Origin of the sequence: uncultured Parabacteroides sp. (genome assembly GCF_902493135.1) — a bacterium.
Classification (GTDB): domain Bacteria; phylum Bacteroidota; class Bacteroidia; order Bacteroidales; family Tannerellaceae; genus Parabacteroides.
In genome coordinates this window covers 57,672-170,555 of the sequence record NZ_CABUOD010000003.1, presented here as the reverse complement: position 1 = coordinate 170,555, position 112,884 = coordinate 57,672, and the positions used below count along the sequence as shown (strand labels likewise).

General features: G+C 43.3%; 116 protein-coding genes, 4 tRNA genes and 1 other RNA gene (1 of these 121 cut by a window edge). 105 read left to right on the top strand and 16 right to left on the bottom strand.

The genetic code is table 11. From position 1 onward, the window contains the following. Positions 1–253 precede the first annotated feature (253 nt). The 3 genes from RDN79_RS02685 (at position 254) to ssrA (ending at position 3,168) form a co-directional block, all read left to right on the top strand. The gene (locus RDN79_RS02685) at positions 254–1,795 is read left to right on the top strand and encodes an arylsulfatase (protein WP_298546778.1); all 1,542 of its coding nucleotides are present in this window, start codon (positions 254–256) and stop codon (positions 1,793–1,795) included. Positions 1,796–1,825: 30 nt separating this feature from the next. Next, positions 1,826–2,707: an alpha/beta hydrolase gene (locus RDN79_RS02680; protein WP_298546777.1), complete on the top strand. Its 882-nt coding sequence runs from the start codon at positions 1,826–1,828 to the stop codon at positions 2,705–2,707. Positions 2,708–2,767: 60 nt separating this feature from the next. Further along, positions 2,768–3,168, top strand: a transfer-messenger RNA (tmRNA) gene (gene ssrA, locus RDN79_RS02675). A gap of 67 nt (positions 3,169–3,235) precedes the next feature. Here ssrA and RDN79_RS02670 read toward each other — a convergent pair. The 5 genes from RDN79_RS02670 to RDN79_RS02650 are packed head-to-tail and all read right to left on the bottom strand — an operon-like array spanning position 3,236 to position 6,695. Further along, on the bottom strand, positions 3,236–4,507 hold the full coding sequence (locus RDN79_RS02670) for a phage integrase SAM-like domain-containing protein (RefSeq protein ID WP_374044466.1): 1,272 nt from the start codon (positions 4,505–4,507) through the stop codon (positions 3,236–3,238). Further along, positions 4,504–4,758, bottom strand: coding sequence for a hypothetical protein (locus RDN79_RS02665; protein ID WP_298546774.1), 255 nt, complete (start codon positions 4,756–4,758; stop codon positions 4,504–4,506). Before RDN79_RS02665 ends, RDN79_RS02670 begins: the two co-directional genes overlap by 4 nt. Next, positions 4,755–5,174: a hypothetical protein gene (locus RDN79_RS02660; protein WP_298546772.1), complete on the bottom strand. Its 420-nt coding sequence runs from the start codon at positions 5,172–5,174 to the stop codon at positions 4,755–4,757. The genes RDN79_RS02665 and RDN79_RS02660 overlap by 4 nt, the downstream gene beginning before the upstream one ends. Before the next feature lie 8 nt (positions 5,175–5,182). Continuing rightward, positions 5,183–6,322: a type I restriction endonuclease gene (locus RDN79_RS02655; RefSeq protein WP_298546770.1), complete on the bottom strand. Its 1,140-nt coding sequence runs from the start codon at positions 6,320–6,322 to the stop codon at positions 5,183–5,185. 4 nt (positions 6,323–6,326) lie between these two features. Then, positions 6,327–6,695 carry a helix-turn-helix transcriptional regulator gene (locus RDN79_RS02650; protein ID WP_298546769.1) on the bottom strand — a complete coding sequence of 123 codons (369 nt, stop codon included), beginning with the start codon at positions 6,693–6,695 and terminating at the stop codon, positions 6,327–6,329. Between the two features lie 109 nt (positions 6,696–6,804). Here RDN79_RS02650 and RDN79_RS02645 point away from each other — a divergent pair, with 109 nt between their 5' ends. The 95 genes from RDN79_RS02645 to RDN79_RS02175 all read left to right on the top strand — a co-directional run bounded on the left by RDN79_RS02645 (position 6,805) and on the right by RDN79_RS02175 (position 71,224). Next, entirely contained in the window at positions 6,805–7,059 is a 255-nt protein-coding gene (locus RDN79_RS02645) for a hypothetical protein (RefSeq protein ID WP_298546767.1), read from the top strand. 12 nt (positions 7,060–7,071) lie between these two features. Continuing rightward, positions 7,072–7,623 (top strand): response regulator transcription factor, encoded by a 552-nt coding sequence (locus tag RDN79_RS02640; protein WP_298546765.1) that lies wholly within the window; start codon positions 7,072–7,074, stop codon positions 7,621–7,623. Next, entirely contained in the window at positions 7,592–7,915 is a 324-nt protein-coding gene (locus RDN79_RS02635; protein ID WP_308572845.1) for a DUF3853 family protein, read from the top strand. Before RDN79_RS02640 ends, RDN79_RS02635 begins: the two co-directional genes overlap by 32 nt. 237 nt (positions 7,916–8,152) lie before the next feature. After that, a complete protein-coding gene (locus tag RDN79_RS02630) occupies positions 8,153–8,281 on the top strand; it encodes a hypothetical protein (RefSeq protein WP_298546761.1) in 129 nt (42 codons plus the stop codon). A 14-nt stretch (positions 8,282–8,295) separates the two neighbouring features. Further along, positions 8,296–8,472, top strand: a complete 177-nt coding sequence (locus RDN79_RS02625; protein ID WP_298546759.1) for a hypothetical protein — start codon at positions 8,296–8,298, stop codon at positions 8,470–8,472. Positions 8,473–8,483: 11 nt separating this feature from the next. Next, the gene (gene bet, locus RDN79_RS02620) at positions 8,484–9,239 is read left to right on the top strand and encodes a phage recombination protein Bet (RefSeq protein WP_298546757.1); all 756 of its coding nucleotides are present in this window, start codon (positions 8,484–8,486) and stop codon (positions 9,237–9,239) included. Beyond that, entirely contained in the window at positions 9,239–9,913 is a 675-nt protein-coding gene (locus RDN79_RS02615) for a lambda exonuclease family protein (RefSeq protein WP_298546756.1), read from the top strand. Before bet ends, RDN79_RS02615 begins: the two co-directional genes overlap by 1 nt. 1 nt (position 9,914) lies before the next feature. Next, positions 9,915–10,274 (top strand): hypothetical protein, encoded by a 360-nt coding sequence (locus RDN79_RS02610; protein WP_298546754.1) that lies wholly within the window; start codon positions 9,915–9,917, stop codon positions 10,272–10,274. Then, on the top strand, positions 10,267–10,737 hold the full coding sequence (locus RDN79_RS02605; protein WP_298546752.1) for a hypothetical protein: 471 nt from the start codon (positions 10,267–10,269) through the stop codon (positions 10,735–10,737). The genes RDN79_RS02610 and RDN79_RS02605 overlap by 8 nt, the downstream gene beginning before the upstream one ends. Before the next feature lie 2 nt (positions 10,738–10,739). Then, positions 10,740–10,952: a hypothetical protein gene (locus RDN79_RS02600; protein ID WP_298546750.1), complete on the top strand. Its 213-nt coding sequence runs from the start codon at positions 10,740–10,742 to the stop codon at positions 10,950–10,952. Continuing rightward, entirely contained in the window at positions 10,949–11,404 is a 456-nt protein-coding gene (locus RDN79_RS02595) for a hypothetical protein (RefSeq protein ID WP_298546748.1), read from the top strand. Before RDN79_RS02600 ends, RDN79_RS02595 begins: the two co-directional genes overlap by 4 nt. 4 nt (positions 11,405–11,408) lie before the next feature. Continuing rightward, on the top strand, positions 11,409–12,341 hold the full coding sequence (locus RDN79_RS02590) for a DUF1351 domain-containing protein (RefSeq protein ID WP_298546747.1): 933 nt from the start codon (positions 11,409–11,411) through the stop codon (positions 12,339–12,341). Positions 12,342–12,501: 160 nt separating this feature from the next. Beyond that, entirely contained in the window at positions 12,502–12,963 is a 462-nt protein-coding gene (locus RDN79_RS02585; RefSeq protein WP_298546745.1) for a hypothetical protein, read from the top strand. Positions 12,964–12,965: 2 nt separating this feature from the next. Then, a complete protein-coding gene (locus RDN79_RS19040) occupies positions 12,966–13,664 on the top strand; it encodes a DUF4494 domain-containing protein (protein WP_298546743.1) in 699 nt (232 codons plus the stop codon). Then, positions 13,627–14,010, top strand: coding sequence for a VRR-NUC domain-containing protein (locus RDN79_RS02575; protein ID WP_374044468.1), 384 nt, complete (start codon positions 13,627–13,629; stop codon positions 14,008–14,010). The genes RDN79_RS19040 and RDN79_RS02575 overlap by 38 nt, the downstream gene beginning before the upstream one ends. Next, positions 14,010–14,453 carry a hypothetical protein gene (locus RDN79_RS02570; protein ID WP_298546739.1) on the top strand — a complete coding sequence of 148 codons (444 nt, stop codon included), beginning with the start codon at positions 14,010–14,012 and terminating at the stop codon, positions 14,451–14,453. Before RDN79_RS02575 ends, RDN79_RS02570 begins: the two co-directional genes overlap by 1 nt. Before the next feature lie 107 nt (positions 14,454–14,560). Beyond that, complete coding sequence (locus RDN79_RS02565) at positions 14,561–15,370, top strand: DUF6291 domain-containing protein (protein WP_298546738.1); 810 nt, start codon at positions 14,561–14,563, stop codon at positions 15,368–15,370. A gap of 43 nt (positions 15,371–15,413) precedes the next feature. After that, positions 15,414–16,025 carry an ATP-binding protein gene (locus RDN79_RS02560; RefSeq protein ID WP_298546736.1) on the top strand — a complete coding sequence of 204 codons (612 nt, stop codon included), beginning with the start codon at positions 15,414–15,416 and terminating at the stop codon, positions 16,023–16,025. Positions 16,026–16,133: 108 nt separating this feature from the next. After that, positions 16,134–16,325, top strand: coding sequence for a hypothetical protein (locus tag RDN79_RS02555; protein ID WP_298546734.1), 192 nt, complete (start codon positions 16,134–16,136; stop codon positions 16,323–16,325). Positions 16,326–16,361: 36 nt separating this feature from the next. Next, the gene (locus RDN79_RS02550; protein ID WP_298546732.1) at positions 16,362–16,532 is read left to right on the top strand and encodes a hypothetical protein; all 171 of its coding nucleotides are present in this window, start codon (positions 16,362–16,364) and stop codon (positions 16,530–16,532) included. Further along, the gene (locus RDN79_RS02545) at positions 16,529–18,556 is read left to right on the top strand and encodes a DNA cytosine methyltransferase (RefSeq protein ID WP_298546730.1); all 2,028 of its coding nucleotides are present in this window, start codon (positions 16,529–16,531) and stop codon (positions 18,554–18,556) included. The genes RDN79_RS02550 and RDN79_RS02545 overlap by 4 nt, the downstream gene beginning before the upstream one ends. After that, positions 18,553–21,066, top strand: coding sequence for a DNA methyltransferase (locus RDN79_RS02540; RefSeq protein ID WP_298546728.1), 2,514 nt, complete (start codon positions 18,553–18,555; stop codon positions 21,064–21,066). Before RDN79_RS02545 ends, RDN79_RS02540 begins: the two co-directional genes overlap by 4 nt. Before the next feature lie 3 nt (positions 21,067–21,069). After that, on the top strand, positions 21,070–21,222 hold the full coding sequence (locus RDN79_RS02535) for a hypothetical protein (RefSeq protein WP_298546726.1): 153 nt from the start codon (positions 21,070–21,072) through the stop codon (positions 21,220–21,222). Then, positions 21,219–21,419, top strand: a complete 201-nt coding sequence (locus tag RDN79_RS02530; RefSeq protein WP_298546724.1) for a hypothetical protein — start codon at positions 21,219–21,221, stop codon at positions 21,417–21,419. Before RDN79_RS02535 ends, RDN79_RS02530 begins: the two co-directional genes overlap by 4 nt. Then, entirely contained in the window at positions 21,416–21,991 is a 576-nt protein-coding gene (locus RDN79_RS02525) for a hypothetical protein (RefSeq protein WP_298546722.1), read from the top strand. Before RDN79_RS02530 ends, RDN79_RS02525 begins: the two co-directional genes overlap by 4 nt. Before the next feature lie 22 nt (positions 21,992–22,013). Then, a complete protein-coding gene (locus RDN79_RS02520) occupies positions 22,014–22,154 on the top strand; it encodes a hypothetical protein (RefSeq protein WP_186928876.1) in 141 nt (46 codons plus the stop codon). Positions 22,155–22,174: 20 nt separating this feature from the next. Next, positions 22,175–22,489, top strand: coding sequence for a hypothetical protein (locus RDN79_RS02515; protein WP_298546719.1), 315 nt, complete (start codon positions 22,175–22,177; stop codon positions 22,487–22,489). A gap of 12 nt (positions 22,490–22,501) precedes the next feature. Beyond that, positions 22,502–22,693, top strand: a complete 192-nt coding sequence (locus tag RDN79_RS02510) for a hypothetical protein (RefSeq protein ID WP_298546717.1) — start codon at positions 22,502–22,504, stop codon at positions 22,691–22,693. 11 nt (positions 22,694–22,704) lie between these two features. Next, the gene (locus RDN79_RS02505) at positions 22,705–23,007 is read left to right on the top strand and encodes a hypothetical protein (RefSeq protein WP_298546715.1); all 303 of its coding nucleotides are present in this window, start codon (positions 22,705–22,707) and stop codon (positions 23,005–23,007) included. 20 nt (positions 23,008–23,027) lie between these two features. Continuing rightward, on the top strand, positions 23,028–23,255 hold the full coding sequence (locus tag RDN79_RS02500; RefSeq protein ID WP_298546713.1) for a hypothetical protein: 228 nt from the start codon (positions 23,028–23,030) through the stop codon (positions 23,253–23,255). Positions 23,256–23,567: 312 nt separating this feature from the next. Next, positions 23,568–23,999, top strand: coding sequence for a hypothetical protein (locus RDN79_RS02495; RefSeq protein ID WP_298546712.1), 432 nt, complete (start codon positions 23,568–23,570; stop codon positions 23,997–23,999). A 6-nt stretch (positions 24,000–24,005) separates the two neighbouring features. After that, positions 24,006–24,185: a hypothetical protein gene (locus RDN79_RS02490; RefSeq protein ID WP_298546710.1), complete on the top strand. Its 180-nt coding sequence runs from the start codon at positions 24,006–24,008 to the stop codon at positions 24,183–24,185. A gap of 617 nt (positions 24,186–24,802) precedes the next feature. Beyond that, positions 24,803–25,489, top strand: coding sequence for a hypothetical protein (locus RDN79_RS02485; RefSeq protein WP_298546708.1), 687 nt, complete (start codon positions 24,803–24,805; stop codon positions 25,487–25,489). A gap of 2 nt (positions 25,490–25,491) precedes the next feature. Continuing rightward, positions 25,492–25,836 (top strand): single-stranded DNA-binding protein, encoded by a 345-nt coding sequence (gene ssb, locus RDN79_RS02480; protein ID WP_374044464.1) that lies wholly within the window; start codon positions 25,492–25,494, stop codon positions 25,834–25,836. 214 nt (positions 25,837–26,050) lie between these two features. Next, entirely contained in the window at positions 26,051–26,305 is a 255-nt protein-coding gene (locus tag RDN79_RS02475) for a hypothetical protein (RefSeq protein ID WP_298546706.1), read from the top strand. Positions 26,306–26,571: 266 nt separating this feature from the next. Then, the gene (locus tag RDN79_RS02470) at positions 26,572–26,769 is read left to right on the top strand and encodes a hypothetical protein (protein ID WP_298546704.1); all 198 of its coding nucleotides are present in this window, start codon (positions 26,572–26,574) and stop codon (positions 26,767–26,769) included. 10 nt (positions 26,770–26,779) lie between these two features. Then, positions 26,780–26,974 carry a hypothetical protein gene (locus tag RDN79_RS02465; RefSeq protein WP_298546702.1) on the top strand — a complete coding sequence of 65 codons (195 nt, stop codon included), beginning with the start codon at positions 26,780–26,782 and terminating at the stop codon, positions 26,972–26,974. Between the two features lie 2 nt (positions 26,975–26,976). Beyond that, complete coding sequence (locus RDN79_RS02460; RefSeq protein WP_298546700.1) at positions 26,977–27,219, top strand: hypothetical protein; 243 nt, start codon at positions 26,977–26,979, stop codon at positions 27,217–27,219. 24 nt (positions 27,220–27,243) lie between these two features. Next, positions 27,244–27,621, top strand: coding sequence for a hypothetical protein (locus RDN79_RS02455; RefSeq protein ID WP_298546698.1), 378 nt, complete (start codon positions 27,244–27,246; stop codon positions 27,619–27,621). Between the two features lie 2 nt (positions 27,622–27,623). Then, entirely contained in the window at positions 27,624–27,836 is a 213-nt protein-coding gene (locus tag RDN79_RS02450; protein WP_298546695.1) for a DUF3873 family protein, read from the top strand. A 2-nt stretch (positions 27,837–27,838) separates the two neighbouring features. Beyond that, the gene (locus RDN79_RS02445) at positions 27,839–28,138 is read left to right on the top strand and encodes a hypothetical protein (RefSeq protein ID WP_298546693.1); all 300 of its coding nucleotides are present in this window, start codon (positions 27,839–27,841) and stop codon (positions 28,136–28,138) included. Positions 28,139–28,143: 5 nt separating this feature from the next. Then, entirely contained in the window at positions 28,144–28,374 is a 231-nt protein-coding gene (locus RDN79_RS02440) for a hypothetical protein (protein WP_298546691.1), read from the top strand. Positions 28,375–28,488: 114 nt separating this feature from the next. Then, on the top strand, positions 28,489–28,773 hold the full coding sequence (locus tag RDN79_RS02435) for a hypothetical protein (protein ID WP_298546689.1): 285 nt from the start codon (positions 28,489–28,491) through the stop codon (positions 28,771–28,773). Between the two features lie 11 nt (positions 28,774–28,784). After that, positions 28,785–29,435, top strand: a complete 651-nt coding sequence (locus RDN79_RS02430) for a DUF3560 domain-containing protein (protein ID WP_298546687.1) — start codon at positions 28,785–28,787, stop codon at positions 29,433–29,435. 134 nt (positions 29,436–29,569) lie between these two features. Further along, positions 29,570–29,654: transfer RNA gene (locus tag RDN79_RS02425), tRNA-Ser, on the top strand. A 393-nt stretch (positions 29,655–30,047) separates the two neighbouring features. Next, positions 30,048–30,152, top strand: a tRNA-OTHER gene (locus tag RDN79_RS02420). A 298-nt stretch (positions 30,153–30,450) separates the two neighbouring features. Further along, positions 30,451–30,532 (top strand) — tRNA-OTHER (locus RDN79_RS02415). Positions 30,533–30,754: 222 nt separating this feature from the next. Next, the gene (gene glf / locus RDN79_RS02410; RefSeq protein WP_298546685.1) at positions 30,755–31,855 is read left to right on the top strand and encodes a UDP-galactopyranose mutase; all 1,101 of its coding nucleotides are present in this window, start codon (positions 30,755–30,757) and stop codon (positions 31,853–31,855) included. Beyond that, positions 31,846–32,346 carry a GNAT family N-acetyltransferase gene (locus tag RDN79_RS02405; protein WP_298546684.1) on the top strand — a complete coding sequence of 167 codons (501 nt, stop codon included), beginning with the start codon at positions 31,846–31,848 and terminating at the stop codon, positions 32,344–32,346. Before glf ends, RDN79_RS02405 begins: the two co-directional genes overlap by 10 nt. Further along, positions 32,331–32,939, top strand: a complete 609-nt coding sequence (locus RDN79_RS02400) for a hypothetical protein (RefSeq protein WP_298546682.1) — start codon at positions 32,331–32,333, stop codon at positions 32,937–32,939. The genes RDN79_RS02405 and RDN79_RS02400 overlap by 16 nt, the downstream gene beginning before the upstream one ends. After that, on the top strand, positions 32,936–33,967 hold the full coding sequence (locus RDN79_RS02395) for an ATP-grasp domain-containing protein (RefSeq protein ID WP_298546680.1): 1,032 nt from the start codon (positions 32,936–32,938) through the stop codon (positions 33,965–33,967). Before RDN79_RS02400 ends, RDN79_RS02395 begins: the two co-directional genes overlap by 4 nt. Before the next feature lie 37 nt (positions 33,968–34,004). Next, positions 34,005–34,700 carry a hypothetical protein gene (locus tag RDN79_RS02390; protein ID WP_298546678.1) on the top strand — a complete coding sequence of 232 codons (696 nt, stop codon included), beginning with the start codon at positions 34,005–34,007 and terminating at the stop codon, positions 34,698–34,700. Then, positions 34,651–35,787: a hypothetical protein gene (locus tag RDN79_RS02385; RefSeq protein ID WP_298546676.1), complete on the top strand. Its 1,137-nt coding sequence runs from the start codon at positions 34,651–34,653 to the stop codon at positions 35,785–35,787. Before RDN79_RS02390 ends, RDN79_RS02385 begins: the two co-directional genes overlap by 50 nt. Before the next feature lie 134 nt (positions 35,788–35,921). After that, positions 35,922–36,110: a hypothetical protein gene (locus RDN79_RS02380; protein ID WP_298546674.1), complete on the top strand. Its 189-nt coding sequence runs from the start codon at positions 35,922–35,924 to the stop codon at positions 36,108–36,110. A gap of 11 nt (positions 36,111–36,121) precedes the next feature. Then, a complete protein-coding gene (locus RDN79_RS02375; RefSeq protein WP_308572827.1) occupies positions 36,122–37,135 on the top strand; it encodes a hypothetical protein in 1,014 nt (337 codons plus the stop codon). Positions 37,136–37,152: 17 nt separating this feature from the next. Continuing rightward, positions 37,153–37,980, top strand: coding sequence for a radical SAM protein (locus RDN79_RS02370; protein ID WP_298546670.1), 828 nt, complete (start codon positions 37,153–37,155; stop codon positions 37,978–37,980). Positions 37,981–37,983: 3 nt separating this feature from the next. Next, the gene (locus RDN79_RS02365) at positions 37,984–38,331 is read left to right on the top strand and encodes a hypothetical protein (RefSeq protein WP_298546668.1); all 348 of its coding nucleotides are present in this window, start codon (positions 37,984–37,986) and stop codon (positions 38,329–38,331) included. 16 nt (positions 38,332–38,347) lie between these two features. Beyond that, positions 38,348–39,886, top strand: a complete 1,539-nt coding sequence (locus RDN79_RS02360; RefSeq protein WP_298546666.1) for a hypothetical protein — start codon at positions 38,348–38,350, stop codon at positions 39,884–39,886. Positions 39,887–39,912: 26 nt separating this feature from the next. Continuing rightward, the gene (locus RDN79_RS02355) at positions 39,913–40,227 is read left to right on the top strand and encodes a hypothetical protein (protein WP_298546664.1); all 315 of its coding nucleotides are present in this window, start codon (positions 39,913–39,915) and stop codon (positions 40,225–40,227) included. 88 nt (positions 40,228–40,315) lie between these two features. Beyond that, a complete protein-coding gene (locus RDN79_RS02350; protein WP_298546662.1) occupies positions 40,316–41,722 on the top strand; it encodes a phage portal protein in 1,407 nt (468 codons plus the stop codon). A 20-nt stretch (positions 41,723–41,742) separates the two neighbouring features. Next, a complete protein-coding gene (locus RDN79_RS02345; protein ID WP_298546660.1) occupies positions 41,743–42,336 on the top strand; it encodes a DUF2829 domain-containing protein in 594 nt (197 codons plus the stop codon). Between the two features lie 265 nt (positions 42,337–42,601). Further along, the gene (locus RDN79_RS02340; protein ID WP_298546658.1) at positions 42,602–42,949 is read left to right on the top strand and encodes a hypothetical protein; all 348 of its coding nucleotides are present in this window, start codon (positions 42,602–42,604) and stop codon (positions 42,947–42,949) included. Between the two features lies 1 nt (position 42,950). Then, a complete protein-coding gene (locus RDN79_RS02335) occupies positions 42,951–43,310 on the top strand; it encodes a hypothetical protein (RefSeq protein WP_298546656.1) in 360 nt (119 codons plus the stop codon). A gap of 173 nt (positions 43,311–43,483) precedes the next feature. Next, positions 43,484–44,992, top strand: a complete 1,509-nt coding sequence (locus RDN79_RS02330) for an ADP-ribosyltransferase (RefSeq protein ID WP_298546654.1) — start codon at positions 43,484–43,486, stop codon at positions 44,990–44,992. Between the two features lie 59 nt (positions 44,993–45,051). Next, positions 45,052–45,846, top strand: a complete 795-nt coding sequence (locus RDN79_RS02325) for an ADP-ribosylglycohydrolase family protein (protein ID WP_298546652.1) — start codon at positions 45,052–45,054, stop codon at positions 45,844–45,846. A 2-nt stretch (positions 45,847–45,848) separates the two neighbouring features. Continuing rightward, positions 45,849–46,274 carry a GTP pyrophosphokinase gene (locus RDN79_RS02320; RefSeq protein ID WP_298546650.1) on the top strand — a complete coding sequence of 142 codons (426 nt, stop codon included), beginning with the start codon at positions 45,849–45,851 and terminating at the stop codon, positions 46,272–46,274. 241 nt (positions 46,275–46,515) lie between these two features. Further along, the gene (locus RDN79_RS02315) at positions 46,516–46,902 is read left to right on the top strand and encodes a hypothetical protein (protein WP_298546648.1); all 387 of its coding nucleotides are present in this window, start codon (positions 46,516–46,518) and stop codon (positions 46,900–46,902) included. A gap of 60 nt (positions 46,903–46,962) precedes the next feature. Further along, a complete protein-coding gene (locus RDN79_RS02310; RefSeq protein ID WP_298546646.1) occupies positions 46,963–47,394 on the top strand; it encodes a JAB domain-containing protein in 432 nt (143 codons plus the stop codon). A gap of 159 nt (positions 47,395–47,553) precedes the next feature. After that, positions 47,554–48,249, top strand: coding sequence for a hypothetical protein (locus tag RDN79_RS02305; protein ID WP_298546644.1), 696 nt, complete (start codon positions 47,554–47,556; stop codon positions 48,247–48,249). Between the two features lie 20 nt (positions 48,250–48,269). Then, positions 48,270–48,662, top strand: coding sequence for a hypothetical protein (locus RDN79_RS02300; protein ID WP_298546642.1), 393 nt, complete (start codon positions 48,270–48,272; stop codon positions 48,660–48,662). Positions 48,663–48,679: 17 nt separating this feature from the next. Continuing rightward, entirely contained in the window at positions 48,680–49,990 is a 1,311-nt protein-coding gene (locus RDN79_RS02295) for a major capsid protein (protein ID WP_298546640.1), read from the top strand. A 3-nt stretch (positions 49,991–49,993) separates the two neighbouring features. Continuing rightward, positions 49,994–50,317 (top strand): hypothetical protein, encoded by a 324-nt coding sequence (locus RDN79_RS02290; RefSeq protein ID WP_298546637.1) that lies wholly within the window; start codon positions 49,994–49,996, stop codon positions 50,315–50,317. A 57-nt stretch (positions 50,318–50,374) separates the two neighbouring features. Then, positions 50,375–50,599, top strand: coding sequence for a hypothetical protein (locus tag RDN79_RS02285; RefSeq protein WP_298546635.1), 225 nt, complete (start codon positions 50,375–50,377; stop codon positions 50,597–50,599). 34 nt (positions 50,600–50,633) lie between these two features. Continuing rightward, positions 50,634–51,311 (top strand): hypothetical protein, encoded by a 678-nt coding sequence (locus tag RDN79_RS02280; protein WP_298546634.1) that lies wholly within the window; start codon positions 50,634–50,636, stop codon positions 51,309–51,311. Next, positions 51,308–51,706 (top strand): hypothetical protein, encoded by a 399-nt coding sequence (locus tag RDN79_RS02275; protein WP_298546632.1) that lies wholly within the window; start codon positions 51,308–51,310, stop codon positions 51,704–51,706. The genes RDN79_RS02280 and RDN79_RS02275 overlap by 4 nt, the downstream gene beginning before the upstream one ends. 5 nt (positions 51,707–51,711) lie before the next feature. Next, complete coding sequence (locus RDN79_RS02270) at positions 51,712–52,392, top strand: hypothetical protein (protein WP_298546630.1); 681 nt, start codon at positions 51,712–51,714, stop codon at positions 52,390–52,392. Positions 52,393–52,456: 64 nt separating this feature from the next. Next, positions 52,457–52,527 (top strand) — tRNA-Gly (locus RDN79_RS02265). A gap of 18 nt (positions 52,528–52,545) precedes the next feature. Next, entirely contained in the window at positions 52,546–53,256 is a 711-nt protein-coding gene (locus RDN79_RS02260) for a hypothetical protein (protein WP_298546627.1), read from the top strand. Between the two features lie 56 nt (positions 53,257–53,312). After that, on the top strand, positions 53,313–57,329 hold the full coding sequence (locus tag RDN79_RS02255) for a tape measure protein (protein ID WP_298546625.1): 4,017 nt from the start codon (positions 53,313–53,315) through the stop codon (positions 57,327–57,329). Between the two features lie 4 nt (positions 57,330–57,333). Then, positions 57,334–57,741, top strand: coding sequence for a hypothetical protein (locus RDN79_RS02250; protein WP_298546623.1), 408 nt, complete (start codon positions 57,334–57,336; stop codon positions 57,739–57,741). Continuing rightward, the gene (locus RDN79_RS02245) at positions 57,738–58,661 is read left to right on the top strand and encodes a hypothetical protein (protein WP_298546622.1); all 924 of its coding nucleotides are present in this window, start codon (positions 57,738–57,740) and stop codon (positions 58,659–58,661) included. Before RDN79_RS02250 ends, RDN79_RS02245 begins: the two co-directional genes overlap by 4 nt. A 1-nt stretch (position 58,662) precedes the next feature. Further along, positions 58,663–60,441, top strand: a complete 1,779-nt coding sequence (locus tag RDN79_RS02240; protein ID WP_298546620.1) for a hypothetical protein — start codon at positions 58,663–58,665, stop codon at positions 60,439–60,441. 11 nt (positions 60,442–60,452) lie between these two features. Continuing rightward, positions 60,453–61,430, top strand: a complete 978-nt coding sequence (locus tag RDN79_RS02235) for a hypothetical protein (RefSeq protein WP_298546618.1) — start codon at positions 60,453–60,455, stop codon at positions 61,428–61,430. Between the two features lie 21 nt (positions 61,431–61,451). Then, positions 61,452–62,144 (top strand): glycine-rich domain-containing protein, encoded by a 693-nt coding sequence (locus tag RDN79_RS02230; protein WP_298546616.1) that lies wholly within the window; start codon positions 61,452–61,454, stop codon positions 62,142–62,144. An 8-nt stretch (positions 62,145–62,152) separates the two neighbouring features. Further along, positions 62,153–62,854, top strand: coding sequence for a hypothetical protein (locus tag RDN79_RS02225; protein ID WP_298546614.1), 702 nt, complete (start codon positions 62,153–62,155; stop codon positions 62,852–62,854). Next, positions 62,851–63,522: a LamG domain-containing protein gene (locus RDN79_RS02220; RefSeq protein ID WP_298546612.1), complete on the top strand. Its 672-nt coding sequence runs from the start codon at positions 62,851–62,853 to the stop codon at positions 63,520–63,522. Before RDN79_RS02225 ends, RDN79_RS02220 begins: the two co-directional genes overlap by 4 nt. Before the next feature lie 195 nt (positions 63,523–63,717). Further along, positions 63,718–64,395 carry a hypothetical protein gene (locus tag RDN79_RS02215; protein ID WP_308572818.1) on the top strand — a complete coding sequence of 226 codons (678 nt, stop codon included), beginning with the start codon at positions 63,718–63,720 and terminating at the stop codon, positions 64,393–64,395. A gap of 256 nt (positions 64,396–64,651) precedes the next feature. Continuing rightward, positions 64,652–65,041 (top strand): hypothetical protein, encoded by a 390-nt coding sequence (locus RDN79_RS02210; RefSeq protein ID WP_298546608.1) that lies wholly within the window; start codon positions 64,652–64,654, stop codon positions 65,039–65,041. A gap of 173 nt (positions 65,042–65,214) precedes the next feature. Beyond that, complete coding sequence (locus tag RDN79_RS02205; protein ID WP_298546606.1) at positions 65,215–68,430, top strand: hypothetical protein; 3,216 nt, start codon at positions 65,215–65,217, stop codon at positions 68,428–68,430. A 21-nt stretch (positions 68,431–68,451) separates the two neighbouring features. Further along, a complete protein-coding gene (locus RDN79_RS02200; RefSeq protein ID WP_186931663.1) occupies positions 68,452–68,808 on the top strand; it encodes a hypothetical protein in 357 nt (118 codons plus the stop codon). 124 nt (positions 68,809–68,932) lie between these two features. Beyond that, on the top strand, positions 68,933–69,280 hold the full coding sequence (locus tag RDN79_RS02195; protein WP_298546603.1) for a hypothetical protein: 348 nt from the start codon (positions 68,933–68,935) through the stop codon (positions 69,278–69,280). 17 nt (positions 69,281–69,297) lie between these two features. Further along, on the top strand, positions 69,298–69,771 hold the full coding sequence (locus RDN79_RS02190) for an N-acetylmuramoyl-L-alanine amidase (protein ID WP_298546601.1): 474 nt from the start codon (positions 69,298–69,300) through the stop codon (positions 69,769–69,771). After that, entirely contained in the window at positions 69,768–70,232 is a 465-nt protein-coding gene (locus tag RDN79_RS02185; RefSeq protein ID WP_298546599.1) for a DUF6808 domain-containing protein, read from the top strand. Before RDN79_RS02190 ends, RDN79_RS02185 begins: the two co-directional genes overlap by 4 nt. 111 nt (positions 70,233–70,343) lie before the next feature. After that, positions 70,344–70,754, top strand: a complete 411-nt coding sequence (locus RDN79_RS02180; RefSeq protein ID WP_298546597.1) for a hypothetical protein — start codon at positions 70,344–70,346, stop codon at positions 70,752–70,754. Then, positions 70,745–71,224, top strand: coding sequence for a hypothetical protein (locus RDN79_RS02175; RefSeq protein WP_298546595.1), 480 nt, complete (start codon positions 70,745–70,747; stop codon positions 71,222–71,224). The genes RDN79_RS02180 and RDN79_RS02175 overlap by 10 nt, the downstream gene beginning before the upstream one ends. A 377-nt stretch (positions 71,225–71,601) precedes the next feature. Here the strand turns inward: RDN79_RS02175 and RDN79_RS02170 are convergent, their stop codons facing one another. Next, on the bottom strand, positions 71,602–72,102 hold the full coding sequence (locus RDN79_RS02170; RefSeq protein WP_298546787.1) for an N-acetyltransferase: 501 nt from the start codon (positions 72,100–72,102) through the stop codon (positions 71,602–71,604). 146 nt (positions 72,103–72,248) lie between these two features. Continuing rightward, a complete protein-coding gene (locus RDN79_RS02165) occupies positions 72,249–73,790 on the bottom strand; it encodes a family 43 glycosylhydrolase (RefSeq protein ID WP_298546593.1) in 1,542 nt (513 codons plus the stop codon). 125 nt (positions 73,791–73,915) lie between these two features. On the opposite strand from RDN79_RS02165, the gene RDN79_RS02160 reads away from it, so the two are divergent. Beyond that, positions 73,916–75,550 carry a pseudouridine synthase gene (locus tag RDN79_RS02160; protein WP_298546591.1) on the top strand — a complete coding sequence of 545 codons (1,635 nt, stop codon included), beginning with the start codon at positions 73,916–73,918 and terminating at the stop codon, positions 75,548–75,550. Positions 75,551–75,677: 127 nt separating this feature from the next. On the opposite strand, the gene RDN79_RS02155 is transcribed toward RDN79_RS02160, so the two are convergent. Further along, a complete protein-coding gene (locus RDN79_RS02155; protein WP_298546589.1) occupies positions 75,678–76,532 on the bottom strand; it encodes an SDR family NAD(P)-dependent oxidoreductase in 855 nt (284 codons plus the stop codon). Between the two features lie 121 nt (positions 76,533–76,653). Here RDN79_RS02155 and RDN79_RS02150 point away from each other — a divergent pair, with 121 nt between their 5' ends. The 5 genes from RDN79_RS02150 to RDN79_RS02130 all read left to right on the top strand — a co-directional run bounded on the left by RDN79_RS02150 (position 76,654) and on the right by RDN79_RS02130 (position 90,946). Beyond that, complete coding sequence (locus RDN79_RS02150) at positions 76,654–77,940, top strand: TIGR01777 family oxidoreductase (protein ID WP_298546587.1); 1,287 nt, start codon at positions 76,654–76,656, stop codon at positions 77,938–77,940. A gap of 857 nt (positions 77,941–78,797) precedes the next feature. Further along, positions 78,798–84,707 (top strand): Ig-like domain-containing protein, encoded by a 5,910-nt coding sequence (locus RDN79_RS02145; protein ID WP_298546585.1) that lies wholly within the window; start codon positions 78,798–78,800, stop codon positions 84,705–84,707. Between the two features lie 295 nt (positions 84,708–85,002). After that, entirely contained in the window at positions 85,003–86,565 is a 1,563-nt protein-coding gene (locus tag RDN79_RS02140; RefSeq protein WP_298546583.1) for an ATP-binding protein, read from the top strand. A gap of 176 nt (positions 86,566–86,741) precedes the next feature. Then, entirely contained in the window at positions 86,742–87,986 is a 1,245-nt protein-coding gene (locus RDN79_RS02135) for an exonuclease SbcCD subunit D (protein WP_298546581.1), read from the top strand. Further along, positions 87,983–90,946, top strand: coding sequence for an AAA family ATPase (locus RDN79_RS02130; protein ID WP_298546579.1), 2,964 nt, complete (start codon positions 87,983–87,985; stop codon positions 90,944–90,946). The genes RDN79_RS02135 and RDN79_RS02130 overlap by 4 nt, the downstream gene beginning before the upstream one ends. Before the next feature lie 9 nt (positions 90,947–90,955). On the opposite strand, the gene RDN79_RS02125 is transcribed toward RDN79_RS02130, so the two are convergent. The 5 genes from RDN79_RS02125 to RDN79_RS02105 form a co-directional block, all read right to left on the bottom strand. Next, positions 90,956–94,288, bottom strand: coding sequence for an SUMF1/EgtB/PvdO family nonheme iron enzyme (locus RDN79_RS02125; RefSeq protein WP_298546577.1), 3,333 nt, complete (start codon positions 94,286–94,288; stop codon positions 90,956–90,958). A gap of 328 nt (positions 94,289–94,616) precedes the next feature. Next, positions 94,617–95,789 carry a glycoside hydrolase family 105 protein gene (locus tag RDN79_RS02120; RefSeq protein WP_298546575.1) on the bottom strand — a complete coding sequence of 391 codons (1,173 nt, stop codon included), beginning with the start codon at positions 95,787–95,789 and terminating at the stop codon, positions 94,617–94,619. A 163-nt stretch (positions 95,790–95,952) separates the two neighbouring features. Then, positions 95,953–97,572: a RagB/SusD family nutrient uptake outer membrane protein gene (locus RDN79_RS02115; protein ID WP_298546573.1), complete on the bottom strand. Its 1,620-nt coding sequence runs from the start codon at positions 97,570–97,572 to the stop codon at positions 95,953–95,955. Between the two features lie 12 nt (positions 97,573–97,584). Continuing rightward, positions 97,585–100,635, bottom strand: coding sequence for a TonB-dependent receptor (locus RDN79_RS02110; RefSeq protein WP_298546571.1), 3,051 nt, complete (start codon positions 100,633–100,635; stop codon positions 97,585–97,587). 182 nt (positions 100,636–100,817) lie between these two features. Continuing rightward, complete coding sequence (locus tag RDN79_RS02105) at positions 100,818–104,807, bottom strand: two-component regulator propeller domain-containing protein (RefSeq protein ID WP_298546569.1); 3,990 nt, start codon at positions 104,805–104,807, stop codon at positions 100,818–100,820. Between the two features lie 253 nt (positions 104,808–105,060). Between RDN79_RS02105 and RDN79_RS02100 the strand changes: the two genes are divergently transcribed. After that, positions 105,061–107,124 carry a glycoside hydrolase family 2 TIM barrel-domain containing protein gene (locus tag RDN79_RS02100; RefSeq protein ID WP_298546784.1) on the top strand — a complete coding sequence of 688 codons (2,064 nt, stop codon included), beginning with the start codon at positions 105,061–105,063 and terminating at the stop codon, positions 107,122–107,124. A gap of 98 nt (positions 107,125–107,222) precedes the next feature. On the opposite strand, the gene RDN79_RS02095 is transcribed toward RDN79_RS02100, so the two are convergent. The 3 genes from RDN79_RS02095 to RDN79_RS02085 all read right to left on the bottom strand — a co-directional run. Continuing rightward, positions 107,223–107,993, bottom strand: coding sequence for a hypothetical protein (locus tag RDN79_RS02095; protein ID WP_298546567.1), 771 nt, complete (start codon positions 107,991–107,993; stop codon positions 107,223–107,225). A gap of 85 nt (positions 107,994–108,078) precedes the next feature. Beyond that, positions 108,079–110,778, bottom strand: a complete 2,700-nt coding sequence (locus tag RDN79_RS02090; protein ID WP_298546782.1) for a sugar-binding domain-containing protein — start codon at positions 110,776–110,778, stop codon at positions 108,079–108,081. A 142-nt stretch (positions 110,779–110,920) separates the two neighbouring features. Then, a protein-coding gene (locus RDN79_RS02085; RefSeq protein WP_298546565.1) for a hybrid sensor histidine kinase/response regulator transcription factor crosses the window boundary here: on the bottom strand, positions 110,921–112,884 show its end. It continues 2,056 nt past the right edge of the window; the window shows 1,964 of its 4,020 coding nt (coding positions 2,057–4,020); the start codon falls outside the window, past its right edge — the gene reads right to left on this strand; its stop codon occupies positions 110,921–110,923.

Sequence of the window (112,884 nt, the reverse complement as noted above, 5' to 3'; positions counted from 1 at the left end):
AAGAGAGAGCGAAAGCTTGACAAGAAAGCCGATTCAGTTTTGAGTCGGCTTTTTTATTTGAAGATATCAGAGAAAGTACAGATCTAATTTTTTATCCTGTATAATCTGAATTTATATTTCTTATTTACGAAATAATGGAATATTTTAGTTGGGTAATCAAATGTCTCTGATAAATAATAACGCTTTAGTGATACAATTATCAAATAAGATATTTATCTTCGCTATTCAAATCTAAATGTAGAAAACATCTGAAATGAAGAGAAGAACGTTTCTTAAATCATCACTATTAATGACTTCCGGATTAGGTTTTGATACTTATGCGAAAGAAGAAGCCGGAGAGGAGAGTGTACAGGCTAAAAAGCCGCATGTCATCCTGATCATGACTGACCAGCATCGTGGAGATGCGCTTGGCTGTATGGGAAATTCTGCTATCATATCTCCTAATCTCGATCGTTTGGCTAAAGAAGGAACTTTGTTTGTAAAGGGATATTCTGCTTCTCCAAGCAGTACGCCTGCACGTGCCGGACTTTTGACCAGGATGTCACCTTGGCATCATGGTATGCTGGGATATGGCCAAGTTGCGGAAAAGTACACGTACGAGATGCCGCAAATGTTGCGTAATCTCGGTTATTATACATTTGGTGTCGGAAAAATGCACTGGTTTCCCCAGAAGGCTCTTCATGGTTTCCATGCTACATTGATCGATGAGAGCGGACGTGTCGAATCGAAAGATTTTATTAGTGATTATCGGGAATGGTTCCAGCTTCATGCGCCGGGTGAGAATCCGGATTTGACAGGTATCGGTTGGAATGCCCATGGGGCCGGTATCTATAAATTACCGGAGAATTTGCATCCGACGGCCTGGACCGGTCAGACCGCTTGCGAATTGATTCGGAATTATAATTGTGATAAACCTCTTTTCCTGAAAGTCTCATTTGCTCGTCCCCATAGTCCTTATGATCCTCCCAAACGCTATCTGGATATGTATAAGGATGTTGATATACCCAAGCCGTCTGTCGGTGATTGGTGTGGTAAGTATGCAGAACGTTTGGATCCCGAAAAAGCGGACCCCACCGCTCCCTTCGGTAATTTCGGCGATGAATATGCCGTTAATTCCCGTAGGCATTATTATGCGAATATTACTTTTATCGATGACCAGATCGGAGAGGTTATTGCAGCATTGAAGGAAAAGGGGATGTATGACAATGCGATAATTTGTTTCACGGCCGATCATGGAGATATGTTAGGCGATCATTATCATTGGCGAAAGACATATCCATATGAAGGTTCAACTCATATCCCTTATATCGTGAAATGGCCTGCCGGAATGTCCAAAACGGTTCCTTCGGGAGCAAAGATCGAACAGCCGGTCGAACTTCGTGATTTTTTGCCTACCTTTATCGAGTTGGCAGGTGGAGCCGTTCCTCCCGATATGGATGGCAAATCGTTGTTGAAACTGGTCCAAGGCCGGGAAAATGAGTGGCGTAAATATTTGGATATGGAGCATGCCACTTGCTATAGCCCGGATAATTATTGGTGTGCATTGACAGATGGTAAAATTAAATATGTCTGGAATTTCCATACCGGAAAAGAAGAATTGTTCGATCTCCGGAAAGATCCGAAAGAATTGGTGGAATGTTCCGGTAAGCCGGCTTATGCTATCCGGCTTAAGGAAATGCGCCAGGCAATGATCGATCATCTGGTGGAGCGCGGCGAAACTTTCGTAAAAGACGGAAAGCTGGTCGTACGGGAGACAACAATGCTGTATAGTCCTAATTATCCTCAAACAAAATGATTCGTATAAATTCTTTAAACTATGTATGCTATGATAAGAAAATGGAAGCTCCTGCTTGTTGGAGTGAGTTGTGTAATGGGGACAGCTATGGCCCAAAATAATCCTATTTTGCTGTTCCCTAAAGGTGCGCCGGGCGAAACAACCAAGTTGATCGAAAAGGCTGATAGTGATGGTGGAAAGACCGGAGGCGAGACGGTCCTTCGCATCACGAATGTAAGTGAACCGACAATTACTGTTTACCCGGCTCCCGATGAAGTGGCAACAGGTGCCGCCGTTGTGGTTTGTCCGGGTGGTGGTTATAATATTCTGGCTTATGACTTGGAAGGCGATGAAGTCTGTGAATGGTTGAATAATTTGGGGGTTACTGCCGTTTTATTGAAATACCGGGTTCCCCGTCGCGAGGGCCGTGCGAAACATGAAGCTCCTTTGCAGGACGTGCAACGTGCGATCGGATATGTCCGGGCCCATGCGGAAGAAATGAACCTGGACCCTCAGCGGATCGGAGTAATGGGATTCTCTGCCGGCGGACATCTTTCGGCGATGGCAAGCAACAATTTCGATAAACGTACTTATCCGGCCGTGGATGCTGCAGACAAAGTGAGTTGCCGTCCGGATTTCTGCCTGTTGGTCTATCCTGCCTATCTGGATGGTGAAAACTTCCAGTTGGCTCCGGAGGTAAAAGTATCTTCAGCCACTCCTCCTACAATGATGATTCAGGCCGAAGACGATAAATCATATATCAACAGTAGCCTTTTCTACTATTATGCCTTGAAAGAAGCCGGTGTGCCCGCATGGATGCATCTATACAGTAAAGGTGGTCATGGCTACGGCCTGAGAGATACGGGAGCAGCCGTAAATGAATGGCCTGACAGGGCTGAAGACTGGTTCCGTGAGATCGGTGTGATAGAATAAAAAAAACTAAATAGAGTACAAAGATTCCCGATTTTTCGTATCTTTGTACTCACAAATCATGGGGATGACCGGTTTTGACAGCGGGTAGAAGTGGTTTGTAAGCATGTAGTGCGTGGTTGGCTTGCACTTAAATCTCAGACAACGAACAATTAACTGGCGAAAATAATTACGCTCTCGCTGCTTAATCGAAGTATAGTAGATTCAAGCTTAATCCCTGCAAAAGTTGCGGGGACGTGACATCACCCGGATGCTGTGGCTCCGAAGCGTTCCGATCAGGTGGTGCAGCAATATCGGAGATAGTTTGAAGTAAGCCTCGGACTTCAGGCGAAACTTTAGAGGATAAGGTTCAAGTGGGTGGCTTCGGTCTTGCTTGTACCCGACAATCGAAGGCGAAGATAAACATGTAGAAAGCAGATTAGTTCCTCGTTTGGACGAGAGTTCGAATCTCTCCATCTCCACAAGGGCTGCTGATTATCAGTGGCCTTTGTTGTTTGAGGACTATTTCTGGGACTAAGTGCTCGCTTGGGTTTATTTTTTGTTGAATAACTTCATTGCTTTTTGTTTTGCTGAATCTGCAATGTCAATATATGGCTTCATTGATTTATAGTCGCTATGTCCAGTCCATTTCATTACGACTTCTGGGGAAATGCCGAGCATTAGCGCATTACATATGAATGTGCGTCTTCCTGAATGTGTTCCGAGCAGCTTGTATTTTGGATAAACTTCATCTATTCGTTCGTTTCCCTTGTAATAGGTTATATTGATAGGCGTGTTAATCTCACAAACATATCCGACTTGTTTTATATATTCGTTCATTTTTTGGTTTGTTATCACTGGTAAGACTGTATTATTTGGAAAACTGCAACCCCTGTACTTTTCTAATATTGCTTTTGAGTAGTCGTTTAACTCAATTTTGAGCGTGTCAGCCGTCTTTATCGTTGTGATCATTATATAGTAATCAGACACATTATGCCATTTAAGATTTGCAACATCGGAATATCTTAAAGATGTGAAGCAGCAAAAACAGAATACATCCCTAACTCGTTCTAAATAACGTTTGTTTTCTGGAAATTCGAAATTGTAAACTTTCATAAGCTCATCCCATTCAAGGAATATTACTTTTTTCTCCGTGTCTTTTAGTTTGGGGGAGAATATTTCGAAATCTCTTATATCATTGTAGCCTTTTGCGTTTGCCCAACGAAGAAACCATTTAAGAAAGCCGATCTGCTTTTTGATTGTACTGTTTCGTAGATCCGCATCGTCTCTGAGATAGGCTACAAACATGTTCAGTCCATCTTCGTTTAACGCCGAAAATGATATTTCTTTATTGAATGCCAATAGGTGATTTTTTAAAGTCGTAAATTTTTTGTATGTCGCATCTGTCCATGAATTTTGAAAGCCCATTTCTCTTGTAAAAGTATTGTAGGCCTGTAGAAATTCACTCTCCTTGGAAATTTCTTTCTTAGTTTCAATATTTCTGACTTCTTTCAGAAAAGCATCCTTGAATGTCTGTTTATCTGGAATTAGATTTTCTTTTTCGAATTGTGAAAATATTTTCTCAGCAACTTCTTCGTAATGGTTTATCTCCCGATTTATTACCGATGCCATCACTTTGTTTTTTCCATGCGTTGTCCCATTTTTGCAACGTTGTGTATCTACGCTCCATTTTGATACATCTATACGGAACCCCAAATTGAAAGCCACTATGTTTTGTCCCCATCTCACTCTGAAGCGAAGTTTTGCGTCAGGCTTATCCTTCTCTTTGTCGAGTAGAAAAATATGATACCATTTTATAGTCATTTAAACATGCCTCCTCTTCCAGTTAACAGCCATTCAGGTGATACGTTATAATCATGTATTAGGTAAACCATCCATTCTGGTTTAAGGACACTTGATTCCGGCTGATTTCTTACTGTAGTTATATTCCAATAGTTAATGTCATGAGCTTTAGTGAAAGTCAAAAGCCCACGTATACGTTTCTGGGCTTTGAGCATATCGAGTGCTTCAAAAAAACGTTTTGTTATCGCTATTCCTTCTGGTGATATTTTCATAGATTACTTTTTTTGTATTCGCCAAGTTGAGTTGCCGACATTGTGTTTTCGTCTATTTTTTTATAACTATCTCCGTCTATGCAAATACAAGATTTAAGACCTTTATATACGTACTCTGAACAATCGTATATATATTTTGAAAGGAAATTATAGTCTGCATTTGGTATTTTTTTTACTGTTACTATCATCCTGCGAGAATTATCTACAGTCACATTTAGTATTTTAAGCATTGGAGATACCATGTTTTTGCATACATAATCATATCCATCTCGTTCTTTATCCGTTAATGGTTTAATGTCGTTTTTTAACGCAAATTCCATAGATGCTTTACCGAAATATATCTCAACTTGCTTTTCTTGTGAATAACATCTCATTGAAAATTGGGATACTACCAATATGAATAATAATAGTTTCATAGCTTAAATCATTTATAGTGTTTACTTCTATATTGTTCAAGTGATGATTTTGCAGCATACAAAGACTGCTCTAATCTATCCGCATATTTGAAAATATCATCAAGCGATTCAATCTGAACCCATTCACATGACTTCCTGTCTTCAGAAGGAAAGCCTATGCGTTTGCTGTATGGCTTCAAAGATAATCTGCATATCCACCAATAATTGTTTTCTATCGCTACTACGAAATATGTTTTAAAATCCTGATATACTATTCTATCAGCACTGATATGTTTTCTTAGGATGCTTCTTATTATATTGTAGGCATCTATCTCCTCTTGCGTAGTCACTATGCCTTTTTCTTTATCCATTGCGACCACACCATCTGGAAGTTTATTGTTATTCTGTTCATCAATTGTAGTAACTTGATTATATGATTGGTTTTCATCTACTTGTTGTTCTATGTTCTTGCTTGCAAGGTTTAACCTGTCTTGAATGATATCATTTATAACCGAGGTAATAGACTTCTTTATTATTGGTTTGTATTGTTCTATCAGTTTAGCCGATGATTTCCCGTCATTCAAACACTTCACGAAATATCTCGTAAACTCATCGCCCGGTGATTGGAAATTCTTGTTTAGCACATCTTTTACTTGAATTGTTATTTGAAGTTCTTGTGCAGTACTTAATATCTCCGATTCATTATAATACGACTTATGGAACTTCTTCAACTGTTCAATATCAGCATCTGCCAAGTCGAGCATATTCACCACAAGAAATGGCTTTTCGTCCATGATGTTTGCCTTGTCAAGGTCTGCATAGAAACGATATTCAATGCCGTTTGTCAGCACACCGAAGCGAGCGTTGGAAGCTGCATAATACTTCGATAGTTGCGTACTATGCAGGTTAAGATTTTGTTTGCAGTGTTTGCATTCAATAAGGAGAACCGCCTGTTCATCTTTCATAATGGCATAATCCAACCTATCTCCTTTTTTTGTTAAGTCGCAATCCATTTCCGGCACAACCTCAAAGGGATTGAATATGTCGTACCCCAGTGCAGCAATCATCGGCAGTATAAAAGACGTCTTTGTCGCTTCTTCTGTTTGTATAGCCTCTTTTTGCTTCGCTATCTTATCTGCAAGTTGCAGAAGTGTGTCTTTGAGGTCCATGATATTATTTTTTAGTCGAGTTTTCTATAATTGATAATAATCTATCTATCTGCTTGTCTTTTTCTTTTAACATTTGCTGGTATCCTTTTTGTAGCTCTATAAGCCCGGCAACATCATTATTTGTAATTGTGTTGCCATTCCCTGCTACTGCCATGCTTCCATCGTTTGCTGAAGCATTATTATATCCTGGTTGCTCATATTCCGAAATTACTTCTTTCCCGAATTTATCTATTAATATGCGCAAGTAGTTTGCTGGCATTGAAATTCTTCCGTTTTCAATTTGAGATATGGTGGGTTGAGTACAGGAAAATAACTCTTGTAGGTCGGATTGTTTTAACCCTTTGTCATTTCTGAATTGCTTTAATCTGAACATAAATGTTAATTATATAAAATAAACAGGTAATAATATACTTATTTATTTTTATATATAAGTATATATTCCTATATTTGCATTACTAATTAATTATAACACAACAAATATAATGGAAACTATCAACAACTCAAATAGCTTCGCTGAAAAAGGCCAAATAATGACCCTGCGGAGCTATTACAAGAACCTACCAGAGCCTACCCATCCGAAAAAGGCTTTAATAAACAGTATTGCTGTACGGTGTGGAGTTACTCTTGCAACAGCACGTAATTGGATTTTATACGGTATTAGACCAGATAATCCATTGCATATTCAGACTATTTCAGAGATAACCGGCATACCTGCTGAAAACTTGTGGAACGACTAAAAGCATAGAGCAATGAGAGATTTAGAGTTTTACATATACGAAGACGAGCTGTGGTATATATCTGATGGCAAAAATGAACAGGTAACCGAGCACAACATAGAGCTTGTCAAAGACATGCTTTACAGGATACGTGAATTTTATCCAGAAGCATATAAAGACCTCGTTAAATGGTTTCAAAAGAGCGCACAGAACATTCCCTACTTTCAGTATCTCATTGTTGACCAATTTTGCCGGTGCAATTTCGGCAAACTTGATAATACCACGAAGGATATTGACAGAAAAGGACATTTCAATTTTGAACGCATAAATTGCCCCATGCGTGGTAGATGCCCGCATGAAAATATAGTATGTTGCCCAAAGTTCAACAGTCGCATATCAGATGCAGAAATGCGCGTAATGAAAATGATATATGATGGATGCAATAATGAAGAGATAGCGGATAAATTATATCTTTCACCTCACACTGTGAAAAATCATATCAAGTCTGTATACATCAAGCTTGGGATTCACGAGAAGTCTGAGTTTATCCAGTATGCGCATAAAAACAACCTTTTTAAAGATTAATACCATGAATCTAAATACCCCTTTATGGCAATTAACCGTAGGTGAATTTCTTGAATTACAGAAGAGGGAATCCCCTATAAAGCAAGAGTCTGTCGCTTGTAAACAGGAAAGAACTTTCGTGTATGGCATATCCGGGCTTGCCGGACTACTGAAGTGCTCAAATGCCACAGCTCAGAAAGTGAAGAACAGCGGTATTATAGATAAAGCTACGTCTCAGTTTGGAAGAAAGATCGCAATTGATGCAAATCTCGCTTTAGAATTGATACAAAAGTCTAAAGTTAAACATAGGTAATGTATTGATATTTAAGTGTTTATGGCTTTTATAAACCGCTATAAATAGTTATTTTTATGCTAAATAAAAGATAATCAATATGATACAATTCAATTCATTCCTGCAGATGGTATTCTGCATGATGTTTGCAATCCTTGCATTTATATGCTTTATCGGAGGGTTCTACAACTCCGTTCACTTCCTTTTGTCCGCCATGTCTGCAATTATGTGCATAACCATATACAAATATTGGTGACCATGGGAAAGGAAATACTGATACAGTTGCCGGATGGCCATACCGATTATGACGGCGATGAAGATGAAAATGACGAATACCTGGAAATGGTCGATGATTGGAGATTCGAGATGAGTACATATAACTATTAAAAAAACAAAGCATCATGAAGACAATAGAAGAACTACAGGCCATGGAGCACGAAGAACTTGTGGACTACGCATTGAATATACAGGCAAGCATCGTATTGGCTTGCGACTATCAGAATCGATGCAAAAGACTGGAAAACATCTTGTCTGCCATCGGTATCGTGTATGATACTTACAAAAATGATCAACTTTAAAATATAGAGCAATGGAAGAAAAGAATCAAGTAAATCAAGAATCAGAGGCATTAGCCATATTCGGTAAAGGTAAAACTATCTATCAGGTGGCTGGTAATGATGTTGCATTATCATTTGATATTGTGCGTAACTATCTTACTAAAGGTAACGGTCAAGTGTCTGACCAAGACATTGTACAATTTATAAGCATATGTAAATTCAACCAACTCAATCCGTTTCTTAACGAAGCCTATCTTGTTAAATTCGGGCAACAGCCTGCGCAAATGATCGTCAGCAAAGAAGCATTTTTCAAACGTGCTGATGCTAATGAGCAATACGAAGGCTTTAAAGCTGGAATAATCCTTATTAGAGATAATCAGATAGTCGAAGTAGAAGGGTGCTTCTTCAACGAAAAGACTGATACACTTGTAGGTGGTTGGTGTGAAGTTTACCGTTCAGACAGAAAATTTCCGATTATCGCCAAGGTTAATCTTTCTGAGTATGATAAGAAGCAATCCATTTGGAACGAAAAGAAATCTACCATGATTTCCAAGATTGCCAAAGTTCAGGCTTTACGCGAAGCGTTTCCTGCTCAACTTGGAGCAATGTACACACAAGAAGAATCTGTTACAGTTCAAGATGCTGAATATGAAGAAATCAAATCTAAAGACAAGTTAGCTGAGCTTGCCGAAAAAGCAGCAGGTGTTAAAGAACCGAAAGTTACTGCTCCTACAGAACAACCACAGACTAATACAAGTAAGCAACCTCAGCAAAAGACTTTATTGTAATGGAAGCCCAGCATACATTAGAATGGTATAGAAAACGTCTTGGTAAAATCACCGGCTCCCGTGTCGGTGATTTAATGAAATCCAGTCGTAAGAAAGATGAAATGTTCGGCGATACCGCTAAAGCATATATCTACCAACTTGCCGCTGAAAGGGATATGAGTCCCTCCATTATTGAAGATGATGAATTATTTGAAATGTACCTACAACAAGTAGGTTTCTCATCAAAGGCTATTGAATGGGGAAATATTCAAGAAGAGAATGCTCGCAAACTGTACATTAAAAAGACAGGTAGAAATATGGTTGAAACAGGTCTTTGTATTCATCCGAGCATCCCAAACTTTGGTTCATCTCCTGATGGTTACTATTATGGTGATGATGGAGAGAAAGGCACATTAGAGGTAAAATGTCCCAATCAAAATACTTTTATGAAGTACAAGATAGAAGTTACCGACAATGCCGGGTTGCTAATGGCGAAGCCAGAATATTTCTTTCAATGCCAATCTCACATGATGGTTACAGGTGCAAGCTGGTGTGATTTCACTGTGTATTGCCCATATCAAAGAAATCCTATACACATTGTGCGGATAGCCCCGGATTATTCATGCTTCGATATGATAGAGAAGAGAATCCGTATAGCCAACGATATTATTGATGAACTAATTGATACAGAATGATATGGTGCAAATTTTAAGAGATATTCATCCTGTTTCCCGTAAAGAGCATAAATGTATGTTCTGTGGTGGGACAATAAAAGTTGGTCAAAAATACGACCGCCAAACAAATGTATATGACGGACAAATTTATGATTGGATAACGCATGAGGAATGCAGTACCATAGCACATAAGCTCGATATGTATGACGATTGTGATGACAATGGGCTTGATGATGAATCATTTCTTGAATGTATAAAGCAATACGTCTATGACAACCACTATGATGATAGTATTGATGATATTGCCAAAGACTGGCAGCTTCCATATTATGACATAGTAAAGCAAATATTAGAAGAACTTAGTAAAGAAAGCAATGGGTAAACTATTAATAAAAGAAACTCAACTTCATCGCATTATCCGCAAAACAGGCAGGAAACCTTGCGAATGCAAATGCTCGTTGTGTAAAATGCAATGTCATACCCCGTGTCTCGGCACTCCGCAAGATATAGAGAACCTTATAGATGCCGGATATACCGACAAGTTAGCTCCGACCTTATGGGGAGCTGGCATAATAATGAGGGTGATTGATATTCCAATCCCTATGATTCAAGCGATAGCTGGCGAGGAATTTTGTGTGTTTTTCCATAATGGATTATGCGAACTTCACGACAAAGGATTGAAACCTACCGAAGGACGATTGTCGCATCATTCTACACGCATTGATAATTTCAAAGCTTCAAAAAGTATAGCTTGGAATGTCGCTAAAGAATGGCTTTCCGAAGAAAATGCAGAAGTTATTGAACGTGTAGCTGATAAATATAGTAGAATCTTAAAGCGTGTATAGTAATGAAGCCAGATATTATAATCAAACAGCTCGATAATGGATGCTTTGATGTCCATGTAGGAGACAAAAGCACCGAAGAACTATCATTTGATGAAATGTTAGGAGTAGTAGCCCAGCTTACTGTTCCAGATACTAAAAGATGCCTTCAATGGCTTAAAACTAAGGAGCAACATGAGGCTTTCCGAAATAGAAACTTAAAAATGATAGAGCTATGAATACAAAAGAGCTAATAAGAATTGAGGCTATAGTCCAAGGCAAATCCGGACAATTATTTTTCGTATTCAATCGTAAAGTTGAGTTTATCCACACACAGTTCGATCATGAAACAATAATCGGAGAAGATGAAGGAATATATAACTTCTATTTTTATAAAAGTCCTTCTAAAAATTTTCAGGCATTTGCAGGTAGAGAGTTTGATTTGAAAATGTCAGATGGAAGCACAACTCATTGCTTCGGTCAATGGTGGGATGGTCTAACTAAAGCAGCAAAACTTATGTTCGACGGTGTATTGTCAAACATCGCATATTCAGATATTGAAAGCTTAAATAAATGCTACGTGTATTATGGTGGGAGATGCGATACCGATTGGATAAACAAATTACTATCTGAATATAACGGAGAAATATATGAGTATTATGAATTTGAAAAATTAATCAAAAACAAATAGAGTTATGAACACCCAATTAGCAATTCAAGAAACCGACCTCGAACTGGTCGTAAGTGAAAAAACATTAGGTAGTCTTACTACTAACGCAAAGCAAATCAGAGATATTGTAATGGCAAATCTGCCAAAGTATGATATATCCAACTACACAGATGATAACATCGACCAAGCAAAGAAAGACAAGGCGGCTCTTAATAAAGCTGCCAAGGCTCTCAATGCCAAACGCCTTGAAATAGAGAAAGAGTTTATGAAGCCTTTCGGAGAGTTCAAGGAAGTTATCACAGAGACTGTAAAACTGATTGGTGACTGCTCCGCTAAAATTGACGTAGTAGTCAAGCAAAACGAGCAGCAGTATAAAGACAAGAAGCGTGCAACCATTAAAACCTACTTTGATGGTATGAACGTAAACCTTGTTGATTTCAATAAGGTATTCAAAGCGGACTGGCTCAATAAGTCTGTAAGCATGAAGTCTGTCTGCAATGATATTGATACCATATTCGCTCTGGTTGAAAAGGACATTGAAACCTTGAAAACCTTCGGTGATGACTTTGATGTTCTCCGTACCTATTACATGGACACGCTTAATATCAACAACGCCATTCAATACGCCAACCGTTTGAAAGAACAGCGTGAACGCGCTAAAGCAGCAGAAAAGGCACGCATCAAAGCCGAACAAGAACGAAAAGCAGAGGAAGAAGCACGTAGAAAGACAGAAGCAGAACAGCCGAAAACACGCTTCTCCAATCCATTTGATAGAGCCAACCAAGCTATTAATGAACAGTCAGCTTTCATGGCGCAACCTAAAGAACAGACTGCACCAGCACAACCGGAGCTTCTTACTCGTGCTTTCAAAGTTACTACCACACGTGAGAATATTATCGCTCTTGGGGACTTTATGAATGAGAGAGGAATTGACTTTGATAAGATAGATGTTCCATGAACGGCTATGGAATTATGCAAGACCGACATACAGAACCTCATTCGCCTTCTTGAAAAGAGTGCTGAATTGATAGACAAATATTGCAAGAAGCCTTGCGAGCAAGATAAGACAAGGCAGTGCAGGAAAATGAGTAAGAAATTAAAGAATAAATTGGAATCAAATGAAAATAACAATCAACAAACCAACTGACTTTGAAGCTAAGTTCTTGAAAGTCGATGCTGGTGTCCGCTATTGGGAAGATACAGATGTAAACGGGATAAGTGATTATGCGAATCCGCCAACTATTCCTTGTGCTGAATTTATAGATGACAATAACCATATCCTGATTGGGCAAAATTACCGATGGCGACCGCTTATTGATATAGAAACAGGTCAAATAGTCAATTGGGAAAAAGGATTTGACGCCGACGTTCATTATAAAGTGTGCGATGACTTTCAATGCGATATTCTTGATGCAGACATGGATGTCATTGAATCTTACAATGGGTATGTTCCTGAAATTATGTGTCCTAAAGATAATGGCTACGGCGATTACATCATCATGGATATTGACGAAAACGGATTTATCCAAGGATGGAATAAAGAATTGATTAGAAAATTAGTAAAACAAGAGGAGGATTAACTATGGCAATGCACAACTGGTTTGAATGTAAAATCTCCTACGACAAGGTCATGGAGAACGGAATGCAAAAGAAAGTAACGGAACCCTATTTAGTGGATGCTCTTTCGTTCACAGAGGCGGAAGCCCGGATCATCGAAGAAATCCGCCCGTTTATCTCCGGAGAGTTTACGGTTGCCGATGTAACACGTAAGCGGTACTTTGAAATATTCTTTAACGAAAACGGAGATCGCTACTACAAGATCAAGGTCTTTTTCATCACGCTCGATGAAAAAGCCGGATTCGAGAAGAAAACAGCCGCTAATATGTTGGCTCAAGCATCCAGCTTGAAGGAAGCTATTGAAGTATTTGAAGAAGGTATGAAAGGCACGCTTGCCGACTACACTATCGCATCCGTTGCGGAGACTCAGATTATGGATATTTTCCCTTTCGATGCGAGTGCGGAAAAAGCCTCTGATATCAGTAATAAAGAATCGTCCGTGCCTAAGCAAGATACGTCTTTCAAAAAAGAGGTAAAGAAATTTGTAGACAGTATTCCGAATGGCTGCAAGGTAACCGTATCGGCTGGTGAAACGTCTACTACCATTGATAAAACACAAGGATCATCACCAATCATTACAAGCGAGAAAGGAGGAGATGACGATGAGATACGACGAGTTGAAGAAGATGTATCAACAGAAGAAGACGCGGAAGCCTCCATCTGACGAGGAGCATCAAACGCAAGTCGCATGTGTCAGTTGGTTCCGGTTGAAATATCCAAAATTGAGAAATATTTTATTTGCTATTCCTAATGGTGGAAGGCGCGATATAAAAACAGGATCCATATTGAAAGAAGAAGGAGTTGTCGCTGGCGTAGCTGATCTGATCTTATTAAAAAGAAATCGGCAATACGGAGCTTTATGCGTAGAAATGAAGACCAAATTAGGTAGGCAATCTGAAACGCAGAAAAAGTGGCAAAAGGAAGTAGAAGCAACCGGCAACAAGTATGTTGTTTGCCGTTCGCTGGATGAGTTTATGAAAGTTGTAACTGAATATTTAAACGATGTGTAATGGATATAAATTGCAAATATTGCCCGAAAAGCGATAGCGAAGGAAATTGCCTTATCGATAGTTGTCCGCTGTTCCCCATCGTAAAAGAGATAGAGGAAATGCAGTCGTTTCTTGAAACAATAGCGAGCGACAATCCGAAGGAACTTATAGACCGTCTTACTGACATAAACGTCTACTTAGCTCGTTCCGGCAAGCTCCTTGCTGATGCTAAAGCCTATCAGGATGAAGTGGCAGCGAGTGTATATGCTACTCACATGGAGTTCATATCACGTGTTCCTGCCACTGTTGCGATGAAGTTTGTTTCTGCACAGAGTGTAACGGCTAACCAGCTTGTTACGTGGCTGGATAGGATAAATCGGACTCTTGTACATGCCGGAGATAACATTCGGACGCAAATATCTTTTGCTAAGCAGGATATGGCTTTACAACGAAAAGGTTATTGATAAATAATGTTTAAGTATAAGATATTCAGATATTTATGCTTGCGCATTTCGTGTTATAAAGTTAACTTTACAAGTGATAAATAACTGATTGTCAAATAATATCAAAGATGGGGAATGATACGAAAAGAAAGTCTTTTGTCTTCTATATAGAGTGGCAGGAAGTGTTAATGGAATATCCTTCGGAGGTCAGACTTGAGGTGTACGATGCAATAATTAGGTATGCTGCATCGGGGATGCTATCGGAGCTGAAACCGCTGGCTAAAATGGCATTTTCTTTTATAAAGAAGCAGATAGATTCCAATAATGACAAATATAATTGCCTTATCGCTAAAAGGAGTGAAGCCGGGAAAAAAGGAATGGCGATTCGCCATAAGTCCACGATAACAAATCCAACAAGTGATAACAAAGATAACACATGTTATCAAGGCGTAACAAATCCAACAAGTGATAACAAAGATAACTATAATGAGCCTGATAATGTAAATGATAATAATAACTCTCTCTCTAACGCGCAAGCGCATGGAAGCTTTCCTTCGTCCGATATTTTAGAGAAGCCATTGAAAGAATGTTATGACAGGCTTGTATCTAATCAGGTGTGGGCTGAAACGTTAACAATGAATACTCGTAGTTCTGGATTCAGTGACTTTACGCTTGATTCCTTTCATGAGTATTTGAAAAGATTCTTTGCGAAACTTCAGAACGAGGGCGAGAGTATGAAATCCACAAAGGATGCAATGTCCCATTTTGCAAGATGGCTTGAAATTGAATTAAAAAAACAAAGAGATGACAGAGCAAGAGCGAAAACTTTCGGAGGGGCTACAAAAGCTACAGGACCCTTCGTTCAAGGAAAAATTGGAAAGTCGGCAAGTTTACAATCTGATCCAACGGCACCGAAAGACTATTCAGGAACTTTCTGATTACGATTTATCAGACAAGAATGAATTTTATCAACACTCAATCATGATAAAGGAGATAGGCAATAATTATCTCGCAAAAGAATTTAGGCAGTTTGAGATTGATCCTAATAACGCTAAGATTTTGAGCTTTTTAATTTACTATTTCAATAATAGTAAACTTGCAGAAACTATTTTTCCTGATAGAGGTTACAGGGTTCACAAGAACCTTCTTCTGGTTGGAGAACCCGGCACCGGAAAGACTTTGCTAATGCAGATATTTTCAGACTATTTGCGCTTGACAGGAAATCCGAACCAGTTCAGTAATTTGTCTGTCACACAGATGATGAACTATTACAAACTTCATGGTCATATTGATAGATATATCTACAATGAAGGAGAAGGTAAAGGATCTATTGAGGGGAAACCCTTTAATGTATGCCTGAACGACGTGGGGCTGGAGACTGAAAATCAAAAAAGCTATGGCACAAGCCTTGATAGTGTAATAGACGAGTTTCTGTATGCCAGATACGAAATATACCAGTCTCACCACAAGAAATACCATATCACCAGCAATATGAATGTCGATGATTTTAAGGATCGGTTTGGTAGTCGCTTGGTTGATCGGTTTAAAAGTTTCAACGTCATACCACTTGTTGGGGATAGCCGCAGAAGATAGTCCGTTATACTAAGTTAATCAACTCAATTATGCTGGTGTATTATTTGAAATTCAAATAAATTATAGCTATATTTACATACATAAAAGAACAAATAAAAATAAAGAGCAATGAAGAAAAAAGTATTTACCCTTAATGGGAAAAAGTATTATTCAGAAGAAGAATACATAAAAGCGCGTAACCGGTTTCTTGACTATCAGAACGAAGAAGAGCAAGCTGTCGCCAAGTTTGGTTTTGCATCTGGATATACCATATTGGCTGGTTCGCAGTCTGAATCTGTTGAATTTGAAACTTCTTGTTGATAAAATTATTTGAATTTCAAATAAAAACAAGTCGTTATGAAGATCAATGTATTCAACACCCAATGTTGTATCGGCAGCTGGGTGAAACTCAGAGGAAAATCGTACACAGTGAAAGACATCAACCGGCAGACGCATGAAGTATGCTTGGGAAAGTCGACCGCATGGATTCGTTGTACGGAAGTCGAATTATTAAATCAGAAGCCATGATACACACAGAATCCCTCTTCAAAACCATAATCCTCCTCCAGCATTTAGTAGAGCTACAGAAAACAAATAATATAGATGTTTTCTATATCGACCTGTTTTGCGGCGCAGGCGGAACATCTACCGGTGTAGAACTTGCCAGAGTCAACAGTCATTCGGTTGCAAAAGTTATTGCCTGCGTAAACCATGATAAGAACGCAATAGCCAGCCACATGGCAAACCATCCGTATGCACTACATTTCACAGAGGATATGCGAACATTGGATTTATCACCGATCGTAAATCTGGTGAGGAAGATCCGGTTCCGAAACCCGAATGCAAAGATTGTTCTCTGGGCCAGTCTGGAATGTACGAACTTCAGTAAGGCAAAGGGAGGCCAAGCACGTGACGCCGATAGCCGGACACTTGCAGAGCATCTCTTCCGGTACATAGATGATATCAATCCCGATCTGATACAGATTGAAAACGTTGAAGAGTTTATGTGTTGGGGCGACTTGGACGCAAACGGAAAGCCAATTTCCAAGGATAAAGGCCGGTTGTATCTCCGGTGGGTGAACAAGGTCAAGAAATACGGGTATAAGTTCGATCATCGCATCCTGAACGCCGCCGATTTTGGAGCATATACTTCCCGTAGACGCTTTTTCGGTCAGTTCGCTAAAAAGGATATGCCGATTGTCTGGCCGGAACCAACCCATTGCAAAGATGGGTCTCAAACCCTATTCGGAGAGTTACAGAAATGGAAACCTGTAAAAGATGTACTGGATCTGGAAGACGAAGGCACAAGTATTTTCATGAGAAAGAAACCTCTTTCACCCAAGACGTTCGAGAGGGTTTATGCCGGTCTTATCCGTCACGTAGCAGGAGGCAAGGATAAATGGATGCTGAAATACAATTCCATAAACGGAAAAACAGGCAAACACATTCCACCGAGCATAGATGAACCTTGCCCAACGATTAGTTGTCAGGGAAGGTTGGGCGTAGTGCAGACTCATTTTCTCTCAAAATATTATAGTGGGCATCCGGATAGTAAGAATATTCCAATCACGGGACCCGCGCACACGATCAAATGCAAGGATAATCACTCTCTGGTAAGCACAAAGTTCCTCGCTGCCTACTACGGTAACGGTGATAACGTGAGTAAAGTTGATAGCCCATGCCCAACAGTGCCGACAAAGGACAGATTCAATTATGTATCACCTAAATTTCTTTGTTCGTACAGTTTTAATGATACAGCCAAAGATATACAAGATCCATGCCCGACATTACTGACGAAGGATCGGTTGTCGCTTGTAACCCCGTTCATTATGAACTATTATTCCGGTGGTGGCCAGCATTCGGATATCTATCATCCTTCTCCGGCCATATTAGCGAACCCGAAACAACGGCTAATCTCATGCCAGTTTATGGATCAGCAATTCGGACAAAGTAAGCCGGCCGGAACGGATCGCCCTCTCGGAGCGATAACGGCTAATCCTAAATATAACTTGGTAAGTTGTCGTCCGTGGGTAATGAATACCAATTTCAGTAATATCGGTAGTGGAATCAATGAGCCGGCCCCGGTAATAACGGCTAATCGAAAATGGCATTATCTAATGAACCCACAGTTTGCCTCTGCCGGCGGATCGGTGGATAAGCCTTGTTTCACCCTGATAGCACGAATGGATAAGATGCCTCCTTATTTGGTGAACGCATCCAGTATTTCGGAAAACTTGCCACCATTTGTCAGGATAAACTCTGATGGCAATATCATTATCGAGATATACGAGGATGATATCCCTATTGTGAAAAAGATAAAGGAGTTCATGGCCATGTATCAAATAGTGGATATCCTAATGCGGATGTTGAAGATTCCAGAGTTGAAACGCATCATGGGATTCCCGGAGAACTACAGATTGATCGGCACGCAAGCCGAGCAAAAGAAATATATCGGGAACGCGGTCGAGGTAGGCATGGCTAAGGCGTTATGCGAGGCTATATGTAAGAAAATAAGAGAATTAAGATTGAGAAAATTAAACAAAGCATCATGATAAAAACTTATATAGAATTTCTAAGAAACAAGATGGCCATCAGCCATCAAACAGGATTTGGTATTAGTCCTGAAGAGATTACCCCGACATTATATCCTCATGTAAAAGATACCGTTCGTTGGGCGGTTGCCGGTGGATGCCGTGCCATATTTTCCAGCTTCGGTATGCAAAAGACAGTCACCCAGCTGGAAATACTTCGGGTAATCCTGAACCATAAAGGAGGCAAGGGATTGATCGTTTGCCCCAAGCGTGTGGTAGTCGAGTTTTTGACACAAGCGGAACAACACTTACACATGAAAGTAACCTATGTACGAACAATGGCCGACGTGATGATATGCCCGACCGATATCATGGTGACTAACTACGAGCGTGTTCGCGACGGTGAAGAAGGGGTTAGGATAGATCCGAAGTATTTTACTGTCACTTCACTGGATGAAGCAAGTGTACTTCGCGGATTCGGAACCAAGACCTACCAAGAGTTCCTTCCTTTGTTTGCGAATGTCCCTTATCGGTTTGTAGCTACTGCTACACCCTCACCTAACAGGTATAAGGAGTTGATACACTATGCCGGTTATCTTGGTGTAATGGACACAGGGCAGGCTCTTACGCGGTTTTTCCAGCGTGACAGTACAAAAGCGAACAATCTTACCCTTTATCCGCATAAGGAAAAGGAGTTTTGGTTGTGGGTATCCACATGGGCTTTATTCTTAACTAAACCATCGGACTTGGGCTATCCGGATACTGGCTATGAATTGCCGGAACTTCGCGTACACGAAGAGGTGGTAAACGTTGACAACTCCACTGCCGGCGCCGATCGGGACGGGCAAGTTAAGATGTTTCGTGAGGCGGCTCTCGGGCTTGCCGATGCTACAAAAGAGCGCCGGGATAATATGGCCGAAAAGATAGCTCGTGTAATAGATATAATTGACCGACCGGAAAATAAGAACGATCATTTTCTTTTGTGGCATGACCTCGAGAGCGAACGCGAAGCTTTATGCAAGGCTATCCCCGGATGTAAGGCCGTGTACGGTTCACAGGATGATAAAGAAGCTGACAAGGTGATAGCCGACTTCAAGGATGGCCGGCTGAAATATCTTGCAGCTAAACCGGAAATGCTTGGCGAAGGCTTAAACTTCCAATATCATTGTCATAAGGCAATTATGTTTATTGACTATCGGTTTAACGATAAATTCCAAGCAATTGCCCGTATTCACAGATTCATGCAACAATACCCGGTCGATCTTTATCTTGTGTATGCAGAAAGCGAAGGAGAGATATTCAAGTCTTTCATGCACAAGTGGGCACAGCATAAAGAGATGGTAAGTAAGATGGCGGATATTGTCCGGGAAAATGGCTTGTTTAATCTGGACGCCGAAGATAAGATGATGCGCTGGATGTTTGCAAAACGTGAGGTTAGAGAAGGAAAGCTCTATAAAGCAATTAATAATGACTGCGTTCTGGAAACCATGAATATGCCTGATAATTCGGTGGATTTAATTGTAACAAGTATTCCTTTTTCTAATCATTACGAATACACGCCGACTTATAACGATTTCGGGCACAACGAGGACAATCGCAAGTTTTTCGAGCAAATGGATTATTTGACACCGAATCTTCTCCGGATCCTTCGTCCGGGGCGTGTGGCTGCTATTCATGTAAAGGACCGTATCCTTTTTGGAAATGCAACCGGTTTAGGAATGCCTTCGCTTGATCCATTTCATGTGTACTCGATCATGCACTATATCCGTCATGGTTTAATCTTCTTTGGAATGATCACCGTTGATACTGATGTTGTTCGGGAAAACAATCAAACTTATCGGCTCGGATATACAGAGATGTGTAAAGATGGTTCCAAAATGGGTGTCGGATGTCCGGAGTACGTTCTTTTATTCAGAAAACTACCGACAGATACATCAAAGGCTTACGCTGATATCCCGGTAGTAAAGAATAAGAAAGACTACTCATTAGCTCGGTGGCAGATCGACGCTCATGCAGACTGGAAAAGCTCTGGTAACACCTTGTTGACTTATGAGGATATGAAAGGAGCTGGAATAGATAAGATCCGGCATCTATTCCGAAATTACCAGCAAGAACACATCTACAGCTATGAGGATCATGTAGCATTCGCAGAAGAGTTGGAAGCCTACGACAAACTTCCCCGTACATTCATGGCCATTGACCCGGTAAGTAAGAAAGATTATATCTGGGATGATGTTGCTCGAATGAAAACACTTAATACCCGACAATCCCAGAAGAATAAGCAGAATCACATCTGCCCGCTTCAGTTGGATATCGTGGAAAGATTGATTGAACGGTATTCGAACAAGGGTGATACTGTTTTTGATCCGTTTGGCGGTATTCAAACTGTACCCTATTGCGCTGTGAAGATGGGACGTAGAGGCCTGTCTACAGAATTGAATTACGATTATTGGAAAGATGGCCTTGCCTACCTGCAGGAAGCTGAAATGGAAGTAAGCGCACCAACATTGTTTGACTTAATGACTGTATAAATCATGAAACATCAAATCAAATGCCACGGCAACACCTGTCCGGATCGGTTTAAATGCGCTCTATACGCAGCCGAGGCAGAAGTTAAGAAGACGGAACCGGACGAAGATTCAGGAAAGAAGTGTGAATTTTTTAAAAAGAAAGGAGGTGAAGGATGAAATGTGAAGAAAGAATCAGAATTGGAACAACAGTAATAAGAGGTTGGCACGATTATAAGGATTGTTCTCACCCTGCAAAATATAAAGTCACTTTCCCGTCAGGAAAAGTTAAATATCTGTGTGGCGTACATTTAAACGCTTTAAAGACGATGGAGCATGAACTCAGAATAGAAGAATTGAAAAATATTGAAAAATGAATCTGAATGAATTAAAAGACAAGGCATACAAAACCGCCTGCGATCATGGTTTTCACGATGCAGACTGGAGCAACGGGCATTTCCTTTGTTTGGTTGTAAGCGAACTGATGGAAGCTGTGGAAGCTGATAGAAAAGGAAATCATTTCCCAGCAGATGAAATAGAAGAATATAATTCTTTGCAAAAGGATGAGTTTCACGCTTCCGCTTTCAAAAATTACATTAAAGATACAGTACAAGATGAGCTTGCAGATGCAGTTATCCGCCTTCTTGATCTTGCCGGACTTCGCAAGATTGATTTATCCGAATTACAAGGACCGCTATTCGATAAATTCAATATTACCTCTGAATTTATCAGTTGGAAATCTCAGATTAAAGAAGCGAGCTTCACTGAAAGAATGTTCTCCCTATGCTCTCTCTTAACAAGCGGAGAAAGTATTGAAGATGTTGTCAGATCATCCATAGTGGTAACATTCTTGAACGCTAATATATTGGGAGTTGATCTTCTTTGGCATATCGAGCAGAAACAAAGATATAATGAATTAAGACCGGTGATGTACGGAAAGAAGTATTAACCCTCAATTAAAATAACGAGTTATGACAGTAGAAGAACTTATAAGCATCTTGGAGGAATACAATCCTAACGCCACAGTGATTTTAGATTGTGGCGATATGAACCAGGTGGAAGTCGATGACGCTTCCCAGACGAAAGATAAACGATATGTAGTAATTAGCTAACAACTAAAAAATAACGAATCATGGAAAAAATAGAATTAATAAATCTGACGCTGGACGAAATAAGGAAAGCGTGTACGACTGTCAATAATGTTTGCAATGATACAAAACTAATGCTCAAAGAAGACGATTGCGAATGCCTTAAAAAGCTTGTCAATAATTGTAATGAAGTATTGGAGAGTATTAGAGTTAAGCTTCGCGAAGCGCTTGAAGAAGTCGCAAACTATCAGGATGCAACCGATATGGTTTGCCCAGTAGATATGGCGTTGTCTGAGGTTGCATTCGATTTGATATATGAACGTAAGGATGAGTATGATTTTGAGGAAGAACAAGTATAAAAAGAAATAAGTATGAAAACAGAAATTACAGTAGAAAAGGTTAAAAACGGCTTTATTATATCAAACGCAACTAAGAGCGTAAAGATTGTTACCACAACAGAGAAGGCGGCATCGGATATTATTTCGGAAGATTTGTCACATGTTTTAAATGGCATGAAATACGGAGACAAAAAACTGATTGAATTTCAAATAGCTAACAGCTAAGAATATAAAGTATGAAAAACGAATATTTCAACATGATATGCCAGAAGGCTCCCGAAGGGAAAATGATAATAATGGCCGTTGTTCCGGATAATCTTCTGGGTGAAGGATTGCCTTCCATTTTTGAAGTTCAAGCGGTAAAGCTGGTTCCAACAATTTACACCGGGACCTATCCTACAATCAAGGTTATCTCTGAGACAATCAAAGATAGATCGGATTTGCAAGGTAAAGACATTGATGGTATAGTCTCCGGAGAAAATTGGTATAATGTATCAAAAGAGGATAAGAATACTTACGGAATTAACATTAACCCATAAGCAAATAAAAAGGAAATAATATGCAGTACATATTAACAGAACAAGAATATAAAGCTTTAGCCCCTATTAGCGAGGTGAATAAGCTCAAAGAAGAAGTACAGCTTCTAAATGATAAGGTTATGGAACTTAGTGAGCATCCATGTGGAAGTACCGCAGATTATAGAAGCATGACCTTTTATTGTGATGATTGCCCTATTGGTAGGTTTGGGCTTAATACTTGTACAGAGAGACAGCAATATTCCAAATAACCCTCAAAACTAAATAATCATGAGCTACAAAGTTGGTGATATAGTTCCTTACCGGAACACTAGAAGTAACGTAAAACGTGCTAAGATAACCTCTTTTGAGACGGTTGACAATGGGAAGATATGGTTTCAGGGGATTGATACCATTACAGAAGCTAAAGTGTGGTATCCAGTACATATCTCGGAAAAGTTAGATGAATATCATAAACAATGTCCTTGTTGGAACAGTCACAACGATAGTTGCTATGATGATAATTGCACTTGTGATAGAGATTGTGAGTATATGAAAAGTTTCAATAGTAAAAAGGATTGAATATGGCAAAAATATATGTAGCAAGTAGTTGGAGAAACTTATTCCAGCAGGATGTAGTGAAATTTCTTAGGGATGTAGGACATGATGTTTATGACTTCAAGAATCCTCCTCATGGAAATGGTGGTTTCCAGTGGTCTGATATAGATCCAAATTGGGAACAGTGGACTACGGAACAATACAGAGAGGCTCTTAATCATCCGATTGCACAAAGAGGCTTCGATTCTGATTTCAACGGTATGCAGTGGGCAGACGTTTGCGTTATGGTACTCCCTTGTGGTCGGTCTGCCAACACAGAAGCCGGATGGATGAAGGGAGCTGGTAAAAGAGTGATGGTTTATTCTCCAAAGGAGCAAGAGCCGGAACTAATGTATAAGATATACGACTTTGTGAGTGACAGTATGTTACGAATCAATGATGAAATAAATCGAATATAAAAAGAAATGAAATATATTATAATTGAAGATGGTGATATATACTCTGTTACAGACGAGTCCGCGAAACACATTGAAGCAGCTTCTAATTTAGCAAAAGCTATTGATGGAGATATGACGGATATAATAGATGCTGTAAGGGAGTATGGAAAATTCATAGGAACTGTATTCATGACAGTTAGAAATTAAAAAGAAACGAGGTTGAACCCTATCAAGAACAGCCTCGTTTCGAAAAAGCCCAAACTACTTAAAGTATTTTTCTCTAATAGTAGTTTTAGGATGTTTCTTAGCGTAACTTTCAGTTACAAACAAACCGGTTATCGCACTGCGATAACGAAAAAAATATAATTTTCTCATATTTACAATACCTTATCTTTTATAACAAGGTATTGTAAATATAGAGAGTAGATTTCATATGATAACAATCACATTGAAAATGTTTAATGCTTCAATAATTAGGCTATTAAGATTAAATATCTTCAAATCTTATTTGATATTTCCGAATAAAATTAAGAATTTATTAATCTGTTTCAGATTTGGTTACATAAGATAAAATGTTAAGAACATGCGCAAACAATAATCAGTATATTGGCTTCGTATAAACGGTTTCCGTCCGGAACAGTTCGGAACCGACACGAAGTGGAATCCGATCAGGTTCAAATCACGGAATACTTGAACCATCTTCGCGACCTCACGAAAATGATATCTGAATGGAACAGCAAAGCCGGGGAACTCTAACAACTCCTCGACTTTTGTAAACTCTTTTGCTTTTTAGGCTATTAAACATAAAACTAAATAAAACCATCATGAAGATTAATTATTGCGGCTACATCCAGGCGATGGCCGACTACAAGAAAGAACATATCAACCCATTACCCGGCGTAACAAAGGAACACACCTTGCATTACTCTGGATTGTTTATTAATGATCAGGTATATAACCATCTCCTGATGCTAAAAGAGGAATTGAAAATCGCTGGGTTATTCAAATTCTCCGCTAAAAGAGATTTTCAAAAGGCAGAACATGAAATTGCAAAATATAACATGATAATGCAAAATCATATAGGCGTATCTATTGATGTATTTGCCGCAGTCCTTCAAGATATGGAAGATTTCTTCATGAAGGACATAGATGTATTGAAATACTCAATAAGTCAGATAATGCTTGATCATAACATCACCGGCATAGACAATCGAATAGCAAGTCTTGCCATGCTAATCAATATTCTTTGTCAAAGCAGTAGTATATTAGTTAAATTCTACAGGGAGGACGCTTATACTGTACTCGGTATTTATTCCGATAAGATGGACTATCTTCTACTTCCTGTTACAGAAAAGTACTCTGCCGAACTTGCCGGATCTGTAACAGGAAACACAAGAGGTCAGTGTGATAATTCTAAAAGAGCTACAGGGGCTTTTAATGTATTTGTAACGAAACTGCTGGACCCTGATAAATTCGGGGAAATAGCAGAAAAATATAATCAAATAGTATAATCATGAGTGTAAATAAAGTAATCCTTCTCGGTCATACCGGCAAGGATCCTGAAGTGAAAGATGTTGTCGGGACAAAGGTCGCCAATTTATCGCTTGCTACCACGGAGAAGGGCTATACCTTTCAAAACGGGACCCAGGTTCCTGATCGCACGGAATGGCATAGCCTTGTCTTTTGGAAAGGTCTGGCCGAGGTTGTCGAGAAGTTTGTTAGGAAAGGTTCTCAGATTTATGTAGAGGGTAAGATCAAGACTCGACAATATGAAGATAAAACAGGAGCAAAACGATATGTGACGGAAATTTTTGTTGATAAGTTGGAATTATTAGACAGTAAATCTACTCAACAATAGTCTGGTTCACAACTGGAATCTTTTCAATCCAATCTGTCTGATGATCTTTCATTCTAAAAACACAAGAGGCGATACTTTGGTCTACTAGTATATTATCCGTTAATCCTTGTTTAACTTATTGTTAATTAGTTATTTATATTTGTGTGCCTCACTATTAATCAGTATCTTTATAATACTAAAAGAAGCAATAATAACAATTAAAAGATATGCGATTATGGTAACGAAGAAGATTGATGAAAAGAAAACATTGAAGTACGCAGTAGCTTTTCACTTCTGCACATCAGGCAAGATAAACTTTGTGTTAGGTAATAAAATGTATCAGCATATAAATACTGTTTATGACCAAAGAGAAGACGGCAGAGGCTTCAATACTTGTGAAGTCGTTTATAACTACAAGGCTCAAAAGTATGAGGTTCTGAATGTAGATTCAGAAATAGGTAACAAAGAGATTAGAATATTAAATGTTTAACCAGCAGGGTGAAAGCCCTGCGCAAGATAGAAGAATATGAAAGAGTACGACAACAACGTTACAGTTAATTGCAAGAGAATAGCCTTAACCCCTGTGCAGAGGATGAATACGAAGTGACAATAAAGTCCAATGATTTAGAGCACGTGATATACACCTATGGTGGCTTATTTGAAAGAGATGAAGCTATTTGAGATAGAATTTATCGACAGTGGTTGAGAGAACAAAAATAATCCGGTAGCCTTCGGGCTACCACAATACACACGATTATGAAAGCGGATTTAGTTTTAATTATCAGCCCCGAAGCCCCACTGATGAAACAACTGGGCAAGGTATTGGGTAAGTTATGTAGTATGTGCGATTTTACCACCATAGAAAGAGGTGAGAAGTACATCACAATACAGCATGATGAAACCGGGCTTGTTGTGGCTTATACAAGTGAAGAAAGATTGAATGTGAAACATTGATTATTGGATTATGAACAAAGAATATAGAGTTGTAAGATACTTCGATGGTTATCCTGAATACACCATGTGTAAATGTGATACAATCGAAGAAGCAAGGGTTAAATGCAAAGAGCATAATGATAAAGAGAACAAGCCTTATATCAGTTATCACATATTGGTATATGGCGATGAAAAATTTGGTGGTAAATCTTATAGAACTGAATGATTATGCTTACAGAACAAATGATATTGGACGGTTTACAATATTACAGATGGCAAACTGAATATCCACTTTACACAACAACAGATTCAATGAATGATTTTTTAGAAAATCATTTACCGGATGATTATGAAGTAATCGAAAGGGATATGAATTACATAGTTGCCGATATGAAAGGTGATAAATACGAAATCATAGCTTATGGTGATGGCGATTTTTGCAGTCACGTAGTATCGGTATATCATTTATAAGTAAATTATTAAATCATATAACTTATGAACTCAATAAACAAAAATGGTTGCAGCGTATGCCAACAAAAAATAAAAATTGTTTGTCGCAAATTTGTTACGCCCCGCTTCGATGGTCATAGATATTGGTCTGCTATTATTATGAATGAAAACGTTGAGTATTGTGCTCAAATAATAGAGTACGCATCTGTTAATGGTAGAAAATATTATATTGGCGAATTGTATAATGATCATATTGCTAAAAATTATAGTAACAGGTATCTTGTATTTGGATTCAGTAACTACTACGCTACTTATCGCTATATCTTAGAAGCAATGCTTCGCGTGATTAAAGGTGATTACAGAGAAATAGAAGGCGTTGGATTTTGTACAGCCATGCCAAATGATAAACATAAATTACATTGATTATGAATACAATTAATGACGAAAGAGGTTGTAGTGTATGCCAGCCCGGTAAAGAGAATTACACTACCTACAACACCATGTTAGGCAGAAAGAGAGTGAGAATGTACCAGTACGACTACCGTACTGAAAGTGGTGAACTGTTTTCTTGTTGTGCGCCTACCTTAGAGGCGTGCAGAGAAAAGCGTGATAAATGGTTGAACAATAAAATCAAATAGTTATGTTGACAATAGAGATTCCAGAATCAAACAGAAGAAAATCCGAGGAAGATTCACTTGCATCTTTCATCCTCTCGGAACTTAAAGAGAAAGGCGAATGTGTTTACTTCCACTATGGCGTAGGCTGGGGAAATAACTGGCCTCATAGTTGGGCGAAAAATACTGGAAGTGATGCTAAGGATAGACACCCTATTTCTGAATTGGCGCATGATAACGTCATAAGAGCGTTTATAGACAAAGGCTATTCTATCGAGCATAGAAGTGAAATTGCTGCCGGAAGATATGTGATTATTAGAGGATAGCTACAATGGAAACCAAAACAAGCAAAGCCACTTTCTTACTACGTGCTGGAAATTTAAAAGAAGCATTATCCATTTTCCGTACCTTTCGTATTGGATTCACTAAAGAGGAACGCAGGACTTTGCAGATTGCCTGCGAAAGTTTATCCGGTAATTCCTTATTCTACCAACGACTTGGTATTGATACCAACAAAGAGATAGAGAAAAGCAAGTCTATTCTCGTTTCAAAGTATCTGTAAATCACATAGTTAAACATAGTTTAGGTAATGAATATATTAGATATAATACATTGATATTCAACACATTATCACTATCTTTATATATCAAAAGATAACAAATTAAACCATAGAGCAATGAGTAAGATAGAGCAGATGACAGCAGAACTCAACAAGGTATTACATTCTAATACTTACCAGTTTGAGATTGATACCGAAGATTTTGTTTTTGGATTCAAAAAGACAATCAAGAAACGTACTAAGAGTTTGGCTAAAGCAATCAAGCTGAAAGCTAAGTTAACTAAAGACTGTGGTCGGTTCCTGTCTGGTACTGTACGCTTCATGGCTGTACGGTTCTATAAAAATGGAAAACTTACCAAAGAAATCAAAGCTAAAGAAATAACAGCGACGTATAACGAATAAATATTAGAGCAATGAACACGTATTACAAGTTTGCGCCAAATGTATTTTTGGCAAAGTGCGATGAAAAGCACGAAAAAGGAGAAATTATAGATGTCACCACCAAGTACGGTAAAGAGAATGAATCAATTGTTTTCAACCTCGTTTTTGAGAAAGAAGGCTTCTTCTATTACTCGATAGTCCGAGTCGATGGCTTCAATGTTCAAGAATGGGCAAAGCAAAGAGCTGAGCGAAGACTTGGATGGGCTGCCTCTGCTGAACGTAAAAGTACTGAGTATTATAACAAGTCCAACAAAGATGCTGATTTCCTTTCTCTCGGTGAGCCTATCAAAGTAGGACATCATAGCGAAAAGCGGCACCGGAAAGCGATTGATGATGCTTGGAACAATATGGGTAAGAGTGTTGAACTTAGTGATAAGGCTGCCGAACACGAAAGGGTTGCCAAATATTGGGAAGAAAGAGCCAACACTATCAATTTATCCATGCCGGAAAGTATCGACTACTACGAGCATAAGTTAGAGCAGGCTAAGGAATACCATGAAGGTGTTAAGTCTGGTAAATATCCTCGTGAACACTCCTACACTTTGACTTATGCGAAGAAAGCAGTCAATGAAGCGCAAAAGAACTATGACCTTGCAAAAAGATTGTGGGGCGATTTGCATTAAAACAGCAATTTCTGCCCTATTTTATTTGAAATTCAAATAAAATATAGTATTTTTGAGGCAGAAATAAGAGAAAATAGCGAAATTGAAGGAATGATAATTGTGAGTTCAAATCTCCTTCCTTCAATTAGCTTTATGGAAGATTGGCAGAGTGGTTTATTGCACCTGTTTGCTAAACAGACAATCCGAAAGGATTCAGATGTTCGAATCATCTATCTTCCGCAAATGCCGTTCAAATCGGCTCGTTGATTGAGGTTATGGTAAGTAAGCGACAAGGTTCGATTCCTTGCATTTAGTTGGTACTACACAATCTGACAGCTTGGAAAGACAAGCATCTGGGAATGTAGCTCGTTGGATTGAGCGAATTAGCCGGTTGATGGTTCGATTCCATCCATTCCCACAGTCTTGTATCAATGAACGCACCACTTTCGGAAATTTGAGGTTGTAATGGGAGCAACCAATATATGGCAGAAAGTAGTAGATTGAGAGAGTATGGTAAAAACCCATATAAGTCCAAAGGGTATCAATCGAGGTGGATTATCACAAAATCATGTGGCAGTTGACGGTGATGACATGGCGGTTCATGATGTTGGCAGCTTGGAAAGACAAGCAAAAGGATAAGTAGCTCATTGGAAGAGCGACAGCAAGCTAAAGCAGTGTAAAAGCGTAAGACTGATGGTGTTCGACAGTAGGTTACGAGTTCGATTCTCGTCTTATCCACGAAATCCAATAAATGAGGTGACGCCTGCAATTTAGGTTGGCAGCACGGAAAGACGTGCTTTTGGCGGTATGGCGGAATTGGTAGACGCTTCATAAATCGGTTAAATAGGATTATCCTTAATTGAGATAGCTTCACTCCGATAAGACTTCTTGGACGGAAGGTGCATGTTCAAGTCCTGCTACCACCACATGGGGAACGTTGTTTGTCGCTCTATTTTCGGATTCCTTCAATAAAAACATTGAAATGAGCGTGGTTAGTTTTTGCTGTTTTTATATCCCAATAAATAAAACAGCACATGGGCGGTTATGTTTTCGTAGGCTGAAACTGCGGTGAGGTGCACCAATAATCCGTGAGGTCGGTTCGACTCCGGCACCGTCCACAAACCTTAGTAGTGGTCAAGCGAAAGCAAGAACAAAAAGGCTTATGCAATTTACGGGTTGATGGATATTGCCATCTGACACGACTGAAAGAAGCCGAAAGATTGTATAAGTGTTCTTGTAAGTAGCTTACAGATGATTGAATTTGTGTTTAGCCTGTCGGAAATATGTCCGGCAGGCATTTACGCAGAAAGTGTATGAAGTTGTACATAACCCCAAATAGTATGTCGAAAGAATATGATTATCTGGTTGTAGGTGCAGGACTTAGCGGTTCTGTATTCGCTCATGAGGCAAAGAAACGTGGCTATAAATGTCTTGTCATAGATAAGCGTTCCCATACCGGAGGAAATACCCGTTGCTACAATGATGATGGCATTAACGTGCATCTATATGGACCGCATATCTTTCATACAGACAATAAAGAAGTATGGGATTATGTAAATTCATTCGTAGAGTTTAATAGATTCACAAATTCCCCTCTTGCTTGCATTAATGACGATTTGTATAATCTGCCTTTCAATATGAATACGTTCTTTCAGCTATGGCATGTAAGTACTCCTCAAGAAGCCAAACTACATTTAGACCGTCAGCGTGAAAAATATTCCTATATTGATTCTCCTGCAAACCTCGAAGAACAAACATTGAAACTTTGTGGTGATGATATATACAACCTCTTTATAAAAGGTTATACAGAAAAACAATGGGGACGTAAATGCTCCGAACTTCCTGCTTCAATCATTAGGCGCATTCCGTTCAGATTTAAATTCGACAACAACTATTTCAATGACCGTTATCAAGGAATACCCATAGGTGGTTATAACCGATTGATAAACTTGTTGCTTGATGGAATAGATGTACGTTTAGGCGTTGATTACATAGCCAACAGAAATGAATTAAACCAGTTTGTAGGCAAAGTTTTCTACACTGGATGTATTGATGAATACTTTGGGTATATGTATGGCAAATTAGAGTACAGAAGTTTACACTTTGAGCATAAAACATTTCGTGATACAGACAACTTTCAAGGTAATGCAGTTGTGAACTACACTGATGGCAATATCCCATATACTCGGATAATAGAACACAAGCATTTTGAGTTCGGTAACCAAATGCACACTGTTATCACATATGAATACCCAGACGAATATACCGGCAACAATGAGCCATACTATCCAATTAATAATGATAAGAATAATGTCGTGTACCGCAAATATAAAGAGCTTGCTGAAAAGCAAAGCTTTGTTACCTTCTCCGGGCGACTTGCTGAGTACAAATATTACGATATGGATGATGTAATTGAAAATGTATTGAAGCTATGGAAGTAACGATAAGACCTCAAAGAGCATCTGATGCTGAATATAGCTGGCAGATGCGTAAGGATAAAGATGTGTGGAAATATGCTATCTGCGAAAGTCCATATTTACCGCTATCGCTGGAAAGCGAAACTACGTTTTATCAAGAACAGATAGAGAGTAGCAGTTGTCTCCGCTTCGCTATCCTTGCTGATAACATCTATATTGGCAATGTTTTCATAGATAGAATAAATAATTCAGCATGCAGATTTGGCGAACTCCACACCCATATTCTCAATAAATCGTACTGGGGTAAAGGTATAGGCTATGAATGCAACCGCCTTATCCTTGAATACGCTTTTCGTATTGCTAAAATGAAAGGTGTTTATCAATATATCAATCCCGGCAATGTTGCTGCATGGAAGAATGCTTTAAAACTCGGATTTAATGACAATGGCACTTCCTTCGTTAGACCTAACGTTCATATATTAACCATAAGAAGAGAGCAATGGATAAAAGAATAGAAGTTATAGAATTGCCCGTGTCCGAACTTAAAACAGAGTTTGGCAATCCTCGTAAACCTTTGAAGAAAAAGGCAAAGGAGAAACTAAAAGAATCGCTTGATAATCTTGGCGATTTCGGTGTGATAGTCATTGATGAACACAATAATATCATATCCGGGCACCAACGTGTTTCTATCCTCATGGAGAACCCGGACACGCAAGTGTTATGCAAGCGTCTTGTCGGTTACAGTGAATCTGAATTAAAGGCTATCAATATCAAAGCTAATACCCATGCAGGAGAATGGGATATGGATAAACTTGCTGAATGGACTGCTGACTTGAAAATTGATTTAAGCCTTGACCTTGAAAACCTCAATGTCAAAGAAACGAAGATTAAAGACATGGAACTTATCCGTTACGAGAAGTATGACTATGTATTGGTTGTGTGTCGTAACGAGATAGACCATCTAAACTTAACGCGTGCTCTTGGAATTGATGATAAGAAAGTTCTTGTAGCCAAGAATGCCACCAAAGAGCGTAAAATTAAAGCACGTGCCGTATGGTACGATGATATAAAAGCCCAGATTGTACCTAAAAAAGAAAAGAATATATGAAAAGTTTCAACGTATTACTTACGTGCTGCTCCATCCACGTAAAGGAAATTATAGATTGTCTGAAAAACAATGAAGATGGAGTTGAAGTAAAAGTGTATGTTGCAAACTCTGTTGCAGCCAATCTGCCGCCAGCTGAATTGTCGGATGGTAATTTTGTGGTTCCGGCTGTAACTGCACCTGATTACATTGAAACACTCATATCTCTATGTAAGGAGTATGACATTTCAATTATTATGCCAACTGCTACATTGGAGTTGGAAATAATGGCTCTGGCTAAAGGTGAGTTTGAACGGAACGGCATTCTTGTGTCTGTTTCCTCTATTGATAGCTTGCTGGTTGCCAACAATAAGATTGCTCTTTATGGTTGTTATGCTGATTTGATGCCGAAGCAAATTATACCTAATGGAGTTTCCGACGTAGATGCTTTTGCCTCCATGTTTAAGTATAAGAATGGTTCTATCTGTTGCAAAGTGGATAACCTCTGTGGCGGCAAAGGCTTTGCTGTTGTTGACGATAAAAAAAGCAATGATACCTCTCTGTTTAACAAATTTGGAGAAAACAGATACATATCCTTGCATGACTTGAAATCTATTGTAGGCAATGGAAAGAACAAGGTTATTCTTCAGCAAAGAATTGAAGGGCTTGATTATACTGTTAGTGTGCTCGCTACAAACGGAGTGGTTACTCACATCTGCGGATATGTCGGCTATATGATGGCTTTCGGCTCTATCATGTGCGGAGAAATCAAGCCTAATGATATGGCTTATGATATTGTGAAAAATATTGTAGCTGAGCTTGGACTTGATGGTAATGCGGCTTTTGACTTCATTCTAAAGAAAGATGGCAAAGTTGTGTTGCTTGAAATCAATCCACGTATTAATGCCTCACTTCCGTTTGTTCGTCATGCCGGTTGTAACATGGTTTATTTACGCTGCAAACAACTACTCGGATATGATGTTACCTCTAAATGCAAATTGAACTATGGACTAAAAATGAAGAAGTTCTATGACACCCGATATTACGTTTAACATATACGTTATGTCGTACCAGCGACCTCACAAGATAATGACTAAGAACTGCTTGGAATACTGTACTTATGTTGTTAGAGAAGAGGAAGCCGATGCTTATAGGAATGCCGGTATAGATGATATGCTTGTCATTCCTAAAGATGCTACGCTTGAATGTGGCGGAAGGGTACATAGTTTCATGTCAACGCTATATTGGATTATTGAAAATACACCGGAAGATGTGATATTTGTCGCTGATGATGATATTAAGCATTTTTGCTACCGGCTGAATGATTATAAGGCAATAACGGCCGAGAATTATCAGGATTGGAAAGAACGCACTTGTGATGAAATACTCCGCATCGGTCAGCAGCTTTACGATTTGAATCTTGGACTTGCTTTTGACAATCCGCAAATGGCATTATATGTGTATGACAAAGAGTTTTGTTTCAAAGGAATGCCCGGTCATGTACGGTGGATTAACAAGAAAGCCTTGAAAGCCAAATATGATTTGAAAGATTCGGCAATATCCGATGTTGATATGATGCTACAGGAGTTGCTTATGAATAGGGTTATTCTACTGCCTAAGTATTTCCATAGTTATGGCGTAATCGCTATGGGGAGTAACGAAGGAGGTGTAACTATTGATTCCAAGAGAAACTACGAATATAGATGTGCAATGAAAAATAAATGGGGAAAGTATTATGATTTCGACTTTAGAAAAAATACAGCAAAGATTAATGTCAAGCGGTGATTTGAAAACACCTCTATACATAGCAGACAAAAGCGACTTCAAACGGAATATCACCGATTTTATAGCTGCTTTCAGAAAATACTATCCAAACTACAATATTGGGTACAGTTTCAAAACGAATTACTGCGAAGAGTTCATCAATGTGGTAAAAGAAGTTGGTGGATATGCTGAGGTCGTATCTCCCAAAGAGTATCAGCTTGCACGGAACTATGGATTTGATTATAGCCAGATTATCTATAACGGAGTTATCCCTGATTTGGACGATAAGATACGCTGTGCTAATCATGGTGGAATAGTGAATGTTGATAATGTTGGTGAACTTGGTTCACTTATCGGAATATCTACTGCGCTGCTTGCAATTGGAGTTCGTTTAAACTTTGATATTGGTAACGGAATAGTTTCGAGATTTGGAATTGATGTCGAAAGTAAAGGTTATCAAGAAATCATAGAATTGCAGCGAAGAGGGCTGATAAAAATAAAGTGTGTTCATTGTCATATCTCCTACGCTCGCGGACTTTCGTATTTCAAGAAACGCGCTGAAATGATGGCTAAATATGCAAAAGAACTTGGAGCCAATATAGTTGATATTGGCGGTAACATGTTCGGTCGAATGGATGACAGTTTAAAATCTCAATATGGAGAATATGTACCATCGTATGAAGAGTATGCCAAAGTTATTGGTGAAGTGTTTGCAAGAGAGTTTTCTAATGGAGAAGTGCAGCTTATCACAGAGAACGGAACGCCGATAGTTTCCACTTCCATGTCTCTACTTGCAACTATTATCGGCAAGAAAGTTATCAAAGGAAAAACAATGCTTGTTGTGGATTGTAAACGTGATGATGTAGGCTTTGTCTGTCATACGAAAAATCCTCCTTGCAAGGTACTTTCCAATGATAGTGATTATGTTGAACATGCTACCATTTACGGATGTACCTGCATAGAGAATGATATTATCCATCGTGATTATTCCGGTCTGGCTAATGTTGGTGATAAGATTCTTATTTCCAATGTCGGGGCTTATGGATGTAATGTTGCTAATGATTTCATAACGCCAAAACCAAGATGTGTTTGTGATGATGAAATATAAGCCGTTAAACCTTGTTTAACTTACTGATAATCAAAGAATAAACAGTTTTAAGAATTTGCATATCTCGCTATAAATCAGTATCTTAGCTATATAAAAGAAAAACAAAGTATAACTTAAAAATAGGAGATAAAGCAATGAAAGCAACAAAGTGCATTAATTCAAAAGGTTTGTCAAAAGGTGCATTTATTTACAGAATAAAGAAAGATGGAACGAAATCTGCTCGCCCTATATTTCATCAGTTTTTTGGAGCTGAAAAAACGGCAGAGGAAGTGATAGCAAGATTAATTAAATTGAATCCAAATTCAAGATTTGAAATCGCATGATAGATTGAAATATGACAAATTCACTATATACAAAGAACGGTCATAATATGTTTGAGGTTTCATCCCTCATTCAAAAGGCAATTCGCAGGAGTAACAAAGATTACGCCTGCTATGCCGCCAATGAATTGGCTCCACGATTTAGAAACTACCTATGGAAGCGATTACTCTGTGTTTCTGCAGAGGATTGCTACGACCTTGTAACGAATAAGATTGTAGCACTCAAACAAGCTGATGATGCACAAAGCTGGCATAGTAAATCACCTCTATTCATAGAAAAGGCTGTTGGTATTCTTCTTGCTACAAGAAAGAATCGTGATGCAGATTACTTTGCTTGCAATCTGCTTAATTCAAGAGATAGAATAGAATTTCCAAAGGATGAATATGTTGGAAGTAATGCCGGATGCTATACCAAGAATGGGCATGATATGTTTTTGGTTGCTGGACTATTGGCGCGTGCTATAACCGCTAAAGATGATGTTGGAGCCGGTTACTTGGCTAATGAACTAATGGTTAGATACCGAGAGTTCCTTTGGAAACGTATTGTTTCCATTGCCAGCAATCTTAATTATCAATCCGTAACGAACGAGATTGTCGCATTAAAGAAGGCTGATGATATGCAGCCTACTACTTCTCCAAAATCATCAATCTTTGTAGCTAAAGCTGTTACTGTTCTTCTGAAAGTTGTAAGGTATGGATGTTTTAGTTTCTATGTAAATGATTTCGCTTATCCTATCGTACATCTGAAAGATTACGATAATCGGCACATGACAATACCAGATTACGTGTTTGACTGCCATACTCATAGAGGTAAACAGATGGGGAAAACTAAAAGAGAATTTATCACTGCCGAACAGTCTGCTTTAACTCCTTATAAAGAAGGTGAATATGATAAATGTAGCTGGGATAGATATTTCTATTTGGAAAAGAATGGATTCTACGATAAGAGTAATATCACTCCACGCCCGGATGAAAACCGAATGAAAGAAATAGTAGATGGATGCGTACAGCAGAGTTTATTTGATTAACAAATAATTTAGTAAAAATGAGCAAAAAACGATTTAACGGAAAAGCTATATATAACCCTTCCGGCAAAGCTGGTGAGTATAGTTACTGGGCATGTAATTTCTATACAGGATGTTCTAACGATTGCGATTATTGTTATTGCAAAAAAGGCATTATATCCCACGTTTGGAGTAATGCACCAAAACTAAAGAAATGTTTCAAAGATGAAAGACATGCTATTGAAGTATTTGAGAAGGAACTTATGCAAAACTTGCCGGATTTACAAGAATATGGTTTGTTCTTCACCTTTACAAGTGACCCAATGTTGCCTGAAACAATAGAGCTTACACGCAAGGCAATATCTATTTGCATAGACAATTTTGTTCCTGTGAAAATATTAACCAAGCGTGCTGATTTCCTAAACAAGCTGGATGGCAAATGGTCTGCTATCCATTGGTCTTTATCTACAGTAATGAAGACTTATATTGCTTTCGGCTTTACGCTTACCGGTCATGATGAACTTGAAAAATTCGCTTCTACGAATGCAGAACGCATAGAGACAATGAAAAAGCTACACGAAGCAGGTTTTAAGACTTGGGCAAGCATAGAACCTATTGTTGATTTGAAAGCATCACTATCTTGTATTGAACAAACGCTTGGATTCTGTGACTTATACAAGATAGGACTTATGAGTGGCGGCAAGCTACCAGATAAGGAGGAACTACGCATGTTCGTTGGTAGGGTATGTTACTTAACATCTGCTCACGGAGCAAAAGTTTATTGGAAAGACTGTATAAAAAAACATCTTGGACGTGATATAATAAGCGCAGCAACCGTTGATAGAAATTACAATATATTTAATGGGTAGATTATGGGAAAGAAGGAAAGGCAAGAATTATTCTTGAAACACCTAAAAGAAGGACAAGGCATTATATCATACGCTTGTGATATGACTGGAATCAGTCGAGCTTGCTATTACAAGTGGATTGATAATGACGCTAAGTTTAAAGAAATAGTTGAAGAGATAAATGAAAGTATTATTGACCGTGTTGAATCCAAGCTACTGAATGCCATTAACGATGATGATTTGACAGCGATTATTTTCTACCTCAAAACCAAAGGTAAGAAGCGTGGCTATGTTGAACGTGTCGAGCAGGATGTTAATGTTAATCCTTTCGAGCAATTGATGAAAGAGTTGCCTGACGAACCGGAAGAATAGTAGTGCTATATTGATAATGGATAATCATAAGAAGGCTGTAAATAGAATGAAGCTTTGGAGAGATGATTGGTGCTTGTTCGCTAAGGAGGTACTCAAAGCAAGATTGGATGAAGAACAGAAGGCTATACTTAGGTCTGTTCAGTTCAATCCTATGACTGCAGTAGCCTCAGGAACAGCACGTGGTAAGGACTATATTTCAGCTGTAGCTTGTCTGTGCTTCTTCTATTTAACCCCTCGTTTTGATAAAGCCGGACGACTTATTAAGAATACCAAAGTCGCCATGACTGCACCGACCGGTCGCCAAGTTGGTAATATCATGGTTCCAGAAGTTCGCAGGCTTCTTCGTAACGCAGGATGTTTACCCGGCCGACTTGTCGGGAATGACATCCGTACCAATTATGAAGAATATTTCCTAACCGGCTTCAAAGCTGACGACAGAGCAACCGAAGCATGGTCTGGTTTCCATGCCGTAAACACAATGTTTGCCGTAACAGAAGCGTCTGGTGTTTCTGAAATTATCTATAACGCTATTGAAGGTAACTTGCAAGGTAACTCTCGTCTGCTTATCGTATTCAATCCCAATATTACAACCGGGTATGCCGCTAAAGCAATGAAATCTGACCGTTTCGCTAAATTCCGATTGAACTCTCTCAACGCAGAAAATGTAGTAAAGAAAAAAGTTGTTATTCCCGGTCAAGTGGATTATGAATGGGTAAAAGACAAGGTTGATAACTGGTGTACGCCAATCAAAAAGGAGGATTTTAATGAAGGAGAAGGTGATTTCACATTTGAGATTGAGGAAAATGGAGTATTCGTGAAGCGACTATTTCGCCCCAATGACCTATTCCGCGTAAAGGTTCTCGGAATGTTTCCTAAAGTTTCCGAAGATGTTCTTATTCCGTATGAATGGATTGAGATAGCTAATGAAAATTGGAGGCGTTTGCAAGAAGAAGACTTTTCACCTAAAAAAAGTTGCAAGCTTGGTGTCGATGTTGCCGGTATGGGGCGTGATGATAGTGTACTCTGCCCTCGATATGGAAACTATGTTCCAAATTTTGAAGCGCACCAATCCGCAGGTACAGCCGACCACATGCACGTTGCAGGAATGACTACCAAGTATCTTGACAAAAAAAGCACTAAAGCATTCATAGATACTATTGGTGAAGGCGCAGGTGTATTCTCTCGTTTGCAGGAACTTGGGTATAATAATGCTTTTTCTTGCAAGTTTTCGGAAAGTGCACATGGCTTGCATGACATAACAGGCGAATATACCTTTGCCAACATGAGAGCCTATTTGTTTTGGGCTGTACGCGATTGGTTAAATCCCAAGAATGGTTTTGGGGCTGCTCTCCCACCCTGTGATAAGCTGATGGAAGAGGCTACCGAAACACACTGGAAATTTATGAGTAATGGCAATATCATCATAGAACCAAAAGAAGAAATTAAGAAGCGTATCAAACGTTCTCCAGACTGGTTCGATGCGCTCGCAAATACTTTCTATCCGTGGGATTATTTGGCTGTAAGCGATGAAGAGATTATGAGAAATATGTTATAAATTTGTAGGATTATAAAATAAGAAAAATGAAACAACAAGATTTAAACCGTATTGCAATATTCTTAGGTCAGAAGTTGCCCATTCCATCACAAGAACATATTGCTGATACTATCAAGAAGATAGAAGCGAGATTGCAGGAAAAGAAGATTAACAAGTTCGTGAATGCTTCTGTAAAGGAAGGATATGCTAAAGCATTGGAAATACTCAAAGGCAACGATGTTACTTTTGATAGATATGATGAATTAAAAACCATGCAGTCCAAATCTATTGCTGCCATTGCTGTGGATTATCTGAAAGGAGAATGCGCGCAGGAGGTTTTGTGTAATATTCCACTTAAATAGCAATAATTTATTTGTTTTTCAAATAAATACTTATCTTTGCATTAAGTATATTACACGGTATGAAGCTATGCCGTACAACTGAATAACAATGGACGAAATCACCGCTATTCTTGATAGTTCAAGACCTGTCACTGATGTTATCAGTGATTTAAAGAATAAGTCTGTAGATGTTCCCGAATGGAGCAAACTACTAAAAGATTATGAGCCTACCAAGCATAAGATTGTAGATGATAAAGAAACCCGAAAAGATAAGGTTCGTTCTGACGGAACAATTGAAAGGGCTTCACGCATCTACATTGGACTTGAAAAACTTCTCACCAAGCGTACAACCGAATTTGCGTTTGCTATCCCCGTAAGACGTGTGTATCATAATACAGATGATAATGAAAAACGCCAGCAGATAGCCAAAGCCATTGAAGCCATTTATAAGTATGCCCGGATTGATTCTGAAAACATTAAACGCGGCAACGCTTATTTTGCCTCTTGTGAAATATTCACTATCTGGTATGCAGTTGAAAAGCCTAACAGTCTATACGGATTCAAAAGTAAGTACAAGCTGAAATGCAAGACTTATTCACCAATGGATGGGGTGAAGTTATATCCTCTGTTTGATGAAATGGATGATATGCTTGCAATGTCCTTTGAATACAAAAAGAAAATCAAAGATAAAGAAGTAACGTTCTTTGAAACCTACACTTCCGATAAACACTTCAAATGGAAACAGCAAGATGGCGACTGGGAATCTATTATCGAACCGGAAAAAATCACTCTTTTTCTTGGGAAGATACCCGGTGCTTATGCTTACCGTCATGAACCTATATATCATGGGCTATCGCATATCCGTGAAGAAGTTGAATACACCCTGTCTCGCAACTCTGATGTTATTGCTTATAACTCTGCACCTGTACTTAAAGTAACAGGTGAATTGGTTGGCGATGAAGATAAAGGAGAATCTCGTAGATTATTTCGCTTAAAGAATGGAGGTGATGTTTCTTATGTTTCATGGTCGCAAGCCATAGAAGCCTTAAAGTATCATGTGGAAACTCTGCTTAAACTATTCTTTATGCAAGGGCAGATGCCTGACCTTTCATTTGAGAACATGAAAGCTCTTGGCAACATCGGCTTTGATGCAAGGCAGATGATGCTGTCTGATGCCCATTTGAAGATTGGTGATGAATCTGGCGCATGGATTGAGTTCTTTGAGCGTGAATGTAGTGTGATAAAAGAGTTCTTGAAATTCATGAATACCGATTGGAAAGATGAAATTGATAATGTTGAAGTTGAGCATGTCATAACTCCATTCATTCAGAATGATGAAACTGCTATGACTGATAGGCTTATCAAACAGAATGGTGGTAAGGCCATTAAGAGCCAGCTTGAAACGATTAAAGAAGCTGGTGCCAAAGATGCGGAAGCAACTCTTAAACAGATACAAAAAGAAGAACAAGCATCGCGGCAAGCTAGAATGAATAGCTTGTTTGAAGGTGCTGAATAACCATATAATAAATTGTAATAATGGAAAAGTATAGAAAGAAACCAGTAGTAATCGAAGCTATTCAGCTCAAGGTTGACAATTTTGATGCTGTGTGCGATTTTATGGGAGGAACCCCGGTGCCGAAGCATAATCCAAACTTCGGTGTGGACGAGCATGGTAACACTAATGAGCCTTATCTTGGTGTGTATATTGAAACGCTTGAAGGGAAAATGCTCGCAAGCTATGGTGACTACATCATCAAAGGAGTAAATGGCGAGTTCTATCCATGCAAACCGGACATCTTCGAGAAAACGTATGAACAAGCTGATTCATCCGCTTCTATGGACTTCGGTGATGCAATTGAAGTTTTGAAGCAAGGTGGAGCTATTCGCAGAAAAGGATGGAACGGCAAAGGGATGTTTGTAATCAAGCAAGTTCCAGCTCATATTGAAAGTGACATTATTCCTAAAATGCAATCTCTTCCTCAATCGGCGAAAGACCTTATTTTGGGAAGCAAAGGCTTTGTAGATTATACAAGCCAGTGTCTTATCTATAACGAGAATACCGGACGTGCCGATTCCTGGGTTCCGTCTATCAGTGATGTGTTTGCCGAAGATTGGGAAATTGTACAATAGGTAGCATGATATTTGGAATCACTTTCATAAAGAAAAAAGAGCTTAGCCGACTTACAACAGAATGCAGTAAGTTGGCTATTGCCAATGTTGAGCTATCTAAAGAGAATGTTATGCAGTCAAAATCAATATTGCAGTTATCCTCACAGCTTCGCGTACTCCAAGCTAAATTAGATTTGGAGGAAAGCATTAATGATGAGTTGCAAAAGAAACTCAACCAGCGTTTTCCTTATAAATCGTACAACAAGAAACTCAAAAGGTAATCATCATGAAAACAAGAATATCAAACTGGCTTATAAGATTAGCTGAAAAACTAAATCCGCATGACCGGGCAAGCAGCATTGAGCTAATTGATAACTATGAAGCAAAGAAGTTAGGTATCTGCCTTGGTCGTACAAAGAAAGAAATCAAGGACTACCGTAAGAAAATGAAACATGATGAAGGTTGGTCTAATCGTAAGGCTGACGAAATGCTCATCAAGGAGGTTAAGGGAGAAGTGCGTCAATCCATTATCAACTCTATCAACCAAAGAGGGCTGATTGAGTATTCCGTTGAGAAAGTTGGAGATGAACTTCATGTGACTGGTGAAATCAAAGTTTACATTAAGAAAGAATAGCATGAAAGTTCCAATAGATGACATGAGCTTTAATGAGAGTGAATATCGTAGAGGTGATAAGATTTGGAATGCCCAAACGCTCTACGATTTCGCTAAGGCAAAGGAATACCCTGTGCTTGATATGCCATTGTGGAATATAGATTTAACTACTGAACCGTTTGAATGCAATCAACTTCACAGCTTTATCTTTCAATGTAAACGTGTGCGTGACTGTTCTCTCGATTATCCTATCATATTGGATGAAGTTGGGCAAATTGCCGATGGCTACCATCGCTTATGCAAAGCTATATTAGAAGGAAAAGAAACCATTAAGGCTATCCGGTTACTGGAAATGCCTGCACCTGATAGAATTGAAGAATAATGGCAAATAAAGTTATTCCTCAATCCAAGTACCATTGCCGAGATTGCAAGCATTCGTATGATTGGCATGAGAAAGATTGGAAAGGTGATTTGTTCATGTGCCGTTGTAAGTTTTCTCAATGGAGTAAGTTTTTGAATCGTGATATATGTGATAAGTTTGAGAAGAAATAGCTCATGGCAAAGCCTAAGATTCCAAATCAAAAGAAGAAGTACCAAGAACTCAACAACCGGCTAAATAGATATGTCTCCCTTGTTGAGCAGATATACGACGCTCTTAATTTGGAGGCTGCCAAAATCGTTTCACGTACCGATTATTCCGCAGACAGCAATAAACCGTTTCAATGGTCTGATTATCCTCAAACAAAGAAACAGATAGCGGATATCCAATCGCAATTTGTAAATGACATTCATACTGTTATCTATCATGGTACTTCTGATGAATGGAAGAATAGTAATGAGGTGCAGGATTTGATGGCTGATAAGGTTTTGAAAGCCTATACTGCTACTGTGGATAAGCAGAAGTACAAGGTTTTCTATCAAACAAACTCCGATGCACTGAAAGCGTTTCAGAACCGCAAAGACAAGGGGTTCAATGTGTCTGCCAAACTTTGGCAACAATCTACTATTTACAAGGAAGAACTGGAAGCTGCTATCTCTTGCGCTATTCAGAAAGGCACCAGTGCTGTTACGTTGAGCAAGCAAATCTCTAAATATCTGCTCGATTTTCCATCGTTACAAAAGGACTACAAAGAGAAGTACGGAAGTGCCGAGCATTTGAAAGATTGCGAATACCGTTCTATTCGGTTGGCACGGTCTGAAATAAGTATGGCTTATCAAAGTGCAGAAAACGAACGTTGGAAGCAGATGGATTTCGTTGTAGGCTATGAAATTAAACTTAGCGGAAGACACCCGGCTCATGATGTTTGTGATGACCTTGCAGGAAAATATCCAAAAGATTTTGTTTGGACTGGTTGGCATCCAAATGATTTGTGCTATAAAATTCCTATCCTCAAAACAGAGGATGAATTTTGGGCGTGGGATGGACGTAGCGAGGCGACTACTGAAAGCGTTAATGAGATAAAGGATGTGCCGGACAATTTCAAGAAGTGGGTTCTTGATAATCAGCAACGAATTGAAGATGCAAAGAAACGAGGTACCCTTCCGTACTTCTTGAAAGATAACCAATCTTACCTAAAAGAAGATAAAAGCGAATATATTGAAGCTATTTCCAAATACACAGGTTCATACTATCCAAGAATTAACCAATATTTAAGAGGTCAAAGAAAGCAACTTGATAATGACACGCTTTCTGTTATTGACGGTATTAGTAAATACATCAATCTCTCTGACAAGTATATTGGTACAAGCTATCGTGGCATTACTGCTGATAGAATAATGTTTGACAAGTTGAAAACTTTAAAGAAAGGTAATGACTACATAGAGAATGGATTTATGTCAACATCTGCAAATAAGCTCGTAGCAGAAGATTTTGCCGATGGAACAGAGTACAAAATCATCTTTGAAATCAAAGGAAAGAATGGCGTAGATATTTCATCTATATCTGATATGCAGGAAGAAAAAGAGATACTATTCGACAAATCATCTAAGTTTAAGATTACGAAAGTTAAGGTTGTTGATAAAAAAATATTCGGCAATCTGTATATCTACATGGAAGAAATATAAGATTCCATATTTCGCTAAATCAAATATTTTTCTTACCTTTATACATAAATAATACCGCTATGATTGGAGCAATAATAGGTGATATTGTAGGCTCACGTTTTGAGTTTGATAATATCAAAATTAAAGATTTTGAATTGTTTACGAAAGATTGCAGCTTTACAGATGATACCATTTGTACAATCGCAATCGCTGATGCTATATACCGAAAGATAGATTATAAGGACGCACTTCTTGAATGGTGTAGGAAATATCCAAATCCGAAGGGTTCTTATGGCGTATCATTTGAAAGGTGGTGGAGAAACAATAACCCACAACCATATAACAGCTATGGTAATGGCTCTGCTATGCGTGTTAGCCAAATAGGATTCTACTATAATTCGCTGGACAAAGTTCTTGAAGAGGCAGAAAAAAGTGCAAAAGTTACTCATAACCATATTGATGGCATCAAAGGGGCACAAGCCATTGCTGGTTCAATATTCCTATTACGCACCGGAAATACTAAAGATGATGTGAAAAAATGGTTGGAATCTACATTTGGATATGATTTATCACAAACTATTGCTTTCATTCGTTCATGCAATAAGTTTGATGAAAGTTGCCAAGTTACCGTACCACAAGCGATAATCTGCTTTCTTGAAAGTAATGGATTTGAAGATGCCATCCGAAATGCAGTGTCAATAGGTGGAGATAGCGACACCATTGCTTGTATTGCCGGAGGATTGGCAGAGGCACTCTATGGGGTCCCAGATAATATTTTTGATAAAGCATATACATATCTCGATAAAGAGATGAAGCGCGTTCTCAAAAAGGCATTGAGGACAAAATTTTTAAACCGAGTAATAGAAACATCTTAGTTATGAATAATGAGTTATTAACAAAAGCGTTGCAAATCGCTACCAAAGCTCATGAAGGGCAAACAGATAAAGCTGGAGCACCTTATATTTTCCACCCTATACGTGTATCAAATAGATGCTTCACCAATGACGAGCGTATTGTAGCATTATTACATGATACGATAGAAGATACTTACGTTACCTCAGATTATTTGTTATCAGAAGGATTTCCTCGCAACATAGTAGATGCCATACTTTCGGTCACTCGCAATGAGGATGAAAGCTATGAAGATTTCATTAAGCGTTCCCGTCTTAATCCTATAGGTAGGCAGGTTAAGCTTCATGATTTAGAGGACAACATTGATATAACACGCTTAAACGAACTTACAGAAAAAGATGTTCACAGATTAAATAAGTATCTAAAAGCGTACAAATACCTAAAAGAGTAACCGCTGATGTACAATTACATTCAGTTTCACGGCACGGAGTATAAGATTACTTTCGTGTCGTGCGTGTTTTAAATTACTGCCCTTATAAAATTCTTATTTTCAAATTAGTTGCTTTTTTACCTGTTAAACCTTGTTTAGCTCATTGTTAATCAGATATATAAATTGTATATTTTACTAATAATCAGTACATTAGCTATATAAAAGAAAAACAAAGTATAACTTAAAAATAGGAGATATAGCAATGAAACGGGTATATAGCAAAGACATAAAAGCAATGAAGTTAACAGAAAAAGAAATGTGGTGGGCAAAAGATACTTTTGACGACATTAACAAAAATGGTGTTGATAATAGTCTTAGATATTATCTACGCACAGACCATTATGATATAAGAGATAAAACTTCTATGCTCAAGAAAGCACTCAAATACTTTGCTAAAAAGTATCTTAAAGAGATAGGAGCATACGGCCAATGTTCGTTCTGGGAAATGAGTTGTTATGTAGCCGATATACTTTGCGTTTCTGCATGTGAGTTGCAACGTTGGTATCGCGGAATGAGTTTTGATGATAAATCAATATATATTGCAGAAACCTTCGGTCTTGATACTTTTGGAATTTATGAAAAAAGATAATACATCCAGTAATATAAGTTTAACCAGCTGGGCGAAAGCCCTGCTACAATATATAGAGCAATGGTAAAGAAAGCAGTCGAATATAAGCTATCCGCAAATAAATGCGAGTTCGAGCAAAAGAAAATAATGTCTTCAAGCGATGTTTATGATTACGCCAAACAGTTTTACTTCGATGATTTACTTATATATGAAAGCTCATTTATTATACTGACAAATAGAGCAAATAGTGTTCTTGGTTACGCAAAAATATCTCAAGGTGGAGTTGCTGGCGCATTTGTTGATGTGAAAATAGTAGCAAAATATGCAATAGAAAGCCTCTGCGAAGGCGTGTTTTTTATTCACAATCATCCGTCAGGAAATGTGAAACCATCCATAGAGGATAGGAAAATCACTGACAAACTAAAGAAAGCTCTTTCTCTTTTTGCGATGAAGGTTTATTATAGTTTTGATAATGAGATAAAATATATTTCAATTTATTTGTTTTTCAAATAAAATTAGTATATTTGCATCCAAAGCGTATGAAGATGTACGCCACGGAACTTGTCGTAAAAACTCATTGCTCAGAATGTTTTTAAGTTCTACGGAATAGTCTGCTGGCATACGTTGCTACGCAGACTATTTCTTTTTTAACAACTTAAAATTCATTTAGTAATGGACAGAAAACAACAAGTTTTGTTGAAATTGAAACCGAAAATGAAGGCGTTCGGGTTCAATAAAAAGGAGCTGATGAGTGTCGCTGCTCGTATTGCCGACAATCTAACCTCCGCAGATGATGCCTCCGATGAGGATGTAAATGCAGAAATTGATACTCAGATTGATGCAGTTCTCCCTTACCTACAAGTCGGCCAGTCTTTTGCCAATCGAGTAATTGAAGAGAATCGCAAAAAGAATGACGATGACGATGAAGTCGGTGACGACGATGAACCATCGAATACTACCAATCGCCAGCCGGGTTCAAACAAGAAAAATCCAAAAGACAAAGGAAAGAGCGACGAGGAGCCTGCATGGTTTAAAGCGTACCGCGAACAACAAGATGCTCGTTTTGCTGCTATTGAAGGAGAAAAAACGACCACCACTCGCAAGGCAAAACTTGAAGCAGTATTGAAAGATTCAGGCACATTCGGAACTCGCACATTGAAAAGCTTCTCAAAAATGAGCTTTGAAAATGACGATGAGTTTGAAGAATTTCTTTCCGAAGTTGAAGAGGATTTAAAAACTTACAACCAAGAACGCGCAGATGCCGGACTTTCCACAATGGGAACACCGCCAGCCGCCGGAGGAGGTAAGCCGAAAGAAGATGAGCCATTCAGCGACAACGAGATTGATGCTATGGCTGATATTTTGTAACAATTAAAATCAAATTAAAAATGGGTGTAGTAGATGTAGGTACCATTGAATCTTTTGGATTCGGAAATGATCCTATTGTTATCCGCAGGTATATTGCAGGGTATCAAGGTGGAAGAGTACTCGATGTGTCTGATTTCACAGAAGAGTTTATTCGTTGTGGGCATATCATTATCCGCGATAATGATAAAGAAGTAGAAAAGCCTCTTGGCATAAGTGAAGGTAAGTATGTTAGCCTTCCGGCTAATTGTGAATATGTAGGTGTAGCAACATCTACCAAGTCTAAGGATGAGCCGTTTGTAGGCATTATGTATAGTGGAGAGGTTAACGACATTGCAAGTCCTTATCCGATTGACGATGTTTTGAAAGCTGCTTTGAAAACAGCCATCCCCACTTTGGTATTCAAACATGACTAAGAAAGGAGGACTAATTTATGAATGAATCATTATTCCAGAGATACGTTGCTAAGTTTTTCCCGAAACTTCAACGTTTGATTGAGAAGGTAAATGGTAAGAGAAATAAGAAACTTACCTATCTCCACAAAGGAGAGGGAGCTATGTTGCGCACCGAGTATTCTCCAGATAACAAATGGGAAAGCACAAGCGTAAACACTACCTATGTAGCTGCTGACTTTGTGGCAGTAGATTCCGAATTGCCTATCAAGACACGTGACAGCATTGCATCTGCCAACGGTAAACTTCCAAAAATTGGTATGTCTAAGATTCTTAAGGAATCCGACATTAACAATATCAATGTTATGGAAGCACAAGGTGGTAATGCAAAAACCATTGCAGGCAAACTTGCTAATGACGCCGTAGCTTGTTCTGTTGGTATTGACGAAAGAAACGAGTACAACTTCTTGTTTGCTCTTTCAAATGGATATGTAGCTATCAAGGATGAAGATAATCCTAACGCATTGATGAGACTTAACTTCAACTACTTCAAAGAAAACACTTTTGGCGCAACCGTGAAAGACGAGATTTCATTATCGGACATCAAACGTGTTATTAAAAAAGCAGATGACGATGGTAATACTATCACCGAAATCTGTATAGCAAAATCCACTTATGACAAGCTGCGCCAAACTCAAGAAGCTAAAGAACTTGTCGCTAACTACAACGGACAGGCGTTCACTAAAGATACCGTCCTTCCTGTTCCCTCAGGTACTAAGTTTAACGAGGCATTTGCAGATGATAATAATGGAATTACCTTTAAAATCATTGACCGCTCTGTTATTATCGAAGAAAACGGGAAAAAGAATCCTAAGAAACCTTGGAACGCCAATCGTCTTATTTTCATTTGTAATGACGTTGTTGGTACATTGGTATATGGTCGTCTTGCCGAGCAGACCAATCCTGTTAAAAACGTATTGTACAATCTTGTAGATACTTTCAAACTGATTTCCAAGTATTCGCTTGTCAATCCATTACGTGAAATCACCGCAGGCCAGGCATTTGTCGCTCCAATTATTGAAGATGTAGACCAAATCTATGTTCTCGATATTTCAGAAGCGCAGGAAGTAAATACCACAGAGGAAGAAAAAGATACTACCGATGTGAAAATTACTGTCTGGGGAACTACTTACAAGAAGCCTGAGTTCATTGCTGCTTTGAAAACTATCACAGGTGACCGTGTTGCTGCCAACATCAGTGATGCCAAGCTGATAGAAAAAGTCAATGCTTTGAATGATGAGCAGGAGGCTGCATTGAAAGCCGCTGTTGAGCCCCATAAAGCAACTGCGTAACCTATGAAGACAATCCTACAAGCACTGAAAGATGAAGTCCACTACAAATTGAGTAGTGGCTTCTTTGAGAATCGCCTTCTTGAAAGAGAGCTTAATGGTAATGATGAATGCACCATTGAAATCTTTAAAAGCAAGCCTTTTAAAGGTGCTGTAGCTGATTGTCTGCGAAGTCTTGTTCAAGCTCAAAACTATACAGAAGGAGATGTTTCTATGAGTTTGTCCGATAAGAAGGTTGAGGAAGCAAGAAACCTTGCTAATTCAATCTATCGCTCTATTGGAGAATTTGATAAATGCTTTGGTGAGCCAACTGTTTACGTAGGAGGATAATTATGATACTTGACGATAGACCTCACAAACTTCAATACCTTGTGACTACTCCCGGATATGAAGACGATAATGGAGATTACCACGAAGGCGAAAGTCATTACGAAGGTGATATTCCGTGCCGCCATGTACCCAATGGAAAAGCAGAGGAAAGAGAGTTTGAAGATGGTGTTGTCAGAACGTATTCAGCCATTGTTCGTCTTAATGCAGATTGCAGAGAGTTCGCTATTGATGACAAAGTTAAACTATTTCTTCTTGGAGGTATTGAGCGTGAATATAAAGTGAAAGGATTTAGTAGGTATCAAACATACTGTAAATTATGGGTATAAATAAGTCTAATTCTAAAAGAATAAAAGTACGTCAATTTTCTAAAGAAGGAAAATTGATTAACGATTATGAAAGTATGGCTTTGGCTGAACGGTCTCTTGGATTTCCCAAAAATTCACTTTCAAGTTATTTTAGCAGGCATGGCAATACACTTCATGGTTTCAAATGGAAGAAAATTATGGGTATAAGAATGACTACGCCGATGAGCGAAATCAATGCTGCTATCAAAGCAGAAACTGAACGTGCCAATATGCTTACCATACGTGCGCTTTCTTATCTTGGGGAGATGTGCGTTATTGAGGCAAAGGACAGACCGCAAGAAGCAAGTTGGTTTGACCAATCAGGCAACTTGCGTAGCTCCATTGGCTATGTAATCGTTCATAATGGTAAAATCATCAAGTATTCAGAGTTTAACCAAGTGAAACAAGGTACTGATGGAATAAAGGAAGGCAAAGAACTTGCTACGGAACTCGCTAAACAATATAAGAGTGGTTATGCACTTATTGTGGTTGCTGGAATGAACTATGCCGAACTTGTAGAAGCTATGGAAAACAAGAATGTGCTCGCTTCTGCTGAATTGTTTGCAAGGAAAGAACTTCCCAACATGATGAAAAAGCTTAAAGTGCAAATCAGTAGTGACGAACTCAACTTGTGGGGATTATCAATATGATGAAGTCAGACATTGAAATCAAGGATGATATTTACAAATTCATCAAAGGATCTGCTCTTGAAAAGGCTGTTACCGGGAAGCTGAAGAAAACAAGACGCCCCGCCAACTCCGATTTGGAAGACATCGTTATTTCGATTCTCGATAATGAAGCAGGTCAAATGCAGAAAGCTTTTGTGAATGTGAATATCTATGTCCCGGATGATATGCGCGATGGACAGGCAGAAGAGAAATCAATCCGCTTGCGTGAGTTATGTAAGATTGCCTATAACCTTCTCAAAGTAGGGCGTGGAAAAAGTTACCGTTTCACGTTGGATAAACAAAGGGTATTTGAAGTGAACGGTAAAAACGAACACTTCATCAATAATAAGTTATTGTATAAACAAGTAAATGAATAAAGATTATGGAACTATCATGGGGAAAGCCCACTATTAAGATTGGTAAGTTAGGAGCGAATGGTGAAGCTCCTACAACTTGGATTGATATTCCTACTCCGGTAGAGAACTCTACAAAGTTGACACCTACAAAAGGCACAAAAAGAGAAGCCAAGATTGAAGGAGGAGAGAATGAGGCAGTTAAGTATGCTGCCAATACATACGTCTTTGAATTTGAAATTCGTGCTGGTAAAGGACGCACAAAGCCGGTTGAAGATGTTGATGGTGTTATTGCAGGAGAATATGCCGTTAAGCTTCAGCCCGAAGATCCTACGGTTGAAGGCATCGTCATCGACCGCTCCACGATGTCTGAGGAAGAAACATTCGATACCGAAAACGGTAAGAAGTGGAAATACACCTTTGATGTCTTGAAGCCAAATACTGGAAATCAGGTAAAACATGAAGTTGTAAATTTTAGTGGTGCTGGCAGCCTTAAAGTAGTCATCTCTGGTGATGGTGGTGCTGGCATGTGGAAGCTATCCACTGAAACCGATTGGCACAAAAGCGGAGTGCAAATTTTCTCAACTAAGGGAAGTGCAACCATTCAGTACAAGGATGTAACTGGTAAGACCAAGCCAACGCAAACCTCTGCCACTGTCAAAGAAGGCGAGATTGTTGAAGTGGCAGCTTTGTACACCGCCCCTGCTTAATGGGTATAAAAATGACAAGCGGAATTAGACGCCCTTTGCTGGTAGGGGGATAAACCAGCCTTATGCGGGATTAGTGTAGTGATAGCACGCATACTTACCAAGTATGAATCAATGGTTTGAATCCATTATTCCGCTCTAATTAAATTATTCGTCATGGAAGACATGGATTTATTAGAAATGGATATCGTTGACACCATCATTGAAAGACCATATGGCTTTCATGTTGGTGATCGGCATTTCTACATATATCATCCGACATTAGGCAAAACATATCTTCTTTTAAGGCTTTTCAAAGAATTGGGTATAAACGATGAGATAATTTCTGCTAACCCATATATGGAAGCATTAAGGTTATGTGAGTCGAAACGGGATATTGTTTGCCGGATATTAGCTTATAGTACATATTGCTCGAAGGACGATATTCTTGATAACCTCAAGATTGATAATAGGGCTTCTCTGTTTAATGAATGGCTTGATAGTGAAGAGCTTGCTACATTATTTATCGTGATTCTTTCATTTGGCAGCATAGAATCTTATATCCATCATTTAGGTATTGACAAAGATATTGATTTGAAGAATAAAATATCTGAACTTAGAAATAATAGCGGGTTTATTTCATTGGGCGGACATAGCGAGTATGGACTGTTGATAGACCCTGTATGTGAACGCTATGGATGGAGTAAAGATTATGTGTTATGGGGTATTAGTTATTCTAATTTGAAAATGCTGTTGGCTGATAAGATAGAATCCATCTCTTTGAGTAAAGAAGAGATGAGGCGGCTGCATATATTCGACAATAAGAATTACATCAATGCTGATGATCCGAAAAACAAAGAGATTATAAGAGAACTTTTGAATGATTAAATAGCCATTTAAAAAGCGTATGAGGCTGTACGCTACAACACTATAACGAAAATACTATGGCTGGATTACATTTCGACATAACCGGTGATAACTCCAATCTCCTACGCAAGCTTGAAGAGGCACGTAATGGAGTCGCTACAACCTCAAAGAAGATAGAGGAGAGCGGTATGAGCATCGAACAGCTGTATGGTAGAATGACCAGTGCTGCCGCTGGTTTCGGTGTGGCTCTGTCCGCGAAGGAAATAGTTTCAAATGTTGTTCGTGTCCGTGGTGAGTTCCAGCAATTGGAAGTAGCTTTCAATACTATGCTTGGCAGTGAAGAGAAAGCAAGTTCCTTGATGTCTCAACTTGTTAATACCGCAGCCAAAACGCCGTTTGACCTTCAAGGTGTCGCCAATGGAGCCAAGCAGCTGCTCGCCTACGGTACTGCCGCAGAAGATGTAAACGACACGCTTGTAAGATTAGGTGACATCGCCGCCGGGCTTTCCATTCCCTTGAATGACCTTGTCTGGCTTTATGGAACTACTATGACGCAAGGCCGTCTGTTTACTCAAGACTTGCGGCAGTTTCAAGGCAGAGGTATTCCTTTGGCAGATGAACTGGCCAAGCAGTTTGGGGTTGCAAAAGATAAAGTCGGCGAGCTTGTCACCGCTGGTAAGGTTGGTTTCCCTGAGGTACAAAAAGCTATCGAAGCCATGACCAATGATGGAGGAAAGTTCGGTGGGCTTATGGAAGCACAATCAAAAACCATTACCGGGCAGATATCCAATATAGAGGACGCTATCGATACAATGTATAACAACATTGGTAAATCATCGGAAGGATTCATCAATGATGCCTTGTCCGGTGCTTCTTATTTGGTTGAGAACTATGAGGAAATAGGAAGGATCGTATTGGAATTAGTCGGTACTTATGGGGCTTATAAGGCTGTTCTTATCACCATTACCGCATTGCAAAGGGTTAATTCGGCTGTTGTAGCCCAAGCTGCCGTGGAACAACAGTTTGCGGCTCTTGCTGGACATAAATTGTCTGACGCACAAGCTTTAGCCGCCGCAAAAACGAAATTATTGACGATCGCCCAGCAGGGTTTAGTCAAATCGTTAAAGGCTGCTGGTGCTGCGTTGGTTGCCAACCCGTATATTATCGCAGCTGCCGCAATCGCTGGAATGTCATTGGCTATTTACAAGGTAGTCACAGCTGAGACGGCTATGGAAAAAGCCAATAACCGACTGAATGACGCTATCAAGGAGTCGAATAAGGCCGCCTTGTCTGATCAACGTGAATTGGCAAAGCTGAAAGGCGAATTGTCTGCTACCACGAAAGGGACGAAAGAGTATAATAGGATAAGAGACGTGATTGTCTCAAAATACGGGCAGTATGACAAGAACCTGAAAGACGAGATCGACAAGGTCGGTCTGCTGGATGAGACATACCAAAACTTGACCAAATCCATCCAACGGTCATTCGATGCTCGACAATATGAAAAATTCAAGCAGGAACAAAGCACAGCCCTTGACGATGTAATGTCTGACAATCTAAACGAGATGTACGATAAGCTGGTCGGGAAATGGGGTGATGAACTCGGTGCAAAGCATTATACTGAAATCAAGAATGCTTTGATGGTCGGTGAAGAAATACCAAGTCATTTGAATAATGTCGTTAGTAATATGTATGGCATTTGGGCTCAATCTTTACATGGCTATATAAATAATATCCGTGAAGCACAGAAAGCTACAGAGGAAGCAGACAAGAAAGCACGTGTGAAATTTGGTATTGAAGACGGATCCGGTAATAGTGAAGATGAAGGGAAGAAGAATGGAACCCAAAAAGAGTTATCTTCCATATCTGAAGAAATAAAAGCAGTTACCGAGAAAATAGTTACTCTCAAGCAAGAACTATCCGATCTGCGATCAGGGAAGACAACCGCTGAAGCCGGTAAGACCGTCCAAGATACCATCGAAGAAAAAACGAAAGAGTTGAAGGCTGCCGAAGATGCCATGTCTACACTTACCGGGAAAGATAAAGCATCTGATAAAAAAATGGAGGATGAGCAGAAAAAACAACTCGAAAAGCAAAAGGCGATCTATAAAGAATTGCTCGACCTCCGTCTCCAGAACCAGCAATCCGAGATCAACCAAATGAAGGATGGTTCAGAAAAGAAGATAGCCCAGATAAATCTTGACTACGATAAGGAAATAACTGCCATACTCGCTAAAGAACAGGAATGGAAGGAGGCACAAGGCGGAAAGTTGACACAAGAACAGGTAGTTGAGATTCGAATGGCAAAAGTCAATGCCGGGGCCAAATTAGGAAATGCGACATCTGATGTTACCCATGAGCAGATTGAAGCAGAAGAACGCGCCATGAACGAATACCTGAAAGAATATGGTTCATATTTGGAAAAGCGTCAGGCTATCACGGAACTTTATAATGAGAAGATAGCAAAGGCTACTACGGAAGGAGAACGGCTTTCCCTTGCAGAAGGTATGAAGAAGGAACTGGCAGACGTGGATAATGAAGCCCAAAAGAGCACCTCCATCATCACCCGGCTGTTTGATGATATGAGTAAAAAGAATATCTCCTCTATTCGTGCCATTGCGGATGAAGCGGAAAAATTCTTGTCTTTTCTTGAAAGAGGGGAATATTCATCTGATAATTCATTCGGTATTACCAAAGAACAGTTTGATGTGCTTCGCAAGTCACCGGATCAGTTGAAGGCCATCAAAGATGAAATAGCCAACGTCCGCCGTGAAGCCGACCAAATGGAAACCTCTTTTAATAAAGTATCAAATGGCCTGAAAAAAGTATTTGCCTCAGAAAGTGATGCCAGGAAGTTAAAAGAAGGTTTGGCTGAGATAGAGGAGGGCATGAATGAGATCATGCAGGCCGGGCAATTCCTTTCTGATACGTTTTCGAAGTTCGGAGATTCGTTCGGTGGTGTATTCGGTGGGATAGCTGAAGGTTTCAGCGTGGCTATGGACACTGTAAGTTCTGCAATGAACGGTGCTAAAGCCGGTTCCATGTTCGGACCGATCGGTGCGTCTGCCGGTGCTGCCATTGGCGTAGTTACCTCTTTGGCTGGTGCCATCGCCAAGATCCATGACAAGAAGAACGAGAAACGTATCCAGCGGCTGCAGGATCAGATCGACACATTGGATAAATCCTACGGTAAGTTGGAAAAGTCAATCGAGAAGGCCTATTCAAAGGATGCTTCCAAAATGATCGAGCAGAACAACAAGCTACTGGAGCAACAGAAAGTTCTAATCCAGCAACAGATCAGAGAGGAACAGAAAAAGAAAAAAACTGATGACAGCCGTATCAAGGAGTGGCAGGAACAAATCGAGGAAATCAACGACGTCATAGCGGACAACAAGGAGAAGGCCGTGGACGCTATCTTCGGTGAAGACCTGAAATCCGCCATTGACAACTTCGCTAACGCACAAGCCGAAGCATGGGCTTCCGGTGAAGACCGGGCAGAATCGGCAAAGGATACTGTCAAAAAGATGATGCGCCAAATGGTTACAGAATCCATCAAGGCTGCAACGGAATCTTCCGGTGCAATGGAAAAGATCCGTGACAAGCTGAAGGAGTTCTATGCTGACAATGTCCTTTCCGGTTGGGAACAGGATTATATCTATAACATGGCGGAAGAACTGCAAAAGGAGATTGACAGGCAGTTCGGTTGGGCTGATAGCTTGATGAAAGATAAGGTGGAAGAGCCGGAGAAAGAAGAAGTTTCTGAAAATTCCCTGAAAGGCGCGTATGCCAAAGCCTCCCAAGAAAGCATCGACCTATTGGCCGGTCAGACCGGGGCCGTCCGTGTCCTGTTGGAAGATATCCGTGGCGGTATGCAACCGATCCGTGAACAAATGAGGCTGATCTATGATATGCAGTCCAAAGGCTGGGAAGATGTGAAGGCCATCCGCGAACTATCAGATAAAGTGGAAAAGAATACCGATCGGATCGCCGAGAATACGAGAGAGATCAAAGAGGTTGCCGGTAAGATATCGGAAAACACTAGAGGCACGGTTGATGCCCTGGAAGGTACTATTAACGTAAAAGTAAAAATGTAACATGATGGACAAAGAGTTTTTTGAAATAGCAAACCGGTTGGGTGCCTGTCGGTTGTTGCATGGCACAGAAAGTAAAGAAGAGCTTATGCGCCTTCTGCTGACACCGCAGGGTACGGAGTTCTGCACGAAGAACAATTTCCCGTCTATGGAACAATTACGGGAGTTCCGAGGTGTAAAGGCTGAAAACATGGGAATCTATATCGAGACAGATGTGGAACTGACGAATCCGGCAAAGGTATTTCTGGCCGGTTCCAAGGCAATCCTTCATTTTGATACGATCGGCCGCTACAACGTGATCCTGATGCACGGGGCGGAAGCCGAGATCCATGCGAGTAACTATGCCGTGGTGTTCGTAAAGAACGCGGGAGGTAAAACGATAACTCATAAAGACCATACAGCACGTGTATTATGACAATAGACGGAAAAGACATATATACCGAATGGGGATGTAAGTTATTGGAAGGTTCTTTTGATGATCTTCTGAAATACCCCAAACGTAAGGCGGTCAAATATAACAACTGGGCGGAAGTCGATGGGATCGATCCCGATCTGTCGGTTGTGGAGTTCGAACCTAAAACTGTCAAGTTGAAATTCCTCATGAAGGCAGAAACGCTTGAACAGTTCTGGTCCGGGTATAGGAAGTTTGTTGCAGATCTGTCCGCTCCAGGCTATCGGGAATTTGATCTTATTCCCGGCATGACCAATCGTTTGCGGTTCAATGCCGGAATCTCCTATGACAAGTTCATCCCATTTAATGCCGGAGAGAACCTGTCATCATTCGAGCTGTCCTTTACGGAAGACGACCACGCAATTTATCCGGCAACTCCGGCCGGCGGTATCGGGCTTCGCGGGCAGTATGCGATCAATGGGATAGACTTTGCAGACTTCGGTATAGGATCGGATGACAACCAGGAGGACATCTTGAAATATCCGGCGGTTAAGACGCCGTTCACTGATGGCCGGACGGTAGACCTTTCGACGGTCAAAACCCAGCATCGGGAAATAAAACTGTCCCTTTGGATGTTGGCCGGCAGTGTGGAGGAGTTTTTGAACAACTACCGGGCGTTCTTTAGCCAGATAGCCGGTGTAGGAAATCAGGAATTATATATTAAGACGTTGGATGGTATCATTCAGGTGTACTATACGGATTGCCCTTCTTTCTCAGTGGAGATTTGGCGGGAGAACCGGATTGGCGTAAGGTTCACTATTTCTGTTGTCGCTCCTGTAGTGAGTTGGATAGATGCCGGCGGTGATGTTCGTTACCGTGTGCTGAAAGATCCGGATTTGGGGTTACTGGCAGATGAGCAAGGTAAAATAATAGTTTTCAATTGATATGGCAGAAGAATTTGAAATAATCAGGGCTAATTTGCTTCCGGCAGCCGGAACAATAACCGATAATGATATGATCCTGATCATTCAGGGTGGAAGGCCTAAGCGTGCTTTGCCCTCTGCAATGAAAGGGAAACAGGGCGATCCCGGCTTTAGTGCGTTTTTAGGGATAAACGATAAATACATCCTTTGGAAACAAGGAGCTAATGGTGCTTGGCAGAATCTGTTGGAAATTGAGAAAATTCGTGGGCCAAAAGGAGAAAAGCCTATCTTTCGAAAGTTGAACGGTACGCTTCAAATGAAGTACGAAAGTGAGCCGGATAGTGCATACGTGGATATTTTCGACCGTGAAGAACTGAAAATGAAGTTTTCCGATCTGACGCCAGCAGAAGTGGATCGATTGAAACTGCATTTTTCTGATCTGACAGAGACTGATAAGGCCGAACTTATGAAACCGGCTACCGATGCAGCAAAAGAGGTTCGTGAGGAAATGGATGTAATCACCGGAGAAGCAAATACTCTTAAAACAGACCTTCGCCAGTTGGAGGCGACTGTCGAAGAACAGGAAGGAGTCCGGGAGAACAGCTATACGCAGTGGCAGGCAAAAGAGCAGGCACGGCAGAATGACGAGTTAAAGCGTAAGGAAGAGTTTGGCCAAATCAAGACGGATGCCGGCACGGCAACAGAATCAGCCCTTGCTGCCGCGAAAAAGGCCAACGATACCAATCTGGCCGTTGAAGCTGCCGAACAGAAACGAAAGGATGACGAAGCCAAGCGCATAGAGCAATCCGAAGCCGACAAGATAGCCGAACAAGCGCGTAAGGATGCCGAGCTTGTCCGCCAAAAGCAAGAGGAGAAACGTGAGAAAGATACGGCACAGGCCATCCTTGACACGAATACGGCAAAGCAAGGAGCTATAGAGGCTACCACCAACGCGAAATCCGTCTCCGACCATCCCGGATATATCGGATCAGATTATCATGTCTACACATGGGATTACGTGACAGGAGCATATAAAAAGACAGATACGATACTCCGTCCGGAAGGATTCAGCGTGTATCGCACCTATGCGTCTATTGCAGCAATGAATGCCGACCTCGCCAATGTCCCGGAAGGCAAGTTCGTCCTGATCAATACAAATGATGTCGAGAAACCCGACAACGCCAAGCTGTATGTCCGCGGCGCAGTTTCATTCGAGTACCTGGTGGATATGTCCGGCGCGATCGGGTTCACCGGCAAAACACCCGGCTTTACGGTCGGGACGGTGACGGAAGGTGATGCTATGAATGTCACTCTCTCGGAGAACGGGACGGATCCGGACGGTAACCCCTTGTATAAATTGAACTTTGTCCTTCGGCGTGGTCCACAAGGATTCACACCGATCATCCAAACTGGAACAATAACAACCGGATTACCGGGTACGAATGTTTCAGTGGAGGTTATCCCAAACGGACAAACGGAAGAGGGGCGGGAAAAATATTTGTTGAATCTTACTATTCCGAGAGGTAATCCCGGAACAGGTAACGTTTCCGCATTGGGCACAGGGCTGGTTGCGGGAAAGATGTATCTGTTCGTTCCCACAACCAATAATAGTACAGAAGGTGCATTTGTCGAATATGTTGTACCTGATAACTTTCCCGAAGCCCCCAAAGATGGTAAGACCTACGGGCGTAAGGACGGGGCTTGGTCGGAAGTGAACTCGGCCGGCAACATGGACGGTGGAACGGCTTTTACCGTCTACGGCGGCTCTTTGGTTATGGATGGCGGTAATGCAAACGATTAAATTATAGCAATATGGCAGTAAAGATACAATTACGAGGCGACGCAAAGGCAAACTGGTTATTGGCCAATCCTGTTATCAGCGAGCGCGAAATGGTGCTGGAAACCGATACTGGGAAATACAAGATCGGTGACGGCGTGAAGGAATACGCAGACCTGTCTTATCACGGGATAGACGGCAAGCCCTCCCGAATCACAGAGGATGGATTCTGGGAAATATATGATCCGTCAACGGATGAGTATGCCAAGACGTCCCATAAAGCTGTGCCGACGGATGTGCAGGTAACCGTTAAGACGAATAACGCGACTACCTATGTCCTGACGTTCACTTATGCTTCCGGCAGTTTTGATACGCCGAATTTGCGTGGCCGGGACGGGGCGAGTTACGATGACACGTCTATTCGCGACGCGCTGACCGCCTTGCAGAATCAAATAAATGGGCTTGTCTCCGGCAATGTCTCCGTTGCGATCGAATCGTTTAACGAGATCATCGCATTTCTTGCAAATGTAGAAGATTCACAAACGTTGGCCGGTATCATCGCCGGCTTGAACCAAAGTATAGCGAACATCCGGCAGGCGATTCCGACAAAGCTATCCCAGCTTCAGAACGACGACCATACGGTCAAAGACGCTGATTATGTCCATACCGACAATAATTATAGTAATGAGGAACAGGCAAAAGTAGCGGACTCTTTGCGGTTCAAGGATGTCACTGTGGCTACAACGTTGACCGGCCTTTCGATAGCCAACTATTCGATCAAGGTAACGCTATCAGCAGCCAGCGCCTTGTCGTTTGCTTCTACTCCTTATGAGGGCTGGGAGTGCATGATCGACATATGGAATAACGGCCCTGTTGACATCACTCAAGCATTGCCGAATGCTTCCGGCTGGCAGTGCGATGAAGAAAGCATAACCATAGTGGGTGGCAAGATAGCATCTATTTCGGTCAGGTATGTGCATGGTACTTATGTGGTGTTGAGTAAAGGGAATTAATCAAACGGGAGGAAGTTGCAGATGAAAAGAGGTCTGATTAAAATAGAGAGGGAATTGGTGGAAGTCGTCGAAGAGATAAAAAACACTACCGAATGGACCGTTCCGGGCGGATGCAAATCAATCGACGCATTTGTGGTCGGAGCGGGAGGAGGCGGATCAAGCGGAGGGACCTATTATCCCGGAACGGGAGGAGGCGGTGGCTACACTGAATTATACGAAAAAATACCGGTACGACCCGGCGAAACAATACATATACAAATTGGTCAAGGAATACAATCCGACACATTGTATGGTAAAGGAATGGATGGGGAGTCATCTTATATAATCAATGGCGCTTATTCCGCGGCCGGAGGTAAGGGTGGAACGTGTCGCAAAGGAGATTGGACTGATCCCAATATGGGATATGGCGGAGATGGCGGATCCGGCGGTGGTGGTCCATATCGAAATGGGGGGAAAAATGGAGGAAACGGAACGAATTATTATGATGCACTTGGCGGAAGAGGCCAAGGCAGTACCACTAAGTGCCCGTTCAATGACATAATATATTCAAACGGTGGAAATGGCGGGAATGACAACTATCAGAGTATCGACGGCGAAATAAATACAGGGAACGGCGGGAATGGAGGACGGAGTAACAAACAAGGCGTCTCGACAGGTCTGCCCACAAAAGGAGGTTCCGGAATAGTGATTCTTCGCTATATGAAATATAAATAAAAAACATTATGCTATACATTAAAAAACAACTCGGCTTCTATTTTAGCGAAGTTCTATTAGGAGACACCTACAATGTAGGGACAACGTTAGAGGATTACGACAACGGCGCATTCCTGCTACTTAACGACGATCAGATCGCCTTTCACAAGGCGAACCCGGACGCAACCCCGTTGCAGGTTTGGAACATGGAAATCCCTTCTTCCCCGGAACCTGAACCTGTGCCCGAACCGGATGCACTTGTTATCGCCCGGCAAGCGAAGCTGGCTGAAATCGAAGCGCAAGACAGGTTTAGCGAAAAGTTTTTCGTATCTGTTATCCGATACCAACGTGATGAAAACGGTAATATTCTCATGAATGATGCCGGAGATCAGTTGACAGAGGAAGTTGCGAACTACACCCTATGGATGGATAGAAGCCTCCGTACTACAATGTTGAATACGACACTACCGGCATTTCAAGGACGGGGCGATACGACAAGAAAGTTCTGGACTATTGACGAACCGTCACAGGAAGTGGAAGTGCCTATTGGATGGGCTATTGATAGGATTCCCCGCTTGGAAATATATGCAACTGATACATACGATCTTATGCAAATAAATAAGAACGCAACTCTGGCAGCTACTACCGTCGAAGAAATAGAGGCTATCGACGTAAAGGCGAACTATCCGCATTTTCTCACATTTGAACTTAATTTGGATTTGGGCGTATGAAAAGAAATTTGATGGATGGTAAGAGTAGACCAGATGAGCATACGATGCTTTTGTTGCATTTTGATGGATCATTAAGAGATGAAGTAACCGGTAAATATTGTACAAATCATAATGCTACTTTTTCTGATGGTGGAAAATATGGAAAGGCTCTCGATGTGAATAATGGTGGCTATGTTTCTTTAGAAGGATTGTCTAATTATTATCCTGGGAATAGTGACTTCACGGTAGATTTTTGGATAAAGGTACGAGGTAATAATTCGTACTATCCAGCGATTTTTGGGAGCAATTATAGAAGTGACAACGGTTTTCTTATACTTACCAGGCATAAAGATGATAACCCTAATAGTTGGTGGATTGCTTCGACAACACCGGAAGCCGAAGTGTTTAATAAGGCAATTAAATCAACGACCCTAAGTGCGAATAATACAGACACTCATTTTGCTATGACCCGAAAAAATGGAACATTCTATCTCTGGTTGAATGGTATATTAAATGCAACGAAGGTTAGTTACTTTAATATAACATGTCCAATTAATAAAATGACAATTGGAAATTTCATTGTAGATAACGCAAGTTGGTCAAATGCACTTATTAGCGAATTTCGAGTAAGTAATATAGCCCGTTGGACATCAGACTTCACCCCACCTATTAAACCATTTGATTTGTAAATAAAACAATATGACAACAACAATCAAATCAACCCAATCCGACCTGCTGACCTTGTTAGCAGTCGCATCCTGCGCTCTCATCATGGCAGCGCAGTCAATCAGTATTCCTCACTACATGCCTACCTCAAAGATCGAAGAAGGTACGATAGTAGAGAGGAACGATAGTATAACAACAGTGATTATTCCTGATATAAGATGAAAAGGAGTTTGATGGGTAATATGGATATCCCATATATTGAAATCGGTGGTGTGAAATGGGCAACGACCAGTCTTATTACTGATATACAAACAGGGAAGAACTATTTTGCTGATCTTCCCGAAACATTCGGAAGCATGTTCCAGTGGGGACGTCGTTATGGAGCTCCTTCTTCGGTAACGACCTGTCAGACGGGCAAATTGTCGATAGCTCAGGGGGAAGATTTGAGCAATGCTTCTAAACTGATCGGGAATCCATATAGTTCAAATCCTGGAACATATCAATATGCTTGGTGTAGTGAAACAAATTCAAGCGAGTATCCATATTTATGGACATCAGATAAAGGAAGATATGATCCCTGTCCCCACGGATGGAGAGTACCTACTTTTGAAGAGCTTGGAATACTTTATAATGCTGTATACAAAGAGAGAAAAACTGTAAACGGAAAAGATGGTTGGTATTTAGGTGATAGTCGTGAAAAATCGATGTTCATTCCTTTCCAACCAACAATGTCATGGGGTGTACCAAATCTGGATTCTTCATTTGTTGGTTTGCTGTCTTGTTCTTTGGATACTGATAGGAGTACACTTTTATTTCAAATTCTAAAATCAGGAAATTTCCAGTACCAAAGAGGATTTATGTCAACAGGAGGTATAATCCGTGCAGTAAAAATGTGATTCACACTGGCAAGACATGAAACAAGGCCGCCCCCAGGCTATCACAGGTAGGAGGCGGCAAAAAAGAAAATTGGGGGACCGAAGTCTCCGTGGCGAAGTTAAATAATAAAGTTTGAAAATCATGCTGTTATTAATTATTTCTTTTTTGATTATCGCTGCTTATACGGCAGCGGTTTGTATAAAGACGAAAGGTGTGCCGTACTCAATCAGTGCGACGTATTATGCCCTTGATCATAAATTGATCTTTTGTGCAAGCATGGCACTGACGGCAATGTTTCTGTTCCCGGTCGTCTGGGAACTGAGTGCAACCTTCACCATGCGGTTGCTGGCGATCGCAGCCTGTATCGGTTTGACCGGTGTCGGTTTGGCTCCCGATTTCAAAGACGCTTGGATAAACCGCATTCATTGCGGATCGGCGGCATTGACGTTGCTTTCTTCTCAGCTATGGGTTGGCTGCACGTCTTTCTGGTGGGTTCTTATTCCGGTGTGGCTGGCTTTTATCGTTTACACGGTAATAGGTATGAGTAAACGAGTAACCGGTAATCTGTGGCAGGACTTTGTATCAACGAAGCCGATGTTCTGGTGTGAGATTGCAGCGTTGTCTACGACTTTTGGCACGTGTGGGCTTGCGTTTAGGCTACTTTAAAAATCCGCCTCCAATCTTCACAGACCGGAGACGGTTAAACAACAATATTGCGCCTTTCGGCATGACCTATGCAAAAGTAACGATTATATATTAAATCACGACAACAGTCAGAATGTCATTTATAATATTTGATTATCCGGCCTGTCGAACCGAATCAGCAATAATTTAGCAGCATGGAAATAAAGCGCGGAAATACGGTAGTTTGTGATGTTTATTTGAAGGATAACAGTTATACGGTCGAAGAGATCATGGGTGAGGACACTCTTACCCTGAATTTTCTTTCCCGCAATGTGGTAAACCTTCAGATCAACGACTATATAGACTTTGAAGGAACAAAATATAAGATCCGGCATAATGAGAAAGTTACGAAAAGGGAGACATCTCTTGGTTGGGAATATACCGTTCAGTTCTATTCAAGTCGGTACGACCTTTTGGATGCAGAGTTTTTCCTTCATGGTACACCGGAGCGGAAAAAGAACTTCGACTATTACACCGGTACCGCCCGTGACTGGTTAATCCTATTTGTCAAAAACATGAACCGTACAGGATCTGGTTGGGTGGCCGGATCCTGTATCGAATCCCGGATGATTACCCTTTCTTTCAAAGATAAGAAAGTCGGGACAGTACTTGACGAACTCATTAAAGAATTGGATACGGAATACTGGATATCCGGTCAGACAATAAATATCGGCAGGAGGGAGTATTCAAGCAACGGCCTTGTCTTGGCACAGGGCGAAGGAATGGGTTTTACCGAACTGGAAGTGTCCGCTGTTGATGATACGCCACCTGTAACAGTTCTTTATCCTTATGGTTCAGACAAGAACCTCGGTTCCGATTATGGGGCTGATTATCTTCTTTTGCCCGAAGGCCGGCTTTCCATTGAAAAGAACGTGGAGAAGTACGGCCGGATAGAAAAGTCCATGCAATTTGACCACATTTTTCCGAAAGGGGAGTTTGCCGTGACGGAGAAGATCGACGACTACACCCTGAGAGTTTCCGGTATGGATTTCAACCTTACCGATTGCCTGTTGGACGGGGTAGAAGTAATCGTTACATTCCAGGATGGCGGTTTGGCCGGCTATGACCTTGCAATCGTCGAAGACAGTTGGGACAATGACCTGAAACAGTTCAAACTAAAGCAGAATGACCAGGAGAACGCTTTGAAAGTCCCCGGTGACATTAACTTCTCTGTCGGTGACAAGTTTATCCTTACCGGCCTGAAGATGCCGCAAGGCTACCGTGATAACGCATCCTTGCAGCTACAGGAAGAAGCGCAAGTGTGGTTGGACGGCAAATGCGAGAAACGCATCCAGTTGCGTGGTAAATGTGACGAGGTAATTTTTCGTCTGCAGAACCTTTTTATCGTCTGTGGCCAGATGGTCGGTGTGTATTCCGAACAGTTGGATATTGATCGGGAGATTCGCGTTACCAAGGTAAAAAGGTATATTGAGAAAGACGGTACACCCTCATACCGGTATGAACTAACTTTGTCTGATTTTCTTGAATCGAATGGTTTTAAGGATTTGGTGGATGATGTTAATAAAGTGCCGGAAGAGATTGAAGATCATGTTCGTCCCGTCAAGGAATGGTCTAAGAGAAGTTATAGGGATGTCAAGGAAACTCAGGAAATGATGTTCGATCCGGATGGTTCATTTCAAACAGAGTTTACATCCGCTTTGATGGCCGAGTTCGCACATCTCTTAGTAGGTTCAAAATCCCAACAAATGGATCTTGAAGGGATTAAGTTTATCCCAAATGCGGACAACGACGCTAATTATTTTAAATCGACAGCCGGAAAGCTGGTGCACTTTACCATACGTGAAACTATCGCGGAGTGGACTATTCCAGATTCTTCTCACAGGTTAAGCAACTCTATTGCTTACTATGTCTATGCTAAGTGCAGCCGAACGACATCAAACGGCTCTATCCTTGTGACTGATCGGAAGATAAAACTGGAAGAAGACCCCGGATATTATCATTTCTGGATAGGGGTGCTCAATACGCCTGAAGATGGTGTAAGAAGTTGGGGGCCACTATACGGTTATACCGAGATAGCCGGCCAGACGATTACGACAGGGGTTATCAAAGATAAAAATGCCCGTTTGATAATCGACCTGATAAATGGAATAATTACAGGAAAAGTCACATTTACGTCTGGCACTTCAGGCTATAACAACATTGCGGACAAACCGGACTTGTCCGTCTATGGAACAAAAGACCTGCTCAATTCCATCAAGGACAACCTCCAGAACCAACTTGACGGCAAGATCGATACCTACTACCAATCATCAAACCCCTGGAATAGTTGGCCGTCAGGAACGGAGCCCGGACACGTCGGCGATATGTGGTACAACACATCTACCGGAGTGCTTCAAACGTATATCGGCCCGTCTTCCAATATCTGGCGGGAAATCGTTGATCCGGCAGCGGTCGAAGCCGCCCGTGCTGCCGCCACCGCCGCAGACGTGAAAGCGGACAGCAAACGCCGCGTATTTACCGCAACCCCACGTCCGCCGTATGATGTTGGGGACCAATGGATCACCTATGGGACAACCGGTGGAAGCATGTTCATTTGCAAGACATCCCGGTCTGCCGGATCAAGCTACAACCCTTCGGACTGGCAGAAAGCCGATATAGACGGCAATACGCAAGTCACAATTGACCGTGGCATAGTGACGGCTTCCGGCTTCCTCACATTCGGCTCGACTGCCGGGATGCGTGCTGATGGCCCGATCCGGCTCTGGTGTGGCGGGACGAAAGACAACCCGACGTTCCAAGTCTCTAACGCCGGAGAGGTGATGGCAAAAACAGCCATCCGCCTGCAGAACAACATGGCCGGGCTTACCGGTGTAGGCACAGCCGACACCTCTGTCCGTTTCTGGGCTGGCGGTTCAACCCCTGAGAGTGCCCCATTCCGGGTTACTCAAAACGGTATGGCTTACATGTCAGGTGGCAAGATCGGTTACTTTGAGATAATGAACAACCGGCTGGTATGGGAAGGACGCGACTATTTTGGAGATACCTCTCGTACCATAAAACTTGGATACGGAAGTAATAATGATGGTTTGGTGGATGTCGCTTTCGGAGCTTCGACACAAGGCCGGTTCGGGGTGAAAGCGGTTGGCCGCGCACCCGGATCGGCAGCTATTTATGGATCGAGCAAATCCACTCAATCTTATCCAACAGATAGTTCTGTTTGGGCAGCCTGGTTTGATGGCTATATGTTTTCTGATGGGTATTTTACCCGAAGTCCTAAAGGCAATGTTAGAGGCGGACTGAAAGGGGCGTACCGTATAGATAATAGTGATACGTGGTTTGTCTTTGATAATGGGATAGCCGTGGCCTGCACCAAACCTCGCTCTGTCGATTTGAATACTGATAATTTTTAAAACATAACAAACAGTAAAGGAATGAACTTGACATTAAAAGACCGGGTATTAATACTCAACACCGTGTTACCGCAGTTTGACACGAGAAAAAACATGGAACTGAAAGTCTCGATCGATCGTAAGATTACCATTTCGGAGGTTGATCAGAAACGAATTGTCGTTAAAGACTTGGGAGGTGGCCAGATCAACATAGGTTTTACAGATGCAGCGGCCATAACGGAAACAACAGATATAGACTTGACAGATGAAGAACTGTCATATCTCAAAGAGCGAGTTGACTTCATCGACCGCAACGGGATGTTCTCCGAGTTCACGATGCCGACGTATGTGAAGATCTTGGATGAACCGCTTGCTGATGTGGTGCAACCAGTCGAATAATATAAAAATCCGCCTCCGAGCTATCACAGACCGGAGGCGGTATAACCATAAAAAATTTACCATTATGGCAACAGCCATAAATGCGCGACAAATATAATATTTTAAATCAAGAAGGAGGTGTGAAGTGAATATTAAATTAACCGATATACTAACAATTATCGGAACACTTGGAGGATTTGAGGCGGCAAAATGGGGAATTAACTTCTGGACTAACCGAAAAACTAACGCACGTATCGAAGATGCTCATGCGGATGTAGAAGAGTTCAAGGCTTTGAGAGAATATAATGAGTTCCTGCAAAAACAGCTGTCAGATAAAGAAGAGCGGTTTGTTGAGCAGACCGGAAGGCTTCGGAAGGTACAGGATGAGTTGTTTAGTCTGAAAGAAGAAAACTCAAACCTGAAGCTTGAACTTGCCTTAAAGAGATGTGAGAAAAAGAAATGCGGTGATCGTGAGCCACAAAACGGGTATTAATAAAGGAGGACAAAAAAATGAAAAAGATTGATTCAATTATCATCCATTGCTCGGCCACACGCGCCGGACAGGATATCAAAGCAAAGGACATCGACCACATGCACCGGGTGCGTGGTTTTAATCAAATTGGCTATAACTATGTGATCGACCTTGACGGGACGGTAGAGACTGGCCGGCCACTCACGATTGCCGGGGCACACTGTATCGGCTACAATGATCACTCTGTAGGCATCTGTTATGTCGGCGGACTGGACGCCAACGGAAAACCTGCTGACACCCGGACATCGGCGCAAAAGGCGGCAATGGACGATCTGATCAACGATATTTGTCAGGTGTACAACATCGTCGAACTACTCGGACACCGCGATACGTCACCGGATCTTAACGATAACGGCATTGTCGAACCGTTTGAGTTTATCAAATCATGTCCTTGCTTCGATGTCAGGGAAGAGTACAGATCATTTCTCAAACCTATAATTGTCCGGCCATGAAAGCCTGGCACATTATATTGATTCTGACCTTCTGTTTTCTTTGCTTCTTGGCCGGACGGTACACGAAGAAAGCAGAGGTCGAACTTGTCTGCAAAACCGATACATTCGTCCGTGTTGACACTCTTAGAGAGCGAGTCCCTTATCCGGTCTATGAAACGGTTATCCAGACGGTTCCTGAATTGTTCCCAGTCTACATAACGCTCGAAGGTGATACAGTCAGAGAACCTATCTTAGTCCCGATCAGGATCACGCAAAAAGAGTACTTAACGGACGATTATCATGCGTGGGTGTCAGGATATAATCCGTCACTTGACAGTATCGATGTGTTCCAGAAGACAATCTACATAACAGAAAAAGTGAAAGCTCGCCGGTGGGGAATAGGCCTTACGGCTGGTTACGGGATCGGCAAGCATGGCCTGTCGCCCTATGTCGGGATAGGTGGTTTTTATAGAATTTGGTAAAAATAAGGAGGTAAAGCAATGAAAATTAATTGTTTACAAATGTTAATGGGGGGGGGGTAAACACCTCTTAACCCAAGTCTTTGACCGACTTTCAAGAGAAAGGAGGTTGATATGATGCGGGCGATGATGGGAAAGAAAAAAGAGGTGAGGCCTACCTGCGTGAAGATCATTTATAATGGTAATACTGAAACTTCTGACACTAATAAAGTTTTTGCTGTAGGTAAAAAGGATATGACGGAGGATGAATTTAATAGTTCGCCAAAATTCATAATTCTAAGAGGGCATCAGTATGGTGGGATAATAGCAACTAATACGCCTCAGAAAGAAGCTATTACGCTGTTTGATAAGACCGGAGAATCTATTGATAGTTCTGATTCCTATAAAGGAACTTACCTAAAGCGCATAGGCAATTCAGAAATATTTCTTTTCTATCTTATAGGACAGGAATTTACTATTAGTGAATCAAAAAGCGGATTATGTGACATCAAAGGTGAATTTAAACCCGTATCAGAATGGAAATGATAGCCGTAAAAAATATAACAGTGTCGAGATCTAAGCAGTGTAATGCATGCAATGAAGGATATATGTCTATACTTCAAGCTCGAACAAAACAGGACATTTTGAATGTCGCTAAATCTAATTTTAGCTGGGTTGTTGAGAACGGGATTATTCTCCCGGATGAGTGGATTCAGTTTTTCACGTGTCAAGAATTGGAGAATAATAGGATTTACTATGACGGGAAGCATCATGTTACTGGCGGAAATATAGGTTATTTCACAGGATCTGCTATTGCAATCCTTTCTGGCGGATCAAAAGGTGTGATGACGGGTAATAGCATAGCTCATGTATATGACACTTCTTATGCCCATTTATTCGGTAACTCTATCGGAGTGATTTACGGAGAAAAAGCATTGTGCGTTGTAAGGGATAAGAAAACAGCTAAGTCTATCGACTATTTTGAAGCGAAACGTTATTGTCCGGAAGTGTTATAGGTGGAAATTGTGTGTTTGTTCATAGTTTAATATTAGTAATTGTTCAGCCGTCCTGCCTGTGAAGGTGGGGTGGCTTTTTATTTCATATTTGGCAATTATTTGAGTGATCTGCCGAAAAAACAAACGATCCTCAGAATAGTCCCTTGTATTAGAAACAGGGACCAAAACAGGTTTTTTATATTAAGTTTTTCTGTGGTTATATATAATGTTATTCATAGCTTATATGTTTGGTGTATAGTTATTTATATTTAGTTTTGGCTCGTTTTATTACAGCCGTAAGAGTCTCCATCTCCACAAAAAAGGCTGACAGTTCCGATTGCCAGCCTTTTTTATTGTATGTATTTGTCTATCTTCTGAATCGAATTGTTGCTACTTTGTCACTCGGAAAGTTCTTTTCGTAAGTAGACCATATCCACTAATTGCTTGCCATCTTCGTACATCGGATGATCATAATTGTCGGTAAAGAAATTCTTGATACGATGCGAATATTTGAATCCGTTCTGTTCGTAGAAAGGGACGGTCAGCGTACTTTCACCTGTACCGACAAGCAGGGTGTCGTATTTCCCTGCATAATGTTCGGAGATAAACCGGATCAATCTTTTGCCATATCCCAGCTTCTGATATTGTAGATCGGTTGCGATATTTTTGAGTTCGACCGTTTTGTCACCTTCATCCGTGACAATACAAATAGCTCTTAGGATATTCCGGTCGTACAACGCAAACATTTCTCCCCGTTCGAGATAGAGGTCTATCATCGATTCCTGTTCATCGGCCAACAACAGGAGATCGAGGAAACGTTTCTTATGGCGGAGGATTTGCCGAATTTCAAGGGAGTCGTCCGAAACTTGCACGGTATCGATTAATTCGTCTTTTAGCATTTCTGATTCATCGGGACTAATTGCAGACCCATCTATTTTCTGTTGCATGGATTTTTAATAACAATGGATTTCTACTTATGGAAAAACTCTTGGAGCAGATGCCGGATAGCGGCTATCGTTCTTGTCGGATACGGGTTGATGGCATTTTACCGGTAAGATAAAGAACAGTATTCAAACAGGGCAGGCGCCTTTTCGTCCCCTTCATGATAAAGTCCCGGACGTGCCACCCGGTCCCAGCGAATAAGGGAACGTATGGCTTCTTCCGATAGCCCGTGATTCACCGGAGTCCATATCTTACCGTCTTTGCTCCAGGCGAATCGGTAGGGGAGTCCTTCTTTCACTTGCATGCGCAGATGCAATGCCGCGCTGGGAAGTGGCAGATCGGCCAGTTGTTGCTCTTTCCCCTCACGGACGAGTTTTATCTGCAACCGGTCGCCGACACAACCGTAAGCGAGATAGTAGCTGTTGTCGCCATAAAGCGTGATCCCTTTCCAGCTGCCGTTCCGATTGGTGATGCCGGCATCCAATGTATAGCCCGAAGATGCCGGACGAAGGCAAAGTGCCTCTCCGGTCTTGCATTCCGGCTTGGGAGAACCGCTCAAACGCAATTTGCCCCCTTCGATTTTAGCCTGGACATTCGAGTACGGATAATTCCAGCTCCATTCCGGACGCAGGTCCGAACCGGCAAAATTATCGAAGAAACCGGTTACCGGCTCTTGCACGCAGTCGGCAAAAGGCATCGGTTGTGCCAGGCGGGCATATTCACCGGTGACAAAATAAGGCCAGTTGTCCTCTCCGAAACGCAACTCCTGGAGATGAGGTTGACGCCCTAAAAAGAAATCGCTGCCTTCCGCATAGGCGTGACATAGATAAAACATACGTCCGTCAGGCGTCGTCGTCAGCGTACCGTGACCGATAGATTGTATCTCGTCGCTTCCGTGCAGGATCGGGTTTCCTTCATACTTTTCATAAGGCCCTTCGAGCTTCTTCGAGCGGGCGACAGCTACGGCATAATCGCTATCGGGACCGCAACAACCGTTGATTGCATAGATCAGATAGTAGTAACCGTTCTTTTTGAACCAGTGCTGTCCTTCCATCCCTGTACGTTCGTCGTCGCGGAGCAGGCTGAACGGTTTGCCGGCCAGCTTCAATCCGTCCGGAGTCAGTTTGCCGGCGAGGAGTTCGATCGGCCGGTTGTCCAACCCGTAGGCTTTCCAACTGATGTATAAATCACCTTTGTCTTCGAGGATAAAGGCATCGATCGCTTCCGTCCCGAATTCGACTACCGGTCCGTGATCTTTGAATTTGCCCGTCGGAGAGTCGGAGGTAGCTACTCCGATGTAGGAAGTATTGTTCGATTTCTTCCGTGCGGTATAGTACACATAAACCTTTCCGTTATGATAATACCATTCGGGAGCCCAGAACGACGACTTGGTCCATTCCGGCTGCTGCTCGAATACATGTCCGGTTTGTTTCCAGTTGACCAGGTCTTTAGAAATGAATACCGGATAGTAAGGAGCCCATTCGGAGGAAGTCCCCGTTGCATAATAAGTATCGTCGATCCGCAGGATGGACGGGTCGGCGACATCCCCGTGAATAACGGGATTGGTGAAATAGGTCTGTTTCTGGGCCATACTTGCGCCGGAATACAGGACGGAACCTAACAAGGCGATGATGAGTCTGTTCATGGTTTGTTAAAACACTAATTATTAATTGGTCTAAAATTGATGGTTACAAATCTACTGGATAAAACGGAGCTGTCCAAAAAAATCCTTTACTTTTGCCGGATAAAACGTTTTGATTTGGAAAAAGCATGGACAAACTTCACTATTTTGCAGATTCTATTTCTCTTCTCTCTCTGCCGGAAAAGTTTACCTATCCGTTCCATTATACTCCGCATCCCCTTTGTGTGGCGGCGGCGGGCGAGGTCGGGCGCTATTTGGAGGCAAAAGGAGAATGGCAGGAGGAATTGCGGAAGGGGAAGATGTTCGGCGTTTTGATCGTCCGTACAGGAGAGGGGGAGGTCGGCTATCTGGCAGCCTTCTCCGGCATTCTGGCAGGAAAGAACCGGCACGTTTATTTTGTGCCTCCGGTCTATGACGTACAAGAACCGGACGGCTTTTTCAGGATTGAAGAAGAGCGGATATCGGGGATCAGCAGGCGGATCGAGGAGTTGCAGGAAGATGCGCGATATAAGGATTGCAAGCGACGGTTGGCCGACGAGACGATCTTTGCCGAACAGGTTTTGGATGAGATGCGGGATCGGATGAAAGCGGCCAAGGAAGAACGTGACCGCCTTCGTTCGGCCGTCACGCGGGTAGACGCGGAACAACTGATCCGCGAAAGCCAGTTCCAAAAAGCGGAACTGAAACGGCAGAAACAATATTGGAAAGACCGCCTTGCCTCCCTCCAAGCGGAAGTAGAGGTGTTCGAGACGGAAATCGAACGTCTCAAAGCGGAACGCAAGATCCGCTCGGCCGCTCTTCAACAATGGCTTTTCAAACAATTCCGTATGCTGAACGCCCGTGGAGAGGAACGGGATTTGTGTGACCTGTTCAAGGATACCGTTCAAAAGACGCCTCCGGCAGGTACAGGCGAGTGTGCGGCTCCCAAGCTCCTGCAATATGCTTACCGGAACGGTTGGCAACCTCTGGCTATGGCTGAATTCTGGTGGGGAGATTCTCCGAAAAACGAGATCCGCCGTCATGGATATTATTATCCGGCCTGCAAAGGGAAATGCGGACCGATCCTGAAGCACATGCTGCAAGGCCTGCACGTCGAGGAAAACCCGTTGGAAACGGATTTGCACCGGGATACGGTGTTGGAAATCGTGTATGAAGACGAATGGTTGTCGGTGGTGAACAAACCGGCCGGCATGTTGTCGGTTCCCGGAAAATCGGATATCGATTCCGTCTACGGACGGGTGCGACGGATGTATCCCGAAGCGACCGGGCCGATGATCGTGCATCGCCTTGACATGGCGACCTCCGGCCTGATACTTATCGCCAAGACGAAAGAAGTGCATCAGAACTTGCAGGCGCAGTTCAAGAACCGGACGGTGTGTAAACGGTATGTCGCTTGGTTGGATGGCATTGTGGAGGAAAAAGAAGGCCATATCGAACTCCCTCTCCGCCCGGACCCGGAAGACCGGCCGCGGCAGGTGGTCGATGCGGTTCGCGGGAAACCTGCCGTGACTGATTATACCGTGTTGTATTGTGATTCGGGGCGTACTTTCATTTCTTTCATACCGAGAACCGGGCGCACACATCAGTTGCGTGTCCATTCGGCCCATCCGCTTGGCTTGAATGCCCCGATAGTAGGGGATGAGTTGTATGGCAAGCAAGCAGGCCGCTTGTATCTGCATGCCGAATACTTGGGGTTTACGCACCCTGTCTCCGGAGTGTATATGGAAATAGAAAAGGAGTCCGGCTTTGATGATCTTTTATAGTTGTGCCACGATTTTTTCATGCCCTTGGCACTGTTGTTCCCTCGGCATGAAACGATTGTGCCATACCGAGGAAACGGCAGTTTCATGCTATGGAAACGGTTGTGCCATGCCTATGGTATAGCGGTTGTCATTCGATATAGATCATTTTCTTCGTCATCCCTCCGTCGATCGTTATGTTCTCGCCGTTTATGAAGTCGTTTTCCTCCTGGCAGACGAACAGGCACATACGGGCGATGTCGTCCGGTTTGCCTACTCGTCCCGATGGATGTTGGGCGTGGTCTTCCGGGCGAAGTTGTTCGTAGTCGTGCGTCTCGATCCAGCCCGGCGAAATCGAGTTGACCGTGATATGCCACTGGGCAAGCGAGAGTGCAAGGGCGTGCGTCAGCGAATAGATGCCGCCTTTGGATGCCGCATACCCTTCGCTGCCGGGTTCGCTCATCAGATAGCGGGTGGAACAGATATTGACGATCCGGCCGAACGGATTGGGTGACTCCTGTGATTGGCGGTGGATGGCCAACTTGCGGGAAGTGATGAAGACCGGACGCAAGTTCACAGATAATATCCGGTCGAAATCTTCCACATCGGTCTCCGTGATCGGGGAGAAACGGCTGATTCCCGCATTGTTGATCACGATATCGATATCGCCCCATTCCTTGAAAATCTGCTGCATGCAGTTCTCAAGCGTTTCTCGGTCACTTACGTCGACATGGAAAAAAGAGGTTCCGGTCTGCAACGCCGTCTCTTTTCCCGCCGTTTCGTTACGGTCGCAGAACGCCACGCGGTGTCCGGCGGAACGGAAAGCTTTTACGATCGCTTTGCCTATGCCTTCCGCGCCTCCTGTCACAAAGACTCTCCTGGTTTTGCGGATAACGGCCGCTTTCCTGCCACCGTATGGGCGGTTCGCCGACCGGCCTTCCATTTTACCGGAAGACTTGCGGGATTGATATTCTTCGTATTTCTTTTCCAGATAGTTGTCTGCCATGATCTTGTCGCTTTTTAATAGGATGGCAAAAGTAATCATAATTGGAAGCATTTGCAACGGTTGCCGGTAAACGATATGCGGGCGGAATCGGTTTATATATATATTATAAAGGTCAATAGGTATGAAAATAGCAATTACCGGAGCAAGCGGATATATAGGCGGTCATCTCACCCGTTTTTTCGAAGAGAAGGGCTACGAAGTTGTCCCTTTGGGAAGAGATTTGTTCAAAGAACTGAACTTCGATGCGCTTTGCCGGAGCGTGGAAGGGGCTCGTGTGGTCATTAATCTTGCCGGTGCTCCGATCAACAAACGGTGGACCGAAGCGTATAAGCAGGAATTGTATGACAGCCGTATTCCGGTCACCCGCCGGTTGGTGGCGGCTATTGGTCAAATGACCGTCTTGCCCGAATTGTTTATATCCGTTTCTGCCGTGGGGTATTATCCGGCTTCCGGCGAATATGACGAGTATAACGGAAAACAAGGTGATGACTTTCTGGCCCGCTTGTGTGCCGACTGGGAAAGGGAGGCCCGTCGGTGCCCGCCGGAAACGCGCCTGGTCATAACCCGGTTCGGGATCGTCCTTTCAAGGGATGGCGGAGCTTTGAAACAGATGCTTCGTTTGCAACATCTTACGCGGACCGGCGCGGTGATCGGCCGTGGCGAGCAACGGTTTCCGTGGATCAGCATGTATGATTTGTGCCGTTCTTTTGAGTTTATCATAAGGAACAGGCAGATTGGGGATGTGGTCAATCTGGTTTCTCCCCAAAGTATCACTCAAAAACAATTGGCGCATGTGCTTGCAAGGGCTGATGGAATCTGCTGGACCATGCGCTTGCCCGAATTCTTGTTCCGGCTGATGTATGGGGAAGGGGCTTCGTTTCTGACAAAGGGACAAAATGTCCGTCCCGCCAAGCTATTGGAATCCGGCTTTACATACCTCTACCCGACGATCGAGAAGCTGATGGGTGTAACAGACCATCATACGGTGGCGGAACTGGATGTCAGACGATATATGGGGCGCTGGTACGAAATAGCCCGTTACGAGAATCATTTTGAAAAGGGCATGACAGAAGCCACGGCTACCTATACTTTATTGCCGGATGGAAAGATACGGGTTGAAAACGAGGGTGTGAAAGACGGGGTTCACCGTAAAGCGATTGGGCGTGCGAAGCAACCGGACCCGCAAAATAATCCGGGTAAGTTGAAGGTCGCTTTCTTTTTATGGTTTTACGCCGATTATTACATTTTCGAACTGGATGAGGCCTATCGTTATGTGGTGGTAGGAAGCAGCTCGGACAAATATCTCTGGATTCTAAGCCGCGAAAAAACATTACCCGATGCTGTGCTCGAAAACCTGCTCGACAAGATTAGGAGGCGAGGATATGATGTTACCAAGCTGCTCTTTTAAATTTTCTGACGGGACAAAGATAGGGCAATAAAAAATACAAGAACCCCTCCAAAAAAGGTTGCTATCCATAGCTTGTTAATATTCAGGCTATTGCCAAATATCTTGTTTCTTAAAAAATATTACCCTTGCAGGAAATTTGAAATTTATAGGGTATAAAATCAAATTTCATGCGCTGCTGTTTCGATTTGTACCAACGGGTATTTGGGAAAATCGTACAATAAGTAAGGAATAACAATATGTTTGCTTTAGGCGAAATGGAATCGGTAAATGATAATTTATAGTGATGATTATATCGACAATATAAACCACACCGATCATAAAAAGATCGTTCCTTTTTAAGTGTACTGATAAATCTAAATATTTTCTTCTTTGTTTCTTTGTTTATTAAAATTTAAGGCCTATTTTTGCCCCTGCACACCTGCATAGCGTTGCGGGTTCCTGCATTTTATTGATTACGAGAAGCGTTAAAAAGATATTATCCTGTTTGTGAAATCTCGACAATTTCATTCGTACCGGATAATAGACAACTAAACGCTCGCGTACCTTTTCTTGTTATATCTATCCGTATGTTTTTACATACGCTTATATACAAGTTTAAAAGGGCGCGGGGGTGTTGTTTATATTGGTACGAAGGGCAGTCGAGAGCCTCACAAATAGATATATCAACAGTTCCTGCGCCTCTTTTTATTTGTATAACCTCCACTCCGGGAATTGATGGAACCCAAATTTGTATTGCCGATGAAATAAAGAAGAAACCAAAGCGAGAAGAAACCCGTTTACGTGTAACCACATAAGTTACACATTAAACGAGTATAGGGAATTTATTATTTCAATACTTACAATTTAATTTTATTTTCATGAAAAAGATATTACTTATGTTGTTTGCCGTCCTTATGGCGGTGACGAATGTAGGGTGGATGCAAGCGGCTGATACTAAGCCGGAGATTTTCACCGATTTGGATGCTGCCGTTACCAATAAGCCTATTGTGTTTAATGTAGGTACGGCAAAAGGAACATCGAAAGCAACTAATGTCCGTGTGAAAATTAGCTTGACAGACTCGAATCCTGCCGAACTAAGTGCTCTGGGACTGAAGTATTTCCAGGATGGCAAATGGAATACTTGGATAGCTGAAAAAGGTGAGTATCTGTTTGGACCGCAAGCCGGTTTTCCTCTTAGTGATTTAGTGTCTCCTATTTTGATGACACCGACGGTTGCAGGTACATATAATTGCAAGTTGGAGGTTGTGGATTTAAAGCAAGGTAATGCCGTTTTAGCAACCAGAACATTTTCTGTTGTTGTAGGGGAGGGTACGGATCTTATTACTAAATCCGATACGGTTTATTCAACTCCTAATGCTTATGCAGAATCTCATAGTGGTTATTATGCCAGATTTCTTTTGGAAACAAAAGCGTTGACAGGTACTAATGCCGGTAAATATGCTACATTGGTGTATGCAGGTGGCTTGCCTGTAACTGTTTCCGCATCGGAGACTAAAACTAAGATCGCGTTAACGAATGAAGGCGAAGCGATGGTTTTAGACCCTGCGAAAACGAATATCGGGTTGTACGGCGGAATGAAGAATGCCATAGTTGACAACTCTACTATTCTCATGACGGGCGGCACTCTTGCTGATTTGTTTGGAGGCGGATATGGTGAAGGTAATAAGACTACCGGAACTCCGGCTGATGTAAAAGGAAAAACATCGATTACAATTACAGGTGGTACTGTCAGCAATCTTTTAGAAGGCGGTGGTAAATTCTATGCAAAGTCAAATGAAGTAGAAATCAATATCTCTGGTGAAAATACAAAGATCGCAAATCTTTATGCTGGCGGTTATGATGCCGGATTGACATCGAATACATTGGAAACACCGTTGGCTGAATCGGTGAATGGTGTACAAACTGTTAAGTTGACCATGACAGGCGGCGAGATAACCGAAGGTATCGGCTGTGGGGGTGGACAGGGTTATACACGTACCGGGATAAGTACTGTCACTTTGAAGGATACCAAAATTGCCTCTTTCTACGGTGTTCTTGCAAATGGACGTGCAGATCAGATTGAGGCAACACTTACCAATTGCACATTTGCCAAAAAGGGATCATATTATGAGTTTGCTTCTGTAAACAGAGGAACGGTCAAAGATATTACTTGTACGTTTGATGGTTGTACATTTAATGATTTGGGGCAAATCAATGCTTGTCTCGGACCGGTAAACGGTTGGGCGGATTCTGATACGAATGGAAAGATTATTCCGTGTGTTACCGGAAAGGCTACTTTTAAGTTTGTGAATTCAAAAACAGACAATCCTGTCATGCAGATTGGGCAAGGTTTAGAAAGTGCCGATATCGAACTAATCGGGGCTAAGGCAAAACTTGCAACATTCAAAAAGAATGTTTCCACTATTATTTCCGAATTTGGAATAGAAAAAGGCAAGACCTGGACTTTCGACAACGACAAACCACTGTCGATCGGTGAAGGTATTACATTAAGCGGCGAGGGTACGATTAACGGCCATATCGCATTGGCTAGTGAAAACGTTACTCTGAAAGGCTTGACTATCAATGCAACTTCTATCGGAACAGATGGTCCGCAAAAAACTGTTATCCTCGGTACTTGTGATAAGGTGACGATTCAGGATTGTAAATTGAATGGTATCGTACCGGAAGCCGATAAGAGCAAATATGTTGCTAACGGTATCGACCTTACTACAAAATCAGCATCTGCATCCTATACGATTACCGGCAATACAATAACCGGTTGTAACGGCCTTGTGGATAATTGGACTGCAATCAATGTTATTGTTCAGGATGCACAATCATCAACAATTGACAATGCTGCAATTGCTCTGGAAAATACATACGACGACCGGAGTTTCGGTTATGTCCGTATGACTGCCAATGATGCATGGTCGTATGCTTATATTAAAGGAGCAGATAACCATAAAGCGGCTAATGCTTTCTATTGCATGAAGACAAATGGTGGCACTATCATTGCTCCGGATGCAACATGCGATGATATTTTGAAAGAACTGAATGGTGAACCTTTCGCAATTACCGGTTCTGTTTCGGCAACCTGTAAAGACGGTTATATTACTACTAATTCGGCGGATGCATCCAAGATGCTGGCTGAAGGCAAGGCGGTTAAATTGTTGACTTATAATGCCGAGGGTGCAGAAGGAGAGAAATTTGCATTTAGTGAAATCAATGTTGCCCCGTTGATCACAAATCTGCCGGATAGTGTGGCTTTTGCTTCTACTCCGGTCAAATTGGCTTTTAATACAAAGAATGTGGAAGTAACAGCAACAGAGGGAAGTGATTTAGTTTCATTGACCGATGATGGTGTTCTCTCATTCCTGAATCCAGGCGAAGTTGTATTGACGCTGAAAGTGAAAAAAGATTCGAATAATGATGGTAAGATTGACAGTAGTGATAATGGATATGAAGATGGCCTTACTAACACCCAGAAACTGAAGATCACGAAACGCGCTTTGATCCTGACGGCTGGTATTGTTCCGGACTATGGTGAGGGTAATAATGGCGATTCAATCGTTTACAATGCTAAAGATGATGTAACTTTGAAATGGGCTGACAATATTGCTGTTTCCGGATTGCCTTGGGAAGCTGTTGCTTCTGGATATTTCAAAGCTGATCTCCCGACAGGAAAACGTGCAAATAAGAATGTGGGAGACAAAGTTCCGGTTGAGATAACAAATGAAGACTTGAACGCTTTGTTAAACGCGGATTCAGCCAAACGTTATACCTTGGCTCCGATCACATTCGTAACTGCTAAAGTGGTAAAGGCAAAGGCTACAGTAACAGCAGATAATGTAACAGATTATACATTCGGTTCAGAACTTCCAACCTTTACAGCACAAACTAAAAATTTAAAAGATGGAGATCAACTTGACGGAACTTTAAAGTTCATCTGTTCCGCTACCCCTGATTCATTGGTGAAAGAGGGCGGTTATGATATTATGCCTTACGGCTTGACTTCCGATAATTATGCAATTACATTTGAAAAGGGTACATTAACCGTTAAGGCTACTAATCCTAAGATTGAAATTGTAGATGCAAAGGTTACAGGAAATGCTGAAGCTAAAACAATTACAGTACGGGCTAAATTAGTACATGCCGGTGGTTTAGAGACCGCAACTGTAACAGCTAAGGATGCCGAATCTGAAGTCGCTCTTGCATCTAATGATGCTATTACTCCGGATACGAACGGTATTTATAAATTTGAGGTATCTGACGCTGCTGCAAAAAAACATACGATTACCTTTACGGCAACAACAGCTGAACAATCCAACAATACAGGAACAGCCTCAATCGATGTAACTGTAGAAGCCGGTACTCCGCAGAACCTGAAGTTCGACGACAAGGTCCTTTCTTCAATCGTTTATGGCGACAGCTTGGCTTTGGTTGTATCGAGTGATCAAGCGGCTGCAAAGGGCGACTATACCTTTAAGGTTACGTCTGGTGCAACGATCAGCAATACGAACGTCTTGAAACCGACGGCAGCAGGTGATGTTGTCGTAACTGTTTCCCGCACCGCAGATGAAAACTATTCTTCTGCTACTGTAACGAAGACAATCAAAGTAACTCCGAGACCGCTTAAAGCTGAGGTTGCTGCTTTCGCACCGAAAACGTACGATGGCGATACAAAGGTAAAGACTATGCCTTCAATCACTTTGTCAAGTGACTATAAGGTAATAGGCAGCGATGCCGTTAGTATTGCAGCAGGTGCTACCGCCACTTATGCAAGCAAGAATGTCGGTATACATGCGATCTCTCTTTCTGCATTGACTTTGACAGGTGCACAAGCTGCCAATTACACTTTGATACAGCCAACCGGCCTGAAAGGTGAAATCATAAAGAAAGATGCAACTGTAAAAGTTGACGACGTCACACGTATGTACAACCAACGTTATACGAAGTATTCTTTCACTGCCGAAGGTCTTGTTGAAGGTGAATCTTTGTCTTCTGTTTATACCGGCAAGTTGGATGTTACCGAAAACGAAAAAGAAGGTACATTGACGTTGAAGATTGATGGCAACTTATGCCGGAATTACAATCTGACAGCCCAGAATGGTACTCTGACTATTACAAAAGGGACTCCGGTAGTGGTGGCTTATAAAGTAGTTGATCAGCCTAAATATTTGGTTGTCGATTCTGCCGGACATCAGAACTTGACTGTTTCAGAAACACTGGTAAACGGCTATTTCCAAGTAACAGGAGATGATGGTAGTGTTACAAATAGTGTAAATGCCATTCCTACTTCTTCACTAAAAGTAACCAATGCTTTGTTAGGAACAAAAGCAGGTGATGATTGGGCAGGCTGGAATAGTGAAAAGGCAACGGTAATCGAATATGCTGCAAGTACAGCTACTATTACTAATGTAAATGGTTATACTTATTCATCTACTGATCTAAATCGTTTATCTGTTGAAGGAACTGATTTGACCGCAAATGGCGTTGGTAAAGTTGCTATTATTGCAACAAGTGCATCTGGCGATGTCAAAGTCAAACTGTATGACGTAACTCCGAAGAAAGTTACCTATACAGCTGACATGAGCAAGACGTATGACGGCTTAACTCTGGCTACAGGTTCGGTAACTTTAGCAGGTGTAAATGGCAATGATAATGTCGTTTTGGATATGGAAGGGGTAACATTCAACTATGCCACTCCTGCAGCTGGAGAAAAGACGATCAATCCTTCCCAGGCTCCTATCCTGACGGGTGCAGATGCAAATAACTATAATTTGGCTTCTGGCGTTACAGGCGAGATTGCCAAGAAAGCAATTACAGTGTCAGCACCGATCAGTGCATACTATACAGGCCAGACAAATATGGCTTTGGATGAATTCACATCTGAAGGTATATTGAGTAATGACATTGTAAGCCTGAATGTAACATTGGATAATGCAGAGGTCGGTCCGCGTAAGTTTACATTAGGGAGCTTGGCAGGAGATAATGCTGCTAACTATACATTGTCTACAACGACGGTTTTGGATGGAACAATCCTGAAACCGACTATCGTGGTGACTGTTCCTGAAACAGCCTCTTCTACAACTGATGCTAAAAACAAATTGACTTATACGATTCGTGAAACCGGCAAATCTGTTTCCGGTTCCGTATTTAGCAATGCCGTACAGGTTGTTTCTTTGGGTAATGATGTTTATCAGGTAAGTACAAAAGAAGAAAATCCGAACTTCTCTTTGATTTATACAAAGAACCTGATCGGCTTCAAAGCCGAACCCAATTCCGGCGGTGGCGGTTCGACAACCGTATCTGTCAGCAGTGTGTCTTTGGATAAGACCGAACTGACGCTTCCGCGTTTGGATTCTTATACGTTGCTTGCTACTGTTGGCCCGTCCGACGCTTCTGATAAGAGCGTGACCTGGAAGAGCAGCGACGAAAGCATCGCTACGGTAGATGCAAACGGTAAGGTAACGGCTGTTAAGGTCGGCAAGGCTACGATCACGGTTACGACTGTCGATGGCGGCAAGACTGCTACCTGCGAAGTGACAGTCGATTTCGCTACCGGACTGGAAGAGGCTATCGCCAATACTGTCGTTTACGGCAGAAACAAGCATATCCATATCCGGCCTGTAGCACCGGTACGGGTTGCCGTTGTTAATCTGACAGGCGTTGTTGTCTATCAGGCAACGATCAGTTCTACGGCGCAAATACCTGTTAATCCTGGTATCTATCTGGTGAAATTAGGAACAGGAAGCGAGGCTGTCGTGACGAAAATTAGTGTACGATAGTTTGTAATTTTCTTAATAAATAATCTTTACTTCTAAAAGAAAAGATTAATAGTGAGTTTAGGAAGAGGGGGGCCGTGAGGTTCCCCTTTTTTTCTGACTTCGACAATGCGTCACCCAAATTGAGAATCAGTTAAACAGCTGGCTAATTTGCTTCTATTCTTCTTTCTGTTCAGATATCTTTTAGGCCAAGCCCAAAGCCTTTTTCCGGAGTTTTAATGATAACTAAAAGATAGCTAAGATCATATTTTGCGGTCTCTATTGTTTTCCGTAACTTTGTGATAAAAGAAATAGGATTATGGAATTGCAACGACGACTTTATCCGATTGGTATACAGACTTTCTCGAAACTTCGGGAGGGGAATTATGTGTATATCGATAAGACTGAATATGTTTATCGCATGACACATTCAGCTTCGAATTATATGTTTTTGAGCCGTCCACGCCGATTCGGCAAATCGCTGCTTACCTCGACACTCCATGCCTATTTCGAGGGACGTAGAGAGTTGTTTGAAGGATTAGCTATGGAGGGGCTGGAGAAAGAATGGGTAGTTTATCCGGTACTCCACTTTGATGTCAGCATGGCGAAGCACGTGGATGAAGCCCGTTTGAATCGGATGTTGGATTTCCTTTTGTCGGGATATGAGGACCGGTATGATTGCCATATAGGGGAGAAAGATGTCAATATCCGGCTGGCGAATTTGATACAATGTGCTTACAAGAGGACGGGGCGGCAAGTGGTGGTGCTGATCGATGAATATGATGCGCCGCTTCTCGACGTGATGCACGAAGAGAAAAACTTGCCTGTGTTACGAAACGTGATGCGTAATTTCTACAGTCCGCTGAAGGCTTGCGATCCTTATCTGCGCTATGTCTTCCTTACCGGTATTACGAAGTTCTCTCAGTTGAGTATATTCAGTGAACTGAACAATATAAAGAATATCAGCATGGACGGTTCATATTCCGCTATTTGCGGTATCACGGAAGATGAGATGTTGACGCAAATGAATCATGATTTGGAATTGCTTGCGAGCAGGATGCAGATTACCTGTCCGGAACTTGTTGCACGTTTGAGGAATAATTATGACGGTTATCATTTTGCTTATCCATCGCCCGACATTTATAATCCGTTCAGCTTGCTGAATGCTTTTGCGGACGGTAAAATCGGTTCTTATTGGTTCGGCAGTGGTACACCAACCTATTTGATCGAGATGCTGAACAAATACCATGTAAAGCCCCAGCAAATCGGAGGTCGGAAAGTTATTTCCGAATCGTTCGATGCACCGACAGAGCGGATGACGGACATTACTCCGCTGCTCTACCAAAGCGGTTATATCACGATAAAAGATTATTCCGAACTGACGGAACTTTATACGCTTGACATTCCCAATAAGGAGGTACGGATGGGACTTATGAAAAGTTTGCTGCCCGGTTATCTCCACCAACATACCGCCGATGGCCTTACGACGGTTGCGCTTCTTTTCGAGGCGATAGCCGGGGAGCGGATGGACGATGCCCTTCGTTTATTGCAGACTTTTCTTTCCACGATCCCCAAATGTGATAATACCGATTACGAGGGGCATTACCAGTCTTTACTATATACCATATTCAGTTTGCTTGGTATGTATGTAGATGTGGAGGTACGTACCCCCCGCGGTCGTGTGGATATGGTGATGCGGACGAAAACGACGCTTTATGTCGTGGAGTTAAAGCTCGATAAGACGGCGGATGCGGCTATGAACCAGATCAATTTGCGGGATTATCCCGAACGCTTCGCCTTGTGCGGATTACCGGTCATAAAAGTCGCCATCGGTTTTGACCGGGAGCGGCATACTATCAGTGATTGGCAGATAAGCAACTGATCTATCTCGGTGACCACGACAAACTTGTCGCTGATGACGTAAGCGATCACGCTCGATGTGACATAAATCGCTATGAGGGAGTAGAAAGAAAGGTGCCAGGAGGGAGTGCCGGACTTTGCTGATGTTCGCTTTTTATATAGTAATTTTTATAAATTTGCAAACAAAACAAAGAGACGATGTCATTGAAAATAATCCATACCGCCGACTGGCATCTCGGACAAACCTTTTTCGGTTATGACCGCGATGAAGAACATGAGGCATTTCTTTCGTGGCTGATCGATACATTGACGGAGCAACAGACCGATGCCCTGCTGATTGCAGGCGATGTCTTCGATGTCGCCAATCCGTCAGCCGCCGCCCAACGCCGTTTTTTTCGGTTCCTGCGGGAGGCGAACCGGCGTAATCCGCATTTGCAGATCGTGATTATCGCAGGCAATCATGATTCGGCAGCCCGTCTGGAGGCGCCGATACCCTTGTTGGAAGAACTGAATACGTCGATTGTCGGGGTTGTCCCGCGAACCGACCTGTGCAAGATCGATTTCGATTCGCTTCTGGTTCCTTTATATAATAAGGAAGGAAAACGGGAAGCGATCTGTCTGGCCGTTCCTTATCTTCGTCAGGGAGATTACCCCGCTTCGAAAGAAGGGAAAGATACCTATGTGGAGGGCGTTACCCGAATGTATCGCGGGCTCTATGACTATGCCGACACCCAAAGGCAGCCGGGCGAGGCGCTCCTTGCGATGGGGCACCTGCATGCGACCGGCGCTGAACTGTCGGAAGACGACCGGAGCGAGCGGACCATAATGGGAGGGCTTGAATCCGTGTCGGTAGAAGCCTTTAACGAGGGCTTGGCCTATACGGCCCTCGGTCATATCCACAAGGCGCAACGGGTAGGAGGACGTGAGCATGTACGCTATGCCGGCAGCCCGCTTCCGATGTCTTTCTCCGAACAGCATTACCGGCATCAGGTCGTTGCCCTTACCCTCGAAAACGGATGCTTGTCGGATCTCGAAGCAATGCCCATCCCTTTACGAACCGCCCTGCATCGGATTCCGGAGGAACCGGCATCGCCTGCCGAAGTCCTTTTGCTGCTTTCCAACCTGCCGTCTGTGGAGGAGGAAGCCGACCGCAGCCTTTGGCCTTACCTGGAAGTACAGGTGCTGCTGACGGAGCCTGATCCGGGTTTCCGGCACCGGGTGGAGGAGGCGTTGTCGGATAAGGCCGTACGCCTGACTTCCATCATCCCTTCTTATCCGAAAAAGGAGGGAGGGGAAGAAGCTCGTCCTTTGTCTTATACGGATTTGCAAAAGATCGCTCCGCTGGATATGCTCCGCCATACCTTTACGAACCGTTTCGGGGGAGATTTGCCGGAAGAGCTGGAGAAGATGTTTAACGATGTAATGCGGGAGGTTCACCTATGAAGATATTAGCGATACGAGGCCGCAACCTGGCCTCGTTGGAAGGTGATTTTGAAATAGATTTTACGATGGAGCCGTTGCTCTCGGCCGGGATCTTTGCCATTTCCGGGCCGACGGGAGCGGGTAAGTCTACGCTTTTGGATGCGATGTGCCTGGCCCTGTTCGCCCGTACGCCTCGTACCGACCAGGCGAAGGAGAATAATGTCAAACTCCAGGACATCAGCAATGAACAACTGTCGCAGAGCGACCCCCGTTTCTTGTTGCGGCGGGGTACGGCCTCCGGTTTTGCGGAGGTGGATTTCATGGCTTTGAACGGACACCGCTACCGGACACGTTGGTCGGTGGCGCGGGCACGCGAAAAGGAAAACGGACGGTTGCAGAATCCGCGTTTGGCCTTGTATAACCTCGATAAGGAGGAGGAAGAGCAGGGGACGCGTTCCGACCTGCAAGCCCGTATCGTCGAATTGATCGGCCTGACCTTCGAACAGTTTACGCGTTCCGTATTGCTGGCGCAGAACGATTTTTCAACTTTCCTGAAAGCCGAACAGGGAGAAAAAGCCTCCTTGTTGGAGAAGCTGACCGGAACCGAACTCTATTCCGCCATCTCCCGCCGGATATTCGAAAGGAATGCGCGGGCGAAAGAAGCCTTCGATCTGATCCAATCCCGCATACAGGGCATCGAGCTATTGACGGATGAGGAAGAAAACGACCTGCGTACCCGTCTTGCCGCAGCGGAAAAAGAATTGCTCCGTGTCGAGAAAGCGAAAGCGGAGCAGCAAGCCCTTCAAGAGGCTGTCCGATCTGTCGAACAGCAGATTACCGTCCGGCAGAGGCAGCAAAAAGAGGCTGCCGACAAGTTGGCGCATGCAACGGAATTGCTGACGGTCGCCCGCCGTGAATATGAAAAAGGCGTGGAGGAGCAGCAACAATCCGAGGCTCGTTTCAAATCCCTTCAACAGGAGATATTGCAGGCGCGTAAACTGGATATCCAGTTGGACACGGCCATACGCGACCTATCCCACTCGGAGCAGCAATTGAAGAATGTAACGCTTCGGAAGGGAGAAACCGAAAAGAAATATCAGGCTGCCGTCCTTCGTCAGAAGCAGGGGACGGAGGAGATAGCCCGCCTGACCTCCTGGCGCGAACGTTATAAAAAGAAGGAAAGTATCGCGGAACAGCTTTCCGCCTTGTTGTTGCATCTGGATGCAGCATCGGCCGCCCGTTCGGGCGTGGAAACGACCAACCGTTCGATCGAAACGCTCCGGCAGGAGGCTGTAACGCTGAATAAACAACTTGCCGGCCTGCAACGAACCAGCGCAAACAAGCAGCAGGCGTTGAAGCAGGCGGAAGCGGACTACCGGAGCCTGGAAGAAGAACTGAAAGCGGTCGATGTGCCGGCTTTGGACAAACAGATCGAGAAACTTCGCCGGGAACGCGAGCAATTGCTTATCGAACAGGCTCGTTTGGAGGCTTCGGGCAACATAAAGGAGTTGCGCGGCAGATTGCAGGAAGGACAACCCTGTCCGGTTTGCGGTAGCACGCATCATCCCTTTGCCAATCAGACACCCGTTGCCCCTGTTTCTGCCCTTACCCTCCAACTACAGGATTTATCGAATAAAAAAGAAACCTATGTCACTCGTACCCGCCAGCTCGCCCGCCTGCAACAACAGTTGCTCCGGCTCCATAAAGAATTGGCAGATAGCGAAGCCGCTTGTAAGGAGATGATCGGCAAGCAACAACTCGTCGCCAGCCGGCAAGAACGGGAAGAAGCTGTTGCAAAGGAACAATCCGCCCGGTTGGACCAGTCCCTTTCGGCTACCGACCGCCTATTCGGTAATAGCGAATGGCAGAAAGTATGGTTGCAAGACCCGGAAGCCTTCCGTAAAACATTGACAGACTTCGCCCGTCAGTGGCATGAGAATACCGAGAAGCTCCATCAATTGGAACGGCAGGCAAGCGCCCGGAAAGCCGAATGCGAATCGCTCGCCTCCTTCCTTCCTTCCCTCGAAAAGCAAGCCGAAGAAGCCGGGCAACTCCATGAAAAGAACCGTGCCGCTTTTTCCACCTTGCAGGCGGAGCGAAAGAAACTCCTGAACGGCCGCGCCGCAGATAGCGTGGAACAGGAGTACGCCCGGCGAATGGAAGAACTGAAAGAACGTCTGAAGAAACTGTCGGCCACCCAGACCGAGCAATCCGGCATCGCCGACCAGACGCGCGGCATTGCCGACCAGATTGCAAAGGACTTGGATGAAGCCTCTGCCGACTTGCTCCGGAGAAAGGCGGCCTTGGACAAATGGATTGCCGACTATTCGGCCTCTTCGGATGGACAGCCGCTCGAAGCAACCCTGCTCCGGTTCACGCAGGAAAAGACGGAACTTGCTTTCCGGCTCCGTACCCAGACGGAGAACAAGGCGAAGGTATCCGGCCTACAGGAAGAATTGAAAGCCTGCCGTACGGAAAGCGAACGTTGGGCGAAACTGAACGAACTGGCCGGCTCTGCCGATGGCGCCAAGTTCCGCCGCATAGCGCAGGGATATACGCTTGATATTTTGCTGAACTATGCTAATGTACAGTTGCGCGAACTGACAAGGCGTTATCGCCTGGAGCGGGTTCCCGAAACACTTGCCTTGCAGGTGATCGACCGGGATATGTGCGATGAGGTGCGTACCGTCCATAGCCTTTCGGGGGGCGAATCGTTCCTCGTTTCGCTGGCGCTTGCACTCGGCCTGTCTTCTCTTTCGTCCAACCGGATGCGGGTCGAAAGCCTCTTCATTGACGAAGGTTTCGGCTCCTTGGATGCCGAGACGCTTCGTGTGGCGATGGATGCTTTGGAAAGTTTGCGGACGCAGGGACGCAAGATCGGCGTCATCTCGCATGTACAGGAGATGACCGAGCGCATCCCCGTCCGCGTACAGGTATGTCGGGCCGGGAATGGAAGAAGCACTTTGGCAGTGGAAAGTTGAAAGGTGATTTCACCTGACCACGATCCTGAATCCCACATTCATCGGCCGCTGCCAGGGCAGGAAGGCTTTGCGGACGGCTGATGTGGAGTATTTAGGACGTTCGCGCCAGGAACCGCCGCGTACGACTTTCTTTTCGGCAACTTCCTTGTTCGCCTTTTCTTTTAAAGGGTAAGGAAGGTAATCGGATGCCGTCCATTCCGCCACGTTTCCGTTCATGTCATACAATCCCCAGGGATTGGGCCGGTAGGAGGCGACCGGGCAACTGATCAGTTGGTGATCGTTTACGTTCAGTACTTTCGGCAGGAAATCCCAGAACTTGCGCATGGGATCGTTTGCCCGCATCGGTTTCGGATCTACGCCCGTTACCGCCAGGTCGACAGTCGTACTGTCTGCCAAGTTCTCGAAAACGCCGAAGTCGCTGTTGATCGATCCGAACCAGAAATCATCCGCACTTCCTGCACGTGCCGCCCATTCCCATTGTGTCTCGGTAGGAAGGGAGGCGTCGCAGCCCGACATCTTGCCGAGTTTTTGGCAGAAAGCGTTCGCTTCGTCCCAGCTGACGCGCACGACAGGCTGTTCGGGCCGGTTGGCCGCATAGCCGGGAGTCGTATGATCCTTCCAGGTCTGTCCGATGTACCGGCTGTCGTGTTCCGGGAAAAGAGCGCGGAACTGTTCATTCGTGATTTCGGTCGTGCTCATCCAGAAGCCTTCCTTCACGTTTGCCTTGAATGCAGGCGAAGCGGAGGGCGTCCGGTTGTTGCCCATCACAAAGCTGCCGGCAGGAATCCATACCAGGTCGATATGGACATCCGGAGTGATGGTGAGGCGGCGGGTCGTTTCGCCTTTGGCAGATTGTCGGGTTGTCGCCGTCTGTGTGTCGAAGGGGAATCCCTTTGCTTTGACCGGGCGGAGCGGTCGGGCCGGTTCTTTTATTTCGACTGTCTCGCCGGTCGTCGCCCCGGTAATGCCGTCTGCCTTCTTGTTTTCTTTCAGCCAGTCGGCATAGTCGGCGATCTCTTTTTGCCAGTCTACCCGTACGCCGCTGTATTTCTCGGCCAGTTCCATACGACGTTCCACCTGGCCCTTCGGCGATTCGGGTTTCAGGTCGATCTGGGTAAAAGCCCCGTAGTAAGGGGCGTTGAGGTCGATCCAAGTATAGAGCGTGCGCATATCTTCTTTCGGTATCTGCACGTTGTGATGTCCGGCTTGCAGGATGCGGATCAGTTCGCTGTTGCTGGCGTGAAATTCGCCCGGCTTCAGGACGTAGATATCCGATTCCGGCCCCTGGCGGTACACGTACGGATGCAGGTTCAGATAGCTCTGGTCGTACTGCTTGTTGATTTTCGTCAATATACCTCTTTTATACGTGACCATCTGGTCCTTGCGGAAATCCGGTTCGGCATTTTTCCCGTTGTGGCAGGACACGCAGTTACGATCCAGCACCGGTTGCACTTCCAGACGGAACGTGAACGGACGGACACCTCCCTGCGGTGTTTCCAGCCGGCGTGCCTGCTTGGTCGAAGCAATCGTGCGTTTGGGAATCGGTATGCTGTTCTGATCCTCGTGGCAACCGACGCAAGAGACGATCTCGCCCGGCATCCCCGTCAACCAGCTGCGCATCCACTGGATGGCTGCCCCGTCTTTATCCAACGGCTGGATGGATACCGGCGTGTTGGCGGGAATGGTGAACAGTGCGGAGCCGTCTTCCTCGACCGGGACGGTCCCAAGCACGCGCTTGATGTCCCATCCGCTCTGTATTCCCTGTGCATCGTGGTCGGAAGGCGCCAAGATATAGGCATACTCGTATGCGAAGATACGGAGCGCCTTGATCGTGCCGCGGGGAACGCCCTGCGTCCCTTCTCCTTCGTAGATATCCTGGATGAAGACCGTTGCCTCTTTGCTGTCCGGCTTGATCTTCGAAGGGATGACGGGAGGCGTTTCGCGTTTTACCAGCGGGATGGGAGCGGTCAGGCCTTCTCCTTCCTGCTCGGCAATGAGTGTCAGGTTATCGAAAATGTCGACCAGGTAAATTCCCCAAAGTGCCTCCTTCGCCGGTTTGCAGGCGACCAGGAAATACTTTTCGCTAAGCGGGAACGGCTTCATGAACTGAGGCCAGACGCCTTCCACCAGTTCGTCCTTGATGACCGGGACGATCGGACGGTCTTTGAACGGCAGTTCCTGTATCATCCCTTTTTCCTCTTTCCGGCTTTTGGCAGGATCGAAGATGACGAGCCGTCCCGAACGTGCCGTCCCGTGGTGGCCGGAGATAATGCCGATGAAGCGGCTGCTGTGCTTGGAAAGCGGTTTCATGTCGAACGTGCTGTTCGGGAAATAGGAGCCGCTGCCGTAGAGCGCTTTGTTTTCCGTCCCGTCGGGGTTCATGTGCATCACGATACGGGAGAAATAGTGTGTCAGATCCGTATATTCCCAACGGGTGTACATGATGCGTCCGTTCGGGATCACGATCGGCGACCAGTTCCCGTCCTGGTCGAAGGTGAGGCGGCGCAAGGCACGCGTCTCGGGGTCAAAGGAGACAAGGTTGGCTACCACATCGTCGCCATGCACGCAAGGAACGCCGTTGTAACCGATGTTGGTCGTCGCCACCACTTTACCGTCCGGCAGGTAATTGGCGTCGCAAAATTCCAGATCCGGTTCGTCGACGGTGATCTTCCGGTGGAGCCCGCTTCCGTCGATGTTCATTTCGTATATCTGCCACTTCCTGTTTTCGTCGAGCGAGGAGAAGAGGAGGCGATCGGCATCCCAGTGGAGCTGTATGTCCGAAACGGGGACATCGGCTTCGGGCTTGTATATCCGGTTGCTTTCGATTTGTCCGCGTAAGCCTGTGAGCAGGTCGATCTCGGCATCGTAGCCTTTGCGCGGGTTGGAAAATAGCGAGTTGTAGTTGGCCGTCGAAGTACCCATCGACGGACCCGTCGCCTTACGGGCTTTGTCGCCCAAACGGTAACGGGCCACTATGATCTTGTCCATATCCAGCAGCGGATTGGCCAGGAGGATCTCACGCTTCAACGCAAGTACTTCTTGGGCTTGGCCAATCACTTTGTCGACCGCGTTGCCGGAAACCTTGCCGGAGAATGCCTGCTGCACTCCGGGCAGAAGCGTTTCCAGGCGGGACAGTTTTTCGTAAAGTGCGGGAGCTTTCTCTCCCAATGCCGCTTTTGTGTCATCCAGACAGGCACGTATGGCAGTGGGGTTTACCCATTGGATTTGTACTCCCAGATCATTTAGCTGAATTTGGCGTAATGAATCCTGCCCGTTCGCTGCGGAAATACTGGATAAGGACAGGGAGAGGAGCGCGAAGAGTAAACAAACTTTATGTTTCATATCATTACTATTATTTTTTCAAAACCTCTATCACTCTATCACACTTTGCGTATAAACCGTTTATATACAACTGCTTGCTGTGTGATACATGCCACTTTTATCTATCACTCTACTATCACACTCTCTTTTTCCAATATAGCAGAAAAAGATACAAGACATATCGCTTGTTTTCAACAAGATAGTGAGATTTGATACTGAACACCCGGATGTCTGTTTTCTGTACATCCGGGTGTTTATCTTCCCGACACCCGGATGTTAAAGGTGGGTTTACCCGGGTGTTCAAGAGCTTTTGCGGGTACTTTTATGAAAAAAAGAGCCTTGTTATGACTTATTTGTCTGCTAATTTGTAAATTTCCGATGCTGCCATCAGGAATGCCCCCGTGCCGTAGAGCTCGGTCATGTCGCGTGTCACCTTTTTCGGATCGGCGCCAACCGGCTGGACCCACCCTAATTTCCCGTTCGTTTCAACGGCGCGGGTCAGTGCTTCCCATCCTTTTTTTACGACTGGCAGGTATTTGTCTGCGGGCAGATACCCCTGGTTGATTCCGTATGCCAGGCCGTAAACGATAAATCCGGTCGCGCTCGTTTCGGGCGACGGATAGCTGTCCGGGTCCAGCAGGCTGGCATGCCAGTAACCGTCTTTTCCTTGCAGTCCGGCGAGGCGCTCGGACATCTTCTTGTAAAGTTCGAGATAGAAAGGACGGAACTCGGTATCTTCCGCCGGCAGCGTCTTGAGTATTTCCGCCAATCCGCCGATTACCCAACCGTTGCCGCGTCCCCAGAATACCTTCTTGCCGTTGGCTTCTTTCTGTCCGATGTAGCGGCTGTCGCGATAGAAGAGGTCTTCGTCTTTATCATACAGGTGATGGTAGGTGGCACGGAATTCGCCGTCGGCAAAATACATGTATTTGCGATTGCCGGTCAGCGTGTAGAGCCGCGTGTAGACGCCGGGCGCCATGAAGAGGGCGTCGCACCAGGTCCAGCGTTCGATCGTGCTGCCTTTGCTGTAATCGAGGTCCATGCTTCCGTTGGAAGGATTGTTCAAAACCCAGTCGACGCGGGCGATGGTCGGTTTCAGCATGTTCTCGTTCTTTTCCTTGTTATAGAAATCGATGTAGGTTTGTGCGATGCAAACGTCGTCGGCATGATACATGCGGTTGGCAACCTGCCAGCTCTGGCGGTTGAAGATTTTCCGGAGCCAGTCATAATAGGTGTTGTCTCCGCTCAGTTCCGCCCAATCGAACATTCCCATGTAGAGCGCTCCGGCGATCCATCCGCGCGGTTCGCTCTTGGCATATTTGTTTTCGGGATAATCCTTGATCTGCCAGTCCGCCACCCGTCGGGCAACGTCCATGACGCTTTGCCGGTCCCAGTTGTTGCTGGCAACAGTGTTGGCGGCGGTGTTATTTGTCGTTTCGGCCTGTGCCGGCAGATTGTTCACTAAACAGGTACAGGCGCAAAGTGAGAGGCCTGTACAGATGTGCTTGATTGTTGTTTTCATGATATTCGCTCTGTTTCTTTTAATTCTGCACCAAAAATAGGAAAGATAAGGCTCAGGATATAATAATATCATCTCAAAATGATTAAAAAATGTACCAAAGAAAAAGAGCTGTTCCGCGTGAAGACGTAAGAACAGCTCTTTGCTTATGAATCTGCTATGTCGGTTACTTGTCCCAACCCGGATTCTGAGGAAGTTCTGCACTGGAGTTTGAGTCGATCACGTTCTGCGGGATCGGCCATAAGAGGTGCTTCTGTTCCATGGAGGCACGGTCATTGTATTTTAACGTGCGTTCCATGAATTTTTCCGGAAAACGGCTCAACGTGAAGCGGCGGCATTCTTCGCCGATCATTTCGCGGATACGTTCGTCCAGCAGGAAGTCAACGTTGATCTGAGCAGCTGTTACCGGTTTAGCGTTTGCACGGGCACGAACAACGTTGAATGCCTCTGCCGCTCCTTGCATATTGTTTTGCGCTATGCGGGCTTCCGCCAACAGCAGATAAGTATCGGCCAGGCGGAATTTCATACGGTCTTTCATGCTACCGCCGAAACCTTCGGAACCGCCTTTGTCCTGTACACCGTAGAAAAACTTTGTGATAGCCGGGCTTAGACGGCCTGCTTTCCATAACGATTCAGTGACTGGTGTATATTCGCCATACTTTTCGCTTGAAGCGTCGTTGCAATACCAGTGGCGTTTGATGTTGTATTCAGAGTTACGGATATCGCTTTCATCAAAGAAATTTTCGCTTGTGATCCACCAAGGCAACGGCATCAGTTGTGCCAAACCACGGCCACCCAAAGAGTCAGCGATCACGAAACCGTCGATCTGCCAGTATTTCGGTGTCCAGACACGTATACGCCAGTCTTCTGATTCGAAACCACCACCGATTGTATTGTATTCAAGCTGCATGACCCAGATGCTTTCCTTGTTGCCGGAGGTACGGTTCTGGTTGTTTTCCTTGAACATATCCGAGAACACGTCGCCCGGCTGATCCAGGTGTTTGCCGAAACGTTGAGTCATCAGTTGGAAATAACCGGAGTTGATGACATTCAAAGCATGCTTTTCAGCTTCGGCCGGCTTGTTGCCTAACAGGCAAATATCGGCCATCAGGTGTTCGGCTGCCCATTTGGTTAAACGACCCGGTTCTACTTTGTCAGGATCTTCCGGCAGGTTGGCAGATGCAAATTCGAGATCTTCCAACATTTTGTTGATTACTTCAGCCTTCGGTGTGCGTGTGAAGTCTGTGCGGAAATCATATTCGATTTTGTCCGTATAGGGCACATCGCCATACAGATAAACCAAGTAGTAGTAAGCGTATGCACGGAAGAAGCGGGCTTCAGCTTGGTATCCGATTTTATCGGTTGCATGATCCCATTTGACGTTTTCGTTTTCCGAATAGGTCAGAATCTGGTTGGCGTTGGCTGCCAATCGGTAACCGAAATCCCAGAACGATTTGATAAATGGGGAAGAGGGCGTGTAGGACAGGTTGTCGAAATTCTGCAAAGCACCGTCGTTGTGGCCGGTGTTGGCGATGTCCATACCGATCTGGAGCACTTCATACGGCGTGGCACCTCCATGTGCGAAAGAGGGATCGTTACTGTCACCCCAACAGGTCCATTCGGAACGGGCAAATTCGTACAAGCCGGTTACACCAACTTCAAAACCATGTGTACTTGTATAGGTGTTGTCTGGAGCCATTGCGTTCTTGAGTTCCTCATCCAAGAAACCGTCGCAACTGCTGAGCATCAATGTGGATGCGTATAATATGGATAATATTTTCTTCATTTTCGGTTGTTTTTAGAATGTTACATTTAAACCAAACATATAAGAACGGTTGGTCGGATAGCTGGTGTACATATTGTCCGCATCCAAGTTGGTTGTGTTGCTGACGTTGCTGAACGAGCAGAGGTTGTTGATGCTGGCATTCACGTTTGCGCCTGCGATACCGATCGTCTTCAGCCATTCTTTCTTGATGTTGTATCCGAGTGTGACGTTTTTCACCTGTACGTAGCTTACTTTCTTATACCAAGTGTGTTTGTCGAACGGAGAATATACTAAAGAGGTCATCTCGTTAGTTGGGCGTTCCGGTGTCCAGTATTCGTAACCGCTCAGGTAGCAGTAGTTCATGTCCCAACGTTCCAGGTTCAAGTCTTTCCGTTCTTTTGTCATGCCGAACACACCGTCCAACAAGAAAGAGAATGTGAAATCTTTGTAGCGGAACGTGTTACCCATGGAGAGCAGGAAGCTCGGCAGTTTGGAACCGATTACTTTCTTGTCGGCACTGTTGATGACGCCGTTGCCGTCGACATCTTCCAGCATGGCTGAACCAGGTTTAGCACCTGCCTGGATTTCTTTGCCGTCGGCGTTGAGGAACTTCTTCTGTTCAGCGTTCCAACGCGGGTCGGATTCTTGCCAAGTACTGACAACGTTGTAGTCGTAGTAAACGCGGAGCGGTTCGCCGATGAACCATTTGTTGGTGATATCGTCTTTACCGTCGCCACGCAGTTCGATGATCTTGTCACGGTTCAGTGAGAAATTCACATTCGTGTTCCAAGTGAAGTCTTTCGTTTCGATGTTGAGGCTGTTCAGGGCGATTTCGACACCCTTGTTGCGAGTCTTACCTATGTTGTCCCAGATGCTGTTGAAACCGTTCATGATCGGAACCTGGCGTTTCATCAGCAAGTCTTTCGTGTTGGCGACATAAACGTCGATGCTACCGCTCAGGCGGCTGTTGAAAAAAGAGAAGTCCACACCCAGGTTGAAAGTGTTGGTTGTCTCCCATCTCAAGTTCGGGTTACCTACGCCGGTTGCGCCCAAGAATGTACCGTTTACAGGTGTTCCTCCGTCGCTCCAGAGATATTTGGTCAAACTCAAACGGTCCAATGTCTGGTACGGGTCAATCGCCTGGTTACCGTTGGAACCGTAAGACAGACGGAGTTTCAGCATATCCAATCCATTTTCAACAGCACTTTCCATGAACTTTTCAGAAGATAGGTTCCAAGCGGCAGCTACAGATGGGAAGAAAGCGAATTTGTTGTTTGCACCGAAAGCGGAGTAACCGTCGGAACGGCCTGTCAATGTCAGCAAGTAACGGTTGTCATATCCGTAGTTCAAACGGAACATATAAGACATCGTAGAAGTTTCTACAATCGTGGAAGATTGCTTCTGGTTTTTTTCAGCAGCGTTCATGTTGTGATAGTGGGAATCGTCGTTTACGAATCCTTCTCCAGATATTGAAGCTTCTTTCTTTTGTGTCTCCTGTACCGAATACAAAGCTGTAACATCGAATTTGTGTTTGCCGAATGTTTTATTGTATTTCAACATGTTTTCCCATGTGTAATCCTGGTAGTGATAGTTGAAGACACTTGCGCTACCGTCTGTAGTCTTACCAGAATAGGTGTCACGGCCGTAATAAGAACCTTCGTTCTTGCTACGGTAGTTGTAACCCAGATTGGTACGGAAAGACAAACCATCGAGCGGCAATTTGATTTCAGCGAAGGAAGAGATAAAGAGGTTACGGTGGATTTTATCGCTGATGGCCTTGATGTCTTTCATCGGATGCATGAACAGTGTTTCGTTCATCGGGAAATATTCCATGTTGCCTTCTTCATCTGTATCCATACCGTAAGGGCTCTGGTGCAAAGCGGATTCCAGATTTGGACCGTTGTCGTCGATTTTTTTCTGGATGTATTGCGTACCGATACCGATTGTCAACCAAGAACCCAAGTTCTGTGTCACGTTTACGGATATATTCGTACGGTTGATACCGGTGTTTTTCAAGATACCGTCTTGTCTCAAGTTGGAGAGAGAAGCCATGTACTTGGTCGTTTCCGTTCCTCCGGAGATACTTGCCTGGTGGTCCATAGTGAAGGCGTTGCGGAAGATGATGTCCTGCCAGTCTGTCTGCTGACCTCTTTCATACATTATACGTTCGTTGGCATTCAAGATGTTCATAGGATTCAGTTCGTTATCTACATAGCCATATTTCTGTGCATAGTAGTCCTGACGGTAGCGGATGTACTCGTCGCCTTTCATCGGGTTCAAGCGTTTCTGTGCCTGCTGGATTCCGACCTGTCCTTTGTAAGAAACTGTAGGAGCGCCCACTTTACCTTTCTTCGTTTGGATCAAGATGACACCGTTAGAACCGCGGGAGCCGTAGATGGCAGCCGAAGAGGCGTCTTTCAATACGGTCAGGTCTTCGATGATGTCCGGATCAATGTCGCCCAATGAACCGCTGTAGGGGATTCCGTCCAATACGATCAACGGCTCGTTGTTGGCTGACAAAGAGTTTTCACCACGCACGCGGATTTTCTGATCCTTTCCCGGATTAGCTTCTTCTGCCGTGATTTTCAAGCCCGGTACTTGTCCGGCCAGTTTGTCTAACAGGTTGTTGGTCGTCACCTGTTGCAACTTTTCAGCATTGACAGCCACGATGCCGCCCGTCAAGTCCGATTTGCGTTGCGAACCGTAACCGATAACGACAACATCGTCCAAACCGATCGCATTGTCTTTTAAAACAATGTTGAGTGTTTTTGCTCCCGTAATTTTGATTTCTTGTGTTTCGCAACCGATGTAAGAGACAGCGATCGTTGAGTTTTGGGGAACGTCAAGGGAGAAGTTTCCATCTATATCGGTAACAGTACCGATCGTCGTACCTTTTACAACAATGTTAGCTCCGATAATCGGGAATTTATCAGCTTCCGCGATTACCGTACCCGAAACTTTGACATCCTGCGCATATACCTGTACGGATATAAACGCCATAAAGAGTAGTAATAAGGAAAGAAACCGGTTCTTCCCGTTTGCCTTTTCATTGGGAGGCAAATTCCCTCGTAGTTGTCTGTTCATGCCTTTCATAATTTATTAGCACATTAAACAATTAATAATTTAACCTGTCGGTCCTGTTTGTTTTTTGTGCCAAAAGAATGAAAGATGCAAGCCAAGCGCGTGTAATTTTATTCCAAAAGGGGATAAAAACATTCCAACGTGCTAAAAAACATTTATTTTGATGAATTTTGATAGGTGTGCCTTTAGCTTTGAGATGCTGTTTCCTGATATTCCGTCGGCGACATTCCATAGACAGCCTTGAAGCTGCGGGCAAAATACGAACGGCTGCTGAACCCGATGTGCTGGGCTATTTCGGAGACGTTCATGTCCGATTCCTTTAGAAGTTTCGCCCCGGCCTCCAGGCGGATATTTTTGATCAGTTCGATAGGAGAGAGTCCGGTTACCGTCTTTACTTTCCTGTAAAAGTTAGTCCGGCTCATTCCCAATGCCTCATAAATGACCGATACGTCGAGTTCGGGATTCGATATATTGGCTTTTACGATCTCGATATACCGGGCGAGGAAATCGTCGTGCTCTTTCGGCTCTTCCACTCCGAGCTGTTTGAGGGAAAGCGTTTCTCCGTACATCGTCTTCATTTTCTCGCGCAGGGAAAGGATGTTCCGGATGCGGGCTTTGAGCAAAGATATCTGGAACGGTTTGACGATATAGTCGTCTGCACCGGCATCCAGGCCTTCTTCTATCTGCGATATCATCGACTTGGCGGTAAGCAGGATAACCGGTATATGGCAGTAGTTTTGGTTTTCCTTGATGCGTTTGCAAAGTTCGAGCCCGTTCATTTCGGGCATCATGACGTCGCTAATGACGATATGAGGATATGACTCTTCGATCATCGCCAATGCCTCTTTGCCATTGAATGCCTTGACCACTATATAATCGAGGCTGAGCTGTTGTTCCAGATATTGAAGCACTTCCTGGTTGTCATCGGCCAGCAAGACCGTCTGCTTGTTTCTGTTTTCGGTCTCTTCGACCAGCAAGTCGAACTTTTTGCTGATTTCGGCAGACTTGGTCAGGACGGGAGATTCGTCCTGACCTTCTTCCTGTTTTTCGGTGTCGGGAAGAAGGAACATGAAGCGGGTGCCTTCCGCTTCCGAGCTTTCGGTCCAGATGCAACCGTTATGCTGTAAAATGATGGAGCGTGTCAGGCTGAGTCCGATACCTGTACCGGAAATCTGCCGGTGTATATCTTCTTGCGAACGGTAGAATGGTTCGAAAATCTTTTCCGCTTCCTGCTCGTTAAACCCTTTTCCGGTGTCGATTACCTCGATAAAGAGGTATTTAGCTTCTACCAGGATGGAACTGTATTGAGCCGGGAAAAGGGGAAGCAGTTCGCATTCCGCCTGCGTGACTGTGCTGACACGGATGGTTACCTGTCCTTCCGAAGGAGTGAATTTGAAGGCATTGGAGAGCAGGTTGAAGAATATCTTTTCGATCTCCGCCTCGTCGAAACAGACCTGATATGTTTCTGGCAGCTCGTTGTCCAACGTGAAACGGATTTCCCGGTTGCTTGCCACGCTCTCGAAGGAGTGATACATCTCGCGGATAAAGGCGGAGAAGTTGAAACTGGTCTTTTGCAGGATCGTTTTACCGGCCTCGTATTTCTGTATATCCATCAGGTTGTTGACTAAGAGCAACATTCGTCCGGTGTTCTTTTTGATCAGCTGAAGCAGCTCCTTTATTTCGGGCGAGAACGAGACGTACTGCATCAGGTCGTTTAGCGGGTTGATGATGAGCGTCAGGGGAGTACGCAGTTCGTGGGAGAAATTGGTGAACATGCGCATCCGTTCCTCATGCAGTTCGTTGACCTTGTCCTGCTCCATCTGTTTGTAGCGAAGTTCCCGTTCCCGTTCATGCTTGTCGTGCTGGTGGCGGATGATTCTCACAATGGCGAATGTGATTATGCAGAAGTATAGGAAGTAAGCCCACCAAGTCTTGTAGAAGGGCGGATTGATCGTGATGCGTAGTGTCGCTTCTTCGGGATTCCACACGTTGTCGTTGTTAGAGGCCTTGATCTGGAATGTATAGGTGCCGGGAGCCAAGTTGCTGTAATAGGCTTCCCGCCGGTTGCCGACCGTATGCCACGTCGGGTCGGCTCCTTCCAGTTTGTAGGCATATTGGTTTCTTTCGGAATGGATAAAGTTTAACGCCGTGTACCTGAACGTGATGTTATTCTGGTTGGAAGCGAGCGTAATGTTTCCGTCCTCCATGCTTCCGGTCACGTCTTCTTCATTGTTTATGATCAGGGAAGTAATATATATGGGCGGAATGTTGGGATTCACTTTGATTGTGTCAGGAATAAAAGAAAGGATTCCTTTATCTCCAGGCAAATAGATGCATCCATCATCTGAAATACTATTACCAGAAAAACGTGTAAACTCCATTGTTGGAACATCTGTTATGCTTATTTCAGTGAATGTATCAGTGGAACGATTTAGCCTATATAAAGCTTTTCCGGTTGTTACCCAAATATTTTGATATTTATCGATCGTAAGCGAATTGATATAACTGTCCGACAGTCCATCTTCTTTTTGATAATGTTTGGTTAACTTTAGATTTCTATCCAGTCGATATAAGCCATTTTTGTTGGTTGCAATCCAAACATAACCTTTATTGTCCTGTGTGATGGCCGTAATATTTCCTAATTTCTCGAATTGTGTATTTACTTGTAGTTCAGGGAAAAGGTTGCGGGCTGTTTGTCTTTTTGCATCATACAAGTAGAGACTGTCGGACAATGTGCCGAGCAAAAATAGATCAGGTTCGAGTTCGTGAATCACGGTAACCCCTTTGAATGGACGGGAAACGCCGTTGGTTATGAATCGGTTGGTTTGAATTTCTTTGTCGACCATGACCAAGTGTTGGTTGCTGTTTGTCGGTATCCAGAGCCTTTTGCTTTTGTCGATATATAAAGAGACAATATCATTGTGCTGGAAGTCATATAGTTTTTTATACTGTTTGTTCCGGATAGAAAACAGATAGACAGATCCGAAATGAGTAGAGCACAAGATCGAGTCTCCTTGTATCAGGATCGATTTGATGATATTGATCTCGTAATTCCCTTCGTGAAGAGGTTTGATGGGATAAAGCTGCTGCTGTCCGTTTTCCGGATTATAGTAAAATAATCCTGCACCTTCTGTGGCAAACCACATGTTTCCGTCTTTGTCTTGCTGTCCTTTGCTGATAATGCCGGTGTATTGATGAGGCTTGATATAGGAAATCGGCTTGTAAAAAGGATTATAGTAATTAATTCCAGCCGAATAGGTCCCGATCCAGAGAGTCTGGTTCCTGTCTATTAGCATGCTGTGGATAGAAAAATGACTTAGTCCCCCTTTCCCGGCAATATTCGTATTTACAGGGATGATGGTACGATTTTTTTTATTCAGAATATGTAGTCCTCGAAATGTCCCGATCAGGATGGAACTGTCATTATATGGGACGAATGTCCGTATCCAGTTATTGTTGAGACTGGTATTGCCCTTATGTAACCAAGAAAAGGTCTGTTTTTCTTTATTGTAGAGACAAATCCCCGTCTCGTCCATCCCAAGCCATATATCCCTGTTTTTGTCCGGTAATATGGTTACTATGGCATCGTCGATGGGTACGTGTTGTTTTAGTTTCCAGTTCTCGGAATAGATGTACAAGCCGTTGCTCTCTGTCCCGATATAGATGTCCTTGTCCGGAGCCTGTGTAACGGAATAGGTCGGTGAAGGGATTGCCGTGTCGGGAAAGACCGTTTCGACCGTCTGGTTCATACTGCATTTGAATACGGATCGGTTGCAGAAAGCATAGACATTCCCGTCTGTATGTTTCAATAGGCGGTTGATGATGTTGGTGGTGCATGCCTTGTCGATGCTTTTGGGGTAGAAGCGGGTTATCTTTTTGGTTTTATAATCGATGCAGTTGATCCCGTTCGAAGTCGCGATCCAGATATTTTTCCGGTCGTCTTCGGCAAATCCCCGGATGTAGTTGTCTGTTAATGTTGCATTATTGTTGACTTCGTTTTGATAGACGACAAATTCGTAGCCGTCGTAGCGGTTCGCACCGTTGCGTGTCCCGAACCAGATGTAACCGTCCGAATCCTGGAAAATATCAAGAACGGAAACTTGCGACAGGCCGTCTTCTTCTCCCAGGTGGGAGAAGAAGAAATTTATGCTATATACAGGGGGTGTATATAGCATAACCATATATATAATAAGTGCGGTATAGAATCTTTTTATCATCCGTAGTTTCATGGTTTATGAGCAAAGACACATGGCTGTGCGTCTCTTATTCTGCAAAGATAGTGATTTGGAGACGATCTTGAACAGGATTGAGATGATTTTACACGGTGAAACAAGTTGATTATCCTATTTTTGTAACTTAATCAATTAAAACATCATGAATAAACGAGTATTGAGTTTAACCTTATTGTTGGCCTGTTTCAGTTTGGTGATGCAGGCGGAAGGCCGGATTGTCCAGTCGTTTAATTCCGGTTGGGTATTTAAGAAAGCGCCGGCAGGCAAGGAACTGGCCGTTAATGCGCCGAAATGGGAGAGTGGATGGACCGAGGTCGAGATTCCCCATACGTGGAACGCGAAAGATATGCAGGTACAGTTTGATAACTTCTATGAAGGACCTGCTTACTACAAGAAACACTATTTCTTTCCCGCTGAACTGAAAGACAAACGCGTCTTCCTCCGCTTTGAAGGCGTGGGGGCCGTTGCGGAAGTGTATGTGAACGGTTCGCTTGTGACAACTCACAAAGGAGCCTATTCCGCTTTTTCATGCGAGATCGGCACGGTGCTGAAACCGGGAGCGGACAACGAGATCATAGTGAAAGCCGACAATGCGTCACGTCCGGATGTGATTCCTATCAACCATGTGCTTTTCGGCGTTTATGGCGGGATGTACCGCCCGGTTTGGTTGATCGTGACGGATCCTTATAATATATGTGTGACCGATTGCGCTTCTTCCGGTGTCTACATCACCCAGAAAAATGTTTCCAAAAAGCAAGCGGATGTAAAAGTAAAAGTAAAGCTGGATAATGGAACGTTGCAACCCGTCCCGCTTACTTTGCAGAACACGATTTATAACCAGGAAGGGAAGCAAGTAGCGACCCAGAGCCGATCGTTCGACCTGACGGCACAAGGCGTACAGTCGTTCGAAGCCGATTTCAAGATCAAGAATCCTATCCTGTGGCAGGGACGGAAGAATCCTTATTTATATAAAGTGGTAAGCCGCTTGATCCAGAACGGAAAAGTAATCGACGAAGTTGTGGAACCGTTGGGGTTGCGTAGATACGAGATTGTAGCCGGAAAAGGCTTCTACCTGAATGGCGAGAAATATCCGATGTACGGCGTTACCCGCCATCAGGACTGGTGGGGGCTGGGCAGTGCGTTGAAGAATGAAAACCATGACTTCGACTTGGCTACTATTATGGATATCGGTGCGACAACCGTCCGTTTTGCCCACTATCAGCAGTCGGACTACCTGTATTCGCGTTGCGACAGTTTAGGGTTGATCATCTGGGCGGAGATTCCTTTTGTGAACCGTGTGTCCGGGCAGGAAGCCGAGAACGCCCGCAACCAACTCCGCGAACTGATTCGCCAGAGCTTCAATCACCCGTCCATCTATGTTTGGGGGCTGCATAACGAAGTCTACCATCCGCACGAATATACAAAGGAATTGACCAAATCTCTGCATGACCTGGCGAAGACGGAAGATCCCGACCGTTACACCGTTTCGGTAAACGGCTACGGACATATGGAACATCCGGTCAATCTGAATGCCGATATCCAGGGGATGAACCGCTATTTCGGTTGGTATGAAAAGAAATTGCAGGATATCGAACCGTGGGTGGAAGGCTTGGAAAAGGACTACCCGGACCAAAAATTGATGCTGACGGAGTATGGAGCTGACGCTAACATAGTCCACCAGACCGAATACCTGGACAATTCGCTTAACTGGACGAAACCCTTCTATCCGGAAACTTTCCAGACGAAGACGCATGAATACCAGTGGAGCGTGATCGCCAAGCATCCGTATATCGTCGCTTCTTATTTGTGGAACACTTTCGATTTCGCCACTCCGCTGGCAAACCGCGGCGACCTTCCCGCCCGTAATATGAAGGGTATGGTGACTTTCGACCGCAAGACGAAGAAAGACTCTTATTTTTGGTACAAGGCGAACTGGAGTGAAGACCCCGTCCTCTACCTGACGCAGCGCCGGAATGTGGACCGCGAAAAGAAAGTCACTTCTATAACCGTCTATTCCAATATCGGGGAACCGAAAGTTTTTCTGAACGGCCAAGAACTTTCCGGCATCCGTAAAGGTTATACAGACGTACATTATATTATAGATAATGTGACCTTGGCAGATGGAAAGAACATTGTGAAGACCGTCGCCCATAAAGACGGCAAGACGTATGAAGACACCATCGAATGGATGTACACCGGAGAGAAAAAACGGGAAGCGGATTCCTTTTCCATCAAAGGCGTACATGCCGGGTTTGAATAAAAGGACAACATACTAATTAAATATACCTGGCCTTGGCTGTAAAAGTTACTGAAGCCTGCCTGATTCCGTTTGAGGAAACCAGGCGGCTTTAGTACTTTTTATTTATATACCGGTTTGTCTGACAGGGAAACGGATTGCCGGCCGTTGCCCTTTAATTCGAAAAGGACGACTTCGTTTTTTCCTTGTTTCAGTGCGGTGGCCGGAACTTCTATGGATTGCGTGGCATTCTCTTCCCAATAAGAACCCATATATTCGCCGTTTACCCAGAGTTCTCCCATTCCCCAGCCTTTTATGCTGATGTGGCAGTCTTTGGGCATGTCGATTTCGAATGTTCCTTTATGGAAACAGGGGGAGTCGTTTTCTTTTTTGTCTCCGAACGTGAGTTCGTTTACAGAAGTTTCGCGGACGAGAAGCGGGACCATTTTCCAGTTCTCGATGGCAGCATCGTTGAGCGAGATGGCACCGAACAGGCCTTTGGAGTTGTCCAGTATTTCAGGGCCATACGTAATGCGTCCGATATTTTCGGCATAGATTTGTAATTGGTATGTGCCCGGAGCGACATTCAACACCAGGCTTTTATGGCTATCTGTCAGGCAGCCTTGTAATTTCCCGTTCAGGTAAACGGTGGCGTAATCCCTGACATTTTCCACTTCCAGCTCCGAATTCTCTTCTTCCACCTTGACTTCTGTCTCATAGAGGGCGTATCCGAAATCGATATTCATATCGTTCATCCTCATAAGCTCCGGTGCTTCGAAAACTTCGCCATATGTTTGTTCCAACGGGGCGAATGCCGTCATTCCTATTTCCTGGCTGAAAGCAGGAACAACGGAAAGGAGGAACAGACAGGCTGATAATAAAGAACGTTTCATAAGATTCTGTTATTTGAAAAGACCGGCGGAATCGGAATACCGGAAAGCTTATTCTGCCTTTGGAATTTCCGATTCCGCCGACCGGTTATTTAATGAGAAAAGAGTTAATAAAGGATTCGTCAACCTGTATTTGCGGATTGAACTTATCGCTTTTTACATAAGAGTCGATGCTTTTCAGCAATTGGCGGGTCGCCGGACGTTTGTCGATATTCTTTTTCGTATCGACTGCCAGTACCAGCAGTTGCCCGTTCTTTACTTTTGCTTCGAAGCCGATGCCTAATTTCTCGTTGTTGTCGTAGCTGTCGATTACCTGGATGAAGGGGCGCAGTTCCTGGGGCGCGTTAGCCATTTCGATCACTTTCGCGTTTTCGAGGATGTCCCACCATTGCCAGTCGGTATGGTTGTCGGTGATAAAATCGGCAAATACCGGTTGGGTGTTGTGGATCAGGCAGCCGATGGTCATAGGTGGCCATTTGAACATGATCGGATTCCAGAAATGGTTGTGGAAAGTAGACTTGCGTCCTTTTACGCGGTTGGGCATCGGGCATAATACGACCTTTTTGCCTTGTTCCAGATATTGCTTTGCCTTATCGTCATATACGGTTGTGTAGAGGACGTCGCCGGTCGATCGCATAAGTTCCTGCTGATGCGGATATACCCAGATGTCCCAGTCATTGCTTAACTTGTCGTTGATGGTGAAATGGACTTTCAGACGTTGAGGTCCGGTGACCTTGCTGAAGTCGAAACCGAATTCGCCGACGGGGAAGACGCCGTAGTTCTGGATCGTCTGTGTTTTCAGCTTGCCTGAAGCGAGTGTACGGCCGGACATGTCTGTCACGAACCATTTCAGTTTGGCATTCTTGAGGACTGCGGGGCCAAAGTTATAGACTTCGGCTTTTGCCTGGAATGGCTCGTCGACATAGAAAGCTCTTTTCTCGAAGCGCAACAACGGCACGGTGGGGGAACAGGATTCCCTGAACTTTTCCGGTGTCACGAGCCCTTTGGAATTCCAGAATGGGTCCAGAATTCCGACCGGGGCATATCCCTGTCCGGTAAAGTCGTTGATGGATAACAGTTGGAATCCGCCTGCCAGGTCGGTGCGGAGCTGTGCTTCGATCACATCCTTATATTCGATGACGGTCAGTGCCCCGGAGGCTTTGAAGAAGTCGTCCGCCTGGTCCAGCATGTGGTTCTTGTCCAGCAGTTCCCGGAACACTTCGAAGTTGCGGGCGCGTACCGGACCGGTATAATATTCAATTTCTTTGTAATTCGGATATACGCAACGTTGGCCGGATTCGTGGGAGATGACCGGAACGTCGATGCCTAATTCCTTGTTTTTATCCCAGTCGGTGTATGGACGGCCTTCGTAGATTGCCATGTGTCCCTTGTTTGTCTGATGGGTGATATAGAACTGGTCGGAATTGACTCTTTTGCGGGCTGTCGAACCGCTGAAGAGATGGCGGCTGTCCAGTTCGCGGCCGGTGTGCGTCAGCTCTTCGATGAAATCGAAGTTGCCGGTTATCTCGTTGCCGTTGCAATAAAGGACAAAGGAAGGGTGGTTGCCGTATTCTTTTAAGATCGCCTTTTGTTCGCGACGGAAGAAATCATAACGTTTTTCATCGGGTTCGGCATCTTTTCCCCACATCGGCAGTTCTACTTCCAGGTAGACTCCCAATTTGTCGGCCGCACGGAAAGCGGCTGCCGGAGGGCACCAGGAATGGAAGCGCATGTGGTTCATCCCATATTCTTTCAGGATATTCAGAATACGTTCCCAAGATGCGTCGTCGACGGGAGCGTAACCCGTTTGGGGGAATACGGCGTTTTCCACTGTTCCACGCAGATGGACCGGATGTCCGTTTATCAGGATATGGTCTTTGCTGGCCGTCACTTCGCGCATTCCGAAGGTCGCTTCTTTGGCATATTCGAAGTTCTGGCCGGCGGCGGTCGTCTTCAGCTTACATTCCATTTTGTAGAGGTTCGGTTGGAATTCGTCCCATAGTGTTATCTTTTTGCCTAACCGGATCGTCTGCTCGATGACTTCGACGGTATCGTTTCCGCTAACGGGTACATCGGTCGCCTGGTCATAATCCGTACCGGTGATGTGGAAGGAAAGGGTGCCGTCGAAGGGTTTTCGGGTACAGTTGTTGATCTGCATCTTTACCTTTACGCTGTTGTCCGCGATGTTCGGGTAGATTTGCATATCGTCGATATAGACCGGATCGACGGCAACCAATTTGATTTCTCCCAAGACACCGTTCCAGTTGATCTGTGTAAATTCGGAATGGGCATGGTCCCATTTATGCGTATCGTATTGGTAACGGTTGTCGATACAGAAAGTGATCTGTTCGGTCTTTCCCGGTTTCACGAATTCGGTCAGTTCATGATTGTGCGGGACGCTGACATAATCGATCTTGCTGATCTCCTGTTTACCTACATAAACGGAACTGAGCCAGTGCGTACGCTCGAAATACAGGAAGATGCGTTTGCCTTTCCATTCTTTCGGAATGGCGATTTCGCGCTGGTACCAGGCCGGCCCCATGTATTCGTACAGGCGTGTCAGGCGGTCGAGATGCCGGTACGGAGATTTGTAACCGATCTGATAGTCGTCGGTAATGCCGGGAAGGGTGATGGTTTCTTGCAAGCGATGCATGTAGCGGACATCGAGTGAACCGCGTCTGAAATCCATAAAATCCGTTTGGAACCCCCATTCTCCGGAAAGGTCGATTTCCTGCGTTTGCCCTTTGGAGGTGATGCAGGCGAACAACATACAGATGATGCATGCCATTCGTTGGTAATTTGAAATGTTTCTCATATCTTTTTTTATTGAATTAGATTATCCGTCCGGTTGTCTCTGATAGTCAGGCTAAAAGTAGGGAAGAGCGCGGATCAAGGTTGGTAAAATAATCTCATATATTAGTACAGGAATCTCATTTTGCCTGTTTTTTCTGGTATTCCGTGGGAGAGATTCCATAGGTGGCCTTGAAACTGCGGGCAAAATAGGAACTGCTGCTGAAACCTGTATGTTCGGCAATCTCGGATATATTCAGGTTCGACTCTTTGAGCAGCTTTGCACCGGCTTCGAGCCGGATGTTCTTGATCAGTTCATTTGGAGAGAGCCCTGTCACGGCTTTTACTTTCCGGTAGAAATTGGCCCGGCTCATGCCCAATGCTTCGTATATGACGGATATGTCCAGTTCCTGGTCTGATATATGGGCCTTTACGATATCGATGTATTGTGTCAGGAAGCCGTTCTCTTCTTCCGGTTCTTCCAGTCCCAATTGTTTCAAGGAAAAGGTGCCTCCGTATATTGTTTTCATTTTATCTCGCATTGACAGGATATTTTTGATGCGGGCTCGCAATAGGGATACCTGGAACGGCTTGACGATGTAGTCATCCGCACCTGTTTCCAGTCCTTCTTCTATCTGCGTGACCATTGATTTGGCTGTCAGCAGGATAACCGGTATATGGCATAGGTCCTGGTTTTCCTTGATGTACTTGCATAGTTCCAATCCGTTCATTTCCGGCATCATGATATCGCTGATCACAATATTCGGGTTGGTCTCTGCGATCTGTCTCAATGCTTCCTTGCCATTGGATGCTTTGGCTATTACATATTCGTTGTTAAGCTGTCGTTCCAGATATTGAAGGATTTCCTGGTTGTCGTCGACTAAGAGGAGAACCGGTTTGTTTTTGGTTTCCGTTTCTTCCAGCAATAGGTTTGCCTTTTTAAGGGTGGCGGAAGGGTGGAGGGCTACGGCTTCTTCCATGCCGGGAAGGAGGAGCATGAAAGTTGTTCCTTCCTGTTCCGAACTTTTGGCCCAGATGTAACCATTGTGTTGCAAGACTATGGAGCGTGTGAGGCTCAGCCCGATTCCCGTACCGGCAATTTGTTGGTGTATATCTTCTTGCGAGCGGTAGAATGGTTCGAATATCTTTTCAGCCTTTTCCTTGTCGAATCCTTTTCCGGTATCTTTGACTTCTATGTATAAATAGCCGGTTTCGGTTAAAGAAGAACTTTGTTGTACAGGAAATAGAGGCAACTCTTTGCATTCCTGTCGGGAAAGTGCACGCGCTAAAATTGAAATTTCTCCTTCCGAAGGCGTGAACTTGAAGGCGTTGGAAAGCAGGTTGAAAAATACTTTTTCTATTTCGGTCTGGTCGAAAAATACATAATAGGGTTGCGGCAGCTTGTCTATAAGCGTGAACTTGATATTCCGGTTACCGGCAATGCTTTCGAAAGAATGATATATTTCTTTGATAAAAGGAACAAAATCGAAACGGTCTTTCTGCAGGTCGGATTTCCCGGCTTCGTATTTCTGGATATCCATCAGGTTGTTTACCAATAAAAGCATTCGTTTGGTGTTCTTTTTAATCAGTTGCAATGCGTCTTTTACTTCCGGAGAGAAGGAGACGCGTTCCAACAGGTCATTCAACGGGTTGATGATCAAAGTTAAAGGCGTACGCAATTCGTGGGAGAAGTTGGTAAACATCTGAATCCGCTCCCGGTGGAGTTCGTTTGTCTTTTCCTGTTCTCTCTGGCGATAGCGGATTTCCCGTTCTTTCTCGCGCTTCCGTTGCGCGTAGCGGAATACCGTAATGGCGGCATAAACGCTCAGGGCTATGTATATCAGGTAAGCCCACCAGGTTTTATAGAAAGGGGGCGTGATCGTGATCTGTAGACAGGCCTTTTGCGGGTTCCATTGATGATCATTGTTGGAGGCCATGACCTCGAATGTGTATGTACCGGGCTGGAGGTTGCTGTAATAGGCTTCGCGCCGGCCGCCCACGTAATGCCAGTCCCTGTCTGCTCCTGCCAGCCTGTAGGCGTACTGGTTCATGGTCGGATGAATCAGGTTGAGTCCGGTATATCCGATCGTCAGGTTATTGTGCT

What these genes read in the sequence shown, in the direction of transcription:
- RDN79_RS02685 (WP_298546778.1), top strand. Translation starts at nt 254, where the DNA reads ATGAAGAGAAGAACGTTTCTTAAATCATCACTATTAATGACTTCCGGA.
- RDN79_RS02680 (WP_298546777.1), top strand. Translation starts at nt 1,826, where the DNA reads ATGATAAGAAAATGGAAGCTCCTGCTTGTTGGAGTGAGTTGTGTAATG.
- RDN79_RS02670 (WP_374044466.1), bottom strand. Translation starts at nt 4,507, where the DNA reads ATGACTATAAAATGGTATCATATTTTTCTACTCGACAAAGAGAAGGAT.
- RDN79_RS02665 (WP_298546774.1), bottom strand. Translation starts at nt 4,758, where the DNA reads ATGAAAATATCACCAGAAGGAATAGCGATAACAAAACGTTTTTTTGAA.
- RDN79_RS02660 (WP_298546772.1), bottom strand. Translation starts at nt 5,174, where the DNA reads ATGAAACTATTATTATTCATATTGGTAGTATCCCAATTTTCAATGAGA.
- RDN79_RS02655 (WP_298546770.1), bottom strand. Translation starts at nt 6,322, where the DNA reads ATGGACCTCAAAGACACACTTCTGCAACTTGCAGATAAGATAGCGAAG.
- RDN79_RS02650 (WP_298546769.1), bottom strand. Translation starts at nt 6,695, where the DNA reads ATGTTCAGATTAAAGCAATTCAGAAATGACAAAGGGTTAAAACAATCC.
- RDN79_RS02645 (WP_298546767.1), top strand. Translation starts at nt 6,805, where the DNA reads ATGGAAACTATCAACAACTCAAATAGCTTCGCTGAAAAAGGCCAAATA.
- RDN79_RS02640 (WP_298546765.1), top strand. Translation starts at nt 7,072, where the DNA reads ATGAGAGATTTAGAGTTTTACATATACGAAGACGAGCTGTGGTATATA.
- RDN79_RS02635 (WP_308572845.1), top strand. Translation starts at nt 7,592, where the DNA reads ATGCGCATAAAAACAACCTTTTTAAAGATTAATACCATGAATCTAAAT.
- RDN79_RS02630 (WP_298546761.1), top strand. Translation starts at nt 8,153, where the DNA reads ATGGGAAAGGAAATACTGATACAGTTGCCGGATGGCCATACCGATTAT.
- RDN79_RS02625 (WP_298546759.1), top strand. Translation starts at nt 8,296, where the DNA reads ATGAAGACAATAGAAGAACTACAGGCCATGGAGCACGAAGAACTTGTG.
- bet (WP_298546757.1), top strand. Translation starts at nt 8,484, where the DNA reads ATGGAAGAAAAGAATCAAGTAAATCAAGAATCAGAGGCATTAGCCATA.
- RDN79_RS02615 (WP_298546756.1), top strand. Translation starts at nt 9,239, where the DNA reads ATGGAAGCCCAGCATACATTAGAATGGTATAGAAAACGTCTTGGTAAA.
- RDN79_RS02610 (WP_298546754.1), top strand. Translation starts at nt 9,915, where the DNA reads ATGGTGCAAATTTTAAGAGATATTCATCCTGTTTCCCGTAAAGAGCAT.
- RDN79_RS02605 (WP_298546752.1), top strand. Translation starts at nt 10,267, where the DNA reads ATGGGTAAACTATTAATAAAAGAAACTCAACTTCATCGCATTATCCGC.
- RDN79_RS02600 (WP_298546750.1), top strand. Translation starts at nt 10,740, where the DNA reads ATGAAGCCAGATATTATAATCAAACAGCTCGATAATGGATGCTTTGAT.
- RDN79_RS02595 (WP_298546748.1), top strand. Translation starts at nt 10,949, where the DNA reads ATGAATACAAAAGAGCTAATAAGAATTGAGGCTATAGTCCAAGGCAAA.
- RDN79_RS02590 (WP_298546747.1), top strand. Translation starts at nt 11,409, where the DNA reads ATGAACACCCAATTAGCAATTCAAGAAACCGACCTCGAACTGGTCGTA.
- RDN79_RS02585 (WP_298546745.1), top strand. Translation starts at nt 12,502, where the DNA reads ATGAAAATAACAATCAACAAACCAACTGACTTTGAAGCTAAGTTCTTG.
- RDN79_RS19040 (WP_298546743.1), top strand. Translation starts at nt 12,966, where the DNA reads ATGGCAATGCACAACTGGTTTGAATGTAAAATCTCCTACGACAAGGTC.
- RDN79_RS02575 (WP_374044468.1), top strand. Translation starts at nt 13,627, where the DNA reads ATGTATCAACAGAAGAAGACGCGGAAGCCTCCATCTGACGAGGAGCAT.
- RDN79_RS02570 (WP_298546739.1), top strand. Translation starts at nt 14,010, where the DNA reads ATGGATATAAATTGCAAATATTGCCCGAAAAGCGATAGCGAAGGAAAT.
- RDN79_RS02565 (WP_298546738.1), top strand. Translation starts at nt 14,561, where the DNA reads ATGGGGAATGATACGAAAAGAAAGTCTTTTGTCTTCTATATAGAGTGG.
- RDN79_RS02560 (WP_298546736.1), top strand. Translation starts at nt 15,414, where the DNA reads ATGATAAAGGAGATAGGCAATAATTATCTCGCAAAAGAATTTAGGCAG.
- RDN79_RS02555 (WP_298546734.1), top strand. Translation starts at nt 16,134, where the DNA reads ATGAAGAAAAAAGTATTTACCCTTAATGGGAAAAAGTATTATTCAGAA.
- RDN79_RS02550 (WP_298546732.1), top strand. Translation starts at nt 16,362, where the DNA reads ATGAAGATCAATGTATTCAACACCCAATGTTGTATCGGCAGCTGGGTG.
- RDN79_RS02545 (WP_298546730.1), top strand. Translation starts at nt 16,529, where the DNA reads ATGATACACACAGAATCCCTCTTCAAAACCATAATCCTCCTCCAGCAT.
- RDN79_RS02540 (WP_298546728.1), top strand. Translation starts at nt 18,553, where the DNA reads ATGATAAAAACTTATATAGAATTTCTAAGAAACAAGATGGCCATCAGC.
- RDN79_RS02535 (WP_298546726.1), top strand. Translation starts at nt 21,070, where the DNA reads ATGAAACATCAAATCAAATGCCACGGCAACACCTGTCCGGATCGGTTT.
- RDN79_RS02530 (WP_298546724.1), top strand. Translation starts at nt 21,219, where the DNA reads ATGAAATGTGAAGAAAGAATCAGAATTGGAACAACAGTAATAAGAGGT.
- RDN79_RS02525 (WP_298546722.1), top strand. Translation starts at nt 21,416, where the DNA reads ATGAATCTGAATGAATTAAAAGACAAGGCATACAAAACCGCCTGCGAT.
- RDN79_RS02520 (WP_186928876.1), top strand. Translation starts at nt 22,014, where the DNA reads ATGACAGTAGAAGAACTTATAAGCATCTTGGAGGAATACAATCCTAAC.
- RDN79_RS02515 (WP_298546719.1), top strand. Translation starts at nt 22,175, where the DNA reads ATGGAAAAAATAGAATTAATAAATCTGACGCTGGACGAAATAAGGAAA.
- RDN79_RS02510 (WP_298546717.1), top strand. Translation starts at nt 22,502, where the DNA reads ATGAAAACAGAAATTACAGTAGAAAAGGTTAAAAACGGCTTTATTATA.
- RDN79_RS02505 (WP_298546715.1), top strand. Translation starts at nt 22,705, where the DNA reads ATGAAAAACGAATATTTCAACATGATATGCCAGAAGGCTCCCGAAGGG.
- RDN79_RS02500 (WP_298546713.1), top strand. Translation starts at nt 23,028, where the DNA reads ATGCAGTACATATTAACAGAACAAGAATATAAAGCTTTAGCCCCTATT.
- RDN79_RS02495 (WP_298546712.1), top strand. Translation starts at nt 23,568, where the DNA reads ATGGCAAAAATATATGTAGCAAGTAGTTGGAGAAACTTATTCCAGCAG.
- RDN79_RS02490 (WP_298546710.1), top strand. Translation starts at nt 24,006, where the DNA reads ATGAAATATATTATAATTGAAGATGGTGATATATACTCTGTTACAGAC.
- RDN79_RS02485 (WP_298546708.1), top strand. Translation starts at nt 24,803, where the DNA reads ATGAAGATTAATTATTGCGGCTACATCCAGGCGATGGCCGACTACAAG.
- ssb (WP_374044464.1), top strand. Translation starts at nt 25,492, where the DNA reads ATGAGTGTAAATAAAGTAATCCTTCTCGGTCATACCGGCAAGGATCCT.
- RDN79_RS02475 (WP_298546706.1), top strand. Translation starts at nt 26,051, where the DNA reads ATGGTAACGAAGAAGATTGATGAAAAGAAAACATTGAAGTACGCAGTA.
- RDN79_RS02470 (WP_298546704.1), top strand. Translation starts at nt 26,572, where the DNA reads ATGAAAGCGGATTTAGTTTTAATTATCAGCCCCGAAGCCCCACTGATG.
- RDN79_RS02465 (WP_298546702.1), top strand. Translation starts at nt 26,780, where the DNA reads ATGAACAAAGAATATAGAGTTGTAAGATACTTCGATGGTTATCCTGAA.
- RDN79_RS02460 (WP_298546700.1), top strand. Translation starts at nt 26,977, where the DNA reads ATGCTTACAGAACAAATGATATTGGACGGTTTACAATATTACAGATGG.
- RDN79_RS02455 (WP_298546698.1), top strand. Translation starts at nt 27,244, where the DNA reads ATGAACTCAATAAACAAAAATGGTTGCAGCGTATGCCAACAAAAAATA.
- RDN79_RS02450 (WP_298546695.1), top strand. Translation starts at nt 27,624, where the DNA reads ATGAATACAATTAATGACGAAAGAGGTTGTAGTGTATGCCAGCCCGGT.
- RDN79_RS02445 (WP_298546693.1), top strand. Translation starts at nt 27,839, where the DNA reads ATGTTGACAATAGAGATTCCAGAATCAAACAGAAGAAAATCCGAGGAA.
- RDN79_RS02440 (WP_298546691.1), top strand. Translation starts at nt 28,144, where the DNA reads ATGGAAACCAAAACAAGCAAAGCCACTTTCTTACTACGTGCTGGAAAT.
- RDN79_RS02435 (WP_298546689.1), top strand. Translation starts at nt 28,489, where the DNA reads ATGAGTAAGATAGAGCAGATGACAGCAGAACTCAACAAGGTATTACAT.
- RDN79_RS02430 (WP_298546687.1), top strand. Translation starts at nt 28,785, where the DNA reads ATGAACACGTATTACAAGTTTGCGCCAAATGTATTTTTGGCAAAGTGC.
- glf (WP_298546685.1), top strand. Translation starts at nt 30,755, where the DNA reads ATGTCGAAAGAATATGATTATCTGGTTGTAGGTGCAGGACTTAGCGGT.
- RDN79_RS02405 (WP_298546684.1), top strand. Translation starts at nt 31,846, where the DNA reads ATGGAAGTAACGATAAGACCTCAAAGAGCATCTGATGCTGAATATAGC.
- RDN79_RS02400 (WP_298546682.1), top strand. Translation starts at nt 32,331, where the DNA reads ATGGATAAAAGAATAGAAGTTATAGAATTGCCCGTGTCCGAACTTAAA.
- RDN79_RS02395 (WP_298546680.1), top strand. Translation starts at nt 32,936, where the DNA reads ATGAAAAGTTTCAACGTATTACTTACGTGCTGCTCCATCCACGTAAAG.
- RDN79_RS02390 (WP_298546678.1), top strand. Translation starts at nt 34,005, where the DNA reads ATGACTAAGAACTGCTTGGAATACTGTACTTATGTTGTTAGAGAAGAG.
- RDN79_RS02385 (WP_298546676.1), top strand. Translation starts at nt 34,651, where the DNA reads ATGATTTCGACTTTAGAAAAAATACAGCAAAGATTAATGTCAAGCGGT.
- RDN79_RS02380 (WP_298546674.1), top strand. Translation starts at nt 35,922, where the DNA reads ATGAAAGCAACAAAGTGCATTAATTCAAAAGGTTTGTCAAAAGGTGCA.
- RDN79_RS02375 (WP_308572827.1), top strand. Translation starts at nt 36,122, where the DNA reads ATGACAAATTCACTATATACAAAGAACGGTCATAATATGTTTGAGGTT.
- RDN79_RS02370 (WP_298546670.1), top strand. Translation starts at nt 37,153, where the DNA reads ATGAGCAAAAAACGATTTAACGGAAAAGCTATATATAACCCTTCCGGC.
- RDN79_RS02365 (WP_298546668.1), top strand. Translation starts at nt 37,984, where the DNA reads ATGGGAAAGAAGGAAAGGCAAGAATTATTCTTGAAACACCTAAAAGAA.
- RDN79_RS02360 (WP_298546666.1), top strand. Translation starts at nt 38,348, where the DNA reads ATGGATAATCATAAGAAGGCTGTAAATAGAATGAAGCTTTGGAGAGAT.
- RDN79_RS02355 (WP_298546664.1), top strand. Translation starts at nt 39,913, where the DNA reads ATGAAACAACAAGATTTAAACCGTATTGCAATATTCTTAGGTCAGAAG.
- RDN79_RS02350 (WP_298546662.1), top strand. Translation starts at nt 40,316, where the DNA reads ATGGACGAAATCACCGCTATTCTTGATAGTTCAAGACCTGTCACTGAT.
- RDN79_RS02345 (WP_298546660.1), top strand. Translation starts at nt 41,743, where the DNA reads ATGGAAAAGTATAGAAAGAAACCAGTAGTAATCGAAGCTATTCAGCTC.
- RDN79_RS02340 (WP_298546658.1), top strand. Translation starts at nt 42,602, where the DNA reads ATGAAAACAAGAATATCAAACTGGCTTATAAGATTAGCTGAAAAACTA.
- RDN79_RS02335 (WP_298546656.1), top strand. Translation starts at nt 42,951, where the DNA reads ATGAAAGTTCCAATAGATGACATGAGCTTTAATGAGAGTGAATATCGT.
- RDN79_RS02330 (WP_298546654.1), top strand. Translation starts at nt 43,484, where the DNA reads ATGGCAAAGCCTAAGATTCCAAATCAAAAGAAGAAGTACCAAGAACTC.
- RDN79_RS02325 (WP_298546652.1), top strand. Translation starts at nt 45,052, where the DNA reads ATGATTGGAGCAATAATAGGTGATATTGTAGGCTCACGTTTTGAGTTT.
- RDN79_RS02320 (WP_298546650.1), top strand. Translation starts at nt 45,849, where the DNA reads ATGAATAATGAGTTATTAACAAAAGCGTTGCAAATCGCTACCAAAGCT.
- RDN79_RS02315 (WP_298546648.1), top strand. Translation starts at nt 46,516, where the DNA reads ATGAAACGGGTATATAGCAAAGACATAAAAGCAATGAAGTTAACAGAA.
- RDN79_RS02310 (WP_298546646.1), top strand. Translation starts at nt 46,963, where the DNA reads ATGGTAAAGAAAGCAGTCGAATATAAGCTATCCGCAAATAAATGCGAG.
- RDN79_RS02305 (WP_298546644.1), top strand. Translation starts at nt 47,554, where the DNA reads ATGGACAGAAAACAACAAGTTTTGTTGAAATTGAAACCGAAAATGAAG.
- RDN79_RS02300 (WP_298546642.1), top strand. Translation starts at nt 48,270, where the DNA reads ATGGGTGTAGTAGATGTAGGTACCATTGAATCTTTTGGATTCGGAAAT.
- RDN79_RS02295 (WP_298546640.1), top strand. Translation starts at nt 48,680, where the DNA reads ATGAATGAATCATTATTCCAGAGATACGTTGCTAAGTTTTTCCCGAAA.
- RDN79_RS02290 (WP_298546637.1), top strand. Translation starts at nt 49,994, where the DNA reads ATGAAGACAATCCTACAAGCACTGAAAGATGAAGTCCACTACAAATTG.
- RDN79_RS02285 (WP_298546635.1), top strand. Translation starts at nt 50,375, where the DNA reads ATGAAGACGATAATGGAGATTACCACGAAGGCGAAAGTCATTACGAAG.
- RDN79_RS02280 (WP_298546634.1), top strand. Translation starts at nt 50,634, where the DNA reads ATGGGTATAAATAAGTCTAATTCTAAAAGAATAAAAGTACGTCAATTT.
- RDN79_RS02275 (WP_298546632.1), top strand. Translation starts at nt 51,308, where the DNA reads ATGATGAAGTCAGACATTGAAATCAAGGATGATATTTACAAATTCATC.
- RDN79_RS02270 (WP_298546630.1), top strand. Translation starts at nt 51,712, where the DNA reads ATGGAACTATCATGGGGAAAGCCCACTATTAAGATTGGTAAGTTAGGA.
- RDN79_RS02260 (WP_298546627.1), top strand. Translation starts at nt 52,546, where the DNA reads ATGGAAGACATGGATTTATTAGAAATGGATATCGTTGACACCATCATT.
- RDN79_RS02255 (WP_298546625.1), top strand. Translation starts at nt 53,313, where the DNA reads ATGGCTGGATTACATTTCGACATAACCGGTGATAACTCCAATCTCCTA.
- RDN79_RS02250 (WP_298546623.1), top strand. Translation starts at nt 57,334, where the DNA reads ATGGACAAAGAGTTTTTTGAAATAGCAAACCGGTTGGGTGCCTGTCGG.
- RDN79_RS02245 (WP_298546622.1), top strand. Translation starts at nt 57,738, where the DNA reads ATGACAATAGACGGAAAAGACATATATACCGAATGGGGATGTAAGTTA.
- RDN79_RS02240 (WP_298546620.1), top strand. Translation starts at nt 58,663, where the DNA reads ATGGCAGAAGAATTTGAAATAATCAGGGCTAATTTGCTTCCGGCAGCC.
- RDN79_RS02235 (WP_298546618.1), top strand. Translation starts at nt 60,453, where the DNA reads ATGGCAGTAAAGATACAATTACGAGGCGACGCAAAGGCAAACTGGTTA.
- RDN79_RS02230 (WP_298546616.1), top strand. Translation starts at nt 61,452, where the DNA reads ATGAAAAGAGGTCTGATTAAAATAGAGAGGGAATTGGTGGAAGTCGTC.
- RDN79_RS02225 (WP_298546614.1), top strand. Translation starts at nt 62,153, where the DNA reads ATGCTATACATTAAAAAACAACTCGGCTTCTATTTTAGCGAAGTTCTA.
- RDN79_RS02220 (WP_298546612.1), top strand. Translation starts at nt 62,851, where the DNA reads ATGAAAAGAAATTTGATGGATGGTAAGAGTAGACCAGATGAGCATACG.
- RDN79_RS02215 (WP_308572818.1), top strand. Translation starts at nt 63,718, where the DNA reads ATGAAAAGGAGTTTGATGGGTAATATGGATATCCCATATATTGAAATC.
- RDN79_RS02210 (WP_298546608.1), top strand. Translation starts at nt 64,652, where the DNA reads ATGGCACTGACGGCAATGTTTCTGTTCCCGGTCGTCTGGGAACTGAGT.
- RDN79_RS02205 (WP_298546606.1), top strand. Translation starts at nt 65,215, where the DNA reads ATGGAAATAAAGCGCGGAAATACGGTAGTTTGTGATGTTTATTTGAAG.
- RDN79_RS02200 (WP_186931663.1), top strand. Translation starts at nt 68,452, where the DNA reads ATGAACTTGACATTAAAAGACCGGGTATTAATACTCAACACCGTGTTA.
- RDN79_RS02190 (WP_298546601.1), top strand. Translation starts at nt 69,298, where the DNA reads ATGAAAAAGATTGATTCAATTATCATCCATTGCTCGGCCACACGCGCC.
- RDN79_RS02185 (WP_298546599.1), top strand. Translation starts at nt 69,768, where the DNA reads ATGAAAGCCTGGCACATTATATTGATTCTGACCTTCTGTTTTCTTTGC.
- RDN79_RS02180 (WP_298546597.1), top strand. Translation starts at nt 70,344, where the DNA reads ATGATGCGGGCGATGATGGGAAAGAAAAAAGAGGTGAGGCCTACCTGC.
- RDN79_RS02175 (WP_298546595.1), top strand. Translation starts at nt 70,745, where the DNA reads ATGGAAATGATAGCCGTAAAAAATATAACAGTGTCGAGATCTAAGCAG.
- RDN79_RS02170 (WP_298546787.1), bottom strand. Translation starts at nt 72,102, where the DNA reads ATGCTAAAAGACGAATTAATCGATACCGTGCAAGTTTCGGACGACTCC.
- RDN79_RS02165 (WP_298546593.1), bottom strand. Translation starts at nt 73,790, where the DNA reads ATGAACAGACTCATCATCGCCTTGTTAGGTTCCGTCCTGTATTCCGGC.
- RDN79_RS02160 (WP_298546591.1), top strand. Translation starts at nt 73,916, where the DNA reads ATGGACAAACTTCACTATTTTGCAGATTCTATTTCTCTTCTCTCTCTG.
- RDN79_RS02155 (WP_298546589.1), bottom strand. Translation starts at nt 76,532, where the DNA reads ATGGCAGACAACTATCTGGAAAAGAAATACGAAGAATATCAATCCCGC.
- RDN79_RS02150 (WP_298546587.1), top strand. Translation starts at nt 76,654, where the DNA reads ATGAAAATAGCAATTACCGGAGCAAGCGGATATATAGGCGGTCATCTC.
- RDN79_RS02145 (WP_298546585.1), top strand. Translation starts at nt 78,798, where the DNA reads ATGAAAAAGATATTACTTATGTTGTTTGCCGTCCTTATGGCGGTGACG.
- RDN79_RS02140 (WP_298546583.1), top strand. Translation starts at nt 85,003, where the DNA reads ATGGAATTGCAACGACGACTTTATCCGATTGGTATACAGACTTTCTCG.
- RDN79_RS02135 (WP_298546581.1), top strand. Translation starts at nt 86,742, where the DNA reads ATGTCATTGAAAATAATCCATACCGCCGACTGGCATCTCGGACAAACC.
- RDN79_RS02130 (WP_298546579.1), top strand. Translation starts at nt 87,983, where the DNA reads ATGAAGATATTAGCGATACGAGGCCGCAACCTGGCCTCGTTGGAAGGT.
- RDN79_RS02125 (WP_298546577.1), bottom strand. Translation starts at nt 94,288, where the DNA reads ATGAAACATAAAGTTTGTTTACTCTTCGCGCTCCTCTCCCTGTCCTTA.
- RDN79_RS02120 (WP_298546575.1), bottom strand. Translation starts at nt 95,789, where the DNA reads ATGAAAACAACAATCAAGCACATCTGTACAGGCCTCTCACTTTGCGCC.
- RDN79_RS02115 (WP_298546573.1), bottom strand. Translation starts at nt 97,572, where the DNA reads ATGAAGAAAATATTATCCATATTATACGCATCCACATTGATGCTCAGC.
- RDN79_RS02110 (WP_298546571.1), bottom strand. Translation starts at nt 100,635, where the DNA reads ATGAACAGACAACTACGAGGGAATTTGCCTCCCAATGAAAAGGCAAAC.
- RDN79_RS02105 (WP_298546569.1), bottom strand. Translation starts at nt 104,807, where the DNA reads ATGCTATATACACCCCCTGTATATAGCATAAATTTCTTCTTCTCCCAC.
- RDN79_RS02100 (WP_298546784.1), top strand. Translation starts at nt 105,061, where the DNA reads ATGCAGGCGGAAGGCCGGATTGTCCAGTCGTTTAATTCCGGTTGGGTA.
- RDN79_RS02095 (WP_298546567.1), bottom strand. Translation starts at nt 107,993, where the DNA reads ATGAAACGTTCTTTATTATCAGCCTGTCTGTTCCTCCTTTCCGTTGTT.
- RDN79_RS02090 (WP_298546782.1), bottom strand. Translation starts at nt 110,778, where the DNA reads ATGGCATGCATCATCTGTATGTTGTTCGCCTGCATCACCTCCAAAGGG.